Source organism: Alphaproteobacteria bacterium (assembly GCA_019635875.1).
Classification (GTDB): Bacteria; Pseudomonadota; Alphaproteobacteria; order Reyranellales; family Reyranellaceae; genus JAFAZJ01.
Genome location: JAHBYP010000004.1, coordinates 194539 through 308359 on the forward strand (window position 1 = coordinate 194539; position 113821 = coordinate 308359).

Here is a 113821-nt window from a genome sequence, read left to right on the forward strand (position 1 = left end):
CAACCGCGGCGACATCGCCGTCATCGACTTCCATACCGGGCTGGGGCCGTTCGGCTACGGCGAGCTGATCACCCATTACGAGCCCGACAGCGACGGTTCGTCCCGGGTACGCGCGTTCTGGGGCGACTCGGTGACCGAATCGAAGAAGGGCCAGACCAGCTCGGCGGCGCGCGATGGGCTGGGCCACTACGCCTTCAACCGTGCGCTGCCCGACGCGCGCGTCACCATGGCGACCCTGGAATTCGGCACCTACGACCGCGACAGCGGCCTGCGCGCCTTCATCGGCGACCATTGGCTGCACGCCCATGGCGATCCCGGCGGGCCGGAGGCCAAGCCGATCAAGGCGGCGATCCGCCGGCAGTTCTACCCCGACACCGACGACTGGAAGGAGGCGGTGCTGTTCCGCGGCGCGCAGGCGATCCGCATGGCTATCGCCGGACTGAAAAAGGCCTGATAGAACCATCCGCATGCGAGCGCTGGTCGCCTGTGTCGCCTTCCTCCTCGTCGGCGCGCTGAATTTCCTGTGGTGGTGGTACCCGAACCGTCCGGTCGAGATCCCGGCCTGGAAGGCGGGCCCGTTGCAGAGCGTGTCCTTCGCGCCCTATCGGCCGGGGCAGAGCCCGCACACGCGCACCTTCCCCAACGCCCAGCAGATCGAGGCCGACCTCAAGCTGATGCAGGGCAAGACCGTCGCGCTGCGCACCTACAGCAGCCTCGAGGGGCTGGAGGCGGTGCCGCGCCTCGCCGGCAAGTACGGGCTGAAGGTCTGGCACGGCGCCTGGCTCAACAGCGTCGAGCGCGAGAACCTCGAGCAGATCGCCGCCCTGATCGACCACGCCAACCGCTATCCGCAAGCGGTCGACCGGGTGATCGTCGGCAACGAGGTGCTGCTGCGCAAGGACCTCGATGCCCAGCACCTGCTGCGCTACATCCGCATGGTCAAGGCCTCGGTGAAGCAGCCGGTGACCTACGCCGACGTCTGGGAGTTCTGGCTGCGCAATCCCGAGATCGCCGACGAGGTCGACATCGTCACGGTGCACCTGCTGCCGTACTGGGAGGACGTGCCGATCGGCCTGTCGCGCCGCCTGCCGGACGGCACGCTGCGCATCGAGAAGCACATCGTCGACATCTACCAGAAGGTACGCCGCGCCTTTCCCAACAAGCGCATCGTGATCGGCGAGACCGGCTGGCCCAGCACCGGCCGCATGCGCGCCGATGCGCGGCCGGGTCGCGTCGAGCAGGTGACCTATTTCTCGATCTTCAAGCGGCTCGCCGAGCAGCACGGCTTCGAATACAACGTCATCGAGGCCTTCGACCAGCAGTGGAAGAGCGGGCAGGAGGGCTCGGTCGGCGCCTCCTGGGGCATCTACACGGCCGACCGCGTCGAGAAGTTCAAGGCCGGCCAGCCGGTCTCGCCCGAGCCGCAATGGGCCGCGCTGTTCGCCGTCTCGACCATCGCCGCCGGCCTGATGATCCTGGGCTTCGCCAGCCTGCGGCGCGGCCCCAGTCCGCTGGCGATCGTGGTGTTCGCGATCTTCGCCTATGTCGTCGGCTCGGTCGTCACCCAGGCGACGTGGCACAACTTCACGCACGCCTTCTACACCAGCCGCCTGCTCGGCACGGTGTTCTACTTCGTGCTGGCGGCGGCCTTCGGCTACGCGCTGATGCGCGGCATCGCCGACAGCCTGACCGGGCGCATGGCCGATCCCTCGCTCTACGGCGCGCGCGTGCGCGAGGCCTGGACGGCATTCCGCGCGCTGCCCCGGCTGACGGCGCTGCTGCGGATCGATCTGCTGGCGCAGATGCTGTTCCTGGTGTTCAGCCTGCTGTGCATCTACCACCTCGTCTTCCTCGGCATCGACGTGCATTTCGGCGTCATCGGCTCGGGCGAGAACATCTGGGTGTTCGGCATCGACGGCCGCTACCGCGACTTCCCGATCTGGGACTTCGTGCTGCCGACCTTCGTGCTGGTGGCGTGGAAGCTGTTCACCATCTTCCGCACCGGCGACGTGCCGCGCACCCACCGCCTGGCCAAGACGCTGTCATTCGGCCGCCTGCTGGGCTTCGACGGCAGCCGCGGCTACGTCCGGCTCGACCCGGCCTTCAGCCGCATCTCGCCGGTGCTGCCGGAACTGCTGCTCTCGGCCCTGCTGATCGCCGGCGCGGCGCTGGTGGTGGTGACCGAGGGCGCGATCAAGCTGCACGACGGGGCGGGCGGCGGCTGGTCGGCGCCGGACGGCGGGCGCTGGGTGATCGCCACCCTGTTCTGGAACACCCAGGCGACCTGGTTCGCCGCCGAGGCGCTGCTGCTGGCGCTGCCCTACCTCGCCACCATATACGTGTCGCTGCGCACACCGCTCGCCGAGCCGCCGCCCGAGTCGTATACCTCCAAGTGGTGATCGGCCGCGTCTGAAAGGAAACCGCCATGGATTTCTCGGGCGAGTATCGCATTCCCGCGCCCCGGCAGAAGGTCTGGGAGGCGCTGAACGATCCGGCGATCCTGCAGCAGGCGATTCCCGGCTGCGAATCGCTGGAGAAGACCTCGGACACCGAGATGAAGGCCCAGGTGCGCATGCGCATCGGCCCGGTCAGCGCCAAGTTCGGCGGCAAGGTGACCTTGTCGGATTTCGATCCGCCCGCCTCGTACCGCATCTCCGGCGAGGGGCAGGGCGGCGCCGCGGGCTTCGCCAAGGGCGGCGCCGTGGTGAAGCTGGCCGAGGACGGCGCCGACACGGTGCTGAGCTATACCGCCGACGCCCAGGTCGGCGGCAAGATCGCCCAGGTCGGCGCGCGCCTGATCGAGGGCACGGCGAAGAAGCTGGCCGACGAGTTCTTCGGCAAGTTCGCCGAGCTGGTCGGCACGCCGGCCGAGGCCCAATCGGTCAGCGCGGCTGCCACGCCCGGTATGACGCCGGCCGTCGCGCAAGCGGCGCAACCGGCGACCTCGGCGACGCGCGGCATGAATCACTGGCTGATCATCGGCGCCGGCGCCGTCGTTCTGGTGATCGCCTGGCTGGCGATGCGCTGAAACCCACGTCGTCATCCCGAGCGCAGCGAGGGATCCAGCACGACCTGGATCCCTCGCTGCGCTCGGGATGACAGGTGCACGGTATCGAAGGCGTAATCGCATCGGCCATTTTCCTTGACCCACAACGCGCGTCCCCGCCATGCTGGACGCGCGAAATCGCGAAGGGCGTCCGTGAAGCGGCCTCGCGGCAGCCGGTAGGGAGAGACAGCATGACGATGTCCGTTGCCATGACCGTGAACGGCAAGACCGTCTCCGGCAACGTCGAGGCGCGCACGCTGCTGGTGCAGTTCCTGAGAGAAACGCTCGGCATGACCGGCACGCATGTGGGCTGCGACACCAGCCAGTGCGGCGCCTGCGTCGTGCATGTCGACGGCGTGTCGGTGAAGTCCTGCACCATCCTCGCCGTGCAGGCCGACGGCTCGAAGGTCACCACCATCGAAGGCCTCGCTGAGAGCCCCGAGAAGCTGCACCCGATGCAGGAGGCGTTCCGCGAGAACCACGGTCTGCAGTGCGGCTTCTGCACCCCCGGCATGGTGATGAGCGCCATCGACCTGGTGAAGCGCCACAACTACGCCGTCACCGAGGAGATCGTGCGCCACGGGCTGGAGGGCAATCTCTGCCGCTGCACCGGTTACCACAACATCGTGAAGTCGATCCTCGCCGGTGCGCAGGCGATGAAGGCCGCCGGCGTCTAGCCGGGAAGCAACCAACGAAAAGACCAGTGGCAATTGGCCCAGAGGGAGGAACCTATGGGTAACGTCAAGATCGGTGACCGGGTAACGCGCAAGGAAGACCGCCGCTTTCTCACCGGCTCCGGCCGCTACGTCGACGACCTGCAGCTGGCGCGCGTCACCTACGCGCACTTCCTGCGCTCGCCGCACGCCCACGCCAGGATCAAGAGCATCGACACGACGAAGGCCGCGGCCTCGCCGGGCGTCGTCGCCATCTTCACCGGCAAGGATGTCGCCGAGGCCAAGGTCGGCGGGCTGATCTGCGGCTGGGTGGTCAAGGACAAGCACGGCAATCCGCACAAGGCGCCGGCGCATCCCGCCATCGCCCTCGACACGGTGCGCCATGTCGGCGACACGGTGGCGATGGTGATCGCCGCGACCGCCGACCAGGCGCGGGACGCGGCCGAGAAGATCGAGGTCGACTACGACGTGCTGCCGGCGCAGATCGATCTCGCGACCGCACTCGACCCCAAGGCGCCGCAGGTCCATGCCGATGCGCCGGGCAATCTCTGCTACGACTGGGAGCTGGGCGACAAGGCCCAGGTCGACGCCGCCTTCGCCAAGGCCGCGCACGTCACCAAGCTCGACCTGGTGAACAACCGGCTGGTGCCCAACGCCATGGAGCCGCGCGCCTGCGCCGCCGAATACGACCGCGGCACCGGCAACTACACGCTCTACACCACCAGCCAGAACCCGCATGTCGCGCGGCTGGTGCTGTCGGCCTTCGTGCTCGGCATCCCCGAGCACAAATTGCGCGTCGTCGCGCCGGATGTCGGCGGCGGCTTCGGGTCGAAGATCTTCATCTACCCCGAGGAGACGATGTGCACCTGGGCGGCCGGCAAGATCGGCCGCTCGATCAAGTGGACGGCCGAGCGCAGCGAGTCGTTCATGACCGACGCGCATGGCCGCGACCACGTCACCCATGCCGAGCTGGCGCTCGACAAGGACGGCAAGATCCTCGCCTTCAAGGTCGACACCATCGCCAATCTCGGCGGCTACCTCTCGACCTTTGCCACCGCGGTGCCGACCTATCTCTACGCCACGCTGCTGGCCGGCCAGTACACGACGCCGGTGATCTACTGCAACGTGCGCGCGGCCTTCACGCACACCACGCCGGTCGATGCCTATCGCGGCGCCGGCCGGCCGGAGGCGACCTACGTCGTCGAGACCATCGTCAGCAAGGCGGCGCGCGAGATGAAGATCGACTCCGCCGAGCTGCGGCGGCGCAACTACATCGCCAAGGACGCCTTCCCCTACCAGACGCCGGTGGCGCTGACCTACGACTCGGGCAATTACGGCCCGATCCTCGACCAGGCGATGAAGCTCGCCGACTATGCCGGCGCCGATGCCCGCAAGGCGGCGGCCAAGGCCAAGGGCAAGCTGCGCGGCGTGGGCATCTGCTCCTACATCGAGGCCTGCGGCATCGCGCCGTCGGCGGTGGTGGGATCGCTCGGCGCCGGCGTCGGCCTGTGGGAGAGCGCGCAGCTCAAGTTCAACCCCACCGGCAATCTGCAGATCCTCACCGGCTCGCACAGCCACGGCCAGAGCCACGAGACGACCTTCGCGCAGATCGTCTCCGACAAGCTCGGCATCCCGCTCGACCAGATCGAGGTGGTGCACGGCGACACCGACAAGGTGCCGTTCGGCATGGGCACCTACGGCTCGCGCTCGCTGCCGGTGGGCGGCTCGGCGATCATGCGCGCGGCCGACAAGATCATCGCCAAGGGCAAGAAGGTTGCCGCGCACCTGATGGAGGCGTCGGAAGCCGACATCGTCTTCGAGAACGGCGCCTTCAAGGTCACCGGCACGGACAAGAACGTGCCGCTGGGCCAGGCGGTCTTCGCCGCCTACGTGCCGCACAACTACCCGGCCGATCTCGAGCCGGGCATGGACGAGAACGCCTTCTACGATCCGTCGAACTTCACCTATCCCTCGGGCACGCAGATCTGCGAGGTCGAGGTCGATCCCGATACCGGCAATGTCGAGATCGTCAACTTCGTCGCCGTCGACGATTTCGGCAACGTCGTCAATCCGATGGTGGTCGAGGGCCAGGTCCACGGCGGCATCGCCCAGGGCGTCGGCCAGGCGCTCATGGAGAACGCCGCCTACGACAAGGCGACCGGCCAGCTGCTGTCCGGCTCGTACATGGACTACACCATGCCGCGCGCCGACGACCTGCCGTCGTTCAAGCTCGGCTACGAAGTGACGCCCTGTCCGCACAACCCGCTGGGCGTGAAGGGCTGCGGCGAGGCCGGCGCGATCGCCGCGCCGGCGGCCGTGATGAACGCCGTGCGCGACGCGCTCAGTGCCGTCGGCGCCCAGGACCGCATCGAAATGCCGGCGACCCCGCAGCGCGTGTGGGCCGCGATCAACGCGCACTGACCCCACGCGCCCCGATCCAGGAGGAACTCCATGTACGATTTCGCCTACCACAAGCCGAAATCCGTGGCCGACGCGGTCGCCGCGGTGAAGAAGGCCGGCGAGGGCAAGTTCATGTCCGGCGGCATGACCCTGATCCCGACGCTCAAGCAGCGCCTGGCGCGGCCCTCCGACGTCGTCGATCTCGGCGCCATCGGTGATCTGAAGGGCATCAAGGTCGACGCCTCCAGCGTGACCATCGGCGCCATGACCAGGCACGCCGAGGTCGCGGCTTCGGCCGAGGTTGCCAAGGCGATCCCGGCGCTGGCGAAGCTGGCGGCCAATATCGGCGACGCCCAGGTGCGCAACCGCGGCACGATCGGCGGCTCGGTCGCCAACAACGACCCGGCGGCCGACTACCCGGCGGCGCTGGTGGCGCTGGGCGCCACGGTGCACACCAACGAGCGCAAGATCGCCGCCGACGACTTCTTCAAGGGCATGTTCGAGACCGCGCTCAAGGACGGCGAGATGATCACCGCCGTGAGCTTCCCGGTGCCGAAGAAGGCCGCCTACATGAAGTTCCCCAACCCGGCCTCGCGCTATGCCATGGTCGGCGTGTTCGTGGCCGACACGTCGGGCGGCGCACGCGTCGCCGTCACCGGCGCCGGCCCCGGCGTGTTCCGGGTCAAGGACATGGAAGCCGCGCTGGGCAAGAGCTGGTCGGCCGACTCGGTCGCCAGCATCAAGGTGCCGGCCGGCGGGCTCAACAACGACATCCACGCCAGCCGCGAGTACCGGGCGCATCTGGTGACGGTGATGGCCAAGCGGGCGGTGGCTGCCGCGGGTTGACGATGTCTATCTCGCCATCGCGAAGGGCCGGCTCTCTCGCCGGCCCTTTTTGATTGGCGCCAGCGATCGCCGTACACCTCGGGCAATCCGCTGTGGCGACTCTAGATCTTCAGGCGATCACCCAACACGCTGGCTATCAGAGCTCGATCCCATCTTTCGACAATGCGGTCGGCGTGGATGTCCAGTCCGTCGGATGAAGTCCATGCGACAGGCGGCTGAAGATCCAAGATGACATACACGATCCAGTCCGAATATCCGTCCTTGAGGATATCCTGTATCCCGCTCACCAGTTCACGCGTCAGGAACTCGAGCCGATAGATGGTGAGATTCTGGTCCGCGTACCCGCTCTCCTCATCGTAAAGAAAGTAGTCACCATTTGCGTGACTATCGCTCCTGCCATGTGCGCCTAGGTACGCGTCCAGCCGCTGATAGAGAGCGTCCCAGACCTCCGTGTCGGGCATGTCCGGCTCGTCTTTTGCCACCCAAGTGTCCTCGTGGCCGACCCAACCAATTGCATACGTACCCATCTCCTTACCGTGTGGCGTGATAATCCTGATATGGCTCGACCACTCGTCAGGCTTGTCCGGTACAGACATTCGAATGAGTTGGGCCCAGCGTCGGCACAGCGATATCGCAGCATCTTCGGAAAATTCCTCAGGAACGTGCACGTAGAAATTAGGTGTCTCAGGTTCCCAACCCGCCACGACTCTGACGGGGGCAGCGTCGGCGGCGAGCTCTGTCATCTGAGTGGCGATCGCCATGGTGTCGCGTCGTTTCATCGCTAGGGCAATCCTCTTTCTTCAGTGTCTCTTAATGGCTCTACTGCCTGTTGTTATTGAGATACTTGAGGTAGGCTCGAATTTCCGGGTGCTCATGAGTCATGATGTAGTCAAGTAATTCGTTGGCTTCAGCCTCAGTCATACTGTCCGCTTTTATTCCCTTTCTCTTCATCCAATCGTTAACAACCTCGGCTACGACGTCATTATATACTCGATGTTGGGTGTTATAGGTGTGAGACCTCGGCTTCAGGGGGCCGGTGGTGGCGCGCTCAAAGACCTTGAGCGCCCTGTCCGACAGTCCTAGGGATTTATAGACTTCCTTCGGGATGATGTGATGCCCGCCAGGTTTGAAAGGTCGGAAATTGGGGCTTCCCCTGGACGCTTCTCCAATCGTTCGTCCGGCGGCAGTACCTGTAGGAGAGAATGTTGCGGGCGCCTTTTGTGTCGGTGATCGTGGTGATGGACCGGGCTGGGAACTCGATGCTGACGGCGCCTTGGTTGCTGGGGGCGTGGCCGGCTTGGTAGGTGACGACTTCGGCTGGCCAAGGGCTCCGAGTGGAGCAGGAAGCGGAGGTATTGCGGGCTTTTCCCAAGGATCCGGACCGCCACCGCCGGCCGGTGGGCGTGACTGCACCGATGGAAGGGTGGGCCTGCCTGCCTTGTCTCTGTCCCGGTTTTGGACGAGCTGAAGACGCGGAGAGCCCGTTCGAGGATTGGGTATGTCGTGGAACCCTGCCGTTAGCGGCCGAGCGATCATCTCGGCGATGGCGAGATCGTGGGGGCTCTTCGCGTTGATTCTGCGCCAGGTGTCGATCTCCTCGACGAGAGCGGCGCGCCAATCGGCGACACTTTCAGCGGGTGTACTGGGCGATAGCAATTTTTCTGCGATTTGTAGGCCTCGCTTGATCGCGTAGACATTGTCCACGGTCGCGGAGTCGTTGCGACGGAGGCCGGCTTGCCAGTCGCGGAAGCGTTGCCACTGGGGCAGTGCTAGTTGCGCGACCAGAGGGACGAGATCGCGGCGCGCAAAGTCGTACGGCGCTTGTGTCATCTGCGTTGCCAGCAGGTCGACCAGCGCCGCATTCGGGGCGGGCTCAGTGCCGGCGGCGTTGTGGTCGAGGCGGGTCTCGATCGCCTGGCGGTGGTCGGCGTCGAGCGCCACCCAGTCGCGCACGGGAATCTGCGCGGGGTCGGTCAGGCCGTCCTTCAGCACGCGCGCCAGCACCTGCTCGGCCAGGGTCCGGGCGCGGGCCTCGTCGGCTGCGGCGACGCTGTGCAGGGTGCGGATGGTGGCGGCGCGCACCGCCGGGTCGACGATCGCTTCGGCCTGCCGCAGGCGCCATTGCGATACCGACGGTTCGCCGTCCGGAGGCGTGGCGTTGAGGATTTTCGCGCGGGCCTGCCGGGTATGCTCGCGCGTTTGCGCTTCGGCGAGCAACGCGTCGAGTGCGGCTCGGTCCTGATCCTCGATGTGCGCGGCGTAGCGGGTGCGCAGGTCCTTTGCACGCCCCGGATCGCGCTCGACCGCCGCCTCAATCGCCGCCACCAGCGTGTGGCTGGTCTGCCGGCGCAGCGTCGCCTCGGTCAGCGCGGAGTCCCAGTGGTGACGTTCAGCCTGCTCGTTGACCTCCGCGCGCGTGGTGCCCAGGGCACGGCGTAGCAGGGCGTCGTCGCTCCAGTGCAGACGGGCGTCGGCCTGCATCTGCGCGATGCGCCGTTCGCCGGCCTCGTCGTACCATCGGATGCGCTCGGCTTCGGTGTGGCGCTCGACCTGGGTGCTGAAGCTCGCCAGCCGGCGTTCGCTGAGGTCCCGCAGCATCTGGCGCTGGTCGTCGTCGACCATGGTCGCCATCTCGCGCGCCTGGGCCTCGCGGTAGGCGTCGATGACAGCCGGTGCCTTCGTCAGCGCATCCTGGCCCTGCAGGTTGAGGTAGCCAGTCTGCGGATCGAACAGCAGCGACTGCTCGGTCTCGCCAAGCCGTGCGTCGGCGCCCTTGACGATCGCCTCGTTGTCGCCAGCGAGGTGCTCGGACAGCACCGTGGCGACGCCGGCGGCGCCTTCGGCGGCCTGCAGGCCGAATTGCAGCTGAGGTGAGGGGCCGAACTGGCCGGCGATGGCGTCGATGGCAAGGTAGCCGCCGCCGGGCACGCCCTGCGTGCTCACGCCAAGCGGCTTGTAGGGTGGGATCCAGATTCTGCCGGCCATGCGCGTTCCGCTTCTGGGGCACGGCGCGGCGCCGTGGATCGGGCGCGCAGGATTCGCTGTGCCTTCGCGAGCAGGCTATGACGGGGCGCGCGGGAAGCCGATTTAAACCCCTACGCGTGTCGCCGACGGGGCTTTGGTCCCACGGAGAGAGGCAATATTTCCACCCCTACGCGTGTCGCCGTGGCCGGGCCGGCCCGGTCATGTATCGGGTGAAGGACATGGCAATGGCATGGCTGGTCGGCCGACTCGGTCATCGGCCGTGGATGTCACTTGGAAGGACCAGGGTCGTCACGCAGCCAGCCGCCTCTCATAGTCCTGCGCAAGACCCTCCAGCTGCCCCGCGCAATTGCCGCGGAACGACGGCCCATGCATGATCGCCAGCGTCTTCGGCTTCAGCGCGCCGAGCCGCCGCAAGGTCGGCGCCGAGTTCGGGCCGACATTGACGAAACCCATCGCGCGCTCGACCTGGATCGCCGGCGACACGACCTCGCTCTCGGTCAGCGCCGGCGCGGCGCCGACCTGGGTGAAGATGTCGCTGCTGAAGAGGGTGCTGGTGGTCTCCTCGTACATCATGCCGGCTTCCCAGTTGTGTGGCACGTGCGGCGTGTCGAGGCGGCGCAGGCGCTTGCCGCCGATGTCGAGCACCTCGTCGTCGGCCAGCACGCGCGCCTGGCGATCGCAGACGTCGCCGAGCCAGAGATTCACGCCCATGCGGCCGACCGCGGGCTGCGCCTGGGGCGCGGCGGCGAGGAACTGGTCGAGCCCGCCGCATTCGTCAGCCTCGACATGGCTGAAGCCGATCCAGCGCAGCTTGCCGATATCCGTCACCTTGCCGATCGCTTGGGACACGGCGGGGAAGAGGGCGCGCTGGCCGCAATGGAACAGGAAGGGCTCCTCGCCCATCACGAGGAACTGGTTGAAGGTGAAGCCGGTCGGGCCGACCTGCGGCAGGAAGGTCGAGATCCGGTAGATGCCGCTCTCGATCTCGTCGATGGTGGTCTGCATGGGGCAACTCCGCGCTACGGGCTGGTTCGCATACCTTCGGTATGTAAAAGACATATGGTATGGTGCCTGTCAATGACCAGGACGAGGCGCGAGGAATATTCCGAGGCGACGCGGCGGGCGCTGCTGGCGGCGGCGCGCGCGCTGTTCGCCAGGCAGGGGTACTCGGCTACCGGCATCGAGGCCGTGGTGCGCGCGGCGCGGGTGACGCGCGGCGCGCTCTATCACCATTTCGAGGACAAGCGCGCGCTGCTCGACGCGCTGGTGGTCGAGCTGCAGGGCGAGGCGAGCGTGAAGGTGCGCGAACGCGCGCTCAGCAAGCGCTCCCGGTGGGACAGCCTGGAGGCGGGGATCGAGGCCTATCTCGAGGCCTGCCTCGAGCCGGCGTTCCGCCGCATCGTGCTGCAGGACGCGCCGGCGGCGCTGGGCATCGCGCGCTGCCGCGAGATCGACTACGCCGAGGCGCTGGGCCCGATGGGCGCGGCGCTGGCGCGGCTCAAGCGTGACGGCGAGCTGAAGGTCGAGGACACCGGTCTGCTGGCGCGCATGCTGGCGTCGATGACCTGGGAGATCGCCCTGCTGCTGGGCGACGCGGAGGATCCGCAGACCCTGCGACGCCATGCGCAGCGCATCATCAAGCGCGTGCTGGGCGCGTTTCGCGTTCCACCCCCGTCATCCTGACTTTGATCTTACCTTCCCCCGGAGGGGGAAGGTGGCGCGGAGCGACGGATGGGGGATGTCGAAGACGGACTCCGGCGTTCGTCTTCGACATCCCCCATCCGCCCTTCGGGCACCTTCCCCCTCCGGGGGGAAGGTAAAGCTGCCGACGACCCCAAAGTGTTACTCAGCGGCCAGTGCGGGCACGGCGGCGGGAGCGGGAACAGGGAGGGCCTCCTGCGCCGGCTGCTGCCGGCGCACCCGGAACCACGCCGCGTACAGCGCCGGCAGGAAGATCAGGGTCAGCGCCGTCGCCACCAGCAGGCCGCCCATCAGCGCGATCGCCATCGGGCCCCAGAACACCGAGCGCGACAGCGGCACCATCGCAAAGATGGCGGCGGCGGCGGTCAGAAGGATCGGCCGCGAGCGGCGCACCGTCGCCTCGACGATGGCGTCGTAGGCCGAGCGGCCGGCGCGCATGTCCTGGTCGATCTGGTCGACCAGGATCACCGAGTTGCGCATGATCATGCCCGACAGCGCGATCACGCCCAGCAGCGAGACGAAGCCGAAGGCGGAGTCGAACACCAGCAGCGCCAGCGACACGCCGATCAGCCCCAGCGGCGCCGTCAGGAACACCAGCGCCAGCTTCGAGAAGCTCTGCAGCTGCAGCATGAGGAAGCCCAGCATCAGGAACAGCATCAGCGGCATCAGCACGAAGATCGAGCCCTGGCTCTTGGCGCTCTCCTCGCTGTCGCCGCCGACCTCGATGCGATAGCCCGAGGGCAGCGACGCGCGCAGCGGCGCCAGCGCCTTGTCGATGCGCGCGGTGACGTCGGGACCCTGCACGCCGTCGGCCACCATGGCGCGCACGGTCATCAGGGTCTCCTTGTTGCGCCGCCACAGGATCGGCTCTTCCAGCTCGTATTTCAGCCGCGCGATCTGGCCCAGCGGCACCGGGCCGTTGGCGCCGCGCACGGTGATGCCGTCGAGATTGTCGAGGCCCAGCCGTTCGGGCGCCACGGCGCGCGCCACGACGTCGATCAGCTCGTCGCCCTCGCGGAACTGCGTCACGGTCGTGCCCGACAGCAGCGTGTGCAGCGCCTGGCTGAGGTCCTGCGGGTTGACGCCCAGCGCGCGCGCCTTGGCGTGATCGATGTCGAGCCGCACGGTCTTGCTGAGCTCGAACCAGTCGAAGTTGATGTCACGCGTATCGGGGTCGGCCTTGAACACCGCGCGCACGCGCTCGGCGACGGCGCGGATCTCCTGCGGATCCTGGCCCAGCACGCGAAACATCACGGGATACTGCACCGGCGGACCGTTCTGCAGGCGCTGCACGCGCGCGCGCACCGCCGGGTAGTCTGTGTTGAACAGCGCCTCGAGCTCGGCGACCAGCCTCTCGCGCTCGGCCAGACCCTTGCTCATCACCACGAACTGGCCGAAGGCGGGGTTCTTCAGCTCGGGGATGGTCGGCAGGTAGAAGCGCGGCGAGCCGCCGCCGACATAGGCGACGTAGTTCACCACGTTCTCGTTGTGCGACAGCCAGGCCTCCAGCCGCTTCACCTCGGCCTCGGTCGCGGCATAGGAGGATTGCTCGGCCAGGCGCAGATCGACGATCAGCTCGGGCCGGTTGGCGGTCGGGAAGAACTGCTTCTGCACGAACTGGAAGGCGAACAGCGAGCCCATGAAGGACGCCACGGTGACGCCGATCACCAGCCAGCGATGGTCGAGGCACCAGGCGACGGCGCGGCGGAAGGCGCGGTAGAGCGGGCGGTCGTAGGGATCGTGATGGCCGTCGGCGTGCGGCCTGGGCGTCGGCAGCAGGCGGTAGCCGATGAACGGCGTGAAGATCACGGCGACGAACCACGACACGACCAGCGCGATCGCCGTGACCCAGAAGATGGCGTTGGTGTACTCGCCGGCGCTGGAGCGTGCGAAGCCCACCGGCACGAAGCCGGCGGCGGTGATCAGGGTGCCCGTCAGCATGGGGAACGCCGTGGAGGAATAGGCGTAGCTCGCCGCCTCCATGCGCGAATGACCCTGCTCGAGCTTCACCATCATCATCTCGACGGCGATGATCGCGTCGTCGACCAGCAGGCCGAGCGCGATGATCAGCGCGCCCAGAGAGATGCGGTGGAAGTTGATGCCCATCAGCTCCATCGCCGTGAAGGTGATGGCCAGCACCAGCGGCACGCACAGCGCCACGACGATGCCGCTGCGCAGGCCGAGGCTGACGAAGCTCACCGCCAGCACGATGCCCAGCGCCTCGATCAGGGCGAAGATGAACTCCGAGAAGGAGCGGTCGACCACGTCGGGCTGGAAGGCGACCTTGTGCACGGTGATGCCCACCGGCAGCTCGTCCTGGATGGCGGCCATCTGCGCGTCGAGCAGCTTGCCCAGCGCCTGCATGTTGCCGCCGGCGGACATCACGATGCCCAGGCCCAGCGCCGGCCTGCCCATGAAGCGCATGCTGAAGCTGGCGGGATCCTGGTAGCCGCGACGCACCTCGGCGACGTCGGCGATGCGCAGGGTGCGGCCGCCGACATTGACCGGGATCTCGCCGATCGCCTGCGCGGTCGCCGGTGCGGCGTCGATGCGCAACGCCACGCGGGAGGAGGGCGTCTCGATCACGCCCGCCGAGGCCATCGCGTTCTGCTTCTGCAGCGCCTCGAAGAGCTGGCTCATGCTGATGCCCAATGTCGCCAGCCTGACATGCGAGAACTCGAGATGGATGCGCTCGTCCTGGGCGCCGAAGATGTCGGCCTTGGCGACGTCGGGCACGCGCAGGAGGCGCAGCCGGATCTTCTTGATCAGCGCCTTCATCTCGGCCGGCGCGTAGCCGTCGCCCTCGAAGGCCCAGATCACGGCGTAGGTGTCGCCGAACTCGTCGTTGAAGAACGGTCCCAGCACGCCCTGCGGCAGGCTGCCCCGGATGTCGCCGACCTTCTTGCGCACCTGGTACCACAGGCCGGCGACTTCCTTCGGCGGCACGCTGTCCTGCAGGTTGACGTAGATCACCGCCTCGCCCGGCCGCGAGTAGGAGGTGACGTTGTAGATGTAGGGCAGCTCCTGCAGCTTGGTCTCGATGCGGTCGGTGACCTGCTGCTCCATCTCGCGCGCGGTGGCGCCGGGCCACGCCACCGAGACCACCATCTGCTTGATGGTGAAGGGCGGATCCTCGGCGCGGCCGAGATTGAGGAACGACAAGGTGCCGGCGATGCTCAGCACGATCAGCATGAAGAGCGTGAGCGTGCGGTGCTCCAGCGCCCAGGTGCTGAGGTTGAAGCGGTGCGACATGGTGGCTGTCCGGAGTTGTCGTCCTGAGCGGAGCGAAGGACCTAGGGCTGCGTGCCCGAGATACCGCTGGATCCTTCGCTGCGCTCAGGATGACGGGGTGATCAGCGGCTGGCGCTTTGCGCCACGGCCGAGTCGGCGGTGGTCGGCCGGGCCTGCGGCTTGACGCGCTGGCCAGCCTCGAGCTTGTGCACGCCCACGGCGACCACGAGATCGCCGTCGGCGAGGCCGGCGGAGATCAGCGCAGTGTCGTCGCGCCAGCGCGCCACCGTGACGGGCCGCAGGCTGAGCGCACCCGAAGCCTTGTCGACGAGCCACACCGCGGGGCCGGTGCCCTGCTGGAAGATCGCCGTCAGCGGCACCTCGGCGACCCGCTCGCGCGAGCCGCGCTCCAGGGTCAGGGTCGCCGTCATGCCCATGGCGATCAGCGCCGGCCGCTCGGTGATGGTGAAGCGCGCGGCGTAGGTGCGGGTCATGGTGTCGGCCATCGGCGCCAGCTCGCGCATCGTGGCGCCGCGCACGACGCCCGGCTCCGACCACAGCTCGTAGGCGACGCGCTCGGCGCCGCCCAGCATCGCCAGGCGCTGCTCCGGCACGTCGACACGGATCTCCAGCTCGTCCAGCCGCGCGATCTTCGCCACCTGCTGGCCGGCCGACACGACCTGGCCGACCTCGATCATCAGCGCGGTGACGATCCCGTCGTTGTCGGCGCTGAGCGTGGTGTAGGCGAGATTGTTGGCGGCGGTGTCGAGCTGCGCCTTTGCCTGCTCGTGCCGCGCCTGCGCCGCGTCGGCCAGCGCCTGGCGCTGGTCGAGCATCTGCGGCACGAAGGCCGCCGTGCCCTTCAGCCCGACATAGCGTTCGAGATCGGCCCTGGCGCGCACCGCCTCGGCTTCGGCCGCCGCCAGCGCGGCGCGGGCATTGTCGAGCGCCAGCCTGTGGTCGGCGGTGTCGAGGCGGGCGATCGGCTGGCCCGCGGTGACGCGGCCGCCGATCTCGACCAGGCGCTCGACGATCTTGCCGGGGACGCGGAAGCCGACGGTCGTTTCGTAGCGGGGCGCGACGGTGCCGGCCAGCGTCAGCCGCTGGGTCTGGCTGCGCAGGGTGATCTCCTGCACCCGGGCCGGCCGGACGGGAGCGGCCTTGGCCGGAGCAACCGCGGGGGGCGTCGGTTGTTTGCTGGGGTAGGCGAACAGCATGAAGCTGACGCCCCCGGCGAGGCTGACCGCGAGGACGGAACCGATCACCGCAACGATCCGCTTACGCATGGCAGCACTCCCGGGTAAACTACCGTTCAGTCATTGCAGACTGATCTGAATATCGTTAACTTACCGACGTTAACTGATCAAGTCCGGGCCCGCCCGCAAGAGGAACAAAATGACAAATGTGGCAGCGCACTCTGTCGCACCCCTTGGCCGCAAACGCCGCGGCGAAGGGCATACGCGACGCGAGGAAATCCTGGCGGCGGCCAAGGCGCTGTTCATCGAAGAGGGGTATGGGGCAACGACGATCCGAAAAATCGCTGAGCGCGTAGGGGTTTCAGCGCCGGCCTTGTACCTTTACTTCAAGGACAAGGACGAGATCATGCTGGCACTCTGCGACCAGACCTTCGGTCACTTGATCGAACTCTTCCAAACCATTGAATGCGTTGACTGTCCTCCCCGTGAACGGCTGCGGCGGATGGGCGAGGCTTACATTCGGTTTGGGCTAGAACATATTGGAGAATATAGGCTTTTCTTCATGGAAGAGCAGGCGCCCGAGCCCGTGCGCCATACCGGCCACCGCGGCGACATCAGCGATCCCGACCAGCCCGGCATCAAGGGCGCCATCGCCTTCTCCCTGCTGGAGCGGCAGTTCATCGAGCTGGAGCAGAGCGGCGTGAAGCTGCCGCACCCGCCGGTGACCAGCGCCGAGCTGGCCTGGATGGCCTGTCATGGGCTGGTGGCCGCCTTCATCAACGAGCCCGACTTCCCGTGGTCGGACCGCCAGGCGCTGATCAGCGGCATGGTCGACCTGACCGTGCGCGGGCTGGCGCCCGCTCAGTAGGTCGCGCGGCCGCCGGAAAGGTCGAAGACCGCGCCGGTGTTGAAGCTGCACAGCGGCGAGGCCAGCCAGGTCACCAGCGCGGCGGCTTCCTCGACCGTGGCGAAACGGCCCATCGGGATCTTCGACAGCATGAAATCGATGTGCTGCTGGGTCATCTGCTTGAACAGGTCGGTCTTGATCGCCGCCGGGCAGATGCAGTTCGCCAGCACACCCGAGTTCGCCAGCTCCTTGCCCAGCGACTTGGTCAGGCCGATCACGCCGGCCTTGGACGCGGAGTAGGCCGAGGCATTGGGGTTGCCCTCCTTGCCGGCGATCGAGGCGATGTTGACGATGCGGCCCCAGTTGCGCGCCACCATTCCAGGTACCACGGCGCGGTTGGTGAGGAAGACGCCGGTCAGGTTGATGTCGATCACCTGCCGCCAGGCCTGCACGTCGTAGTCGGCCACCGACGCGTTGGGCCCGGTGATGCCGGCGCTGGCGACCAGGATGTCGACGCCGCCCAGCCGCGTCTCGGTGTCTGACAGGGCGCCCGCGACCGAACGATCGTCGGCGACATCGACCGCGACAGCGACGGCACCGGCCAGGGCCTTCGCGGCCTCCTGGGCGACGGCCTCGTCGCGATCCCAGATCGCGATCCGCGCGCCGGCCGCCTGCAGGGCCTGGGCGCAGGCGAACCCGATGCCACGCGCGCCGCCAGTTACCACCGCGATCCTGCCCTTGAGCGCCTCGCCATACATGACCATGTCCCTCCCGAGCCTTAGCCGCCCGCGACCATAGCAATCGGCGAAGCCTTGCCGCTAATATCCTCGCGGTTTCTTCTTTCCGACAAATCAACGAGTTCGATGCCCGCTCCCATTCCCGCCTCGATCGACGCCATGGTCGAGCTCCTGCGCCAGGGCGACTACATCGCCGACCGCAGCCTGGCCACGGTGCTGTTCCTCGCCCTCAAACGCGGCCGGCCGCTGTTCTGCGAGGGCGAGGCGGGCGTCGGCAAGACCGAGATCGCCAAGGTCCTGGCCCAGACCTTGGGCCGCAAGCTGATCCGCCTGCAATGCTACGAGGGCCTCGACGCGGCCTCCGCGGTCTACGAATGGAACTACGCCCGGCAGATGATCGAGATCCGCCTGGCCGAGGCGCAGGGCGCCGTCGATCGCGACCAGCTCGGCAGCGACGTGTTCAACGAGAGATTCCTGATCCGCCGCCCGCTGCTGGAAGCGCTTCAGCCGGATCCGAACGGCGCGCCGGTGCTGCTGATCGACGAGCTCGACCGCACCGACGAGCCGTTCGAGGCCTATCTGCTGGAGGTGCTCTCCGACTTCCAGGTCTCGATCCCCGAGCTCGGCACGGTGAAGGCGCCGCAGCCGCCGATCGTGATCATCACCTCCAACCGCACGCGCGAGATCCACGACGCGCTCAAGCGCCGCTGCTTCTATCACTGGGTCGACTATCCCGACGCGGCGCGCGAGCGGCAGATCCTCGCCACCAAGGCGCCCGAGGCGCCGGCGGCGCTGGCCCGCCAGGTCGTGGGCTTCGTCCAGCAGCTGCGCAACATGGACCTGTTCAAGTCGCCCGGCGTCGCCGAGTCGATCGACTGGGCGCAGGCGCTGTCGGAGCTCAACGTGCTCGACCTCGATCCTGCGGTGATCGACTCCACGCTGGGCATCCTGCTGAAGTACCAGGACGACATCCAGCGCATCCAGGGCAGCGAGGCCGCCGCCATCCTCGGCCGCGTCAAGAGCGAGATGGCGGCGCTGCCGGCCGCCTGATCCCCGCGATGTCCGAGGTCGTCCGCTCCCTGCCCAAGGCGCCGGCCGAGCCCAAGCTGGTCGTCAACATCATGAACTTCGCCCGCACCCTGCGCGCCGCCGGCCTGCCGATCGGGCCGGGCCGCGTGCTGGAGGCGGTGAAGGCGGTCGAGGCGGCCGGGCTGCAGCGGCGGGAAGACTTCTACTGGACCTTGCACAGCGTCTTCGTGAACCGCCGCGATCAGCGCGAGATCTTCGACCAGGCGTTCCACGTCTTCTGGCGCAATCCCAGGCTGCTCGAGAAGATGATGGCCATGATGCTGCCGCAGATCGACGGCGGCCTCGACGAAGACGAGCAGAAGAAGCAGCTCAGCCGCCGCCTGCAGGAAGCGTTGCAGGCCGGTCGCGGCCAGGCGCCGGAGGAGGATCCCGAAGAGCCGCCGAAGATGGAGCTCGAGGCGACGCTGACCTTCTCCGACCGCGAGCTCTTGCAGAAGCGCGACTTCGAGCAGATGTCGGCGGCCGAGATCGCCGAGGCGCTGCGCGCGATCAAGCGGCTGCGCCTGCCGATCCCCGATCGCCGCATTCGCCGCACGCGCCCGTCGGCCCATGGTCATCGCATCGACATGCGCGCCACCCTGCGCGCCTCGCTCAAGCCGCATGGCGCCATCGAGCTGCACCGCAAGGAACCGCGCCGCCGTCCGCCGCCGCTGGTGATCCTCTGCGACATCTCCGGTTCGATGAGCAAGTACAGCCGGATGTTCCTGCATTTCATGCATGCGCTGGCGAGCGATCGCGACCGGGTATTCAGCTTCACCTTCGGCACGCGGCTCAACAACGTCACCCGCGCGCTGCGAGACAAGGATGTCGATATCGCCCTTGCCAAGGCCAGCGCACAGGTCGAGGACTGGTCGGGTGGCACGCGCATCGGCGCCACCCTGCACGAGTTCAACCGGCTGTGGTCGCGCCGGGTGCTCGGGCAGGGCGCCGTGGTGCTGCTGATCACGGACGGGCTCGACCGCGAGGGCGCGGCGGGCCTGCCGGAGGAGATGGAGCGGCTGCACAAATCCTGTTCCCGGCTGATCTGGCTCAACCCGCTCTTGCGCTACGAGGGCTATGAGCCAAAGTCATTGGGCAATCGGGCGATGCTGCCGCACGTCGACGACTTCCGGCCGGTGCACAATCTCGAAAGCCTCGCCGATCTGGTGGCGACGCTGAGCGAGCCGGCGCACCGCGGCGGACAGAAGATGGCGGACTGGCGCGATCGCGCGCGGGCCGCATGAGAGTTCAGCTCTGTCATCCCGAGCGCAGCGAGGGATCCAGGGCAGACCTGGATCCCTCGCTGCGCTCGGGATGACAGTGAGCGGTCAGGGTAAGGTTGGTGTGAGATGGAGGGCACGATGAACCCGGCTCAGGAAGACATCCTCGGCGCGGTGCGCCAGTGGAAGGACGCGGGCAAGGACGTGGCCCTGGCCACCGTGACCTTGACCTGGGGCTCCTCGCCGCGACCGGTGGGCAGCCAGCTCGCCATCGACGAGGCCGGCAACATGGTGGGCTCGGTGTCCGGCGGCTGCATCGAGGGTGCCGTGGTCAAGGAGGCGCTCGACGCGATCAAGGACGGCAAGCCGCGCCTGCTGGATTTCGGCGTCACCGACGAGCAGGCCTGGGATGTCGGCCTGGCCTGCGGCGGCAAGGTGCAGGTCTTCGTCGAGAAGGTGGACTGACCATGAAGCTCTCCACCCTCGATGCCCTGCAGGCCGCGCGCGCGGCGCGCCGGGCGGTCGTTCTCGTCAAGCGCATCGCCGATGGCGAGGAGGCGCTGATCTTCAGGGACCGTGCCGAGGGCGCGCTGGCAAATGACGCTGCCGCGCTGTCGGCCGGCCGTGCCGCTTTGGAGTCGGGCCGCAGCGAGACGGTCGAGACCGGCACCGGCAAGCTCTTCGTGCAGGCCTTCATCCCGCCGCAGCGCATGATCGTGGTCGGCGCCGTGCACATCGCCCAGGCGCTGGTGCCGATGGCTGTCATGACCGGTTTCGACGTGACGGTCATCGACCCGCGACGCGCCTTCGCTACCGACAGCCGCTTCCCCGGCGTCACGGTGCTGACCGATTGGACGGACGAGGCGATGGAGCAGCTGAAGCCCGATTCGGCGACCGCCGTCGTGACCCTGACGCACGATCCCAAGCTGGACGATCCGGCGCTGATCGTGGCGCTGAATTCGGACGCCTTCTATGTCGGCTCGCTGGGCAGCCGCAACACCCACGCCAAGCGCAAGGCGCGGCTGACCGAGGCCGGCATCGGCGATGCGCAGTTCGCGCGCATCCACGGGCCGATCGGCCTCGATCTCGGCGGCCGCTCGCCGGCGGAAATCGCGATCTCGATCCTGGCGCAGATCATCCAGGTGCGTTCGGCGCAGGCCGCGGAGCGCGAGCCGCGCGAACGCGCGGCCTGATCCCATGCAGTTCGGCGAGATCGCGATCGACGAGGCGGCCGGCGCGATTCTCGCGCATGCGCACCGCGAGGGGCGCATCAACTTCGCCAAGGGCCGGCGGCTGTCGGAGCTCGACGTCGCTGCCCTGAAGGCCGCCGGCGTGCGGCAGGTGATCGGCGCCAAGCTGGCGCCCGACGACGTGCACGAGGATGAGGCGGCGCGCGTGATCGCCGAGGCGGTGATGGGCAATGGCCTCACCGCGACCGCGCCCTTCACCGGTCGCGCCAATCTCTTTGCCGTGGCGCCCGGCGTGGTGGTCGCCGACCAGGCGCGGCTCGACGCGCTCAATGACATCGACGAGTCGATCACCATCGCGACCCTGCCGGCCTATGCCACGGCCGAGGCGAAGCAGATGGTCGCGACCATCAAGATCATCCCGTTCGCCGTGCCGCGCGCCTCGCTCGATCGGGCGCTGGCGGTGGTGCGCCAGGGCGGGGCCATGGTGTCGGTCGCCCCGTTCCGCGCGATGAAGGCGGGGCTGGTGCAAACCAGCCTGCCTGGCACGCGCGCCAAGGTGCTCGACAAGACCAGCGAGACGACACGCGCGCGCATGGCCGGGCTGGGCGGCGCGCTCGCCGGCGAGCGGCGCGTGGGCCACCACGAAGGCGAGATCGCCGACGCTTTGAAGGAACTCGCGGCCGAGGGCTGCGATCTGTTCCTGATCGCCGGCGCCTCAGCGATCGTCGATCGTCGCGACGTGGTGCCTGTCGGCATCGAGAAGGCCGGCGGGCGCATCACGCATTTCGGCATGCCGGTCGATCCCGGCAACCTGCTGTTGATGGGCGAGCTCGACGGCAAGCCGGCGATCGGCCTGCCGGGCTGCGCCAAGTCGCCCAAGTTCAATGGCTTCGACATGGTGCTGCAGCGCCTGGCCGCCGACCTGCCGGTGCGCCGCAGCGAGATCGTGCGCATGGGCGCGGGCGGCCTGCTCGAGGAGACCACGATGCGTGGCGTGGCGCGCAGCGGCGAGGCGGGCGAGGGCAAGAGCGAGGCGCAGCGCGCGCCGCGCATCGCCGCGCTGATCCTCGCGGCCGGCCGATCGAGCCGCATGGGGCCGTCCAACAAGCTGCTGGCCCAGATCGACGGCGCGCCGATGGTGGCGCGCGTCGTGCGGGCCGCGATGATGTCGCACGCCGTCTCGGCCACGGTCGTGCTCGGCCACATGGCCGACGAGGTCCGCCAGGCCGTGGCGAGCCTGGGCGACATCGCGCGCAATGTGCGCTTCGTCGAGAATCCCGACTATGCCCAGGGGCTCAGCACCTCGTTGAAGGTCGGCATCGGCACTCTGCCTGATGATGTCGATGGTGCGTTGGTGTTGCTGGGCGACATGCCGGCGGTGACGCCGCCGCAGCTCAACAAGCTGATCGCCGCCTTCAATCCGGTCGAGGGCCGCTCGATCTGCGTGCCGACAGTCGCGGGCAAGCGCGGCAACCCGGTCCTGTGGGGCAAGCGGTTCTTCGCGGAGATGGGCCATGTGTCGGGGGATACCGGCGCGCGCCATCTGATTGGCGAGCATGCCGACCAAGTCTGCGAGGTGCCGATGGACGGTGAGACCTCGCCCGATGGCGTGCTGGTCGACCTCGACACGCCCGAAGCGCTGGCTGCCTTCCAGGCACGACGTGCTTGACGTCCGGGGCGGAGCAGGAAATAATTGAGCGTTCGCTTATTTATGTCGACTGAGTCCATCCATGGAGGAGGGAAGTCGTCATGGCCTACGTGGTCGCTCAGGAATACATCCGCCGTCAGGACTCCGACGGCGTGACCCACTACATCGACAAGCAGAACGAGGAGATGTCCTGCGCGCTCGCCAGCATAGGCATGATGTGGGACATGTCGCGCCAGCAATGCGGCGTGACCGACGAGACCGGTTACAAGGCGATTTCCGGCCTCTTCTCCGGCTCTCTGCTGCAAAGCCAGCTCAACGGCGACAACTACGGCCTGGGCAACGGCACGGTGGACACCAACATCACGCCGACCCTGCGGGCCTCGGGCATCAGGGTGAGCGTCGACACCGGCGACATGGATCCGACGGCCTCGACCTATGGCTTCGCCTGGCAGAAGGACCGCATCCGCACGCGCTATCCGGCGCTGATCCTGGTCGGCTGGTATCGCGGCACCGGCTCGGCGATGACGCGCAACGGCGGGCATTTCATCGTCGCCGCCCGGACCACCAGCAAGGGCTGGGTCGTCATCCTCGACCCGTATCGCGGCACCTTGCACGAACTGCACGGTAGCCGCGGTCGATACATTAATCATGGTCTGCGCGGCTGGATCGACCATATATGGTACACGGGCTGAGGCCGGCGTTGGCGTAGTGTCCGCCGCCGCGCACGGCACGGCGGACAGGACGCAATGACCAGCAAGACCTTCGATGTCGGCGCGATAAGGCGGCAATTCCCGATCATGGCGCGGCCGATCGACGGCAAAGCGCTGCACTATCTCGACAATGGCGCCTCGGCGCAGACGCCGCATGCGGTGATCGACGCCGTCGTCGCCTATGAGACGACGTCGCGCGCCAACGTCCTGCGCGGCGTGCACGCGCTCGCCGAGGCGGCCACCGAGCTTTACGAGAACGCGCGCGCCGACGTCGCCCGCTTCCTTGGCGTGGCGTCGCCGGAGGAGGTGATCTTCACCGGCGGCTGCACCGCGGCCATCAATCTTGTCGCCTACAGCTACGGCCAGCGCCTGAGACCCGGCGACGAGATCGTGGTCTCGGAGCTCGAGCACCACTCCAACATCGTGCCCTGGTACCAGCTGGCGCAGCGCAGCGGCGCGAAGCTCAGGGCGCTGCCGGTCACGCCCGACGGGCGCATCGATGTCGGCGCGCTGTCGGCGACGCTCACTGCGCGCACGCGCATCGTCGCGCTGGCCCATGTCTCGAACGTCACGGGCGCCTTGCTCGACGTCGCCGCCGTGGTCGCGGCGGCGAAGGCGGTCGGCGCGGTGGTGCTGCTCGACGGCGCGCAGCGTGCGCCGCACGGGCCGATCGACCTGCCCGCCCTCGGCGTCGACTTCTACGCCTTCGCCGGCCACAAGGCGTATGGGCCCAACGGCATCGGCATCCTGTGGGGTCGCCGCGAATTGCTCGACGACATGCCGCCGTTCATGGGCGGCGGCTCGATGATCGGCCGCGTGTCGCTGGAGGAGATCACCTGGGCGCCGACGCCGCGACGCTTCGAGGCCGGCACGCCGCCGATCGGGCCTGCCGTCGGCCTGGGTGCCGCCTGCCGCTGGATGATGGCGCTCGACTGGAACGCGGTGGGCGCGCACGAGATGGGCCTGACGCAGCGCATGATGGATGGCCTGGCCGGCATCAAGGGCACGCGACTGATCGGCCCGCCCGGGCTGCAGGGACGGTTCCCGGTGATCTCGTTCACGCTGGAGGGCGTGCATCCGCACGACACGGCGCAGATCCTCGACTCCCACGGCGTCGCGGTGCGCGCCGGCCATCACTGCGCCCAGCCATTGATGGACAAGCTCGATCTGCCCGGCACGACGCGCGCCAGCATCGCGCCCTACAACGACGCCGGCGATGTCGACGCGCTGCTCGAAGGCGTCGGCGAGGCGCTGAGAAGGTTCGCATGAACCAGGCGCTGTATCAGGACCGCATCGTCGCCCTGGCCAAGTCGAAGACCGGCGCCGGCACGCTCGCCGCGCCCACGGCGAAAGCCATGCGCGACAACCCGCTGTGCGGCGATCGCGTCAGCATCGAGATCAGGCTCGATGGCGAGGGCCGCATCGCCGAACTGGCACACAAGGTCCGCGGCTGCGCGCTGTGCGAAGCCTCAGCCGCGGCGCTTGCGCCCCGCGCCATCGGTCACACGGCAGCGCAGGTCGCCGAGCTTCGGCGCGAGATCGACGCCGTGCTGAGCGGCGCGTCCGGGGGCACCGGCGACTTCGCCGCCTTCGCGCCCGTCGCCGAGCATCGCAGCCGCCGCGACTGCGTCACGCTGCCCTTCGAAGCGCTACGCGCGGCACTCGGCGACTGAGTTGCGTGTCATCCCGAGCGTAGCGAGGGATCCAAGCTGGCCCTGGTTCCCTCGCTACGCTCGGGATGACAGAGTCCGAACGGAACACCCTCCGGGTCGCACCGATCCGTCACACGATCACGTCCGAAACCTCATCTCCTCCATCGGCACGCTGTGGCTGCGGACCGGCTGGCCGGCCTCGTCGCGCACGGCCAGCCGTACCTTCTTCTCCCACCAGTCGATATCGACGGTGCCGAAGTTCGGCCGGCCATAGACCATGCCCAGGCGATTGGGGCCCGGCTCCTTCGGATTCGGGAAGTACTTGGTCAGCCCGCTCGAGGTCATCTCGGTGAACGGGTAGGGCGTGCCGCTGGTCTCGCGGTAGAGCGCGCCGAGATGACGGTCGCCGGACAGGAAGATCAGGTTCTCGGCGCGGGTCTGGCGCACCAGCTCGTAGAGCCGGCGCCGCTCATGCGGGAAATTGCCCCAGCGCTCCCAGCCATGGCCATCGGCCAGCACCTGGATCGACGATACCATCAGGCGCAGGTCGGCCGGCTCGCGCAGGCGATCGGCGAGCCAGGCCCATTGCGTCGGACCCAGCATCGTCTTGGCCGGATCGTGGTCGGGGATGTAGCGCTCCATGCCCGACGCGCCGCGGTTCTCGCTCGGCAGCCACGGCGACTTGAAGGAACGGATGTCGAGCAGGATGATCTGCACGCGCTGGCCGGGATTGCCGAAGGCCTCGGCGTAGTAGATGCCCTCGTGCAGGCGGCGCGGATCGTCGGTCGGCGCGTCCCAGAATTTCAGGAACTCTTCCTTTGACTCGACCTTGAACGGCATGTCGCCGCCGGCGTCGTTGACGCCATAGTCGTGGTCGTCCCAGACCGCGAGATGGCGCACGCTGCCGCGCAGCTTCATGTAGCCCGGCGACTGGCGCGCCAGCGCATAGGCCTCCTTGAGCTCCTTCAGCTCGCGGTCCTTGCTGTCGCCGTAGACGTTGTCGCCGCCGAAGATGAACAGGTCGGGCTTGTAGGCCAGCACCGAATCCCAGATCGGCTGCGCCTCGCGCGGGTCGACGCAGGAGCCGAAGGCCACGCGCACCAGCGGCTTGCGCTGCGCCACGGCCGACCCGGCAACGGCGGTGGAGACGGCGGCGCCGGTGAAGGCACGACGGGTCAGCGATGATCGGGTCACGCGACGAATCCCCAGATTCCTGGGCGCAACATTTCGACCAATCGAATCGGTTTGTCCACCGCGAGTGCCTGATCTGATCTATGCTCTGTTGATGGACCGAGTGGATTTGCAACCGATCGCCTATCCGCTGCCCGAGTCGGCGTTGCTGCCGACATGGCGCAGCCGCCGTTCGCAAGGACTCGGCGCCGTTGCCGTAGCGGCGCTTGTCATTGGGTTGGCCCTGCGCTGGCCGGTGCTTTTGCTCGATGCTGACGATATTCTGCTGCGTCACGCTTTGCCGGCGACGCTCGCCTTTATCATGGCCTTCACACCACCGTCATCAACGAGGGTGGGCCGCATCGCGCAGGACCTCACCGTCCTCGGCCTTTGCGTCGCGGTGTTCGCGGGCGACTGGCTGCCGCTGCTGCTCGCCTGTTACCCGGTGCTGCTGATGATCGCGGTCGTGATCGGTGAATTCGGGCTGCTACGACGCTATTGGGGGCGCGGCTTGTGAGCGAGGCCGAGTGGCTGGCGTTACAGCGGGCGGCGCTTCTTGCCGGCCCCATGGTCGCCGCCATCGCTCTGCTGTTGATCGTCAAGCCGCGGCCGCGCGAGGCGGTGTCGGCGATGGTCGCCTTTCTGTGGCAGCTGCCGGCGTTGCTGGCGTTGCACCTGCTGGCTCTACATTTCGGCTGGTGGAGCTTCGGCGTCGAGCGCAACGCAGTGCAAGGCCTGCCGATCGATGTCTGGATCGGCTGGGCGATCTGGTGGGGACCGGTCTGCCTCTTCGCCCAACGCTGGCTGCCGCTGCCGTTGATCGTCGCGATCTCGGTGGCACTCGACCTGGTGAGCATGCCCCGGCTGACACCGCTGGTGAGCATAGGCTCGTCATGGTTGGTGGGCGACGCGGTCGCCATGCTGCTGTGCCTGATTCCGGGCCAGATCGCCGCACGCCTCACGCGTGAGGATCGTCTGCCGACAGTTCGCGCCATGTTCCATGTGCTGGGCTGGGGCGGCTACATGACACTCGTCATCCCGGTCTGCGTACTGAGCTACACGGGCTCGCCGCTCTTCAGCCTCTACCATCTGCCGGGGTCGATACTCGACTGGTGCCTGGCCGCGATTGCGCTGATGCTGCTCTTCGTTGGCGTTGCTGCCACTGCGGAGTTCGCCAGCGTCGGCGGCGGCACTCCGATTCCCTTCGATCCACCCAAGCGCGTCGTGACCAGCGGTCCCTATGCCTTCACCGCCAACCCGATGCAGATCATCTCGGCCTTCTTCATGGCTGTGGTGGCGCTCTACGCCCGCTCCTGGGGACTGGCGCTGATCGCGCTGATGTTCGCTGTCTTCGATACGATCTACGCTACCTGGTACAATCGCGCGCACATCGCCATCGCCATGCCGGAGGCGTGGACGAGCTACCGTGGGGCGGTGCGCGAATGGCAAATGCGCTGGCGTCCGCACATCGCCGAGGAAGCGCACATCACCATCAGCGGGAGGGGCCCCGCACGGACTGTCTGGAATGTACTGTGGCCAATTCTGTCGCCTCGGCTCGAAGGCAGCTTCCGTGTCGAGTCGGCGCCGCTTGGCACCCTGGAGCGCCTCGTCTACAGCCGTCCCCACAGCGGCGTCGAGGATCACGGCATGAAGGCTCTCGCCCGCATTCTCGAGCACGGCCCGGTTCCGCTCGCGATCGTCGGGTGGCTGATCCGCTTTCCCTATCTTGGCGGGTGCTTGCAGCGACTGAGCGGGCTCACGATCATGATTTGGCGGCGCGGCGCCGCGATTCGCAGCGTAGGCTAGAGCAAAAAGGGGCCGCTTGCGCGGCCCCTTCGAGCTTCATGGAACTGTCCCGGATCAGACCGAGTAGTACATCTTGTACTCGATCGGAGCCGGCTGGTGTTCCCAGTTGTAGACCTCTTCCCACTTGAGATCCATGTAGGCGTCGATCTGGTCCTCGGTGAAGACGCCGCCCTTGGTCAGGAAGGCGCGATCGGCGTCGAGCGCGCCCAGCGCCTCGCGCAGCGAGCCGGCCACGGTCGGCACCTGCTTGAGCTCCTCCGGCGGCAGCTCGTAGAGGTTCTTGTCCATCGCCTCGCCGGGATGGATCTTGTTCTGGATGCCGTCGATGCCGGCCATCAGCATCGCCGAGAAGGCGAGATACGGATTGGCCGACGGATCGGGGAAGCGCACCTCGACACGCTTGCCCTTGGGCGAGGCGGAGTAGGGGATGCGGCAGGAGGCCGAGCGGTTGCGCGCCGAATAGGCGAGCAGCACGGGGGCCTCGAAGCCCGGGATGACGCGCTTGTAGCTGTTGGTCGAGGCGTTGCAGAAGGCGTTGAGCGCCTTGGCGTGCTTGATGATGCCGCCGATGTAGTAGAGCGCCGTCTCGCTGAGGTCGGCGTAGCCGTTGCCGGCGAACAGCGGCTTGCCGTCCTTCCAGATCGACTGGTGCGTGTGCATGCCCGAGCCGTTGTCACCGTAGATCGGCTTGGGCATGAAGGTGCAGGTCTTGCCCCACTGCGCCGCGACGTTGTGCAGGCCGTACTTGTACTTCTGCACGTTGTCGCCGGTCTTCACCAGCGTGTCGAAGCGGAAGCCCAGCTCGTTCTGCGCCGGCGCCACCTCGTGATGGTGGATCTCCATGGTGAGACCCATCTCGGTCAGCACGGTGCACATCTCGGCGCGCAGATCGTGCATGGAATCAACCGGCGGGACCGGGAAGTAGCCGCCCTTGACGCCCGGACGGTGGCCCATGTTGCCGCCTTCCATCACCGTTCCGGTGTTGTTGGGCGTCTCCGCCGAGTCGACGGCGTAGAACGAGCCGTGCATCTTCACGTCGAAGCGCACGTCGTCGAACACGAAGAACTCGAGCTCGGGGCCGAACACGGCGCTGTCGCCGACGCCGGAGGACTTCAGGTAGGCCTCGGCGCGCTTGGCGGTCGAGCGCGGGCAGCGGGCGTAGAACTGGCCGGTCGAGGGCTCGATGACGTCGCAGAAGATCGACATCGTCGTCTGCGCCGTGAACGGATCGAGGATCGCCGTCGACGGATCGGGCATCAGGATCATGTCGGACTCGTTGATCGCCTTCCAGCCGGCGATCGAGGAGCCGTCGAACATCACGCCGTCGGCAAACACCGAATCGTCGACCGCCGACGCGGTCTTGGCGGTGTGCTGCCACTTGCCGCGCGGATCGGTGAACCGGAAGGAGACGAACTTGACGTCCTTCTCCTTGATCATCTGCAGCACGCTCTTGGCGTCGGCCATATCCCTTGATCCTTTCGCTTGTGGATTCTCTTGTCTTTCCGTGCGGCCCGCGACGCGGCGCCGGACGCCCCTAGATGGCTTCGTCGCCGCGCTCTCCGGTGCGGATTCGCACGGCTTCCTCTACCCCCGAGACGAAGATCTTGCCATCGCCGATGCGGCCGGTCTGCGCCGCGCTGCGAATCGCCTCGACGGCCTTCTCGGCCTGGGCGTCCTCGACGACCAGCTCGACCTTCACCTTGGGCAGGAAGTCGACGACGTATTCGGCACCGCGATAGAGCTCGGTATGGCCCTTCTGCCGCCCGAAGCCCTTGGCCTCGATGACCGTGATGCCCTTCACGCCGATCTCGTTGAGCGCTTCCTTCACTTCGTCGAGCTTGAAAGGCTTGATGATGGCTTCGATCTTTTTCATCGGCACGCAACACGAGTGACGGACGGCGGGGCCGGCAGGCCCCGTCGCAGGACCCTGCAGGGTGCAGTTTCCATGCCAGCGCCGCTACCGGCCCAGGCGCCTGTCGCTGTTGGAATTTGCCGCATTGTGATTAATTTAGCGCCATATCATCGGGCAATATGCCTAATAATAGGACAGAAGACGCTAACGTAGTGTGCAGTTGAACGCGATCGAGATGCGCTCGTTGGGTCCGTCGTACGGCGAAACCCAGTGCTCCAGCCAGCTCGGAAAAAGGAGCATGAGGCCGGATGCGGGGACCACGGTCAGCACGCGGTCAAAGTTGAATCCCGGAGTCGGCATCGCCCGCGCCATCGGCCGGGGGTCGGTGAACTGGATGGTGCCGCCACTCACGGCGTTGCCCGCGTCGACGTAGTAGACGCCGGAAAAGTGCGAGTCCGGATGCAGGTGGGCGACGTTGTAGTCGTGGGTGCGGTTGAGGTTCGCCCAGGCATAGGCCTTGAACTGGGTCGTTCCCGGCGCCCGGCTGCTGAAGTCCGGGGACAGGGTGGCCATCGTCTTCACCGCCTCGACGATCGAGCCGCGCAGGGCCGCGACCTCGGGCAGCGGCCATTCCAGCAGGTCGGCCTTGGACTGCCAGCCGCCGCGATTGCTGATCTTGACGCCGGGCTCGGATGCGGCGCGCCTGGCGATCTCGGCGCGCAGGCCGGGGTTGATCTGCCCGGCATTGGCCACGGTCCGGCGCAGCAGGGGCGTGACGAACAGCAGTGCCAGGTCGTTGCCCAAGGTCACGAACAGCTGATCGTCGACAGTCGCGGTCCTGTTGCCCGTCACATCGGTCCTCCGGTGAGTCGGGGCGGAAGATAGCCGGACGATCCGGTTTGCCCAAGCCGTGTCGCGGATGTGCTATGAGCGCCGCCGGGGCCGGGCGACGGCCGGGGATGGAAGCGGCATGAAGCAGGGCAACAGCGTTCTGGGCGGCTACGCCGACACGATCTTCGACGTGATGTCGGGTCTGGCGCGGCAGTACAAATCGGTCAATCTGGGGCAGGGGTTTCCCGACGACCCGGGTCCCGAGGATGTCCGGCGCGCCGCCGCCGACTACCTGATGACCGGCCACAACCAGTATCCGCCGATGCTGGGCATCCCCGAGCTGCGCCAGGCGGTGGCCGAGCACAACAAGCGTTTCTATGACCTCGACGTCGACTGGCAGAGCGAGGTCATGGTGACCTCGGGCGCCACCGAGGCCCTGGGCGACTGCCTGTTCGGCCTGATCGAGCCGGGCGACGAGGTGGTGCTGATCGAGCCGCTCTACGACAGCTACATCCCGATCGTGCGCCGCGCCGGCGGGATCCCCAGGCTGGTCCGCCTGCAGCCGCCGCGCTGGGATCTGCCGCGCGAGGAGCTGGCGGCCGCCTTCGGACCCAGGACAAAGCTGATCCTGATCAACTCGCCGATGAATCCCTGCTCCAAGGTGTTCGACGCCGAGGAGCTGGGCTTCATCGCCGAGCTTTGCGTCAAGCACGACACCTTCGCCGTCTGCGACGAGGTCTACGAGCATCTGACTTTCGACGGTCTGAAGCACACGCCGCTGATGAAGTTCCCGGGGATGCGCGAGCGCACGGCGCGCATCGGCTCGTCGGGCAAGACCTTCAGCGTCACCGGCTGGAAGGTGGGCTACATCACGGCGGCGCCGGCGGTGCTCAAGCCGATCCTCAAGGCGCACCAGTTCGTCACCTTCACCACGCCGCCCAACCTGCAATGGGGCACCGCCGTGGGCCTGCGCAAGGAAGACGCCTACTTCACCAGGCTGGCGTCCGACATGCAGGCCAAGCGCGACCGGCTGGCCACCGGCCTGGCCGATATCGGCTTCGAGGTGATGCCGGCGCGCGGCACCTATTTCGTCACCACCGATTTCCGGCCGCTGGGCTTCAACGGCACCGACGAGGATTTCTGCCGCCACATCACGGTCGAGGCGGGCGTGACGGCGGTGCCGACCAGCGCCTTCTACAGCAGCGCCGATGCGCCCCGGCATTTCGCGCGCTTCTGCTTCTGCAAGAACGACAGCACGCTGGACGCGGCGCTGGAGCGGTTGTCGGGCCATTTCCGCAAGCGCCGCCAACCTTGACCGGGCGCGGCCGGGAGAGTACCTAGCCGACCGCCTTCGGGCATGCGATGGCGGCCGTAGCTCAGTTGGTTAGAGCGCCAGATTGTGATTCTGGATGTCGCCGGTTCAAATCCGGTCGGTCGCCCCATCGCCCCTTTCCTGATCTATGATGGCGCCATGCGCGCGATCCTCAAGCGAGTGCTGACGCCGCCGCTGGTGCTGATCGCTGCGGCCCTGATCCTGCTCGAAGAGACCCTGATCAAGTGGGCGCAGCGGCTGATGGCCAGGCTGGCGGCGCTGCCGTTGGTCGCCGCGCTCGAGCAGCGTGCGCGCCGCCTGCCGCCCTATCCGGCGATGATCCTGTTCCTGGTGCCCGGCGCGGTGCTCTTCCCGGTGAAGCTGGCAGCCTTGTGGCTGCTGGCCAGCGGCCATGTGGTGTGGGGCACGATCATCATCGTCGCCGGCAAGCTCGCCGGCACGGCGATCGGCGCGCGCATCTACCTGATCCTGCGGCCGACCCTGGTGAGCCTGAACTGGTTCGCGCGGGCCGAAGCCTGGGTGTTCGGCTGGCGCGACCGGATCTACGCCCGGGTCAGGGCGATGCCCGCCTGGCAGAGGGCGGCCGCCGCCATCGCAGCGGCCAAGGTCTGGCTGCGCGCCCAGCTTGCCCAGCGGCCGGGCTGGCTCGGCCGGCGCTTCCTGGCCGCGCGCCGCCACGCAAGGCGCAGCTGATGGCGGCCGAGGCGCTGCGCGACGTCGTCGCCGACGACGACCTCGCCATCCTGAGCTGCGCCGAGATGCGAATCGCCGAGACCCTGGCGATGGAGGGGCTGCGCGACGAGCACGGCACGGTGGCGCAGGGCGTTTCCAGCACCGAGCTGATGGAAACCGCCGGCGCCGCCGTGGCGGCCGCGGTGGGCGAGCGTTACCTGCCGCAGCCCACGGTGGTTCTCTGCGGGCCGGGCAACAACGGCGGCGACGGTTTCGTCGTGGCCCGCCAGCTCGAGGCCGCGGGCTGGCCGGTGCGGGTGGGCCTGCTGGGCGAGCGCGAGCGGCTGGGCGGCGACGCGCTGAACGCCGCCGAGCTCTGGGGCGGCATCATCGAGGCGGCGACGCCCGATCTGCTCGAGGATCATCCGCTGGTGATCGACGCCCTGTTCGGGATCGGCCTGAAGCGGCCGCTGGAGGGCATGGCGAAGGCGCTGGTGACGGCGATCAACGCCCGCGACCTCGCCTGCGTCGCCATCGACCTGCCCAGTGGCCTCGACGGCGATACCGGCGCCGTGCTGGGCGCGGTGCCGCGCTGCGAGCTGACGGTGACGTTCTTCCGGCCCAAGACCGGCCACCTCTCTTCGGCCGGCCGGGCGTGCTGCGGTGATCTGCGTGTCGCCGAGATCGGCGTGCCGCGCGGCGTTCTGCGCCAGCTCGACGTCCGGCAATGGCGCAATGGCCCTGGACTGTGGCGCCATGCGCTGCGGCGCCCGGCGCTCGACGACCACAAGTACCGGCGCGGCCACGTCGTGGTGTTCGGCGGCGACACCATGACCGGCGCGGCGCGGCTGTCGGCGCTGGCGGCCCGGCGCGTCGGCGCCGGGCTGGTCACGATCGCCGGATCGCCGGCGGCGACGACGGTCTATCGCCTGGCCGAGCCGGGCAACCTCGTCGTCGATCTGGCGGATGCGCAGGCGCTGGCCGGGCTGACCGGCGATCCGCGCAAGAACGCCTTTGTCGTCGGGCCGGGGGCGGGGACCGGAGCGCAGGCCGCCGAGCGCCTGCTGGCGACCTTGGCCGCCGGCCGTGGCGCGGTGATCGACGCCGACGCCATTACCGTGGCGGCCGGGATGCCCGACCGGTTCTTCGCGATGATTCGCGGCCAGACGCTGCTGACGCCGCACGAGGGCGAGTTCGCCCGGCTGTTTCCCGATCTCGCCGGCCTGCCGGGCAAGCTCGACCGGGCACGCCAGGCGGCGCGACGCTCGGGCGCGACAATCCTGCTGAAGGGACCCGACACGACCATCGCCGCGCCCGATGGCCGGGCGATCGTCAGCGACAATGCGCCCCCGACCCTGGCCACGGCGGGCAGCGGCGACGTGCTGTCCGGCATGGCCGGCGGGCTGATGGCCCAGGGCATGACCGCCTTCGCCGCCGCCGCCGCGGCCTGCTGGCTGCACGGCGCGGCGGCGCGGCGCTTCGGCTTCGGCCTGATCGCCGAGGACATCGCGCCCCAGCTCCCGGCCGTTCTCGACGATCTGTGGCGCGATCCCCTGGGTGCGGCGCGGACCGCCGACTGACCGATTGGGGCCGGCCGACACCCGTCTTCGCAATCCTTTGACCATCAGTCGGGCGCACGCTAGAAGGCGCCCCTTATAGTCGCGGCCGGCCGCGGGCGTGGTGGAACTGGCAGACACACGAGATTTAGGTTCTCGCGCCGCAAGGCATGGGGGTTCAAGTCCCTCCGCCCGCACCATGCCCCGGATGACCTGACATATAAGCTCAAGAACAGCGGATAAGTGACATGCAGATCACAGAAATCTCCAACGAGGCACTCAAGCGCTCCTATCGGGTCGTGCTGCCTGCAGCCGATATCGCGAGCCAGGTCGACGGTCGCCTCGAGGAGATGGCCAAGACCGCCTCGATGCCCGGCTTCCGTCCCGGCAAGGTGCCGGTGAGCCTGCTGCGCCGCCAGTACGGCCAAGCCCTGTTCGGCGAGGCGGTCGAGAAGTCGGTCAACGAGAGCGTCGGCAAGACCATCACCGACAATTCGCTCAAGCCGGCGCTGCAGCCGCGCATCGAGGTCAAGAAGATCGAGGAGGGCCAGGACCTCGAATTCGAGCTGATCGTCGAGCTGATGCCGGAACTGGGCGAAATCGGCTTCGGCGACATCGAGCTGGAGCGGCTCAAGGTCAATGTCGAGGACAAGCAGGTCGACGAGGCGGTCGAGCGCATGGCCCAGGGCAGCGGCGAGCTGAAGCCGGTCGAGCCGGCACGCGCGGCGGAGAAGGGCGACACCCTCAACATCGATTTCACCGGCTTCATCGACGACGTGCCGTTCGAGAACGGCTCGGCGCAGGGCTACGACATCGAACTGGGCTCCAACAGCCTGATCCCGGGCTTCGAGGACCAGCTGATCGGCGCCGAGGCCAGCCAGGACCGCGAGGTCAAGGTCACCTTCCCGGCCGAGTACGGCGCGGCCCAGCTCGCCGGCAAGGACGCGGTGTTCAAGGTCAAGGTCAACCAGGTCTCGGTGCGCGTGCCCAAGCCGATCGACGACGAGCTGGCCAAGGGCGCCGGCTTCGACAACCTCGAGGCCATGCGCAAGGCGGTGCGCGAGCGCATCGAGCAGGACTACAACCAGCTCTCGCGTGCCCTGGTGAAGCGCAAGCTGCTCGACAAGCTGGCCGAGAAGCACCAGTTCGACGTTCCCGCGGGCCTGGTCGAGGCCGAGTTCGGCTCGATCTGGCAGCAGGTCGAGGATGCCAAGAAGGCCGGGCAGAAGGTCGAAGAGGACGAGGAGAAGCTCAAGGGCGAGTACCGCGACATCGCCAACCGGCGCGTTCGGCTCGGCCTGCTGCTGGCCGAGGTCGGCCGCAAGAACAACATCGAAGTCACGCCGCAGGAGATCAACCAGGCGGTGATCCGCGAGGCCCAGCGCTATCCCGGCCAGGAGCGGCAGGTCTTCGAGTTCTATGGCAAGAACGCCGAGATGCGCGAGCGCCTGCGCGCGCCGATCTTCGAGGACAAGACGATCGACTTCGTGCTCGAGCTGGCCAAGGTCAGCGACAAGGCGGTGTCGCCCGACGACCTGCTCAAGGCCGCGCGCGAGGGCGACGAGGCCGACAAGCAGGCGGCCTAGGCTTTCTGCCGCCCCGCGACGGCAGGGCGGCGGCAAACATTGCGGCGGCGGCCCCGCGACTCCATATAACGGTCCGTTTTGGGTCCCGGCGCTTGATCAACCCGTGCCGGGCCAGTCACACTAGGCGTGATCACCGCCCCCGGGTGTACGCCGTCGAAGGAAGCAACGACCATGATTCGCGATCGCGATCCGATCGAGATCTACGACAACTACTTCATCCCCACCGTCGTCGAGCAGACGGCGCGTGGCATCCAGGGCTACGATATCTGGTCGCGACTGCTGAAGGAGCGCATCGTCTTCCTGAGCGGCGTGGTCGAGGAGCGCTTGGCCACCCTGATCTCCGCCCAGTTCCTGTTCCTGGAGGCGGAGAACCCCAACAAGGACATCGCCTTCTACATCAATTCGCCGGGCGGCGTGGTGACCGCGGGCCTGGCGATCTACGACACCATGCGCTACATCCGCCCGCCGATCTCGACGGTGTGCATGGGCCAAGCCGCTTCCATGGGCTCGCTGCTGCTGGCGGCGGGCGAGAAGGGCAAGCGCTTCGCGCTGCCCAACGCTCGGATCATGATCCACCAGCCCTCGGGCGGTGCGCAGGGCCAGGCCACCGACATCGAGATCCAGGCGCGCGAGATCCTGCTGATCCGCGAGCGGCTCAACAAGATGTACGCCGAGCACACCGGCCAGAAGCTCGAGACCATCGAGAGCGCCATGGAGCGCGACCGGTTCTTCGACCCCTACGAGGCCAAGGAGTTCGGTCTCATCGACCAGGTCGTCGACAAGCGCCCGGCGCCGCCGACCGAGGTGAAGGCAGCCTGAGCAAAGGCTCACGGCACGGTCCTTGCCTCGTTGCTGAGCAATGACCGCACACGGGTTATGGCGGTTTCCGCAGCGGGACACACCATATTTTGATATTGTGCGTACCCGACTGCGGGGACTAACATTATTTCGGCCGCTGCCCCCAGCGCGCCAGAGGTAGAGGACCGGGTCCCATGGCCACGAACAAGACCGGCGGCGACTCGCGGAACACGCTGTATTGCAGCTTCTGCGGCAAGAGCCAGCATGAGGTCCGCAAGCTTATCGCTGGTCCGACTGTCTTCATCTGCGACGAGTGCGTCGAGCTGTGCATGGACATCATCCGGGAGGAGAACAAGTCCACCCTGGTGAAGTCGAAGGACGGCGTGCCGACTCCGCGCGAGATCCGCCAGGTTCTCGACGACTACGTGATCGGCCAGGATTACGCCAAGAAGGTGCTCTCGGTCGCCGTCCACAATCATTACAAGCGGCTCAACCACGCGCAGAAGAACAACGACGTCGAGCTCGCCAAGTCCAACATCCTGCTGCTGGGCCCGACCGGCTCGGGCAAGACGCTGCTCGCCCAGACGCTGGCGCGCATGCTCGACGTGCCATTCACCATGGCCGACGCCACGACGCTGACCGAGGCCGGCTATGTCGGCGAGGACGTCGAGAACATCATCCTGAAGCTGCTGCAGAGCGCCGACTACAATGTCGAGCGGGCGCAGCGCGGCATCGTCTACATCGACGAGGTCGACAAGATCAGCCGCAAGTCGGACAACCCCTCGATCACCCGCGACGTGTCGGGCGAGGGCGTGCAGCAGGCCCTGCTGAAGATCATGGAGGGCACCATCGCCTCCGTGCCGCCGCAGGGCGGCCGCAAGCATCCGCAGCAGGAGTTCCTCCAGGTCGACACGACCAACATCCTCTTCATCTGCGGCGGCGCCTTCGCCGGGCTGGAGAAGATCATCGCCCAGCGCCGTCAGGGCACCTCGATCGGGTTCGGCGCCGAGGTACGCGGCCCGGACGAGCGGCGCACCGGCGAGGTGCTGCGCGACCTCGAGCCCGAGGACCTGCTGAAATACGGCCTGATCCCGGAATTCGTCGGCCGCCTGCCGGTGGTCGCCACGCTGGACGACCTCGACGAGCATGCGCTGGTCGAGATCCTGACCAAGCCCAAGAACGCGCTGGTGCGCCAGTACGGCCGCCTGTTCGAGATGGAGCGCATCCGGCTGAAGTTCACCGACGACGCCCTGCGCGGCATCGCCCACCGGGCGATCGCCCGCAAGACCGGCGCGCGCGGCCTGCGCTCGATCATGGAAGCGATCCTGCTGAACACCATGTACGACCTGCCCAGCCTCGACGGGGTCGACGAAGTCGTCGTCAACCGCGAGGTCGTCGAGGGCCGGGCCCAGCCGCTTTACACCTATAGCGACCGGCGCGAGATCGAGACGCCGGCCCAGGCTTGAGAGACCGCCATGCTCCGGGCTGCCGCCAGGGAGGGCGGCGCCGACGGGCGGTGACAAGCGCGTTACGCGCAAGTGACCGGCGCTTGAACGCGATGCGGCCGGGGCCATCTATCCCTTGTGGACGGATGTGCTAGCGGCGTTTGCGTTCGATCGACGAAGCCTGCGCGGTGAATCCATTCGGGCCCATAGCCCATGTATTGCGAGGCCTCCTCATGAGTACGCTCTCCCGCGGGTCGCTGTTCCCGGTGTTGCCGTTGAGGGACATCGTGGTCTTCCCCCACATGATCGTTCCGCTGTTCGTCGGGCGCGAGAAATCCGTCCGCGCGCTCGAGGACGTGATGAAGGACGACAAGCAGATCCTGCTCGTCGCCCAGAAGAACGCCGGCCAGGACGATCCGACGACCGACGATATCCACCGGGTCGGCACCATCGGCACGGTGCTGCAGCTGCTGAAGCTGCCCGACGACACCGTGAAGGTGCTCGTCGAGGGCGGCCGCCGCGCGCGCATCACCGATTTCACCGACCGCAAGGACTTCTTCGAGGCCTATGCCGAGGTCTTCGAGGAGAAGCCGACGCCCGTGGCTGAGGTCGAGGCGCTGGCGCGCACCGTCGCCGGCGAGTTCGAGCAGTACGTCAAGCTCAACAAGAAGGTGCCGCCCGAGGTCGTGGTCTCGATCAACAAGATCGACGATCCGGCGAAGCTCGCCGACAACATCGCCGCCCACCTGGCGCTGAAGATCGCCGACAAGCAGGCGCTGCTGGAGATCGACTCGGTCGCCGGCCGCCTGGAGAAGATCTACAGCCTGATGGAAGGCGAGATCTCCGTCCTGCAGGTCGAGAAGAAGATCCGCAACCGCGTCAAGCGGCAGATGGAGAAGACCCAGCGCGAGTACTACCTGAACGAACAGCTCAAGGCGATCCAGAAGGAGCTGGGCGAGGGCGAGGACGGTCGCGACGAGGTCGGCGAGCTCGAGAAGCGCATCAAGAAGACGCGTCTGTCCAAAGAAGCGCGCGAGAAGGCTATGGCCGAGGTGAAGAAGCTTCGCACCATGAGCCCGATGTCGGCCGAGGCCACGGTGGTGCGCAACTATCTCGACTGGATGCTGTCGATTCCGTGGAAGAAGCGCACCAAGATCAAGAAGGACCTCAAGGGCGCCCAGCAGATCCTCGACGCCGATCACCACGGCCTCGAGAAGGTCAAGGAGCGCATCCTCGAGTACCTCGCCGTGCAGCAGCGCATGGAGAAGATGAAGGGCCCGATCCTCTGCCTGGTCGGCCCGCCCGGCGTCGGCAAGACGTCGCTCGGAAAGTCGATCGCCAAGTCGACGGGCCGCAACTTCGTGCGCATGTCGCTGGGCGGCGTGCGCGACGAGGCCGAGATCCGCGGCCATCGGCGCACCTATATCGGCTCGATGCCGGGCAAGATCGTGCAGTCGATGAAGAAGGCGAAGTCGTCGAATCCGCTGATCCTGCTCGATGAGATCGACAAGCTCGGCGCCGACTGGCGCGGCGATCCCTCGGCCGCGCTGCTCGAGGTGCTCGATCCCGAGCAGAACAACACGTTCAACGACCACTACCTCGAGGTCGACTACGACCTTTCCGACGTGATGTTCATCACCACGGCCAACACGCTGCGCATGCCGCAGCCGTTGCTCGACCGCATGGAGGTGATCCGTCTCGCCGGCTACACCGAGGACGAGAAGGTCGAGATCGCGCGCAAGCACCTGCTGCCCAAGCAGATCGAGGCGGCGGGCCTGAAGGACGGCGAGATCGACATCTCCGACAAGGCGGTGCGCGACATCATCCGCTACTACACGCGCGAGGCCGGCGTTCGGAACCTCGAGCGCGAGCTGGCCAATGTCGCGCGCAAGGTCACCAAGGAGATCCTCATGGAGGGGGTCGCCAAGGTGAAGGTGACGCCCAAGAACCTCGACAAGTTCGCCGGCGTGCGCCGCTTCCGCTTCGGCGAGGTGGAGAGCGAGGATCTGCTGGGCGTGACGACGGGGCTGGCCTGGACCGAGGTCGGCGGCGAGCTGCTGTCGATCGAGGCGGTGATGCTGCCCGGCAAGGGCCGCATGACGATCACCGGCAAGCTCGGCGACGTGATGCAGGAGTCGATCCAGGCGGCGCGCTCCTATGTGCGCTCGCGCGCGGTGTCGTTCGGCATCAAGCCGACCGTCTTCGAGCGCAAGGACATCCACGTGCACGTGCCCGAGGGCGCGACGCCCAAGGATGGCCCTTCGGCCGGCGTGGCGATGTGCACGTCGATCGTCTCGGTGCTCACCGGCATCCCGGTGCGGCGCGACGTGGCGATGACCGGCGAGATCAGCCTGCGTGGCCGCGTGCTGCCGATCGGCGGCCTGAAGGAGAAGCTGCTGGCCGCCCTGCGCGGCGGCCTGAAGACCGTGCTGATCCCGCAGGAGAACGAGAAGGACCTCGCCGAGATCCCCGACAACGTGCGCAAGGGGCTGACCATCGTGCCGGTCACCACGGTCGACGAGGTGCTCGCCCGTGCGCTCGCCAAGCCGCTGGCGCCGATCGAGTGGAAGGACGAGTCGGACAACGAGCCGGTCCGGCCGGCTGCGGCCGATGACGTCGAAGGCGTCATGACCCACTGATGCGGCCCCGGCAGGGGTCGACGCGACGAGCCGCCCATGGGCGGCTCGCTTGCGTTTTGGGGCGCATATAGCGGTGGCGAACGCTATATCAGGCTATATCTGGTATTGCCGGATTGACGCCACTGCGGCTTGGGCCGTAGGCTCTGGCTAACGCACAGTCCAGTCGGTGGGGCCTTCCATGAACAAGAATGATCTCGTCGTTGCCGTCGCCAACAACGCGGGATTGGCCAAGACGGAAGCCGCCGCGGCGATCGACGCGATGTTCGACGTGATCACCAAGGCCCTGCGCAAGAAGGACAAGGTGATGCTGGTGGGCTTCGGCACCTTCTACGCCACCAAGCGCAAGGGCGGCGAGGGGCGTAACCCCAGGACCGGCGAGAAGATCAAGATTGCGCCCTCGACCCAGGCGAAGTTCAAGGCCGGCAAGGCGCTGAAGGACGCGCTCAACTGACGGCGAAGCCGTCACAGTGCTCCTGTCACTCCGAGCGCAGCGAGGAATCCAGGCGACTTCCCTGGCTTCCTCGCTGCGCTCGGAGTGACGGGAAGTTCGCACCCGCTGCGGCGGTGTGGTATCTCGCTGCGTCCGGCGGCGGGCGATTAGCTCAGTTGGTAGAGCATCTCGTTTACACCGAGGGGGTCGGCGGTTCGAGTCCGTCATCGCCCACCATCCGCCGCCAGAAGTTTGAATCGGCTGCGAAAAATGCCCTCATCGATGGGCGGCCTTTCCATTGACTCGCTGGAGTCGCTCGTCTAAACGTGCGCCCGCCAACGAAGTCGTATTGCGGGCGTAGTTCAGTTGGTTAGAACGCCGGCCTGTCACGCCGGAGGTCGCGGGTTCGAGTCCCGTCGCTCGCGCCACGATTCCCAGGGATCGTGGTGACTGTCGGAAGCGTTGGTCCCCGGGGTGGCGCCGCCTGCCCCTGCGTTGTGTGGCCTTCGGTGCGCAGGCACGGAAGCTGCTTGCCAGACGGCGCGGGTGGCTTCGCGACGCGCGACGCGGGTGAGGGGGGATCGATGAACGCGCTGCTGGCCGAGTACCTGCCCATCCTGATCTTCCTCGGCATCGCCGTGGGCCTGGTCTGCGCGATGCTGGGCGGTTCCTACCTGCTGGCGCGCCAGAACCCCGATTCCGAGAAGCTGTCGCCCTTCGAGTGCGGCTTCGCGCCGTTCGGCGACGCGCGCGGCCAGTTCGACGTGCGTTTCTACCTGGTCGCCATCCTGTTCATCATTTTCGACCTCGAAGTCGCCTTCCTGTTCCCCTGGGCGGTGGCGTTGGGCGACATCGGCATCGTCGGCTTCTGGTCGATGATGCTGTTCCTTGCGGTTCTGACCGTTGGCTTTATCTACGAGTGGAAGAAGGGGGCGCTGGAATGGGAGTGACCATGCCCGCACCCAGGCAGGGCGACGCGGCGCTGAGCCAGGCGCTGCAGGGCGAGCTCGCCGACAAGGGCTTCGTGGTGGCCCAGCTCGACAAGGTGGTGAACTGGGCGCGCTCGGGCTCGCTGTGGGGCCTGACCTTCGGCCTGGCCTGCTGCGGTGTCGAGATGATCCACACCTGGATGGCGCGCTACGACCTCGATCGTTTCGGCGTGGCGCCGATGCCCAGCCCGCGCAGCGCCGACCTGATGATCGTCGCCGGCACGCTGACCAACAAGATGGCGCCGGCCCTGCGCAAGGTCTACGACCAGATGGCCGAGCCGCGCTACGTGATCTCGATGGGCTCGTGCGCCAATGGCGGCGGCTACTACCACTACAGCTACTCCGTGGTGCGCGGCTGCGATCGCATCGTGCCGGTCGACATCTACGTGCCGGGCTGCCCGCCGACCGCCGAGGCGCTGCTCTACGGCGTGATCCAGCTGCAGAAGAAGATTCGCCGCACCGGCACGATCGTGCGTTGAAGGGCGGCGATGACGGACGAGACCATCAAGCCCGACCCGCTGGCCGAACTGGCCGCCGCCATCGAGGCGAGCGGCCTGACCACGTCGAGCACGATCCGCATCGGCGAGCTCACGCTCGAGACGACGATCGAGAGGGTGATCGGCCTGCTGACGTTCCTGCGCGACGATCCCAAGTGCCTGTTCAAGCAGCTGGTCGACATCTGCGGCGCCGACTACCCGCAGCGCGCCAGGCGCTTCGACGTGGTCTATCACCTGCTCAGCCTGCGCCATAACAAGCGCGTGCGCGTGAAGGTGGCGACCGACGAGAACACGCCGGTGCCGTCGGCCGCCGCGGTCTTCCCCTCGGCGCCATGGTTCGAGCGCGAGACCTGGGATCTCTACGGCGTGTGGTTCGCCGACCATCCTGACCTGCGGCGCATCCTCACCGACTACGGCTTCGACGGCCATCCGCTGCGCAAGGACTTCCCGCTCACCGGCTTCGTCGAGATGCGCTACGACGACGAGCAGAAGCGCGTTGTCTACGAGCCCGTGAAACTGGCCCAGGAGTTCCGCCGCTTCGACTTCCTCTCTCCCTGGGAGGGCGTGCGACAGGCACTGCCCGGGGACGAGAAGGCCACCAGGAACTAGGTCCCGATCGATGGCCGAAACCGAGATCCGGAACCTCACCTTCAACTTCGGGCCGCAGCACCCCGCGGCGCACGGCGTGCTGCGCCTCGTCGTCGAGATGGACGGCGAGATCGTCGAGCGCTGCGATCCGCATATCGGCCTGCTGCATCGCGGCACCGAGAAGCTGATCGAGTACAAGACCTACCTGCAGGCGGTGCCGTATTTCGACCGGCTCGATTACGTCTCGCCGATGTGCCAGGAGCATTCCTACGCGCTGGCCGTCGAGCGGCTGCTGGGCATCGAGGCGCCGCTCCGCGGCCAGTGGATCCGCGTGCTGTTCTCCGAGATCACGCGCATCCTCAACCATCTGCTCAACGTCACCACCTTCGCGATGGATGTCGGCGCGCTGACGCCGACGCTCTGGGGCTTCGAGCAGCGCGAGCTCTTGATGGAGTTCTACGAGCAGGTTTCCGGCTCGCGCATGCACGCGGCCTATTTCCGGCCCGGCGGCGTGCACCAGGACCTGCCGGCCGGCATGCTCGATCGCATCGAGGCCTGGTGCGAGCGCTTTCCGCAGACGATCGACGATCTCGAGCGGCTGGTGACCGAGAACCGCATCTTCCGCCAGCGCACCGTCGACATCGGCACCGTGTCGGGCGACGACGCCATCGCCTGGGGCTTCTCCGGGCCGATGCTGCGCGCCTCGGGCGTACCGTGGGATCTGCGCAAGGCGCAGCCCTACGATTGCTACGCCGAGGTCGATTTCGACGTGCCGGTGGGCAAGACCGGCGACTGCTTCGCGCGCTACCTCGTGCGCATGGAGGAGATGCGCCAGAGCCATCGCATCATGCTCCAGTGCGTCAAGGCGCTGCGCACGGTCAGCGGCCCCTTCACGGTCGACGACCGGAAGATCTCGCCGCCGCTGCGCGGCGAGATGAAGACCTCGATGGAAGCGTTGATTCATCACTTCAAGCTGTACACCGAAGGCTACAAGGTGCCGGCGGGCGAGACCTACGCGGCCGTCGAGGCGCCCAAGGGCGAGTTCGGCGTCTACCTCGTCGCCGACGGCTCCAACCAGCCCTACCGGTGCCACATCCGGGCACCGGGCTTCCCGCATCTGCAGGCGCTCGAGTTCATGTCGAAGGGCCACCAGCTCGCCGACCTGTCGGCGAACATCGGCTCGCTCGACATCGTCTTCGGCGAAGTCGACCGCTAGGAGCGCATGACGCCATGGCGATGATCACAGCCGATCCCAGGGACGTGCCGCAGGTCGGCTCGTTCGAGTGGACGCCGCAGAACCTGGAGATCGCCAGGGGCTTCGTGGCGCAGTATCCGGCCGGCCGCCAGGCCAGCGCCGTGATCGCCTGCCTCGACCTGGCGCAGCGCCAGTCGGGCGGCTGGCTGCCGCGCGTGGCGATGGACTACGTCGCACGCTTCCTCGACATGGCGCCGATCCGCGTCTACGAGATCGCGACCTTCTACACGATGTTCAGCCTCAAGCCGCGCGGCAAGTACCTGCTGCAGGTCTGCACCACGACGCCGTGCTGGCTGCGCGGGTCGGACGCGGTGATGAAGGCGTGCCGCGAGGTGAGCGGCGTCGGGCCCGGCGAGGTCAGCGCCGACGGGCTGTTCAGCACCATGGAAGTCGAATGTCTTGGCGCCTGCGTCAACGCGCCGATGATCCAGGTCAACGACACCTTCTATGAGGACCTCGACGAGGCCTCGACGAGGGCGCTGCTCGAAGCCCTCAAGCGCGGCGAGACGCCCAGGCCCGGCCCGCAGATCGATCGCCAGACCTCGGCGCCGGTCGGCGGCCCGACCACCCTGACCACCGGCAAGCCGGGCGCGGCGGAGTAGGGCGATGCTGCGCGACGAGGACCGCATCTTCACCAACCTCTACGGCTTCCACGACTGGGGGCTGGAGGGCGCGCGCCAGCGCGGCATCTGGGACAACACCGCCGAGATCCTGGCCAAGGGCCGCGACTGGATCATCGACGAGATGAAGAAGTCGGGCCTGCGCGGCCGCGGCGGCGCCGGCTTCCCGACCGGGCTGAAATGGTCGTTCATGCCCAAGGAGGTCGGCCCGCGGCCGCATTATCTCGTGGTCAACGCCGACGAGTCCGAGCCGGGCACCTGCAAGGACCGCGACATCCTCAGGCACGATCCGCACACGCTGATCGAGGGCTGCCTGGTCGCCAGCTTCGCCATGCAGGCGCACGCCGCCTACATTTATGTGCGCGGCGAGTTCTACGACGAGGCCATGCGGCTGAAGGCAGCCGTCAAGCAGGCCTACGACGCCGGCCTGCTGGGCGACAACGCCTGCGGCTCGGGATGGAAGATGGACGTCTACGTCCATCGCGGCGCCGGCGCCTATATCTGCGGCGAGGAGACGGCGCTGCTCGAAAGCCTCGAGGGCAAGAAGGGCATGCCGCGCCTGAAGCCGCCATTCCCGGCCGGCGCCGGGCTCTATGGCTGCCCGAGCACGGTGAACAACGTCGAGTCGATCGCCGTGGCGCCGACCATCCTGCGCCGCGGCGCGGCTTGGTTCGCCGGCATCGGCCGGCCCAACAACACCGGCACCAAGGTCTTCTGCATCTCCGGGCACGTGAACAAGCCGTGCAACGTCGAGGAAGAGATGGGCATCCCGCTGCGCGAGCTGATCGAGCGGCATGCCGGCGGCGTGCGCGGCGGCTGGGACAATCTGCTGGCGGTGATCCCGGGCGGCGCCTCGGTGCCGCTGATCCCGAAATCGATCTGCGACGACGTCCTGATGGATTTCGACTCGCTGCGCAACGTGCAGTCCGGCCTCGGCACGGCGGCCGTGATCGTCATGGACAAGTCGACCGACGTCATCAAGGCGATCGCCCGGCTGAGCTATTTCTACAAGCACGAGAGCTGCGGCCAGTGCACACCCTGCCGCGAGGGCACCGGCTGGATGTGGCGCGTGATGGAACGCATGGTCAGGGGCGAGGCGCGCATCGAGGAGATCGACGTGCTGCACGACGTCACCAAGCAGGTCGAGGGCCACACGATCTGCGCGCTGGGCGACGCGGCGGCCTGGCCGATCCAGGGCCTGATCCGCCATTTCCGGCCCGAGATGGAGCGGCGCATCGTCGAGCGGCAGTCGAGCCGCATCGCCGCGCAGTGATCCGGAGATCGTCATGCCCAAGATGAAGATCGACGGAATCGAGATCGAGGTCCCCGCCGGCATCACGGTGCTGCAGGCCTGCGAGCTGGCCGGCGTCGAGATCCCGCGCTTCTGCTACCACGAGCGCCTGTCGATCGCCGGCAATTGCCGCATGTGCCTGGTCGAGCAGGAGAAGGCGCCCAAGCCGATCGCGTCGTGCGCCATGCCGGTGGCCGAGGGCATGGTGATCAAGACCGACACGCCGGTGGTCAGGAAGGCCCGCAATGGCGTGATGGAGTTCCTGCTGATCAACCATCCCCTCGACTGCCCGATCTGCGACCAGGGCGGCGAGTGCGATCTGCAGGACCAGGCGATGGCCTACGGCTTCGACCGCACGCGCTATCATGAGAACAAGCGCGCGGTGCCGGACAAGGACCTCGGCCCGATCGTCAAGACCTCGATGAACCGCTGCATCCAGTGCACCCGCTGCGTGCGTTTCGCCACCGAGGTGGCGGGCGTCGAGGAGCTCGGCGCCACCGGCCGCGGCGAGGGCATGGAGATCACCACCTACGTGCAGAAGACGCTGACGTCGGAGCTCTCCGGCAACATCGTCGATCTCTGCCCGGTGGGCGCGCTGACCTCGAAGCCCTATGCGTTCAACGCCCGCTCCTGGGAGCTGCGCAAGACCGAGTCGGTCGACGTCATGGATGCGCTGGGCAGCAATATCCGCGTCGACACCCGCGGCGCCGAGGTGATGCGCGTGCTGCCGCGCGTCAACGAGGACGTCAACGAGGAGTGGATCTCCGACAAGACCCGGCACGCCATCGACGGGCTGAAGCGCCAGCGTCTCGACCAGCCCTATGTGCGCCGCGACGGCAAGCTGAAGCCGGCGAGCTGGGGCGAGGCATTCGCGGCGATCGCCGAGCGCATCGGCAAGACCCAGGGCGAGCGCATCGCCGCCATCGTCGGCGACCAGTGCGACGCCGAGGCGATGGTCGCGCTCAAGGACCTGATGACGTCGCTGGGCGCCAGGGGCGTGGAGTGCCGCCAGGACGGCACGCAGCTGCAGGCCGGGCCGCGCGGCGGCTACATCTTCAACGCCGGCATCGCCGGCATCGACAAGGCCGACCTGATCCTGCTGGTGGGCACCAACCCGCGGATCGAGGCGCCGGTGCTCAACGCCCGCATCCGTCGGCGTGCGCTCAACGGCGGGCTGAAGGTCGGCCTGATCGGCGAGGCGCCGGAGGATCTGACCTATCCCTTCGAGACGCTGGGCTCGAGCGCGAAGGCGTTGGACGATCTGGGCTCGTTCGGCGAGGCGCTGAAGGCCGCCAGGACGCCGATGATCATCGTCGGCCAGGGTGCGCTGACGCGGCCCGATGGTGCGGCGATCCTCGCCAGGGCGCGTGCGCTGGCCTCGGTCAGCGACGAGTGGAACGGCTTCTGCGTGCTGCACACGGCGGCGGCGCGGGTCGGCGGTCTCGATCTCGGCCTGGCGGTGGACGGCGGCGTCGAGGGTATCCTCAAGGGCTGCGAGGACGGCTCGATCGATCTCGTCTACCTGCTCGCGGCCGACGAGTTCGACACCTCGCGTCTGGGCAAGGCCTTCGTGGTCTACCAGGGCCATCACGGCGATGCCGGCGCGCATCGCGCCGACGTGATCCTGCCGGGCGCCGCCTATACCGAGAAGCCGGGCGTCTACGTCAACACCGAGGGACGCGTGCAGCTGGCCAAGCGCGCGTCCTATCCGCCGGGCGAGGCGCGCGAGGACTGGGCGATCCTGCGCGCGCTGTCCGGCGTGCTGAGCAAGCCGTTGGCCTACGACACGATCGACCAGGTGCGTGCGCGCCTCGTCGCCGTGAACCCGGTCTTCGCCGCGATCGACCGGCAGAAGGCGGGCGCCTGGGGCGAGTTCGGCCAGGACGGCGGGCTGGGTGACGCGCCGCTGCGCTCGACGGTGGCGAATTTCTACATGACCTGCCCGATCAGCCGGGCCTCGCGCGTGATGGCGGACTGCACGGCGCAGCGCCGCGCCAGCCTCGCCGTGGCGGCGGAGTAGGGCGATGACGCTGGCGCAGTTCTTCACCCAGCACTGGCTCGGCCAGCTGCTCGTCATCGTCGGGCAGTGCCTGCTGGTGACCGTGCCGCTGCTGGTCGCGGTCGCCTACATGACCTACGCCGACCGCAAGATCTGGGGCATGATCCAGCTGCGGCGCGGTCCCAACGTGGTCGGCCCGTTCGGCCTGCTGCAGCCGCTGGCCGACGGCGCCAAGCTGTTCCTCAAGGAGACCATCATCCCCAGCGGCGCCAGCCGGGTGCTGTTCATCCTGGCGCCGATGATCACCTTCATCACCGCGCTGGTTGCCTGGGCGGTGGTGCCGTTCGACGACGGCTGGGTTATCGCCGATATCAATGTCGGCATCCTCTACCTGTTCGCGATCTCCTCGCTGGGCGTCTACGGCATCATCATCGCCGGCTGGGCGAGCAACTCGAAATACGCCTTCCTGGGCGCGCTGCGCTCGGCGGCGCAAATGGTGTCCTACGAGGTCTCGATCGGCTTCGTGCTGATCACCGTGCTGCTGTGCGCCGGCTCGCTCAACCTCACGACCATCGTGAAGATGCAGGATGGTGGCATCTGGAACTGGTACTTCCTGCCGCTGTTCCCGATGTTCATCATCTTCTTCATCTCGTGCCTGGCCGAGACCAACCGCACGCCGTTCGACCTGCCGATGTCCGAGGCCGAGCTGGTGGCCGGCTTCCACACCGAGTACTCGGCGATGGCCTTCGGCCTGTTCTTCCTCGGCGAGTACGCCAACATGATCCTGCTGTCGGGCATGGGCGCTGTGCTGTTCCTCGGCGGCTGGCATTCGCCGCTGCCGTTCGAGCCCTTCACCTGGATCCCGGGCATCGCCTGGTTCGCGCTCAAGATCGCGTTGCTGCTCTTCGTCTTCTCGTGGACCAAGGGCACGGTGCCGAGGTACCGCTACGACCAGCTCATGCGCCTGGGCTGGAAGGTGTTCCTGCCGTTCTCGCTGGTCTGGGTGGTGTTGACGGCCGCCGTCGTGACCTACGCGCGCGGCAATTGAGGAGTTGGCGATGGGTGTGCTCGACAGGACGGCCCGCGCGCTGCTGCTCGGCGAGATCGCCTCGGGCTTCGCGCTGACCTTGAAGTACATGTTCAAGCCGAAGGTGACGGTCAACTATCCCTTCGAGAAGGGACCGCTCAGTCCGCGCTTCCGCGGCGAGCACGCGCTGCGCCGCTATCCCAACGGCGAGGAGCGCTGCATCGCCTGCAAGCTGTGCGAGGCGATCTGCCCGGCCCAGGCGATCACCATCGAGGCCGAGCCGCGCGCCGACGGCAGCCGGCGCACGACGCGCTACGACATCGACATGACCAAGTGCATCTACTGCGGCTTCTGCCAGGAAGCGTGCCCGGTGGACGCGATCGTCGAGGGACCGAACTTCGAGTTCTCGACCGAGACGCGCGAGGAGCTGATGTACGACAAGGCCAAGCTATTGGCCAACGGCGACCGCTGGGAGGCCGAGATCGCGGCCAACCTGGCCCAGGACGCGCCGTACCGGTGATGGTCATGGTGGGTCCATATCCTTCATTCATCTTCCCCCGGAGGGGGAAGGAGGCGCGCGCAGCGCGACGGATGGAGGATGCCGCAACGCGCTCCGTGTTCGTCTTCGACATCCCCCATCCGCCCTGCGGGCACCTTCCCCCTCCGGGGGAAGGTAAGGCGGCAGCATGATCATCCAGACCATCGCCTTCTACGCCTTCGCCGCCGTGACCGTGGTCTCGGCCTTCATGGTGATCGCCGCGCGCAATCCCGTGCACTCGGTGCTCTACCTGATCCTGGCGTTCTTCAATTCCGCCGCGCTCTTCCTGCTGCTGGGCGCGGAGTTCATCGCGATGATCCTGATCATCGTCTATGTCGGCGCCGTCGCGGTGCTGTTCCTGTTCGTCGTGATGATGCTCGACATCAATCTCGCCGAACTGCGCCAGGGATTCCTGAGATACCTGCCGATCGGCGCCGCCGTCGGCCTGGTGCTGTTTGCAGAGCTGATGCTGGCGCTGGGTGTCTGGGTGGTGTCGCCGACTGCCGCCGGCAGCATCGCCGCCAACCAGGCAGCGCTGGCCAGGACCAGCAACACCGAGGCGATCGGCAAGGTGCTCTACACCGACTATTTCTTCCTCTTCCAGGCGGCCGGCGTCGTGCTCCTGGTGGCGATGATCGGCGCCATCGTGCTCACCCTGCGCCAACGCGCCGGCGTGCGCCGCCAGAAGATCGCCGAGCAGATCGCGCGCACCCGCGACGAGGCGGTCACCGTGGTCAAGGTCCCGGTCGGGGGAGGCATCTGACATGCAGATCGGCCTCGAGCACTACCTCGCCGTCGCGGCGATCCTGTTCACCCTGGGCATCTTCGGCATCTTCCTGAACCGCAAGAACGTCATCGTCATCCTGATGTCGGTCGAGCTGATGCTGCTGGCGGTGAACATCAACCTGGTGGCCTTCTCGGCGCATCTCGGCGACATGACCGGTCAGGTCTTCGCCATGCTGGTGCTGACGGTGGCCGCCGCCGAGGCGGCCATCGGGCTCGCCATCCTCGTCGTCTATTTCCGGAACCGCGGCACCATCGCGGTCGAGGACATCAACCTGATGAAGGGGTAGGGGCCGGTCCCGGTTCCGCGCGCGCGTCATGGATCTCGCCGTCAAGCTCATCGTCTTCCTGCCGCTGCTGGCCGCGTTCATCGCCGGCGTCTTCGGCCGCGCGATCGGCGACCGGGGTGCGCAGGTCGTGACGACCGGCGCGCTGCTGATCGCCGCGGCGCTCTCGTGGTTCGTCTTCTTCAAGATCGGCTTCGGCGAGGCCGGCGGCACGATCCGCATCGCCACCTGGATCTCCTCGGGCACCTTCGAGGTGCTTTGGGCGCTGCGCGCCGACACGCTGACGGCGGTCATGCTGATCGTCGTCACGACAGTGTCGTCGATGGTCCACCTCTACTCGGTCGGCTACATGGCCGAGGACAAGAGCGTGCCGCGCTTCATGGCCTATCTCAGCCTGTTCACCTTCGCCATGCTGATGCTGGTGACGGCGGACAATCTGGTGCAGCTGTTCTTCGGCTGGGAAGGCGTCGGTCTCGCCTCCTACCTGCTGATCGGCTTCTGGTACGACAGGCCCTCGGCCAACGCCGCGGCGATCAAGGCCTTCATCGTCAACCGCGTCGGCGATTTCGGCTTCGCGCTGGGCATTTTCGCCATCTTCATGCTGACCGGCTCGGTTCAGTTCGACGCCATCTTCAAGGCCGCGCCGGAGATCGCCAGGGCCACCTTCCCGTTCCTCGGCGCCGAGGTGCCGGCGCTGACCACGGTCTGCCTGCTGCTCTTCGTCGGCGCCATGGGCAAGTCGGCGCAGCTTGGCCTGCACACCTGGCTGCCGGACGCCATGGAAGGCCCGACGCCGGTCTCCGCGCTGATCCATGCCGCGACCATGGTCACCGCCGGCATCTTCATGGTGGCGCGCTGCTCGCCGCTGTTCGAGTACTCGCAGACCGCGCTCGACGTCGTGACGCTGGTCGGCGCCGGTACCGCGTTCTTCGCCGCCACGGTCGGCCTGACCCAGTTCGACATCAAACGGGTGGTCGCGTACTCGACCTGCAGCCAGCTCGGCTACATGTTCTTCGCGCTCGGCGTCTCGGCCTATCCGGCCGGCATGTTCCACCTGATGACGCACGCCTTCTTCAAGGCGCTGCTGTTCCTCGGCGCCGGCGCGGTGATCCATGCGATGCACCACGAGCAGGACATGCGCCGCATGGGCGGGCTCAAGGACAAGATCCCGCAGACCTACTGGCTGATGTGGATCGGCACCCTGGCACTGGCCGGCATCGGCATCCCGGTGATCGGCGGCCATGGCATCGGATTCGCCGGGTTCTACTCCAAGGACATCATCCTCGAATCGGCGTTCAGCGCCCACACCACGGTCGGCATGATCGCCTTCTGGCTGGGCATCGCCGCCGCGTTCATGACCGCATTCTACTCCTCGCGCCTGATGTTCATGACGTTCCACGGCGCGCCGCGCTGGGCCGATGCGCACGGCCACGGTCATGATGCGCACGGCCATGGCCATGACGGCCATCACGAGCCGCACGAGGCGCCCGGCGTCATGCTGGTGCCGCTCTACGTGCTGGCGCTGGGCGCGGTGATCGCCGGCGGTGTCGCCTACAATATCTTCGTCGGCGACGGGCTCGAGCAGTTCTGGCGTGGCTCGGTGCTGATTCTCAGTGAGCACCACGCTCTGCACGACGCGCACAACGCGCCGCTATGGGTCAAGGTGCTGCCGCTGGTCATGGCGATATCGGGCATCGCGCTGGCGTATCGCTTCTACGTGCAGAAGCCCAGCCTGCCGGCGCAGACGGCGGCGGCGTATCCGTTCCTGTACCGCTTCTCGTTCAACAAGTGGTACTTCGACGAGCTCTACGACTTCCTGTTCGTGAAGCCCTCGATGTGGCTGGGCCGGCAGCTCTGGAAGAAGGGCGATGTCGGCATCATCGACGAGGTCGGGCCCAACGGCCTGGCGCGCGGCGCCACGCGCCTGGCCGGCGTCCTGGGCCGCGCCCAGAGCGGTTATCTCTACCACTACGCGTTCGCCATGCTGATCGGGGTCGCGGTCCTGGTCACCTGGTACATGCTCTCGCGCGGGCAATGACCATGGCAAGCTGGCCCGTCCTTTCGCTCACCACCTTCCTGCCGCTGATCGGCGCGGCGTGGATCCTGCTGTTCACCCGCAACGGCGAGGTCGGCGTCGCCAACGCCAAGCATGCCGCGCTGTGGACGTCGATCGCGACCTTCATCGTCTCGCTGTTCATCTGGTTCGGCTTCGACTCGCGCAATTCGGGCTTCCAGCTGCGCGAGCAGGTCGAGTGGATCCCGGCCTACAACATCGCCTATCACATGGGCGTCGACGGCATCTCGATGCCGTTCGTGCTGCTGTCGACCTTCCTGACGCCGTTGTGCATCCTGGCGAGCTGGCAGGCGATCGAGACCCGCGTGCGCGAGTACATGGTCGCGTTCCTCGTGCTCGAGACCTTCATGGTCGGCATGTTCTGCGCGCTCGACTTCATGGTGTTCTACATCTTCTTCGAGGCCGTGCTGATCCCGATGTTCCTGATCATCGGAATCTGGGGCGGCAAGGACAAGATCTACGCCGCCTTCAAGTTCTTCCTTTACACCCTGGCCGGCTCCGTCTTCATGCTGCTGGCCATCCTGGCGATCTACTTCAAGGCCGGCACCACCGACATCCCGACCATCATCGCCACCCTGAAGCTGCCGCAGGAATGGCAGATCTGGCTGTGGCTGGCCTTCTTCGCCTCCTTCGCCGTGAAGGTGCCGATGTGGCCGGTGCACACCTGGCTGCCCGACGCGCACGTGCAGGCGCCGACGGCGGGCTCGGTGATCCTGGCCGGCGTGCTCCTGAAGATGGGCGCCTACGGCTTCATCCGCTTCTCGATCCCGATGCTGCCGCTGGCCTCGGACTTCTTCACCCCCTTCATCTTCGTGCTGAGCTGCATCGCCGTGGTCTACACCTCGCTGGTGGCGCTGGCGCAGGAGGACATGAAGAAGCTGATCGCCTATTCCTCGGTCGCCCATATGGGCTTCGTCACCATCGGCATCTTCGTGATGAACACGCAGGGCGTGCAGGGCGCGCTGTTCCAGATGCTGAGCCACGGCCTGGTCTCCGGCGCGCTCTTCCTCTGCGTCGGCGTGGTCTACGATCGCCTGCACACGCGCGAGATCGCCCGTTACGGCGGCCTGTCGGACAACATGCCGCGCTACGCGCTGGTCTTCATGTTCTTCACCATGGCCAGCGTCGGTCTGCCGGGCCTGTCGGGCTTCGTCGGCGAGTTCCTGGTGCTGACCGGCGCCTTCAAGGCCAATACCTGGGTGGCGGCCATCGCCTCGCTGGGCGTCATTCTGGGCGCCGCCTATGCGCTGTATCTCTACTGGCGCATCTGCTTCGGCAAGCTGGTCAAGCCGGACGTCAAGGCGATGCTCGACATGAATCCGCGCGAGATCGCCATCTTCGCGCCCATCGTTCTGATGACGATCTGGATGGGCGTCTACCCGCAGACCTTCCTCGAAGTGATGGACGCCTCGGTCGCCAAGCTGGTGGCGGATTACGGCGCGGCGCTCCAGGCGGCGGGTAAGACCGCCATGTTGCGCTAGCCCATGATTCGGTCGATTCGTCCCACCTGTCATCCCGAGCGTAGCGAGGGATCCAGTGGGCATCCTGGATCCCTCGCTACGCTCGGGATGACAGCCGTGCTTCCAACGTCACGGGACATGCGTTAGGGGACCCGCGAGCATGGTCGGACTGGAAAACTGGCAGATCGCCACCCCCGAGATGATCCTGGCGGCAGGCGCCATGGTGCTGCTGATGATCGGCGCCTTTCGCGGCGAGCGGTCGGCCGATCTCGTGGCGTGGCTTTCCATGGCGCTGCTGGTCGGCGCCGCCGCGGCGGTGATCTGGGGTCAGACGGGCACGGCCTTCAACGGCCTGTTCCTCAACACGCCCTTCACCATGGCGATGAAGGCGCTGTCGCTGCTCGGTTCGGCGCTGGCCATCCTGATGTCGGGCAGCTTCATGCGCCGAGAGGGCGCCTGGCGCTTCGAGTTTCCGGTGATCATCGTGCTGGCGACCTTGGGCATGATGATCATGCTGTCGTCGGCCGACCTGATGACGCTCTATGTCGGTCTCGAGATGCAGTCGCTGGCGCTCTATGTCGTGGCCGCGTTCCAGCGCGACAGCGCGCGTTCGACCGAAGCCGGGGTGAAGTATTTCGTGCTGGGCGCCGTGGCGTCCTGCATGATGCTCTACGGTGCTTCGCTGGTGTACGGCTTCGCCGGCACGACCAACTTCGCCGCCATCGCCAAGGTCTTCGCCGTCGGCGCGCCGTCAGTGGGTGCGGTGATCGGGCTGGTGTTCATCCTCGCCGGCCTGGTCTTCAAGGTCTCGGCCGTGCCGTTCCACATGTGGACGCCCGACGTCTACGAGGGCGCGCCGACGCCGGTGACGGCGCTGTTCTCGGTGGCGCCCAAGATCGCCGCGCTCGGCCTGCTGGTCGCCATCGTCATGGGCCCGTTCCGGCCGCTGATGGCGCAGTCCCAGCAGATCCTGATCATGGTCTCGGTCGCCTCGATGGCCTGGGGCGCCTTCGCCGCGATCCGCCAGGAGAACATCAAGCGCCTGATGGCCTACTCCTCGATCGGCAACATGGGCTATGCGCTGCTCGGCCTCGCCGCCGGCACCGAGGAGGGCATCCGCTCGGTGGTGATCTACATGATCATCTACCTGGCGATGAGCGTCGGCACCTTCGCCTGCATCCTCTCGATGCGCCGCGGCGGCATCGCCGTCGAGCGCATCGCCGATCTCGCCGGCCTGTGGCGCAATCATCCCCGCATGGCGCTGGCGCTGCTGTTCTTCATGTTCTCGATGGCCGGCATCCCGCCACTGGCCGGCTTCTTCGGCAAGCTCAACGTCTTCCTCGCCGCCATCAATGCCGGGCTGTACTGGGCCTCGGCACTGGGCGTCGCGGCCTCGGTGGTGGGTGCCTACTACTACCTGCGCATCATCAAGGTGATGTTCCTCGACGATCCGGTGGCGCCGTTCGACAAGGTCGAGACATCGATGGGCTCCGTCATGGCCGTGATGGCGGTGTTCGTCTTCCCGGTCTTCCTGGTCTTCCAGTCGCCCTTCCTGTCTTCCGCGCAGGCCGCGGCGCACGCCTTCTTCGTGCGATGATCCCGGCCGGCTGGTCGGTCGTCACGCTCGACACCGTCGGCAGCACCAACGACGACGCCATGGCGCGGGCCGAGGCCGGCGCGCCCGAGGGAACCGTCGTTCGCGCCCTGCGCCAGGAGGCGGGCAGGGGGCGCCGCGGTCGCGGCTGGGACTCGCCGCCGGGCAACGTCTATTCCTCGACCATCCTGCGTCCGCCCGTGCCGCCGGTCGAAGCGGCGCAGCTCAGCTTCGTCGCCGCGCTGGCCGTCGCTGACATGGCCGAGGCGCAGATCGATCCGGCGCATCGCGTGGCGATCAAGTGGCCCAACGACGTGCTGGTCGACGACGCCAAGATCTCCGGCATCCTGCTGGAATCGGCCATCGGTGAGGGGGGCCTTGTCGGCCATGTCGTGATCGGCGTCGGCATCAACGTCGCCAGCGCACCGCCGGCGACGCGCTATGGCGCGACCCATCTGTCGGCGCTGGGCTCGACGACATCGACCGACACGGTATTCGAGGCCTATGTCGGCGCGCTGGCGCGGCGTTACGGGGAGTGGCGCACAGGCGGTTTCGCCGCCACGCGCACCGCATGGCTGCGCCGCGCCGCCTGGCTGGATCGCGACATCGAGATATCGCTGGGCGAGACGGCGCTTCGTGGCCGATTCGTCGACCTTGACGAGCAGGGGGCGCTGCTGCTGCAAACCGACGGCGGCGGTGTCCGGCGGATCACCGCCGGCGACATCTTCCCGCCCCGCGCCTGATCCGGAGGCCCGCATGCTGCTGGCGATCGATGTCGGCAACACCAACAGCAAGTTCGCGCTGTTCGACGGCGATCGCATCGTCGCGCAGTTCCGGCTGCGCACCGAGGCCAAGCGCACGGCCGACGAGTACGGCGCCTGGCTGACGCAGCTGATGGGCCTGAAGGACATCAATCCGCGAGCGGTCGAGGGCGCGATCATGGCCAGCACGGCGCCGGCGGTGAACCCCAACATCCGTCGGCTGTGCGAAAGCTATTTCGACACCAGGCTGCTCATCGTCGGCGAGCCCGACTGTCACCTCGGCATCCAGGTGCTGATCGACCGGCCGCAGGACGCTGGCCCCGACCGCCTGGTCGGCGTGATAGCCGGCCACACGCGCCATGGCGGGCCGCTGGTCACCGTCGATTTCGGCAGCGCCACGACCTTCGACATCGCCGACAGGGACGGCAATTTCGTCGGCGGCGTGATCTCGCCCGGCGTCGAGTTCACCATCGAGGCCTTCTACCTGATGACCGCGCGCCTGCCGCGCATCCGCGTCGAGAAGCCGGCGAAGGTGATCGGCAGGGCCACCGTGCCGGCCATGCAATCCGGCATCTTCTGGGGCTATGTCGGCCTGATCGAGAGCCTGATCAAGCGCATCAAGACGGAATACGGCGAGCCGATGAAGGTGATCGCCACCGGCGGCCTGGCGCCGGTGTTCGAGAGCGAGGTGCACCTGTTCGACGCCATCGAGCCAGACCTGATGTCGCTGGGCCTGCTCGAGGTCTGGCGCCGCAACCGCAGGGCCTGAAGGTGGGTTATCCGGCGATGACTCGGCGGCGGCTGCATCTTCCTTCTCCCCGCGAAGGCGGGGAGAAGGTGCCGAGCGCCAGCGAGGCGGATGAGGGGCTTCCTCGCGCAACACGAACGCCGGTGCTGTCGAGACTCCGCGAAGCCCCTCATCCGCCCTTCGGGCACCTTCTCCCCGCCTTCGCGGGGAGAAGGAAAGAGGTTCGTCCATGACCCCGAACGACGAGCTCGTCTTCCTGCCGCTGGGCGGAGCCGGCGAGATCGGCATGAACCTCAATCTCTACGGCTGCCGCGGCAAGTGGCTGATGCTCGATCTCGGCGTCACCTTCGCCGACGACGCGGCCGCCGGCCTTGACGTGCTGATGCCCGATCCGACCTTCATCGAGGAACGGCGCGCCGACCTGCTGGGCATCATCATCACTCACGCGCACGAGGATCATCTCGGCGCCGTGCCCGATCTGTGGCCGCGCCTGCGTTGCCCGGTCTACGCCACGCCTTTCGCCGCCTCGGTGCTGCGGCGCAAGCTCGGCGAGGCCGGCATCGAGGGCGAGGTGCCGATCACCGAGGTGCCGCTGGGCGGCAAGCTGTCGCTGCCGCCCTTCGAGCTCGAATTCGTCACCATGACGCACTCCATCCCCGAGCCCAACGCCGTGGCGATCCGCACCCCGTTCGGCACGGTGATGCACACCGGCGACTGGAAGATCGACCCCGAGCCGCTGATCGGCGCGGTCACCGATGAGGCGGCGCTGCGGCGCATCGGCGGCGAGGGCGTGCTGGCGATGGTCTGCGATTCGACCAATGTCTTCGTCGAGGGCGAATCGGGCTCGGAGTCCGACGTGCGCGACGAGCTGGCGGCGTTGATCCGCCGGCGCAGGGCCATGGTCGCGGTGACCTGCTTCGCCTCCAATCTGGCGCGCGTCGAGAGCATCGCGCTGGCCGCCGTGGCGGCCGACCGGCATCCGGTGCTGGTCGGCCGCGCGCTGCATCGCATGGTGGGCGCGGCGAAGGACAATGGCTACCTGCTCGATTTCCCGCCCACGGTGAGCGAGCGCGACGCCGGCTGGCTGCCGCGCGAGAAGGTCTGTCTGATCTGCACCGGCAGCCAGGGCGAGCCGCGCGCGGCGCTGGCGCGGCTGGCGCAGGGCGAGAACCGCGACGTCCAACTGCAGCCCGGCGACAGCGTGATCTTCTCCTCGCGCGTCATCCCGGGCAACGAGAAGGCCATCGGCCGCATCCAGAACCTGCTGGCCCAGCGCGGCGTCGAGATCGTCACCGACCGCGACGCCTCGATCCACGTCTCCGGCCATCCCGCGCGCGACGAGCTGGTGCGGCTCTACCAGTGGGTGCGCCCGCAGGTCGCCGTGCCGGTGCATGGCGAGTACCGCCATCTCGTCGAGCACGCTGCGCTGGCACGCGACACCCAGGTGCCGACGGCGATCGTGGCGCCCAATGGCAGCATGGTGCGCCTGGCGCCGGGCCCTGCGGTGGTGATCGACAACGTGCCGGCCGGCCGGCTGGCGCGCGACGGCACGCGCATCGTGCCGATGGACGGCGAGGGCCTGCGCGAGCGGCGCAAGATGCTGTGGAACGGCGCCGCCGTGGCCACCGTGGTGCTCGACGGTCGGGGTCACCTGGCCGTGCCGGCGACACTCACCGTGCATGGCCTCGACGACGACGCGATCGTCGCCGAGGCGCACGACGCGGCCCTCGAGGCGATCCGCGCCGCCGTGCACGATCTCTCCACCGCCGAGGCGCGCGACGACGAGCAGGTCGCCGAGGCCGCGCGGCGCGCGATCCGCCGCGTCTACAAGGCGCGCTTCGACAAGAAGCCGGTCACCGACGTGCATGTCGTGCGCTTGCCGGCGGCCGCGGCATGAGCTGGGTCACCTACATCCTGGTCTTCGCCGTCATCTGGTGGACGGTGATCTTCGCCGTGCTGCCGCTGGGCGTGCGCCGCGTCGAGGATCCGACGCCCGGCGTCGATCGCGGCGCGCCGGAGAAGCCCCAGTTGCGGCGCAAGGCGCTGATCTGCACGGCGATCACGGCGGTGCTGTGGTGCGTCTGGTACGTCGTCTGGGTCGTCGACGTCTTCGGACTGCGAAAGTAGAAACGGCAAACCCCGAGGGTTTGCCGTTCACCTTGACCAGTTTTTGGATCCCCGATGCGCTTCTTTGGCGCACTCGTCCGCCAGTGACGGATTTTCCTCCCTAGAAACTCGGGCTGGGGCGCACCCCGGTCTTTCCCGACGCAGGTTACGTAGCCGAGATTTCGCGGCGCGGCTAGGACTAATTCTTGCGAGTGGGCACTTGTTTTTGGAACGGCGCCCACGCCTCCCGATCGTCAGCAGACATACAATTGCCGTGAGTTTTCTGTGGTCAGCCGATCACCGCGAATTTCAGGACGAACAGCGCCGCCAGGATCGCCACCGCCGGATGAATTTCCTTCCAGCGCCAGGCGGCGAGCTTGACCGCGGCGTAGGTGATGAATCCGAAGGCAATGCCTTCGGCGATCGAGAAGGTGAAGGGCATGGCGAGCGCCGTCACCATCGCCGGCGCCGCCTCGGTGACGTCGTTCCATTCGATCTCGGTCAGCCCGCGCGCCATCAGGCAAGCGACATAGAACAGCGCCGGCGCGGTCGCCCAGGGCGGCACCGAGCCGGCGAGCGGCGCGAAGAACAGCGCCGCCAGGAACAGGATGCCGACCACGACCGCAGTCAGACCGGTGCGGCCGCCGGCGTTGATGCCCGAGGCGCTCTCGATGTAGCTGGTGGTAGTCGAGGTGCCGATCGCCGCGCCGGCCATGGCGGCGCTCGAATCGGCGACCAGCGCGTTGCGCAGGCGGGGCACCTTGCCGTCCTTGTCCATGAAGCCGCCGCGATGCGCCAGCGCGATCAGCGTGCCGGTGTTGTCGAACAGGTCGACGAACAGGAAGGCGAACACCACGGTCACCAGCCCGACGTTGAACGCGCCGGCAAGATCCATCTGCAGGAAAACCGGCGCCGGGCTGGGTGGCGTGCCGACAATGCCGCCGAATGTGCTCGCCCCCAGGGCGATCGAGGCGCCGGTCACCGCCAGCACGCCGATGATCACCGCGCCGGGGATCTTGAACTGGTCGAGCGCGATGATCAGCACGAAGCCGAGCGCCGCCAGCAGCACCGGCCAGCTCTTGAGGTCGCCGGCGCCGATCAGGGTGGCGGGATGGTCGACGACGATCTTGGCGCTCTGCAGTGCGATCAGCGCCAGGAACAGGCCGATGCCGGCGGCGATCGCCATCTTCAGTGATTTGGGGATCGCGTTGACGATCCACTCCCGCACCGGCAGCACGCTCAGGATGAAGAACAGGATGCCCGACAGGAACACGCAGCCCAGCGCCACCTGCCAGCTGTGGCCCATGCCGCCGACCACGCCGAAGGCGAAATAGGCGTTGAGCCCCATGCCGGGCGCCAGCGCGATCGGGTAATTGGCGAGAAAGCCCATCAGCGCGCAGCCAACGGCTGCGGCGATGCAGGTGCTGGCGAACACCGCGTCGCGCGGCATGCCGGCCTTGGACAGGATGTCGGGGTTGACGAAGATGATGTAGGCCATGGTCAGGAACGTGGTGATCCCGGCCAGCACCTCGGTCCTGACGTTCGTCCTGTTCTCGTTGAGCTTGAAGATCGAATCGAGCACGGATTCCCCCCAGATCGTCGAACGGGGCCCATTGTGGGCCACGTGGCCGGGGCGCGGCCAGCGCGGTTTGCCATGACGCGCCGGTCCGCCTAAATTCGCGCGCAATCGAACGGCATTGGACCCCTCCCGACATGCGCCTCAGCCAATATTTCCTGCCGACCCTCAAGGAGACGCCCGCCGAGGCGCAGATCGTCTCGCATCGCCTGATGCTGCGCGCCGGGCTGGTGCGCCAGATGAGCGCCGGCATCTACGCCTGGCTGCCGCTGGGCTACCGCGTGCTGCGCAAAATCGAGCAGATCGTGCGCGAGGAGCAGGACGCATCGGGCGCGCAGGAAGTGCTGATGCCGACCATCCAGTCGGCCGATCTGTGGCGCCAGAGCGGGCGCTACGACGCCTACGGCCCGGAGATGCTGCGCTTCGTCGATCGCCACGAGCGCGAGATGCTCTACGGCCCGACCAACGAGGAGGTGATCACCGTCATCTTCCGCGACGCGGTGAGGAGCTATCGCGACCTGCCGCGCAACCTCTATCACATCCAGTGGAAGTTCCGCGACGAGGTGCGGCCGCGCTTCGGCGTCATGCGCGGGCGCGAATTCCTGATGAAGGACAACTACTCCTTCGATCTCGACAAGGCAGGCGCCATCCGCTCCTACAACAAGATGTTCGTGGCTTATCTGCGCACCTTCGCACGCATGGGCCTGAAGGCGATCCCGATGCGCGCCGACACCGGCCCGATCGGCGGCGATCTCAGCCACGAGTTCATCATCCTCGCCGACACCGGCGAGAGCGCGGTGTTCTGCGACAAGGGGCTGGTCGACAAGGATATCCTGGGCCGCACGGTGGATTTCGAGGGCGACCTGCAGCCCACGGTCAACGAATGGACGTCGCTCTACGCCGCCACCGACGAGATGCACGACCAGGCGCGCTTCGAGGCGGAGGTGCCCGCGGATCGCCGCGTCTCGGCGCGCGGCATCGAGGTCGGCCACATCTTCTATTTCGGCACCAATTACTCGAAGCCGCTCAATGCCGTGGTCGCCGGCCCGAACGGCGAGAACATCACCGTCGAGATGGGCTCCTACGGCATCGGCGTGTCCCGGCTGATGGGTGCCATCATCGAGGCCAGCCACGACGCCAACGGCATCATCTGGCCCGACGCGGTGGCGCCGTTCAAGGTCGGCCTGGTCAACCTCAAGCCCGACGACGGCGCGGTCTCCGGCGCCTGCCGGACGCTCTACGACCGGCTGCGCGCGGCGGGCGTGGACACGCTGCACGACGATCGCGACCTGCGTCCCGGCACCAAGTTCGCCGACATGGACCTGATCGGCCTGCCCTGGCAGGTGATCGTCGGCCCCAAGGGCGTCGCCGCCGGCAAGGTGGAGGTCAAGAACCGCAGGACCGGCCAGCGCGAGGAGATGGCGCCGGAGGCCCTGCTGACGCGTTTCGGCGCCTGATCGCACGGGCGGTCAACGAAGGGGACGAGCATGCGCGCATTGCTTCGCTACACCGTCCTGCTGCTTGCCTGTCTTGGCCTTGCCCTGCAGGCCGGTGCCGCGCGGGCCGAATACCTCGTGATGGAGGTCGGGCTGCAGTTTCCCGATCGGCTCGGATCGGTGCCATTGTGGAAGGGCGAGCGCTACCCGCGGGCGGGGCTCGGCCATGGCATCGAGTATCGCGCTCCGGGATTCGCCGGATCGGTCTACGTCTATGATGCCGGCAACCCGAACATTCCGAACGGTACGGACAATGAGACCGTGCGCACGCAATTCAGCCGGGCGCGCAACGAGATCGTCGCGTACCAGCGCCACATCAAGCAGCCCGAGCCGCAGCCCCTGTCCGAGCAACCGATCCGGGCCAGTTCCGTCGAGTTTCTCGCCGCAAGCTACCGCGTCGTGCGCGGTGATGTGGAAACCGTCAGCCTCGTCGCCATGACGGGATACCGGCGTCATTTCATCAAGATCCGGGTCAGCGTGCCGGCCGCCAGCGGCGCCGCGGGCGCCAGGCAGATGGAGGAGTTCGTCCAGAACGTCGCGCGCATGCTGGCCGACGCGGGCGCGCGGTAGGTTGCATGGCGTTCGCCGCTGTAGAGAGGCTGATCGCGCTGCGCTATCTGCGCGCGCGCCGTGACGAGGGATTCCTGTCGATCATCGCCGGCTTCTCGCTGGGCGGCATCGCGCTGGGCGTCGGCACGCTGATCGTGGTGATGGCCGTGATGAACGGCTTTCGCGTCGAGCTTCTGAACCAGATCACCTCGGTCAACGGCCACCTGGCGATCAGCGCCGGCCGCGAGCCGATCACCGACTTCGCGGCGATCGAGGCCAAGGTCAAGGCCATCCCCGGCATCGCCGGCCTGTCGCCGGTGCTGGAGGGCCAGGCGATCGTCGCCGCCGGCGAGCAGGTGCGCGGCATCATGCTGCGCGGCATGCGGCCCGAGGACCTGATGCTGCGCAAGCCGATCGCCGATTCGGTTTCGGGCACCGGCTCGGCCGCGCCGCAGCGCGGCGTCTGCCGGGTCGCGGCGGCCGCGGCGCCCGGCACCGCGTCAAAGGGCAGGGGCGAGCTGTCGAGCCTGTCGCGCGGTCGTTTCGTGGCCATCGGCGCGCGGCTCGCCGAGGTGCTGGGCGTGTCGGTGGGCGAGGTCGTGACCATCGTCTCGCCCAACAGCGTCGACACGCCGCTCGGCCGTCTGCCGCGCACGCGGCGCTTCGAGGTCGGCGCGATCTTCGAGGTCGGCATGTTCGACTACGACACCAACTTCGTCTACGCCTCGATCGACAACGCGCGCGACTTCTTCGAGACGCCCGGCCGAACCAGCCTGATCGAGGTCTTCGCCACGGATCCCGGCGCCTACAACGCGCTGATTCCGCAGGTCAACGCCGCGCTCGACCACAAGTACTTCGCCTTCAACTGGATCGAGGCAAACTCCTCGTTCTTCGCCACCATCGCGCAGCAGACCAACGTGATGTTCCTGGTGCTGACGCTGATCGTGCTGGTCGCCGCCTTCAACATCGTCTCCAGCCTGATGATGCTGGTGCGCACCAAGGGGCCCGATATCGCCATCCTGCGCACCATCGGCGCCGGGCGCGGCGCCATCCTGCGCGTGTTCTTCATGGATGGCATGGGGCTGGGCCTGGCCGGCACGGCGCTCGGCGTCGGGCTGGGCGTGGCCTTCGCCGACAACATCGAGGCCATCCGCCAGTGGCTGCAATGCTCGCTCGGCCTGACCCTGTTCGATCCGCAGCTCTACCAGCTCACCGAGCTGCCGGCGCGCATCGCCTGGGACGAGATCGCCGGCATCGCGGCGATGGCGCTGCTGTTCTCGTTCCTCGCCACCATCTACCCGGCCTGGGTGGCGACCAGGCTCGATCCGATCGAGGGCCTGCGCCGTGGGTAGGGGGGTCTTCTTTCCTTCTCCCCGCGAAGGCGGGGAGAAGGTGCCGAGCGCCAGCGAGGCGGATGAGGGGCTTCGCGACCTCTCAACGGCTACCGCTATCGTTCGACGGCCGCGAAGCCCCTCATCCGCCCTTCGGGCACCTTCTCCCCGCCTTCGCGGGGAGAAGGGAGAGACGTCATGAGCCTCTTCCCCACCTCCACCGAGCGCACCATCGCCTGGCGCTTCCTGCGCAGCCGCGAGCGCGAGGGCTTCATCTCCTTCATCGCCTGGTTCGCGCTGATTGGCGTGGCGCTGGGCGTCGCCACCCTGATCGTCGTGCTGAGCGTGATGAACGGCTTCAGGGGCGACATCTTCGGACGCATCATCGGCATGAACGGCCATATCAGGGCGTCGTCGGCCAAGGGCCTGCTGAGCGACTACGAGGACCTGGCGCGGCAGATCGCGACCGTGCCCTTCGTGCGCTCGGTGACGCCGATCATCGAGCGCCAGGCCGTGGTCAGCGGCGGCGGCCTCACGAGAGGCGTGCAGCTGCGCGGCATGCGCGTCGAGGATGCGCTGCAGCGCTCGATCATCCGCCAGGGCATCGTCGGCGGCGATCCGCAGCTCTTCGAGACCGAGGCCGGCGTGATCATGGGCGAACGCCTGCGCCAGGCGCTGGGCCTGTCCTACGGCACGACGTTCACCGTCATCACCTATTCGCGCAACGAGAACGGCACGCTGACGGCGCGCGACGTCACCTACAAGGTGCTGGCGAGCTTCCTGGTCAAGCGCTGGGAGTTCGACCTGACCCTGGCGATCGTGCCGCTCGACCTGATCCAGGATGACTTCAACATCCCCCGGAATGCCGTGACCTCGATCGAGATCGAGGTCATCGATCACCAGAAGCACCTCGCCGCGGTGCTCAAGGGCCTCGAGGATCTCGGGAAGCGCACCGGGCGCGACGAGCTGCGCTTCGCCGACTGGCGCTCGCTCAATTCCCGCCTGGTCGGCGCGCTCGAGGTCGAGCGCGTGCTGATGTTCATCATCCTCAGCCTGATCGTGCTGGTGGCCTCGATGAACGTGGTGGCGAGCTTCACCATGCTGGTGCGCACCAAGACGCCGGGCATCGCCATCCTGCGCACCATGGGCGCCACCAGCGGCGGCGTGGTGCGCATCTTCTTCCTGGCCAGCGCCAGCGTCGGCACCATCGGCACCATCCTGGGCGGCGCGCTCGGCCTGCTGGTCTGCGCCAACATGCCGGCGGTCACCGCCGTGCTGAGCTGGGCGACCGGCGGCATGGACGGCGGTGGCTCGACCTGGGTGGCCAACCTGCCGGTGCGGGTCGACTACTGGGAGGTCGCCAGCGTGCTGCTGATCGCGCTCGGCCTGTCGCTGGTGGCGGCGATGTATCCCGCCTGGCGCGCCGGCCGGCTCGAACCCGTGGAGGCGTTGCGCCATGAATGACACGACGACGCCGAAGAGCGCCCCGCCGGCGCTGGCGCTGGTCGATATCAGGCGCACCTTCCGCCAGGGCGATCGCGCGCTCGAGGTGCTGCGCGGCGCCAACCTCGAGCTGCGACCGGGCGAGATCGTCGCCCTGGTCGGACCCTCGGGCGCCGGCAAGTCGACCCTGCTGCACATCGCCGGCCTGCTCGAGAAGCCGGATGCCGGCAAGGTGCTGCTCGAGGGCAAGACGGCCGGCGACCTCGGCGACGCCCACCGCACGGCGCTGCGCGGCCGCTATCTCGGATTCGTCTACCAGTATCACCACCTGCTGCCAGAGTTCTCCGCGCTGGAGAACGTGATGATCCCGCAGATGCTCAAGGGGCTGAACCGCCGGGAGGCGCGCAAGCGCGCGCATGAGCTGCTGGCGATGGTCGGGCTGGCCGAGCGCGAGAGCCATCGCCCGGCCAAGCTCTCGGGCGGCGAGCAGCAACGCGTCGCCATCGCCCGCGCCGTCGCCAACGGCCCGCGCGTGCTGCTGGCCGACGAGCCCACCGGCAACCTCGACCTGACCACGGCGGACTCGGTCTTCCGCCAGTTGCTGGCCCTGGTGCGCCAGACCGGCCTGGCGGCCCTGATCGCCACCCACAACCCCGATCTGGCAGCGCGCATGGACCGCATCGTCACCCTGCGCGAGGGCGTGCTGGTTTGATGCCTTCCTTCTCCCCGCGAAGGCGGGGAGAAGGTGCCGAGCGCCAGCGAGGCGGATGAGGGGCTTCCTCGCGCAACAACAGCGGCCTGTGGTGTTGAACCACCGCGAAGCCCCTCATCCGCCCTTCGGGCACCTTCTCCCCGCCAGCGCGGGGAGAAGGAAGACTGCTGGCGATCCACAGGCCGCTGCCGCGATAATCACGAGAGAACGAGAACGCGAGGATCGCGCCGTTGAGTTATGCCCCCTTCGTGCACCTCCGGGTGCGCTCCGCCTATTCGCTGGCCGAAGGCGCCATCCGCGTCGAGGAGCTGGCGTCGCTGGCCAAGTCGATGCAGATGCCGGCCGTCGCCGTCACCGACCGCGACAACCTGTTCGGCGCGCTGGAGTTCTCGGGCTACTGCGCCAAGTCGGGCGTGCAGCCGATCATCGGCGCCGACCTTGCGATCCGTCGCGAGGAGGAAGCCCAGGGCTTCGCCGGCGGCGGGACCAGGGCGGTGCAGGCCGACTGGCTCTGTCTGCTGGTGCAGAACGAGACCGGCTACCTCAACCTGCTGCACCTTGTCAGCGAGGCGCATCTGCACCACAAGACCGGCGCCATGGCGGCGCTGCCGATGGCCGAGCTCGAGGGCCGCACCGAGGGGCTGATCGCGCTCACCGGCGGCGCCGGCGGTGCGCTGGGCCGGCTGCTGGGTGACGGGCAGGGGGTGGCTGCGACGGCGCTGGTCGAGCGGCTGAAGCGGCTCTTCCCCGGCCGGCTCTACATCGAGCTGCAGCGCCATGGCGAGGCATTGCAGAAGCGGGTCGAGCCGCTGCTGCTCGACCTCGCCTATGCCCACGACCTGCCGCTGGTCGCCACCAACGACGCGCATTTCGGCAAGGCAGCGATGTTCGACGCCCACGACGCGCTGATGTGCGTCGCCCAGGGCGCGCATGTCGAGGACGCCGATCGCCGGCGCCTGACGCCCGAGCACTACTTCAAGTCGGCCGAGCAGATGCGCGCGGTTTTCGCCGACCTGCCGGAAGCCTGCGACAACACCCTGGTGATTGCGCAGCGCTGCGCCTACATGCCCGAGCCGCGCAAGCCGATCCTGCCGCGTTACACCAAGCTCAAGGGCCGCGCCGACCGGGAGGCGCTCAAGGAAATGGCCGAGCAGGGGCTGGCCGCGCTGCAGGCGGGCGGCCGCCTGTCGCCCGACATCGAATTCGCGCGCTACCAGGAGCGGCTGACCTACGAGCTCGACATGATCGAGCAGATGGGCTTCTCCGGCTACTTCCTGATCGTCGCCGACTTCATCCAGTGGGCCAAGGACAACGGCATCCCGGTGGGTCCCGGCCGCGGCTCGGGCGCCGGCTCGCTGGTCGCCTGGTCGCTGAAGATCACCGACCTCGACCCGCTGCGCTGGGGCCTGCTGTTCGAGCGCTTCCTCAATCCGGAACGCGTGTCGATGCCGGATTTCGACATCGATTTCTGCCAGGACAAGCGCGACCGCGTGATCCGCTACGTGCGCGAGGAGTACGGCCGCGACCGCGTCGCCGCGATCATCACCTTCGGCAAGCTGCAGGCGCGCGCCGTGCTGCGCGACGTCGGCCGCGTGCTGGCGATGCCCTACGGGCAGGTCGATCGCATCTGCAAGCTGGTGCCGAACAATCCGGCCAAGCCGGTGACGCTCGCTCAGGCGCTGGGCTCGGAGCAGTTGCTCAAGCAGCAATACGACGAGGATCCCGACATCAAGCGCCTGGTCGACCTGGCGCTGCAGCTCGAGGGGCTCTACCGCAACGCCTCGACGCACGCCGCCGGCGTTGTGATCGGCGACCGGCCGCTCGAGGAGCTGGTGCCGCTCTATCGCGACAGCGACGACCAGGATCAGTTGCCGGCAACCCAGTTCAACATGAAATGGGTCGAGACTGCGGGGCTGGTGAAGTTCGACTTCCTCGGTCTCAAGACGCTCACCGTGATCGAGAAGGCCTGCGAGCTGGTCGGCCGCGAGAGGATCGACATCGGCAAGATCCCGCTCGACGATGCGCCCACCTTCCGGATGCTGGCGCGGGGCGATGCCTACGGCGTCTTCCAGATGGAAGGCAGCGGCATGCGCGACATCCTGAGCAAGCTGAAGCCCAACCGCTTCGAGGACCTGATCGCCCTGGTGGCGCTCTATCGCCCCGGCCCGATGGACGACATCCCGACCTATATCAGCGTCAAGAACGGCAAGGAGGCGCCCGACTACCTGCACCCCTCGCTCAAGGGCATCCTGGAGGAGACCTACGGCGTCATGGTCTACCAGGAGCAGGTCATGCAGATCGCCCAGGTGCTCAGCGGCTATTCGCTGGGCGGCGCCGACCTGCTGCGCCGCGCCATGGGCAAGAAGATCCAGTCGGAGATGGACGCGCAGCGCGCCGCCTTCATCGAGGGCGCGCGCAAGAACGACGTCGAGGCGGCGCGCGCCTCGCTGATCTTCGACAAGGTGGCGAAATTCGCCGGCTACGGCTTCAACAAATGCCACTCCGCGCCCTACGCGCTGGTGGCCTACCAGACGGCCTATCTCAAGGCCAACCATCCGGTGGAGTTCTATGCCGCGTCGATGACGCTGGACATGGGCAACACCGACAAGCTCGGCAATTTCCGCCGCGAGATCGAGCGCCAGCAGATCCCGCTGCTGCCGCCCGACGTCAACCGCTCGATGGGCGACTTCGCCGTCGAGACGACGGCTGACGACCGCAAGGGCGTGCGCTACGCGCTCGCGGCGATCAAGGGCGTCGGCCGCGAGGCAATGGCCCGTCTGGTCGAGGAGCGCGCGCAGAACGGGCCGTACCAGGACCTGTTCGACTTCGCCGAGCGGCTCGATCAGCGGGTGTTGAACAAGCGGCTGCTGGAGAGCCTGGTGAAAGCCGGCGTCTTCGACTCGCTGAACGCCAACCGGGCGCAGACCTTCGCGATGATCGAGCCGCTGATCCGTCACTCGCAGGCCACGCACGAGGCGCGTGGCAGCAGCCAGGACAGCCTGTTCGGCGACGACACGAAGCAGCGCCGGCCGCCGCTGCCGAAGCTGCCGGACTGGCCGGCGATGGAGCGGCTGCAGAACGAGTTCGGCGCCATCGGCTTCTACCTGTCGTCGCACCCGCTGGCCGCCTATGCGCGCAGCCTGGCGCGGCTGGGCGTGAGCCGCGCCGCCGACCTGCCGGCGATGCTGGCGCGCGGCACGGCGGGACGGATCAAGCTCGCCGGCACGGTCATCGACCGCCAGGAGCGCACCTCGGCCAAGGGCAACCGCTTCGCCTTCGTGCAGTGCTCCGACCAGTCCGGCGCCTTCGAGCTCACCGTGTTCAGCGAGCTGCTCGGCAGCAAGCGCCCGCTGCTCGAGCCCGGCACGGCGGTGCTGGTGTCGGTCGACGGCAGGCTCGACGGCGAGCAGGTCAAGCTGACGGCGCAGTCGGTCGAGAAGCTCGACGAGGCCGTCGCCCACGCCGCCGCCGGCCTGCGCATCACGCTCAACGATCCGGTGGCGCTCGGCCGGCTGAAGGAGATCATCGGCAAGCCCGGTGGCCGCGGGCTGGTGCGCCTGCTGATGTCGCTCGACGCCGGTACTGAGGTCGAGGTGGCGCTGCCCGGCGGCTACACCATTGCCTCCGGCATCCGCGACCAGATCGCCCGCACCACGGGCGTCGAGCACGTGGAGGAGGTGTGAGCGCTTTTTCCTTCCCTTCCCCCGGAGGGGGAAGGTGCCCGAAGGGCGGAAGGGGGATGTCGAAGCCGGACACCTCCTTCGTTGAGGCATCCCCCATCCGGCGCTTCGCGCCACCTTCCCCTCCGGGGGAAGGTAAGGATCGATGACGATCCAACCCTCGCTCCTCGGCGACACGCTCACGCCGCGCCGTCGCGGCGGCGGTCTGCCGGCGCCGGCCGAGGGCTCGCCGTTGCGCCGCGCCGCGCCGCCGGGCGTCTATCTCGGCACATCCTCGTGGTCGTTCCCGGGCTGGCAGGGATTGGTCTGGCAGGGCCAGCACACCGCGCCCAGCCTGTCGCGCGACGGCCTGCCGGCCTATGGCGCCCTCGGCCTGCTGCGCACCGTCGGCATCGACCGCAGCTTCTACGCGCCGATGACGGCCGACGAGTTCGCCGCCTACGCGCTGCAGGTGCCGGCCGATTTCCGCTTCCTGGTGAAAGGGCCGGCGCTGGTCACCGACGCCGTGATGCGCACCGGGGACGGAAGCGGCCGCGCGCCCAACCGCTGGTTCCTCGACGCCGATATCGCGCTCGACAAGTTCATCGGCCCGGCGATCGAAGGCCTGGGCCGGCGCGCCGGCCCGCTGGTCTTCCAGTTCTCGCCGGTGCCGCGCGGCATGCTCGGCGATCCCCTCGCGTGGGTCGAGCGCCTCGGCCTTTTCCTCGAGATGCTGCCGCGCGAGATCGGCGGCCTGAAGCCGCTCTACGCCGTCGAGCTGCGCAATCCCGAGTTCCTCACGCCGCGCCTGATGCGCATGTTGAGCGGGCAGGGCGTACGCTACGTCGTCGGCCTGCACGACCGCATGCCCGGCGTCGAGCGCCAGGCAAACGCACTGCGCGTGCTCGACGACTGCATCGAAGGCGACTACGCGCCGTCAGGGCCGCTGATCGTGCGCTGGAACCTCAGGCCCGGCCTGAAATACGAGGAGGCCAAGGCGCACTACTTCCCGTTCAACCGCCTCATCGACGAGGACCCCGACACGCGCCGCCGGCTCGCGACACTGGTGCGCGCCGCCATGCGCGGCGGCCACCCGGCCTTCGTCATCGCCAACAACAAGGCCGAGGGCAGCGCGCCGCTCACATTGCTGAAGCTTGCCGAGGCGATCGAGGCCGCGGGGTGACGCTGCTTGCGGAATGGGGTCTTGAAGGTCGGCGACAGGTCAACTCATGACCGACACGAGGGGATAGTGACCAGCCGGGCGTCAGAACGGGTACGGCTCGGCGAGCAATCGGTCCTCGCGCGTCTTGCGCCGCCGCCAGCCCAGTTCGACGGGCACGTCGAACAGCCGGCCCGGCGCGAACCGCGCCAACGTCGGCCGGAGGTCGGGAACTATCACCCGTATGACTGTGGCCGGAATGTCGGCGCGAGAGACATCGCAAAGCCACCAGCCTATCCCGCGCTCGTCTAGCTGCACCGCGACGCTCCCGTGGTCGCTCGCCTTCTCGCCAGGACTCGGCGCGGGCGGCGATGTGCCGGCAGGCGCCGGCATCAGAAAGCGGTCCCGGTCACATCCTGCGGTTAGATGCCAAGCCAGCAGGCTGGCGGCGTTCTCGTCGAGCGCCGCCCAGCCACGCCGCTCCATTGTCGCGCGCAAGTGCCCGAGATTGAGCAGGAAGAGCAGCATTTCCCGCAACGCCGACTCGGCCGCCGCGAGGGGCTGCATCGCCGCGGCCGTCGCGAGCGCTGGATGCCGTCCGTCGCTGTCGCACGACACCGCGGCTACCACTGGGATGCCAAGATCGTGTGTGAGGTCGAGGAACTCAAGCCCGCGGCCCCGAGCACGGAGCCATCGCCTGACGTCGCCGATCCAGCCGCCGCAGTCGACCGGCATCGAAGGGCGAGCGAGTTGATTGTACCACCAGATCGCTGCCGCGTCGCGTTCGCAGGCCTCGGCTAGCGCCCGTTCGACGGCTCCGCGGGCATCGCCGCCCAATGCGACACCGGTGCTGCTTGCGCGCAGCCATGGTGCTCTGACGCGATCGGGATGACCGAGCAGGATCAACCCGGCCGGCACGAGGATCGCCGATCGCCGCCCCACTCCGTCGGCCTCGATCCAGTCGATCGGCATGGTGGCATCAACCGGCGGCGGGATGGCGTGCTTATCGCGATGACGCAAGTTCCACATCGGTGCCATCCGCGCTTGCGCGTGGCTGACGAGCAGCAGACGGTCCGGATGCAGCATTCGCGGCGACGAGCCTGGCGCCAGACGGCCCGCGGCTGGCCGGTCAGCGGCATAGGTCAGACAATACCTCTCCGCGGCTTCGGCAGCGGCTCTGAGTCGGGCTTCTTCGATCGTCCGGCCGAGACCCGAGGTCACACGTTGTGCGCTCCGCCCCGGTGCGCCGAGGGCCTCAGGCCGATGGCGGACACCGGCAATGACCGCGCGAAAGGGGGCGTCGTCTCCAACCGGCAGCTCTTCGAGCCAGTCCGTGGCCGCGGCGGCAAGAGGATGCCAGTCGATGGCGGCGCCCTTGCTGCTCTTCGGCACTGCAAGTTCTTGTAGATTCTGATCGTGCGTCGGATGGCGTTTCATGACAGAGTTTCTGTAGTTGCACCCAAGTATGCAACATTGATTCTGGGGGCGGGGTCATGGCTAGGTTTCAACTGAAGTCTGGAGCCACGCTGCGACAGCTAGGCGAGAAGATCCACCAGCTGGCGGCGATGTCCAACACCGAGTACAGCGCCGCCGTCGTCGATCCACGAGCATTTTTCTCCGGTGTCCTCGATGTGCCCTCGTCGACTGACGTCGTGCTCGTCAAGGACGAGCAAAACCTCAGACACATCATCGTGCCTTACTACCCCGAACCACCGACGTCCGGCGGCGCCGAGATGGCTGGCGTTGTGGTTCTCTGCGGATGCGGCGAGTAGTGTCGTGCCTGCCTGCTTCGGCGTCGGTTGGGGGCAGTCCGGCCTATCGGCAAGGTGACAGGCCGCTATGGAGCGGCGTCTCGTCACCATCCTCGCGGCTGACGCGGTAGCGTTCAGCAGACGTTTGGCGTCTGATGAGGACCGTACCCTTGCTGCTCTGGTCGGCGGGCGGAAGCTCATGGAACGCGTCGCGCAGCATCGCGGCGGACGGCTGATCTCCAGCCCCGGCGACTTCCTCCTCTGTGAATTCGTCAGCACTACCGACGCGCTCGACGCCGCCCTGCTTTTTCTCAGTACACTTTCCGGATCGCCCGACGGGCAGACCGAGGGCGTCTCGATGCGCTATCGCATCGGCATCGATCTCGGCGAGGTGGTGGACGCCAACGGCGATGTGCTCGGATCCGCGGTGAACGTGGCCGCCCGCTTGCAGCAGCTCGCCAAGCCGAACCAGATCCTGGTCACCCGCAACGTGTACGAGGTTGTCCGCCAACGGCGCGGATTGGCCTTCCGTTCGTTGGGGCCGACCCGCCTCAAGAACCTGCCGACAACCAGTGTGTACGCGGTCAGACGTATGCCCACTCACGCCGGTGGCGCGGCGGCAGAGACAGCCGACGATCTGGCAGGCGGTACTGTCATTCCCGGAGCAGAGCGCGAGCCGCCGGCAATCGTTGTCCAGCCATTTCAGCCTCTGGATGCGCGCGAGGCAACGCGAACTCTGTCCCTCAGCCTCGCTGAGCAGCTCCTTGCCTGCCTTGGCACTCTGCGATCGGCGACGGTTTACGACCGCTTGCCGCCGCGCGACCGCGGCGTCTACGTGCTGGGCGGCACGGTCGAGACGGATCGCGGGCTGAACGTGACGGTGCGGCTGACCGAATTCGCGACCGGCCGGTCAATATGGAGCGACCATTTCGGCTCCACCTCAGGATCGAGCACAGATGTCCAGACGAGAATCATCCGTGAGGCTTTGGAGGGACTACAGATCTCGCTAACCGAAGGGGAGCAGGCGCGCCTCTGGCATCGCTCGACCACAGCACTGGTGGCCTGGGAGAGCTTCCAAAAGGCAAAGGAACTGGAACGCCGGCATCACCGGGAGAGTCACATCCAGGCGCGCGAGCTTTACCGGCGGGCGCTGGAGGCCGATCCCGACTATGCGGCGGCGATCGTCGCGCTCGCTTTCTGTCATATCGACGAGGCACGCCTCGGCTGGAGTCTCGACGAGGGCGCCTCCGTCGCGGCGGCGCGGACGCTTGAGCGGCGGGCCTCGCGCCTGACGGCCGAGTATCCGGATCTGCATGCCCTCCGAGCGTTTATCCACCTGCTGGACGGTGACCATGCCGGAGCAATCGCCGAGGGTCACCGTGCTGTCGGCCTGGCGCCGCGAAGCTCTGAGATGGCAGGCTATCTCGGCACACTCAATCGTGCGGTAGGTGACCATGCTCAGGCGTTGGGCTGGTACGCGCGTGCTCTCGAGCTGAGCCCAGTGAACCCTGCGTGGGTCATTAGCAACATGGGCAACGTTCATCTCTTTGAAGGGCGCATTGACGCCGCGCTAGCCTGCTACCGCGACGTGCTAAGTCGCGAGCCCGACTACCTCGGGGCCCATGTCGGCATGGCGCTGGTGTTGTTGCGCCGTGGCGCACGAGCGGATGCTGCTCGACATGCCGCAACCATCTCGCGCATCGACCCGATGTTCGAGACGGCGCGTTGGGCGCGGCGCTTCTCGTTCGGCCGCGGGGAGGATGTGTGGCCACTGGTCGAGGACCTGCGCAGCCTGGGCCTGCCCTAGCAGAATGGCGGGTGCCGCAACGAGGTGGACCGGACAAAGGACTCTGTGGAAGCTGGCGGAGGCACTCGAGGCTACTTCCTGAAATGCGTCTCGTAGGTCTCGACCAGCGGCGACAGCTCAGCCCAGTCGCGCCGCGAGCGGGTGAAGACGTGGCGGATGTCCAGGCGGTCCGGCCCGATGAAGCCTGGGTCGTCGAACGCGCCGGCAGGCACGGCGCGGATGCCGGGCGCCGCCTCCAGGGTGAAGCCGAGATTGCTGCCGCATCGCGGGCAGAACTCGACATCCAGCCAGCGGCCGGACTCGTCGGAGACGTGGCGATAACGCGTGACCGGCGTGCCGCTGAATGCCACCTGGCCGTCGGCGAACACCACCTCGGTGCCGAAGGCGGTGCCGGTGCGCCGCTGGCACCAGGTGCAATGGCAGATGGTCACGCGCAACGGCGCGCCGTTGGTCCTGAAGCGCGCCGCCCCGCAGACGCAGCCGCCCGTGTGCTCTGTCGCCATGCTGCCTTCCGTTTCGGATCGAGGACTATGGTCACCGGCCGGCGCCTTTGCCAATGGCGGGCCGCCGTTGGACCGTCGCTCGCTCGCCGGACCGCGATCCGGGTTCCAGTGCCGTGTCGATCGTGACATGCAGCGCACGCTGTCACGGCGCAAGGTCACAGGCCCGTGACGCGATACCACTTGCCCCGAGCGGATTTGTCTTCATGCTGTGAGCCATGCGTCGTTCGCGGCTGCGACGGATCGTTGGCACGGTGCTCGGGCTCCTGGTCGCCTTGAGCATGAGCGCATCTGTTGTCCAGGCGAACCAGATGGCGGCCAGGATGGCCGTTTCCTACGGCATGGGCGACGATGGCGCCTGCGACGGCTGCAGCGGCGACGGTTCTGGCAAGATGGCGACCGGGTGCAGCGTCGCGCTCTGCACCGTGGCCGTGGTGGCAGCCCTGCCGCAGACATTGTCCATTGTTGGGGTGGAAGCACGCGAGCTGCCTTCACCGACCGTGCGGCTCCTGTTCGGGTCCGCACCGTCACCCGAGCCTCACCCTCCACGATCCAGCAATCTCGACTGACGCGACCTGATCCGCCGTTCCTGGCGGCTCCCCGCGTCTGAGCGGCTGCGCACGCCCGCGACGTTGGTCCGGACGCTGATTGCGGATTCATCGGAGACACGTCGCTGTGCCCGCGCCTTCACCAGGCTTGATTGCGCGAGGGTCGACGAGTGGAAATCCCATCTGGCGGAGTGATTTCGCGCCGCGGCCTGCTATCCGCGGCAGGGGGCCTCGCGCTGATCGCGGGGCGTCCGGCGCGGGCTGGCCGCGTCTATCGGATCACGGCGGCGCCTGCACGCGCATCGCTGACCGGGCAGGAGCACCGCGCAACAGACGTGTGGGCTTACGATGGAGTCGTGCCGGGTCCGACGCTGCGTGTGCGACAGGGCGAGCCGGTCCGCATCGTCGTCGAGAACAGGCTGCATCAGGACACCACCGTGCACTGGCACGGCATTCGACTGCCGATCGGCATGGACGGCGTGCCCGGCATCTCCCAACCGCCGATCGGGCCCGGCGGCACCTTCGTGTACGAGTTCACGCCTCCCGACGCCGGCACGTTCTGGTACCACCCGCACGCCAACAGCCTGCAGCAGCTCGGCCGCGGACTCGCCGGCCCGCTGATCGTCGAGGAGCACGAGAAGGCGGCCGTGGATCGCGAGCTGCTGTGGATGCTGATGGACTGGCGATTGGCGCCAGACGGGCGGATCGCCGCCGGCTTCGGCAACATGATGGAAGCCGGCATGTCCGGGCGGATCGGCAACACCGTCACGCTCAACGGCGTGGTTCCCGCCGACGAACGGGTGCGGGCCGGCGAGCGCGTGCGCATCCGGCTGATCAACGCCGCATTGGCGCGCATCATGGCGTTGCGCTTCGAGGGCCATCAGCCGGTCATCGTGGCCATCGACGGCCAGCCCTGCGATCCCCACGAGCCGGTCGATGGCCGCCTCGTGATCGGTCCCGCGATGCGCGTGGACATCGTGCTCGACATGCGCGGTGAACCCGGCCGGCGCTATCGCGTCGTCGACGATTTCTACGACGATCTCGACTACCGGCTGGTCCACCTGGCCTACGACGAGCGGCCGCCCATCCGCACGCCGCTGTCAGATTTGCCGCCCAGGCTGCCCCGCAACCCGATTCCGGAGCCGGATCTGCGATCGGCGGAGCGCCGGGAGCTGGTGCTGCAGGGCGGCATGATGGGCGGCGGCGGAATGAGGGGCATGGGCCGCGCCATGTGGAGCATCAACGGCACGGCGATGACCGGCGACGGCCATGCCGGCATGCCGCCGCTGACGACGCTCGAGCTGGGGCGCAGCTACCTGCTGCGGCTGCGCAACGACACCGCCTGGTGGCATCCCATGCACCTGCACGGCCACAGCTTCCGGGTGCTGCGTCGCAACGGGGCGGACGTGGCGCACCACATCTGGGCCGACACGGTGATGCTGGCGCCCCGCGAGGCCGTCGACATCGCCTTCGTCGCCGACAATCCCGGCGACTGGATGCTGCATTGCCACGTCATCGATCACCAGACGACCGGGATGATGGCGGTGCTCCGGGTCGGCGAAGGAGACAGGGGACGATGAGACAACCACTCCTGAAAGTTTCCCGGCGTCGGGGAGGAACCGTGCAATCCAGCGAAAGGAGCCATCCCATGCTTCGTGTCCTCATTCTTGCCGGCGCGCTGATGACCGGCGCCGCGACGGCGCACGCCCAGGAGGTGCTCAAGGCGATCCTGTACAAGAGCCCGCAGTGCAGCTGTTGCGAGACCTACGCGTCGTACCTGCGCGTCAACGGCTTCGACGTGACGGTGAAGTCGACCCACGACCTCGACAGCATCAGCCGCAAGGCTGGCGTGCCCTCGCACCTGCAGGGCTGCCACTCGATGTTCATCGACGGGTATGTCGTGGACGGTCACGTGCCGGTCAACGTGGTGCGCCGGCTGATGTCCGAGCGGCCGCCGGTAGCCGGGATCTCGCTGCCCGGCATGCCGACCGGTTCGCCCGGCATGGGTGGCAGCAAGACGGCTCCGTTCGTCATCTACGCGCTGCCCAAGGACGGCGGGGCGCCCAGCGTCTACGCCAGGGAATGATCGACGAGGAGCGTCAGGTCGACCGGCGCGAATCCCAGGCTGTGGGGGTTCTCCCGGCGGCTGTTGTGAAAGTTGGAGAGCACAGATGAGTCCCGGAACTCGTGGCTTTCTGTCGCGCTGGGGTTGGTGGCTCGTGTCATCGCTCCTGGCGACAAGTGCGATCGTCGCATGGCTGGCGTTGGATCCGGGAATTTGGGGAAATCGCCCGGATGTGAAGCCCACGATGGCGTCCGATGCCTTCGGACAGCGCGTGCGCGACTATCTGCTCGCCAATCCCGAAGTCATTGTCGAGGCGGTCGAGCGCCTGGAGGCGCGCCGACGCGCTGCCGTTGAAACCGAAGGGCAGGCGACGCTGAAGTCGCGCGCCGAGCAGGTGTTTCGCGACCCGGCCAGCCCGGTCGGCGGCAATCCCGAAGGCGACGTCACGCTGGTCGAGTTCTTCGACTACAACTGCCCCTATTGCCGGCAGGTCGCAGGGGCGATGGACGAGGCGCAGAGCGCCGATCCCAAACTGCGCATCGTGTACAAGGAGTTCCCGATCCTTGGCGCGAATTCCGTCGCCGTGGCGAAGCTTGCGCTCGCCGCGCACCGCCAGGGCCAGTACGCCGCATTCCACAAGGCGCTCATGCAGGCGCGCGGCATCGCCGATGAAGCGAGCGCGCTGCGCGTCACGGAGGCAATCGGGCTCGACGTCGAGCGCCTCAAGACCGATAGGCGCGACGCCGCCATCCGGACCGAGATCGACCGCAACCTCGAGCTGGCGCGGGCTCTGCGCATCGCGGGCACGCCGGCATTCGTGGTCGGCACGCAGGTCCTGCGTGGCGCCACCGACGCGGCGACCCTGCGCAAGCTCGTCGATGAAGCGCGGAGGAAACCGTGACGATGGCCGAGATCACCAACATCGGCGCGCTGACGCCGGCGAGCATCGGCTGACGGGCGCGGGCGAAGCCTGGCATGGCTGATATCGCATCGGGAGGGGCGCTCGACTTGGTATGGACGGGGTGGTTGTGCCTGTGGCTCGCGATTGTGTTCTCCGTGGGTGCTGATCGTCGGCGCGCGGTTCCGGATTCCGGAACGAATGTCGCAGGCCGCCACCCTTGCTATTGGCCGGAACCGCCGCTAGAACCGCCGCCATCTCGCACGCGGGGATCGCGGACGTCGGGGAGACATCCCGCCGCCCGTTCCGGTGTCCGACAGGACAACCCCCGCGGAGGCTGAACCGGAGAAGGGTATAGACATGTCGATGCCGACGTTCACCATGCGTCAGCTGCTCGAAGCTGGCGTGCATTTCGGCCACCACACGCGCCGCTGGAACCCCGCCATGAAGCCGTACCTGTTCGGGGTGCGCAACGGGGTGCACATCATCGATCTCACCCAGACCGTGCCGCTGCTCGAGCAGGCGCTGAAGGTGGTGCGCGACACGGTCGCCGCCGGCGGCCGCATCCTGTTCGTCGGCACCAAGCCGGCGGCGGCCGAGCGGGTGGCCGACGCCGCCAAGCGCTGCGGCCAGTACTTCGTCAACCACCGCTGGCTCGGCGGCATGATGACCAACTGGCAGACCATCTCGGCCTCGATCAAGCGCCTGCGCGAGCTCGACGACAAGCTGTCGTCCGGCGCGCTGGAAGGCCTGACCAAGAAGGAGACGCTCGACCTGACGCGCGAGCGTGAGAAGCTCGAGCGCGCCCTGGGCGGCATCAAGGAGATGGGCGGCCTGCCCGACCTCCTGGTGGTGATCGACACCAACAAGGAGCAGATCGCGGTCAAGGAAGCGCAGAAGCGCGGCATCCCGATCGTCGCCATCCTCGACAGCAATTCCGATCCCGACGGCATCACCTATCCGGTGCCGGGCAACGACGACGCCATCCGCGCCATTTCCCTGTACTGCGACCTGATCTCCTCGGCCGTGCTCGACGGCATCCGCGAGGAGATCCGCGCCGCCGGCGGCGATCTCGGCGAGTCGGCCGAGCCCAATGCCGAGGAGCTGCCCGAGATGGCCGCCGAGGGTGTCGCCGCCGAGGGCGCCGCCGGGGAAGAGGCCGCGCCGCCTGCCGCCTGAGGTCCGCGCCATTCATTCGCATTCGCATCGGCCGGTCCCGCGGACCGGCCGACCCGCATCATGGAGACCGCTATGGCTGAGATCACCGCCGCCCTGGTCAAGGAACTGCGCGAGAAGTCCGGCGCCGGCATGATGGACTGCAAGAAGGCGCTGACCGAGACCGGCGGCGACATCGAGGGCGCCGTCGACTGGCTGCGCAAGAAGGGCCTGTCGGCCGCCGCCAAGAAGGCCGGCCGCGTCGCCGCCGAGGGCCTGGTCGGCGTCGTCTCGGCCGGCACCGAGGGCGCCGTGGTCGAGGTCAATGCCGAGACCGACTTCGTCGGCCGCAACGAGACCTTCCAGAAGTTCGTCGAGCGCGCCGGCCGGCTGGCGCTCGCCAATGACGGCGATGTCGCAAAAATGCAGACCGAGGTGCAGGCCGAGCTGACCCAGCTGATCGCCACCATCGGCGAGAACATGTCGCTGCGCCGCGCCCGCAAGCTCAGGGTCGGCCAGGGCGTGGTGGCGAGCTATGTCCATACCCCGGTGACGCCGTCGCTGGGCAAGATCGGCGTGCTGGTGGCGCTGGAATCGGCCGGTGACCCGGCCAAGCTGGCTGCCTTTGGCAAGCAGCTGGCGATGCATGTCGCGGCGACCAACCCGCAATCGGTGTCGGTGGCCGAGCTCGACCCGGCCGCGGTCGAGCGCGAGCGCGCCGTGCTGACCGAGCAGGCCGCCGGCTCGGGCAAGACGGCCGAGATCGTCGCCAAGATGGTCGAGGGCCGCCTGCGCAAGTTCTACCAGGACGTGGTGCTGCTCGAGCAGACCTTCGTCATCGACGGCGAGACCAAGGTCGCCAAGGCCGTCGAGGCGGCCGGCAAGGAGGCCGGGGCGCCGGTCAAGGTCGCCGGCATCGCCCGCTTCCAGCTCGGCGAGGGCATCGAGAAGAAGGAAAGCGACTTCGCCGCCGAGGTCGCGGCCCAGCTCAAGGCCTAGCTGTCGGCACGGGGTCTGCACACGAAATACTGTGGGCGGCGGGTCGCTGCGCGTGTAGTATCCGCCGATCCCCGCAGAGGCCGAAGATGTCCGCGAAACCCCTCTATCGCCGCGTCCTGCTGAAGCTGTCCGGCGAAGGGCTGATGGGCGAGCGCGAGTACGGCCTCGACCCGGTCATGCTCTCGGGCATCGCCCAGGAGATCCGCACCGTCCACGAAATGGGCGTGCAGGTCTGCATCGTCATCGGCGGCGGCAACATCTTCCGCGGCATTTCCGGCGCCGCTGCCGGCATGGAGCGCGCCAGCGCCGACTACATGGGCATGCTGGCCACCGTCATCAATTCGCTGGCGCTGCAGAACGCGCTGGAGAAGATCAGCCTGCACACGAGGGTGGTCTCGGCCATCCCGATGACCACGGTATGCGAGCCCTACATCCGCCGCCGCGCCGTGCGCCACATGGAGAAGGGCCGGGTGGTGATCTTCGCCGCCGGCACCGGCAATCCCTTCTTCACCACCGACACCGCCGCCGCCCTGCGCGCCGCCGAGATGGGCGCCGACGCGATGCTCAAGGCCACCCAGGTCGACGGCGTCTACTCGGCCGACCCGCGCAAGGATCCCAATGCCCGGCGCTACGATCGGCTGACCTATCTCGACGTGCTGTCGCAGGATCTCCAGGTGATGGACGCCTCGGCGATCTCCCTGTCGCGGGAGAACGGCATCCCGATCCTCGTTTTCGACCTTCACACGCCCGGCGCCTTCGCGCAGGTTATGCGCGGTGAAGGTACCTTCACCATCATCACCGACGAGGTGTGACCATGGTTGCGCCAAACCTGCAGGACTTCGAGAAGCGCATGGATGGCGCGCTCGAGGCGTTGAAGAAGGAGTTTGCCGGCCTGCGCACCGGCCGTGCGTCGACGACCCTGCTCGACCCCGTCATGGTCGAGGCCTACGGCCAGCGCATGCCGCTGAACCAGGTCGGCACGGTGAGCGCGCCCGAACCGCGCATGCTGTCGGTGACGGTGTGGGACAAGGGCATGGTGCCGGCGGTCGCCAAGGCGATTCGCGAGGCCGGCCTGGGGCTCAATCCGCTGCCCGACGGCGCGCTGGTGCGCATCCCGATCCCGGCGCTCAACGAGGAGCGGCGCAAGGAGCTCACCAAGGTCGCGCACAAATACGCCGAACAGGCGCGCGTGGCGGTGCGCAACGTGCGGCGCGACGGCATGGAGCTGCTCAAGAAGGCCGAGAAGGATCACCAGATCTCGCAGGACGAGCACCGCAAGCTGAACGACGACGTGCAGAAGATGACCGACCGCCACGTCAAGCTGGTCGACGATGTGCTGCACGCCAAGGAGAAGGAGATCATGACGGTCTGACGGCGAAGGCCGCCGACCGTTCGAGTCCCGCATGCTGCAGCACGCCACCGCGCCCGCCGAAACCGCCGCCCTGCCGCGCCACGTCGCCATCATCATGGATGGCAATGGCCGCTGGGCGAAGGCGCGCGGACTGCCGCGCACGGCGGGCCATCGTCGCGGCGTCGAGACCGTGCGCGAGGTGGTGCGCGGCGCCGGCGAGCTCGGTATCGCCTATATCACGCTGTTCGGCTTCTCGACCGAGAACTGGAAGCGTCCGGCCGACGAGGTCGACTTCCTCATGGGTCTGCTGCGCCACTACATGCGGACCGAGCTCGACACACTGGCAAAGGAAGGCGCGCGGCTGCGCGTCATCGGCGATCGCGCCGGCCTGCCGCGGGACATCGCCACGATGATCGACGAGGCGGAGGCGCGCACGCGCGCGAACGCGCGCATCAACGTCACCATCGCGCTGAACTACGGCGGCCGCGCCGACATCGTGCGCGCAGCGCGGCGACTGGCCGAGCGGGTGGCGGCGGGCACGCTGGCGCCCGAGGCGATCGACGAGACCGCGCTGACGCGCGAGCTGCTGACGGCCGACATTCCCGATCCCGACCTGCTGATCCGCACCAGCGGCGAGCAGCGCATCAGCAACTTCCTGCTCTGGCAGTCGGCCTACGCCGAGATGCTGTTCGTCGACACGCTGTGGCCGGATTTCGGCAAGGCGCAGCTGGCCGCCGCGGTGGCCGAGTACAGCCGCCGGGAGCGGCGATATGGCGCCGTCGCCGGCTGACGCGACAGCCGCGCCCCGCCGAGCCCGCCGCGACCTGATCCTGCGCATCGCATCGGCGCTGGTGCTGGCGCCGGTTGTGCTGGCGGCGACCTGGCACGGCTTTCCCTTCTTCGACCTGCTGCTGGCGATCGGCGTGGTGCTGGCCTGGCGCGAGTGGCGCCTGCTGGTGGGCGGCCTGCGCCGTCCAGCGCTGCTGCTGTGTGGCGCGGCCTACATCGCCGCGGTGGCGCTCTCGCTGCTTTCGCTGCGGCACGAGCCGGAAACCGGCCTGCAGGCGGTGCTGTGGCTGCTGGCCACGGTCTGGGCCACCGACATCTTCGCCTATGTCGCGGGGCGCACGCTGGGCGGACCGAAGCTGGCACCGAGGCTCAGCCCGAAGAAGACGTGGTCGGGCGCGCTGGGCGGGCTGGCCGCCGCGATCGCCGTCGGCGTCTGTACCGCATGGCTCTTTACCGGCGGTTCTGCTATCCGGCTGGCGATGGCGGGCGGCCTGCTCTCGCTGGTGTCGCAGGCCGGAGACCTCGCGGAGTCGGCGGTGAAGCGCTACGTCGGGGTCAAGGATTCCGGGCGGCTGATTCCGGGACATGGCGGGCTGCTCGATCGTGTCGATGCGTTGATGGCCGCGGCGGTGGCAATGGCCGCGATCCGGCTGGCCGGCGACGCGCGCTGGCCCTGGTAGGAAGCGCATGAAACGGGTCACCATCCTCGGCTCCACCGGCTCGGTCGGCTGCAGCACGGTCGACCTGCTGGCGCGCCATCCCGAGCGCTACGAGGTCGAGGCGCTGACCGCCAACGCGAATGTCGATCTGCTGGCCGAGCAGGCGCGTCGGCTGCACGCGAAGCTGGCGGTGGTCGCCGACGAGGGTCGCTACGCCGATCTGAAGAGAGCGCTCGACGGCTCGGGTATCGCCGCCGCCAGCGGCGCCGAAGGGCTGCGTGAAGCCGCGGCGCGGCCCGCGCAATGGGTGATGGCTGCGATCGTCGGCTTCGCCGGCCTGCCGCCGATCCTGGTCGCCGCCGAGCGTGGCGCCACCATCGCCCTGGCCAACAAGGAAGCCCTGGTCTGCGCCGGCGGCCTGCTGATGGACGCGGTGCGACGTGGCGGCGGCACCCTGATGCCGGTCGACAGCGAGCACAACGCGATCTTCCAGTGCCTCGAGGATCGCAACCGCGACCGGGTGGAGCGGCTGATCCTGACCGCCTCGGGCGGGCCGTTCCGCAACTGGTCGCTGGCCGAGATGGCGGCGGCCACACCAGCGCAGGCGGTCAAGCATCCCAACTGGGACATGGGCGCCAAGATTTCGATCGATTCGGCGACCATGATGAACAAGGGCCTCGAGCTGATCGAGGCCAACATCCTGTTCGGGGTCGCCCCCGAACGCATCGAGATCGTCATCCACCCGCAATCGGTGATCCATTCGATGGTCGCCTACAGCGACGGCTCAGTCCTGGCCCAGCTCGGCACGCCCGACATGCGCACGCCCATTGCGCATGCGCTGGCCTGGCCGGAGCGCATCGAGACGCCCTCGGAGCGGCTGGATTTCCGCACGTTGCAGGCACTGACCTTTGAAGTCCCTGATATTGAACGGTTTCCCGCCCTGAGACTGGCACGAGAAGCCTTGCAAACTGGCGGGATTTCAACCACGATAATGAATGCTGCCAATGAGATAGCGGTTGGTTCTTTTATTGCGTCTGAGATCGGTTTCTTGGATATCGCACGGATAGTGGAAGATGTTCGTGCCGGGTTGGGAAAAAGACTGACGCTTGCCGGCGACTGCGTCGATTTCGCCGCGTTGCGAGACGTCGATGAGGAAGCCAGAAGCGAGGCCAGGGCTATGTGCGCAGCGCGCCGCTATGGGGCCTGAACGCGGGGGAATGTAGGTTTCATGGATTTCTTCGGGTTCATCACCAACAACATCCTCACGTTCATCGTGATCATGACGGTGCTCGTGTTCGTCCACGAGTGGGGCCACTACTGGGTCGGCGTGCGCAACGGCATCAAGGCGGAGGTGTTCTCCGTCGGCTTCGGCCGCGAGATCTGGGGCTGGACCAGCCCAAAAACCGGTACACGTTGGAAGATCTCGATCCTGCCGCTGGGCGGCTACGTCAAGTTCCTGGGCGACAGCAATCCAACCGGCGCCGGCGCGGCTGATGGCCGGCTGAACGCCGAGGAGCGCAAGCGCGCCTTCCACAATCAGCCGCTGGCCGTACGCACCGCCGTGGTTGCGGCGGGGCCGGTGGCCAATCTGCTGCTGGCCGTCGTGCTGATGTTCGTGCTGCTGATGACCTTCGGCCGGCCCTTCACGCCGCCGCAGATCGTCGTGCCGGCCGGCACCGGCCCGGCCGCCGCGGCCGGCCTGCGTACCGGCGACGTGGTGACGGAGATCGCCGGGCGCAACGTCGCCAGCTTCGAGGACATCATCGGCACGGCGCAGCTTTATCCCGGCGTGCCGATCGCCATCGTCTTCACGCGCGACGGCAAGAGCTACCACCGCTCGATCACGCCGGCGCCTCGGCTGCTGGTCGACCGCTTCAGGAACGAGCACCGCCTGGGCGACCTTGGCGTCGACAGCGTGCAGGCGCTGCCGATCGTCGGCCGCGTCTTTCCGGGCAGCGCCGCGGAGCAGGCCGGCCTGCACAGCGGCGACCGCATCCTCGAGGTCGAGGGCACGCACATTGCGTACTTCATGGACATTCCGCAGATCATCCGTCAGCGCGCCGGCCAGCCGACGAAGATCCGGATCGAGCGCAACGGCGAGGTCATCGAGCTCACGGCATTGCCGGTGGCCGAGCAGATCCGCCAGGCCGACGGCACAACGCGCACCGAGGGCCGGCTGGGCTTCTCCAGCCCGCTCGCCTCGCAGGTCAAGCGCTTCGGTCCGCTCGAGGCGGCCGGCCAGTCGGTGGTCGAGGTCTGGCACATGTCGGGCACCATCTACACGGTGCTCAAGCAGATCGTGCTCGGCCTGCGGCCGGCCAACGAGATCGGCGGGCCGGTGCGCATCGCCAAGACGGCCGGCGAGGTCGCGCAGATCGGCTGGGGCGCCATCCTCTACTTCATGATCGGCCTGTCGGTGACTTTGGGTGTGTTCAACCTGTTGCCGGTGCCGATGCTCGACGGCGGCCACCTGCTGTTCTACGCCATCGAATGGGTGCGCGGCCGGCCGCTCAGCGAGCGAACCCAGGAGATCGGCTTCAGGATCGGCCTGGCGGCGATGGGCGGCCTGATGGTCTTCGCGACGTACAACGACATCGTGCTGATCGTCACGCGGCTGCTGACCCTCTAAGGTGCTGAAATTTCAGGGGTGGTGGTCGGCTTCGGCGTGGTTTAAAGAGGGGCCGCCTCGGCGCCACGATGGGTATCGGACCAGGGGAGTCTGTTTATTGATCCGCGTCCTGCGAAGCCTTCTCGCCCTGGCGCTCGTGCTGGCCGGCTATTCGGCGGTGCCGGCACTGGCCCAGCGCGGGCCGACCATCACCCAGGTGCAAGTCTCCGGCAACAGCCGCGTCGAGCCCGACACCATCCGCTCGTACATCACGATCCGCGAGGGCCAGCCCTTCGACCCGGCCGAGGCTGACAGGTCGCTCAAGGCGCTGTTCCAGACCGGCCTGTTCGCCGACGTCAGCGTCCAACGCGACGGCGGCACCCTGTTGGTCAAGGTGGTCGAGAACCCGATCATCAATCGCGTGCAGTTCGAAGGCAACCGGCGGGTCGAGGACGACACCCTGCGCCAGGAGATCGCTTCGAAGCCGCGTACGGTCTTCACCCGCGCCAGGGTCCAGTCCGATGTCCGGCGCATGCTGGAGGTCTACCGCAGGGGTGGCCGCTTCAACGCCGCGATCGAGCCCAAGATCATCCGGCTCGATCAGAACCGCGTCGACCTGGTGTTCGAGATCTTCGAAGGCAGCATCACGACCATCAGCCGCATCAGCTTCGTCGGCAACGAGAAGTTCAGCGACGGCAGGCTGCGCGAGCAGATCCGCTCGGTCGAGGCGGCATGGTTCCGCTTCCTGACCTCCGATGATCGCTACGATCCCGACCGCATCAACTTCGACAAGGAGATGCTGCGCAAGTTCTACCTGTCGGAGGGCTACGCCGATTTTCGCGTCGTGTCCTCGGTCGCCGAGCTGACGCCGAAGAGGGACCATTTCTTCGTCACCTTCACGATCCAGGAGGGTGAGCGCTACAAATTCGGCAAGCTCGAGATCAATTCGCGCTTCGAGGCACTCGATTCCAGCACGCTGAAGGCGATGATCGTCTCGCGCGAGGGCGACTGGTATGACGCCGACGAGGTCGAGGCCACAGTCAATGCCATCACGGAGGCGGTCGGCACGCTGGGCTACGCCTTTGTCGACGTGCGTCCCAACGTCCGCCGCAACAAGGACACGAAGACGATCGACATCACCTTCGACGTGCAGGAAGGCCCGCGCGTCTACGTCGAGCGCATCAACATCGGCGGCAATGTGCGGACGCTGGACAAGGTGATCCGGCGTGAGTTCCGTCTTGCCGAGGGCGATGCCTTCAATGCCGCCAAGCTGCGCCGCTCGCAGGAGCGCCTGCGTGCGCTCGGCTACTTCGAGAAGGTCGACATCACCAACCAGCAGGGCTCGGCCCAGGACAAGACGGTCATCAACGTCAATGTCGTCGAGCAAAGCACCGGCGAGATCTCGTTCGGCGCCGGCTACTCGACGTCGGCGGGCGTCCTGGGCGACATCACGGTGCGCGAACGCAACCTGCTGGGCGCGGGTCAGGACCTGCGGCTGGGCCTGTCGCTCGGCACGCGCCAGACGCAGATCGACCTCAGCTTCACCGAGCCGTACTTTCTCGACCGGAATCTGGCGGCGGGCTTCGACATCTTCCGCATCGGGCGCGACCTTCAGGAAAGCAGCTCGTTTGACGAGCGAACCATCGGCGCCGCGCTGCGCCTCGGCTACGCACTGAGCGAGCACACGCGGCAGACGTTCAAGTACTCGTTCAAGTACGACGAGATTTTCAACGTCCAGGCCAATGCCTCGCCGTTCATCCGGCGACAGGCAGGCAGGACCTATACCTCCGAGCTGGGCACGGTGATCACCTGGGATCGCCGCAACGACCGCCTGCTGCCGACCAAGGGCTGGGTGGTGCGCTGGACGACGGAGCTCGGCGGCCTGGGCGGCACCGAGCACTATCTGCGCAACCGCGCCGACGCGGCGATCCATTTCCCGATCGCCACCGATTTCGTGCTGTCGTTCATGGCCTCGGGGGGCGCCGTCTTCGGCATCCGCGACGACGTGAAGATTTCGCAGCGCTTCTTCCTTGGCGGCGATACGTTTCGCGGCTTCCAGATCGCCGGCATCGGCCCGCGCGACGGCAACGACTCGCTGGGCGGCAAGTACTTCTACACGGCGACGGGCGAGATCAGCTTCCCGCTCGGCCTGCCAAAGGAACTGCAGATCGTCGGCAAGGGCTTCATCGAGGTCGGCAGCCTGTGGGGCACCGACGATGTCGGCGCGACGATTCGTGATACCTCGGCACCGCGCGTGGTGGCCGGCATCGGCATACAGTGGGTCTCGCCCTTCGGCCCGCTGCGCATGGACTACTCTTTCCCGATCAAGTACCAGCCGTTCGACAACCGGCAGCGTTTCAACTTCAGCTTCGGCACCCGGTTCTGAGCCGGGCGGGCCGTGGCGTCGACGCGAGCGACGTTATGACTGCGATGCCTTCAGCCGTTCCTACGGTGATCGACGTGGTGGATATCAACCGGATCATGAAGATGATCCCGCACCGCTATCCGCTGCTGCTCGTTGACCGCGTCATCGACCTCCGCCTGGGCGAAAGCGCGATCGGCATCAAGAACGTCTCGATCAACGAGCCGTTCTTCCAGGGCCATTTCCCGACCGATCCGGTGATGCCCGGCGTGCTGATCGTCGAATCGATGGCGCAGACGGCGGCGGTGCTCGTGGTGGCGACTCTCGGCGCGGCGTCCGAGGGCAAGCTGGTCTATTTTCTCTCGATGGACAATGTCCGCTTCCGCAAGCCCGTGACGCCTGGCGACCGCATCGAGATCCACGTCAACAAGCTGCAGGCGCGCCAGAGCGTGTGGAAGTTCGAGGGCAAGGCGGTGGTCGACGGCAAGGTGGCTGCCGAGGCGACGTTTGCGGCGATGATCCGCGGCGTCTAGGTCGCGAGCAGGGAGGGTGTGACCATGGATGGCACGAGCGCCGATACCGGCTATCGCATGCTGCACACGATGCTTCGTGTCGGCGACCTCGACAGATCGATCGATTTCTACACCCGGCTGCTGGGCATGAAGCTCCTGCGCAAGCGTGACGTTCCCGCCGGAAAGTACACTCTGGCCTTCGTCGGCTACGGCGAGGAGACCGACAGCACTGTGATCGAGCTGACCTACAATTACGGTAAGGACAGCTACGACCTGGGCACCGCCTTCGGCCACCTCGCGATCGGCATGCCGGATGTCTACGGGGCGTGCGAGAAGCTGGCCAAGGAAGGGGTGAAGATCCCGCGCCCGGCCGGTCCGGTGCAGCACGGCACGACGGTGATCGCGTTCGTCGAGGATCCGGACGGCTACAAGATCGAGCTGATCCAGCGCGCGTAGGTTCCCTTCCCCCGGAGGGGGAAGGTAAGACCAAGAAGGCGGGCTAATCCCACATCAGGATCAGCGCCGTCGCCACCAGCGCGCCCAGGGCGGCGAAGGCGAGGCGGCGGACGATGGTGAGCGCCGGCGCGCGGTTGTCGTTGGCGGCGGCGCCGACCCGGACAAGGCGCGGACGGTCGACCCGTTCGGCGATGCCGTTGCTTGCCGCCCAACCATCGCTGCGTCTGCCGCGCGCCGCCATGTCCGTGGCCTCCGTGTCGCCGGGCTCCCCGCTACTTGCGCGAATGCAGCGGCAGGTAGGGCCGCTCCGTCTGGCCGCTGTAGAGCTGGCGCGGACGGCCGATCTTGGACTGCGGGTCCTCGATCATCTCGGTCCACTGCGAGATCCAGCCCACCGTGCGCGCGATGGCGAAGATCACCGTGAACATGCTCACAGGGATGCCGAGTGCGCGGAAGATGATGCCCGAGTAGAAATCGACGTTGGGATAGAGCTTCTTGGAGATGAAGTACTCGTCCTTGAGGGCGAATTCCTCCATCTCCATCGCGAGCTCGAGCAGCGGATCGTTGCCGACGCCGAGCGAGGCCAGCACCTCGTGGCAGCTCTTGCGCATCACGGTCGCGCGCGGGTCGTAGTTCTTGTAGACACGGTGGCCGAAGCCCATCAGGCGGGTGTGGTCCGCCTTGTCCTTAACGCGCGCCAGGAACGGCCCGATCTTGTCCTTGCCGCCGATCTCCTGGAGCATCTTCAGCACGGCCTCGTTGGCGCCGCCGTGGCTGGGGCCCCACAGCGAGGCGATGCCGGCGGCGATGCAGGCGAACGGGTTGGCGCCCGACGAGCCGGCCAGCCTCACCGTCGAGGTCGAGGCGTTCTGCTCGTGGTCGGCGTGCAGCATCAGGATGCGGTCCATCGCCTTCTCGACGACGGGGTTCATCACATATTCCTCGGCCGGCACGCCGAACATCATGCGCAGGAAATTTCCGGCATAGCTCAGCTTGTTGTCGGGATACATGAAGGGCTGGCCGACCGAGTACTTGTAGGCCATGGCGCCGATGGTCGGCATCTTGGCGATCAGGCGGTAGGAGGCGACCATGCGCTGGTGCGGGTCGTTGATGTCCAGCGAGTCGTGATAGAAGGCCGACAGCGCGCCGACCACGCCGCAGCACACCGCCATCGGATGCGCGTCGCGCCTGAAGCCGCGATAGAACGTCGAGATCTGCTCATGCAGCATCGTGTGCATGGTGATGTCGCGCGTGAACTTGGCCTTCTGCTGGGCGTTGGGCAGCTCGCCGTTCAGCAGCAGGTAGGAGAGCTCCATGAAGTCGCTCTTCTCGGCCAGCTCGGCGATATTGTAGCCGCGATGCAGCAGGACGCCCTTGTCGCCGTCGATGTATGTGATCTTCGATTCGCAGGAGCCGGTCGAGGTGAAGCCGGGGTCGTAGGTGAAGTAGCCGGTATCGCCGTAGAGCTTGCGGACGTCGATCACGCTGGGGCCGATCGAGCCCCCCATGACCGGGAATTTCCAGGATTTGCCGGTGGCGTCATCCGTAAGGGTCACGGTGCCGGTATTGCTCATGGTCGCTCCCGCTCGATTTCCGTGCTGGCCAAGCCCCGCCATCCGCCGCGCGTGCGGACATGGCGCCCCCGGATTGGCCGATAAGGTCGTCGGTAAACTAACAAGCCGGTCCCGGGGGCGCAACGCAAGGACGCCATGTCACAGCCGTCAGGCGGCTGCGCGCAGGCGCGCCAGCGCTTCGTCGCGGCCGAGTATCGCCAGGACCTCGAAAATACCGGGCGAGACGGTGGAACCGGTAAGCGCTGCGCGCAAGGGCTGAGCGATCTGGCCGAGCTTCACGGCGGCGGTTTCGGCCACGTCCTTGACGGTGGCCTCCAACATTGATTCCGTCCAATCAACCGAGGCCGGCTCGAGCGCCGTCACGACACGCGACAGCAGCCCGCGCGCCTCGACCGTGATCAGCCCCCTGGCCTTGTCGTCCATCGGCGGCGCGCCGTGGCGGGCATAGAACACCAGCCCGGCCGCCAGCTCGACGATCGTGCGCGTGCGCTGCTTCACGCCGTTCATGCCGCGCGCGATCCGCTCCAGCGCGGTCGCCGACAACGGCGCCGCCAGCGTCTTCTCGATCAGCGGCCGCACCAGCGCCAGCAGCTCGGCGTCGGACGTCTCGCGCAGGTAGTGCGCGTTGAGGTTGGTGAGCTTGGCGAAATCGAAGCGCGAGGCCGCGCGGCCGACGTCGTCAATGTCGAACCACTCGATGGCCTGGGCGGTGGGGATGATCTCGGCGTCGCCATGCCCCCAGCCCAGGCGCAGCAGGTAGTTGCGCAGCGCCGAGGGCAGGTAGCCCATGTCGCGATAGGCATCGACGCCCAGCGCGCCGTGTCGCTTGGACAGCTTGGCGCCGTCGGGCCCGTGGATCAGCGGCACATGGGCGAACTCGGGCGCCTTCCAGCCCATGGCCTCGTAGACCTGCAGCTGGCGGAAGGTGTTGTTGAGATGATCGTCGCCGCGGATGACGTGGGTGATGCCCATGTCGTGATCGTCAACGACAACGGCGTGCATGTAGGTCGGCGTGCCGTCGGCGCGCAGCAGCACCATGTCGTCGAGCTGGTCGTTGGCGACCGTGACCTCGCCCTGCACGTGGTCGCGCACGGTGGTCGATCCGGTCTGCGCCGCCTTGATGCGGATCACCGGCTTGACGCCGGCAGGCGCGTCCTTGGGATCGCGCTCGCGCCACAGGCCGTTGTAGCGGATCGGCTTGCCGGCCTTGCGCGCCTCCTCGCGCATCGCCTCGAGCTCGGCCGGGCTGGCGTAGCAGTGATAGGCCTTGCCGGCGGCGAGCAGCTCGTGCGCCACCTCGGCGTGGCGCCGGGCGCGCGAGAACTGAAAGACGATGTCGCCGTCGGGCTGCAGGCCGAGCCACGACAGGCCGTCGATGATGGCGTCGATGGCCTCCCTGGTCGAACGCTGACGGTCGGTGTCCTCGATGCGCAGCAGGTAGGTGCCGCCGTGGCGGCGCGCATAGAGCCAGTTGAACAGCGCCGTGCGGGCGCCGCCGATATGCAGGAAGCCCGTGGGCGAGGGGGCGAAACGGGTGACGACGGTCATGCGCAATCCGGTGGAGCCAGCCACTTTTCGGTCAAAAAGCGGCGGGAGCATAGGCATCGAGGGAGTGTCTTCTGTCAAATCCATAGAATATGAGCCTCGCCGCCACGCCGCAGCCCGGTGTCGCAGCCACCGGGCACGGCCCGGCGGCGCGCTTCGTGCTGGCCGTGGCGGAGCGCCTGGGGGCCGAACGCGAACGCTGGGCACTGTGGACGCCGGTGGCGCTGGGCCTGGGCATCGCGGTGTATTTCGAGCTCCCCAGCGAGCCGCCGCTGTGGCTGGGGGTCGCCGTGACAATGGTCGGGCTGCTGTTGTGCGCCGCCCGCAGCGCGGCGCCGGCGCTGCTCGCGATCGGCGTGACCCTGGCCGCCGGCGGCCTGGGCTTCGCCGCCGCGACGTGGCGGACGCACAGCGTCGCCGCGCCCGTGCTGGCGCGCGCCTACTTCGGCGCGGTCGAGGGCCGGGTGGTCGAGATCGGCATGCTCCCGGAAGGCCGCCGCGTGCTGCTCGATCAGGTCGTGCTGCGCGGCGTGAAGCGGACAGCCACGCCGCAGCGCGTGCGCCTCTCGGTGACGCGCGTGCCGTTCCCGTACGTCACCGGCGATCGTGTGGCGGTCTCGGCGGTCCTGCATCCACCCGCCGGACCGGCGATGCCCGGCGCCTTCGACTTCCAGCGCTTCGCCTGGTTCCAGCGACTGGGCGCCGTGGGCTACGCAACGGGCACGCCGGCGCTGATCGAACGCGGCCAGCCAACCGGCGCCACCATGCGCATCGACGAGATGCGTCGCGCGCTCACTGAGCGCATCACCGCGGCGCTGCCCGGCGACACCGGCGCCTACGCCGCCGCCATCCTCACCGGGGACCGCAACGGCCTGTCGAAGGAAGCGCAGTGGGCGCTGCGCGATTCCGGCCTGGCCCACATCATCGCGATCTCGGGTCTGCACATGGCCTTCGCGGCCGGGCTGATGCTGGGACTGGTGCGCTATGGTCTCGCGCTCGTGCCCGGCATCGCGCTGCGCTACCCGGTGAAGAAGATCGCCGCCGTTGCGGCGTTGCTGGGCGGCGCGTTCTACCTGGTGCTCGCGGGCGCGCCGGTGCCGGCGCAGCGTGCCTTCGGCATGCTGGCCATCGTGCTCATCGGCGTGCTCGCCGATCGGACGGGCCTGACCTTGCGGCTGGTCTGCTGGGCGGCCGCGGTGATCCTGCTGATCCAGCCCGAGAGCCTCGCTGGCGCGAGCTTCCAGCTTTCCTTCGCCGCGGTGGTGGCACTGGTCGCGGCGTGGGAGGTCGCGCGGCTGTGGCGCGCGCGCCGTCATGCCGAAGGTGTCGATCGGGCCGGCGGCATGCGCCAGCGCGTCGGCCGCTATCTTGCCGACAGCGTCATGACAACGCTCGTGGCCTCGCTCGCGACGGCGGGTTTCGCCGTCTACCACTTCAACCGGCTGAGCCTGGTCGGCATCGTCGCCAACCTGCTGGTCGTGCCGCTGACCGGGATCTGGGTGATGCCCTGGGGCCTGCTGGCGATGCTGCTGGCGCCACTCGGCCTGGAGTGGCTGGCCCTGGTGCCGATGGGCTGGGGCATCGAGTTGACGCACGACATCGCGCGCTGGGCCTCGGCGCTGCCCGGCGCGGCGTCGCTGGCGCCGTCCATGCCGGGCGCATCGCTCTGGCTGCTCACCCTGGGCGGGCTGTGGCTCTGCTTCTGGCGCACCCGCTGGCGCTGGTTCGGCCTGCTCGGCGTGGCGCTGGCCTTCGCCGTCATGCCGCTGCAACGGGCGCCCGACCTGATGATCAGCGGCGACGCCCGCGCCCTTGCGGTCCGCACCGAGCGCGGCCTCGTGCTCTACAGCACGCGCGGCGAGCGCATCGCCGGCGAGACCTGGGCGCGACGCACCGGCGAGAGCAGCGCGGAGCGCTGGCCGGATGGCGGCAGCAGCACCGATGGCAGTCTGCGGTGCAGCGGCGGATTGTGCGTGCTCGAGCGCGGGGACGCCGATATCCGGCTCGTCATGCGCCCGCAAGCGCTGCCCAACGCCTGTGCCGGCGCGACGCCGGTCGTCTCGGTCGTGCCGCTGCGCAACCAGTGCCGCGCCGCGGCGTGGACGATCGATCGCTTCGACCTGTGGCGCCACGGCGCGCACGCGGTATGGCTGGGCGAGAAGGGGCGGCCGGCGCGGATCGAGACCACGCGCCAGGCGCGCGGCGACCGGCCCTGGGTGCCCAGGGCCGATCGGCGAGCTCAGTAGCGCCGGTAGATGCCGACCAGGCGGCCCTGCACCTTCACCCGGTCGGGGCCGAAGATGCGCGTCTCGTAGGTCGCATTGGCCGGCTCGAGGGCCACCGAGGCCCCCTTGCGGCGGATGCGCTTGAGCGTTGCCTCCTGCTCGTCGACCAGGGCGACGACGATGCTGCCGTTCTCGGCGGTGTCGGCCTGGCGGATCACCGCGAAATCGCCGTCGAGGATGCCGGCCTCGACCATGGAATCGCCCTCGACCTCGAGACAGTAGTGCGTGCCCTGGCCGAGCAGCGAGGTCGGCACGTCGATGGTGCTGGTGTTGTCGCGCAGCGCCTCGATCGGCGTGCCGGCGGCGATCCGGCCGTAGAGCGGCAGCGACAGGGCGCTGGCGGCGTTGGCCGGCGTCACCGCACCCTGGAAGCTGGGGCGGAAATCGCCCTTGATGACCTGCGGCGTGAAGCCGGCGGCGGGCTCGCGCAGGCCCGGCGTGCTCATCGCCGCCCGGCTGCCGGCGACCGCGGCCGCGTCGGGAAGCTGCAGGACCTGCAGCGCGCGGGCACGGTGCGGCAGGCGGCGCAGGAAGCCGCGCTCCTCCAGCCCGGTGATCAGGCGATGGATGCCGGATTTCGACTTCAGCTTCAGCGCTTCCTTCATCTCGTCGAACGACGGCGAGACGCCGCCGGTGCTGAGGCGCTGATTGATGAAGACCAGGAGTTCATATTGTTTTCGGGTGAGCATCACCGTCTCCCGCTGGCATACACTACATCTAGAACAAAACGCGAAACCACCCGCGTGTTCTAGTTTAGTTCGCGCTTTACGTCAAGTTGCTGCCAGACAAGTCGCTCAGAAGGCGCCCCCCATTGTCCCAAAATCCACAACCCTGACGGACTCGCCGGCGCGCCGCGCGGGGTCATGCGCGGGTCGCACGATGAAGCCGTCGCAGCGCGCCATGATGCCCAACATGGAGCTGTCCTGCACCTTGAACGGCGTCGCGCTGAGCCCTCCCTGTTCGTCGCGCACCAGGCTCGCGCGCACATAGTCCTCGCGCGTGTCGTTGGCGCCGACATCGACCGCCAGGGTCGCGATCGTCGTCGCCACGGCGTCGCCCGGCAGGCCGCTCATGCGATCCAGCGCGGGCCGCAGGAAGAGCAGCGCGCAGACCAGGGTCGAGACCGGATTGCCCGGCAGGCCCAGCGCCTTGCAGCCCGGCGTGTCGGCGAACATCAGCGGCTTGCCCGGACGCATGGCGATGCGCCAGAAGTCGAGCGAGAAGCCCTCGGCCTTCAGCACGTCCTGCACCAGGTCGTGGTCGCCCACCGAGGCGCCGCCCAGCGTCACCAGCAGGTCGAAGCGCTTGGCGGCGGCGACGTGGCGGCCGATCACGCCGCGATCGTCGCGCGCGATGCCCAGCACCGTGGGCTCGCCGCCCCATTTCCTGACCAGCGCCGCGACCGCGAGGCTTGAGGAGGAGACGATGCGATTGGCGCCGACCGGCTCGCCCGGCATCACCAGCTCGTCGCCGGTGGCGAGAATGGCCACGCGCGGCCGGCGCCAGACCGTGAGCCACGGCACGTTCATCGCCGCCGCCAGCGCCACGTCGCGCGGCGTCAGCAGGCGGCCGGCCGCGATGCCCTCGGCGCCCTGTGAGAAGTCGAGGCCCTTGCGCCTGATGTGTCGCCCCGGCGTCGCGCCGTCGAGGATAGTCACGCTGCCCGGCGCGTCGACCCTGGTGTTCTCCTGGATGACGATGGTGTCGGCGACGGCCGGCAGCGGACCGCCGGTGAAGATGCGCACCGCCTGGCCCGGCTGCAGCGCCTGATCGTAGGAGCCGCCGGCCGGCGCGGTGCCGACCACCTGCAGCGTCGCCGGCAGCGTCGCGCAGTCGGCGCCGAGCACCGCGTAGCCGTCCATCGCCGACAGATCGGCCGATGGCTGGTCGAGGCGGGCGATCACGGGTTCGGCGAGCACGCGGCCTGTGCCGTCGGCCACCGAAATCGTTTCGGTCGCCAGCGGCGCGAAGGCGCCGACGATGCGGGCGAGGGCGTCGGCGACCGAAAGCATCAGGGAGCCTCGTAGGTGCCCGACTTGCCGCCGGACTTGTGGACCAGCCGGACCTCGCCGATCGCCATGCCGCGGTCGGCCGACTTGCACATGTCGTAGACGGTCAGCGCCGCGATCGAGGCCGCCGTCAGCGCCTCCATCTCGACGCCGGTCCTGCCGCGCAGACGACATGTGGCCTCGATCTCGACGCTCGAGGTCGTCGGATCGCAGCGCAGGGTGACCTCCACCGAGGTCAGCGCCAGCGGGTGGCAGAGCGGGATCAGATCCGAGGTGCGCTTGGCCGCCATGATGCCGGCGAGTTGCGCCACCGCCAGCACGTCGCCTTTGGCCACGGCCTTGTCCTGGATCAGGCGCAGGGTTTCGGGCTTCATGCGCACCGAGGCGCGCGCCGTCGCCACCCGCTCGGTCTCGGCCTTGCCGCCGACATCGACCATGCGGGCGTTGCCTTCGGGGTCGAAATGGGTGAGGTCGCTCACGCCGCCACCAGGGGCAGGGGATCGGCGATCATTGCCCGTACCGCCGCGGCGACGTCCGGCTTGCGCATGAAGCTCTCGCCGATCAGGAAGCAGCGCGCCCCCGCCTCAGCCATGCGGGCGAGATCACGCGGACTGTCCAGCCCGCTCTCCGAGATCGCCAAGCGGTCCTTGGGAACTGATTTCATCAGATCAAGCGTTACCTGAAGAGACACGCTTAACGTGTTGAGATTTCTGTTATTAATGCCAAGTAGCTGAGATTTTAGTTTAAGCGCTCGTTCAAGCTCAGCTTGATCGTGAATCTCGATCAGCACGTCCATGCCCCAAGTCTCGGCGGCTGCATGCAGGTCGGCCGCCAGGCCGTCGGAAAGGCAGGCCATGATCAGCAGGATGCAGTCGGCCCCGAGCGCGCGGCTCTCGACTACCTGGTAGGGGTCGATGACGAAGTCCTTGCGCAGGGCGGGCAGCGACGGGGCGGCGGCGCGGGCAGCGACCAGATAGGAATCATCGCCCTGGAAGTACGGGGTGTCGGTCAGCACCGACAGGCAGGTCGCGCCGCCGGCGGCGTATCCGGCGGCCAGCGAGGGCGGGTCGAAATCCGGGCGAATCAACCCCTTGGACGGCGAGGCCTTCTTGATCTCGGCGATCAGGCCGTAGCGGCCGGCGGCAACCGCCGCCTGCAACGCCCTGGCGAAGCCGCGCGTCGGACCGGCGGCGCGGGCATCGGACTCGAGCGAGCCCAGCGGGCGCTCCTTCTTGCGCCGCTCCACCAGCGCTGCCTTGTCGGCGCAGATCTTGTCCAGCGCCGTGCCGGTCGCGGCAAAGCCGGCGATCATCTTCAGGGTATCGCTGTCGGCCATCTCGTCCTCACGCCGCTACCGGGCCGCAGAGCTCGACCAGCCGGGCCAGCGCGGCCCTGGCGGCACCCGAGTCGATCGACTGCGCGGCCTGCGCCACGCCCTGCCGCAGATCCTGCGCCTTGCCGGCGACCGTCAGCGCCGCGGCGCTGTTGAGCAGCACGATATCGCGAAACGCGCCGGACTCGCCTGCCAGCACGGCATGAATGGCGCGGGCATTGTGCGCCGGATCGCCACCCCTGAGCTGCTCGAGAGTGCTGCGCGACAGGCCGGCGTCCTCCGGCGCGATCTCGAGCTCACGCACCGTGACCGTGCCGCCGGCATCACGCGTCATCTCGGCGGCGTAGGTCGTCGTCGTCGTGGTGATCTCGTCCATGCCATCCGCACCGTGCACGACCAGCGCCCGTTCCAGTCCCAGCCGGCCCAAGGCGCCGGCGACCAGCGGCACCCAGCGGCGCTCGTAGACGCCCACCAGCTGGCGCTTCACCAGCGCCGGATTCGAGAGCGGTCCCAGCAGGTTGAAGATGGTGCGCGTCGGCGCGAGCTCCACCCGCGGACCGGCGACATTGCGCATGGCGCTGTGATGTCGTGGCGCCATCAGGAAGCAGATCCTCGCCTCGGCCAGTGCCCGCTGCAGGGTGGGGATCGGCACGTCCATGCCGACGCCCAGGGCCGACAGCACGTCGCCGGCGCCCGATTTCGAGGTGAAGGCGCGGTTGCCGTGCTTGGCCACCGGCACGCCGCAGCCGGCCACCACCAGCGCCGAGGTGGTCGAGACATTATAGGTGCCATGGTGGTCGCCGCCGGTGCCGACGATATCGATCGTGCCCTCGGGCGCCTCGACGTGCAGCACCTTGTTGCGCAAGACGCGTGCGCCGCCGGCCAGCTCCTCGACGCTTTCGCCGCGCACCCGCAATGCCATCAGGAACGCGCCCATCTGCGCCGGGGTGGCGTTGCCGGCGGTCATGATGTCGAAGGCGCGCTCGGCCTCGCTCTCGGCGAGGCTGGCACCGGTGCCGACCTTGGCGAGAAGCTGGCGGAATTCGTCGATGTCACCGCTCACGAGGGGCGCCGCTCCGGAAAATTACCCAATGCGCGCAGCTATAGCGATTGTGGATCGTCACGCGCAATTCATGTGACGGCCGCCGATTTTGTGGTAATATGAGTGAGTAATTACTTTTCACACGACAGGGGGATTTCGTCATGTCCTGGTTCGTGCGCCTTTCGCGGTTCGCCAGCGTCCACATGGTCCGTTCCCAGGACAAGAACATGTCCTGCGGCATGGCATCGATCGTGATGATCAACTTCAAGATCAAGAAGGGCCTGATGTTCGCCGGCATGGCCGCCGGCGCCCAGCTTTCGGCCAGCGGCATTCCCGGTGGCAGCTATGTCGGTCAGACGCTGTCGAAGGCGGCGTTCGACTACGCGGTCAAGAGCGAGCAGGAGGTCTATAAGCTGTACGAGAAGGCCAAGGGCTCGGCGCACGACTTCAACACGACCGGTGCGACGCCTTCCCTCTATCCGCAGGTGCTGTCCGATCTCGGCCTCGGCCAATGGGAACGCGCCAATGTCGGCGAGGCAGGCATCGCCCAGGCGATCATCGACGCCACCGCCGGCGGCACCCCCTGCATGGTCGGCGTGTCGTGGGATGGCGGCGGCGGTCATGCGGTGGTCTGCGACGAGACGCACGACTTCCTGGGCAACAAGTACCTGTGCATCTGCGATCCATGGAACGGCGAGCTCTACGTGGTCTCGTGCACGCCCGGCTCGACGGTGCGCTACGACGCCAGCGACAAGCCGATCTCGACCGGCACGCTGTTCGGCGGCAATGCGAACACCTACGGCGCGACCAAGGGCAAGCTCAACGGCGGCATCACGCGCAAGAAGAGCTGAACGCTGAAGGGAGGATCGAACGATGTCGTGGTTCGTCAGGTTGACCCGGTTCGGCAGCGTGCACATGGTGCGCTCGCAGGACCAGTCGAACTCGTGCGCGATGGCCTCGGTCATCATGATCAATTTCAAGATGAAGAAGGGCGCGATGTTCGCCGGCATGGCCGCCGGCAGCAGCCTGAGCGTCAGCGGCATCCCCTTCGGCAGCTATCTCGGCCAGACCCTTTCGCGCGCCGCGGTCGACTATGCGGTGAAGAGCGAGGCCGAGGTCGCCAAGCTTTACGAGAAGGTCAAGGGCGCCTCGCATGATTTCGAGAAGAACGGCGCCAAGCCGACCTTCCTGCCGCCGATCATGAGCGACCTGGGCCTTGGCCAGTGGGAAACCATCAATGTCGGCGAGGCCGGCCTGGCGCAGGCGGTGATCGATGCAACCAAGGACGGCACGCCGGTATTGCTCGCCTGCGTCTGGGACGCCGGCGGCGGTCACGCCCTGGTCGTCGACCAGGTGCACAGCTTCATGGGCAAGACCTACTTCTGCGTCTGCGATCCATGGGACGCGGAGCTGCGCATCATCGGCGCGACCGCCGGCAGCACCGTGCGCTACGACGGCAGCGACAAGCCGATCTCGGTCTCGTTCGGCGGCGACCGTCGCGAGTACTCGGCAGGCAACAACAAGGGCAAGTTCGACGGCCGCATCGTGCGGCCCAAGAAGTAGTGCGGGCGGGGTTGGCTCCATGGGGTCTCGCGCGCAATCAGCCTGATGATTCCTGGGGGAGGTCAAGTACGCTCGCATCGCGCGCGGCGTGATTCGGGTCCGCGTTCACTGAATCAAAAACAGGAGGATGGCGCATGTCCGACACCAATCACGACACTGCCGCAACCGCCCTGATGGCACTGAAATCGGCGGCCGCGACTTTTGCCCAGCAGTTCATTCAGGACAGCGCCGCGCGCAAGGCCTATCTCCAGTACACCGCCGAGTTCGCCTCGAACATCTGGGACAGCTACGCGGCGGGAAACATGACCGCCCGCGAGGCCGCCGAAGCGGCCAACCAGATGCGCAACGAGATCATGGAGGCGACGCGGCTGAAGCTGAGCCCGATCGGCAAGGCCGCGTCGGTCGCCCTCAAGGAGAAGGGCAAGCTGCTCGAGGAACTGCTCGAGCACTACGCCAAGAAGATGTTCAAGAAGGGCTTCCATGAGCTCGACGCGGCCGGGCAGACCGCGGTTTACGAGGAGGTGGTAAAGGCCTCCGGCCGCGCCAATCCACGCGTCTCGGCGAAGGCCGCCCGTATGGGCAAGCTCGCCCGCGGCCTTTGGGTCATCACCATCGGCATCGCCGTCTACAACATCGCCACGTCCGAGAACATGGTCCACCAGGCATGCAAGGAGGCGATGTCGCTGGGCACCTCGATCGTCATGGGCACCGCCGTCGGCGCGGTCGGCGGCGCGCGCTTCGGGCCCTGGGGCGCCGCAGTCGGCGCGCTCATCGGCGGCGTGCTGGGCGGCATCATGGGGGAGGAGTTCTTCGATCTCATGATCAAGTCGTCCGCCGTGCGCAAGCCGGTCTGCGAGCCCGGCAAGTCGTGCTACCTCGGCATGGGTGCGGTGCAGCGGCCCGACGGCATCATCGTGCAGGCCTTCGGCCCGAAATTGTGAGCGCGTTGCGGCCAGGCAGGATCTTCTCCCTGGGTCCCGCGTCGCCCGACGCCGCCCGATCGCCGCTGCTCGCCGGCGGCGATGTGGTGGGCGAGGTCGAGGGGCGCCGCATCGAGGCGCAGTTCACCGACGGCCGATATCACCTGCTGTTCGTGACCTGGGATTCGCCCTACGAGGAGGAACTCACGATCGTCCTGCTCGACGAGCGCTTGCGCGAGCGCGATCGCCGTCGCCTGGGCGGTCCATGGCAACCCGGCATCCTGTCGGACCTAGCCTGCCGGGAGGACTCGATCCGCTTCCGCTTTCCGCACGCGCAGGTCCACGAGGTCAGCGTGCGATCGACGTTGAAGGGTCCGCGGTTGAAGCTGCGCTCGGAGTCATAGGCAACGCCAGCACGGCATAGCGCGCATAATCCCGGTGCGGCCGCTCGCAGCGCAGCGTGGCGCCAAGCGTCGCTGCACGTTCCGCCAGCGCGGCTTCGAGCTCGGCGTGCGGCGTGACGTGGAAGGCCGCCAGCCAGCGCCGCAATGCGAAGCGAAATATTGCCGGCAGCCGCGACTGCTCGCCGAAATCGACGACGTGGAGCTGGCCGCCGGGTGCCACCGCGCCGATCGCTTGCGCCAGCGCCTCGCGCCAGGGCGGGATCATTGACAGGCTGTAGGAGGCGAAGACGCGCTGGAAGCGCGCGACGCCGAACAGCGCCTGTGGATCGAACACGGCGGCATCGGCCCGGGCCAGCCGGATGCGGCGCACGAGCCCGGCGCGGCGCACGGCGCGTTCCGCCGTGGCCAGCATCTCGACCGATAGATCGATGCCGTACAGCCGCGCCCCGGGATAGCGCTGCGCGGCGATGATCAGGTTGCGCGCGGTGCCGCAGCCGATCTCCAGGACGTGATCGCAATCCCGCGCTCTCAGTCCGGCGATCAGCCGGTCGCGGCCGAGCAGATAGAACTTGCGGGTGGCGTCGTAGACGTGGCGCTGGTGGCGGTAGATCCGGTCCATCAGCTCCTGGCTCACACGCCATCCTCCTTCATATAGAGATGGAACCCGCCATAGATCGCCGAGCGGTCCCGCCGCGTCAGGTCGCGCGATAGCCCGTCCTCGTAGCGCCAGCGCGCGAGGATCGCCGGATCGACACGGCCGGGCAGCAGGCTGGGCTCGGCGGCGGTGCGGAAGATCACGCGCGCGCCGGGTCGGGCCGTGCGTGTGATCTGCCGCCACAGCGCGTTCAGATCGGCATCGTCCATCCAGTCCTGCGCGTCGAGCAGCACGTAGCGGTCGCGCGAAGCGTCCGGGCAGCCGCAGAGGTAGCTGGTCAGCGACTGGTGCAAGACCAGCACGCGGCCGGCGCGCTCGCGGATCGCCGCGAAATGCTTGCGGTGCAGATAGGGCGGCAGCGGGCCCTCGCCGCGCTCGTCGTAGCCGCGCCCGAAGGCCTGCCAGGCGAAGTAATTGTCGTCGACGCTGAAGCCGCAGACCAGCCGCTCCAGTCGCGCGCGCAGTACCGGCGCCATGTCGCCGCCGCCGGCCAGCGCGGCGTACTGGGCCGGCGGGATACCCAGGCCGTAGAGCGAGAGGCGCCGGCCAGTCGCCCAGCGCACCAGGCGCTTGTCGAACAGCGGCGCCAACGCGCTCTCGAAGACGCTGCGCTGCTCGCCCAGCGTCCGCGCCCGCATCACGTCGCGCGGATCGATGCCGTAGGCGCGGGCCACGACATGCGCCAGGCCGATGAAGCGGCCGAGCAGGCCGTGGCGATAGAAGTCGCGCGCGAACATGCCGATGCGGCGCCGACCCAGGCCCAGCACGCGGCGGCGCTCCCAATAGAGCCGGCTCGTGGCGTCGAGCTTGGGCGCGAGGAAGCGCCAATAGGCGTCGACGTTCTCCGGCGCGTCGGCGGCACCGAAGAAGCGGTAGAACGAGCGCCAGTCCGGCAGCTCGCGCGCCGCCGCCAGCTTCAGCCGGTTGAGCGCGACATGCGCCGGGCTGAGATCGACCGCTGTGATGCGCCCGGGATCGGCGACGAGATAGGAGAGGATGTTGCAGCCGCCCGAGGCGATGGCGACGACGTGGCTGTCCGGCCGGATCGCCAGCGCTTCCATATCGATATCCGGGTCTTCCCAGATCTGCGGATAGACGAGACCCTTGAACGCCAAGGCGAACAGGTACTGCAGGGCACCGTCGAACGACGACTTCATCCCGGCAGAATATCCACAGGTCGTGTCGGTTTGATGAAGCTTCCTACCAGCTGTGGTGCGTACTGCCGATGATCAGTAGTCCTCGCCGTGCCGAAGAGTCTGGACGAAGTCATAGATCAGCAGCGCGAAGACGAACGCGAAGATGATCATCAGCGGGACCGCCTGGACCCACCACACCATGATGCCGCAGAAGATCCCCAGCGTGACGATGCCAATGAGGCCTGCGATCAGGTTGGAAACCATGTCAGCCGCCTTTGCGTGAACGTCGCCCGCCGCGACGGGAACCCGCTCCGAGAGTCTGTACCAGCCAGTTGGCCGTGCGCAACAGGCGTGCATCGCCGCCGCGGCGACCGACCAGCTGCACGCCGAGCGGCATACCGTCCGTCGTGCGCAGCAGCGGCAGCGTCACGGCTGGAACACCGAGATAGGTCCAGGTGACGCAGAACGCCGGGTCGCCGGTCGATCCCAGGCCCTTAGGTGCCGGCCCCGGCGCGGCGGGTGTGAGGATGGCGTCGTACTCGTTGAAGACATCCTCCAGCGCTTCGTTCAGCGGTTCGATCGCGGCGATGGCGGCGGCGTAGTCGACCGCGAGACGCCCGCGTCCGCGCTCGATCTGCGCCCGCAGGCGCTCGCTGAGCAGGGTGGCGCCCTTTTCGTGATCGCGATGGAGATTGTACGCCATCTCCACTTCCATGATCGCGCGATGCAGATCCTGCGTGCCGGCGAACCTGGATCCCAGCTCGACCTCGACGGCCGCCTCGCCGAGCACGTCGACCAGCTCGGCGAAGGCCTCCGCGGTCACCGGCTCCGCAAGATTCCACGCCGCCGTGCGCACGAAGGCGAAGCGCGGCGCCAGCGGTGGCTTCTCGATGGCGACGCTTGCCAGCGGCGGCCGGGCCCGGGGTCTCGTATCGGCATCCTCTTCATCGAAGCCCACCATCGCCTCGGCGAGCAGGGCGGCGTCCGCCACGGACCGCGCGAAGACACCCACGTGATCCAGCGTGCGCGACAGCAGCAGCGCACCCGATCGCGGGATCATGCCGTGGGTCGGCTTGAATCCCACGACGCCGCAGAATGCCGCCGGCCGGATGACCGAGCCGCCGGTCTGCGAGCCGATCGCGCCGGGCACCATGCCGGCGGCGACCGCGGCGGCCGAGCCGCTGGAAGACCCGCCGGGCGTGCGATCCGCGTCGTGGGGATTGCGCGTCTTGCCGGGCTGGGCATAGGCGTATTCCGTGGTTACGGTCTTGCCAAGAATGACCGCGCCGGCCGCGCGCAACCTGGCCACGGCGGCCGAATCTCGACGCGGCGTGCGGCCCGCCCATAGTTGCGAGCCGAACTCGGTCGGCATGTCGAGCGTGTCGAAGATGTCCTTCACGCCGACCGGTACGCCATGCAGCGGACCGATCGCGTGCCCGCGCTTGCGCCGGTCATCCGCCGACTCGGCCTGGCGTAGCGCGTGATCGCGGTCGAGGAATGTCCACGCCTGGACCTTCGCCTCGATCTCGTCGATGCGCGCGAGGCAGTCGCTCGTCAGCTCGACCGACGTGATGCGGCCCGCGCGTATGTCCTCGGCGGCTTCGCTCAGTCCCAACGCGGCCAGGCTCATTCGCGAGAGGCTCCCCCCAGTATCAGCGCGCGGTGTAGAGATAGTCGGGCAGCCACAGCGCGACGCCCGGGAAGATGTAGATCAGCGCCATCGTGATGAACACCAGCGATACGAACGGCAATGCGCCCTTGAAGATGTCGGTCAGCTGCACGTGCGGTGGCGCGATGCCCTTGAGGTAGTAGGCCGACATGGCCATGGGTGGGGTATTGAACGAGGTCTGGATGTTCAGGGCCACCAGGATGCCGAAGAAGATCGGATCGATGCCGAACTTGGGGAGGAGCGGCAGGAAGATCGGCACGAAGATGATGATGATCTCCGACCATTCCAGGGGCCAGCCGAGCAGGAAAATGATTACCTGGGTGAGAATCAGGAACTCGATGGGCGACATGTCGAGCGACAGGATGAAGTGCTCGATCACCGTGTGTCCGCCGAGATAGGAGAAGACCGACGAGAACGTCCACGACCCGATGAACAGGTAGCACACCATTGCCGTGGCCCGCGCGGTGAGGAACACCGCCTCCCGCGTGCGCGAGAGGGTCAGCTGGCCATAGGCCGCCGCGAGCACCAGCGCGCCGAGCGCGCCGACCCCGGCGGCCTCCGACGGCGTGGCAAGGCCGAAGAGGATCGCACCCAGCACCGCCATGATGAGGATCGCCAGCGGGAAGAACGACGTCAGCAGCGCGACCATCACCGTCGAGATCGGGACGTTCATCTGCTCCCTGGGCAGCTTCGGCGCCAGGCTCGGATTGAGGATGGCCCGCGCAATGACATAGAGCACGTACAGCCCGGTCAGCAGGAAGCCGGGAAACAGGGCGGCCGCGTAAAGCTTCACCGCAGAAACCCCCGCCGTGGCGGCGTAGACGATCAAGAGGATGCTGGGCGGTATCAGGATGCCAAGGCAGCCACCGGCACAGATGACGCCGGCGGAGAAGCTCTTGTCGTATCCGGCCTTGAGCATCTGCGGGAATGCCAGCAGACCCATGAGCGTGACGACCGCGCCGACGATGCCGGTGGCCGTCGCGAACATCGCGCAGGTGATGAGAGCGGCGACGGCCAGCGCGCCCGGCACATGCTTCATCGCCAGCTGGATGGAGTGGAACAGCCGGCCCAGTATGTTGGCGCGCTCGACGACGTATCCCATGAACAGGAACAGCGGCACGGCCGTCAGCACGTCGCTCGACATCACCTCGAAGGTCTTCTGCACGAGCAGCGAGAAGACCCGGTTCTGGAAGATCTCCTGGCCCGCCGTGTAGTAGGCGTAGAAGCCGAAGCTCACGCCCATCGCGATCAGCGTGAACGCGATGGGAAATCCCAGCATGATGATGAAAATGAACAGTCCCAGCATCAGCATGCCAACTTGCGGGTCGGTCATGCGCGGGTCTCCTCGCTGGTCGTGTTCGCCCCGCTGGCGGTGAAATCCTGCTGCTTCACCGCGGACTCCACTTCCTCGACATCGTGCAGCCGCGGGAGCCAGTATCCGTGGCGCAGGCAAAGAATGCAGCGCGTCGTTTCGGCGGCGCCCTGGATCAGCAGGAGGACGCCGGCGACCGGGATCAGCGCCTTTAGCGGAAACACCGGAACGCCGGCCGGGCTGAAGATGCTGACCTCCTTGAAGCCCACCGACATGACGGCGAAGTTCCAGCCGGCATAAATCCATGCCGCGACGGCGGGAAAGAAGAACAGCAGGTAGAGCACGAGGTCGATGGCTGCCTGCACGCGCGGCGGCCACAGTCGGTACAGCACGTCACCGCGCACATGGCCGTTGCGCGACAGCGTGTAGGCGCCCGCCATGAGAAACAACGCGCCATACATGATGTAGCTGAAGTCGAACGCCCAGCTCGTCGGCGCCCGCATCACATAGCGCACGAACACCTCATAGCTCGTGCCCAGGGTGAGGACGAGGATCAGCCAGCCGAAGCACTTGCCAACCCAGGCGCTCAGCGTGTCGATGAAGATCAGGACCCGGGTCATGTGGGCACCACCTGCGGCGGCGTTGTCGTCGGGACACCGGTTCGCTGGCCGGGCGGCGCGTCAGGCGCCGCCCGGCAGCGGATGTCGGATGGCCGGGCGCGGCCGATCCGTCTACAGCTCGAGCTTGCCGAAATGGTGCTCGTAGGCGCCGCGGTAGTCGGTCGAGTTGAACAGGCCATAGTAGACGACGCGCTTCACCCACGCCTTCTGCGAGTCCATCACCTTCTTCATGAAGGGATCCCGGCTGAGCTGGGCGATCAGGCCGTCCCAGGCCTTGATCTGCGCGTCGAAGACGTCCTTGGGCGTCCGCAGCACGTTGACCTTGTCCTTGCTGATCAGCTCCTGGAGGTCGGTGGAATAGTAGTCCATCGCCTTCCACTCGTTGGCGGAAGACACCGCCTCGGCGCCGTACTGCAGGATCGCCTGATGCTCCTTGGGCAGGGCGTCGAACTTGCCCTTGTTGAACATGATCTCGAAGTACTCGGTCGCCTGGTGATGGCTGCCCATCATGTAGTTCTTCGCCACGTCCTGGGCGCCGAAGCGGCGGTCCGAAGTCGGATTGTTGAACTCGAACGCGTCGATCACGCCGCGCTCCATCGCCGGCACGATCTCGCCGCCCGGCAGCTGCGCGACGGCCAGGCCCATCACCTGCATCAGATCGGCGGCGAGGCCGACGGTGCGGTACTTGAGGCCTTTCATGTCGGCCATGCTCTTGACCGGCTTCTTGAACCAGCCCAGCGGCTGGGTCGGCATCGGCATGGCGAAGAAGCTGACGATGTTCACCTTCATGATCTGGCTCTGCAGCTCGTGGAAGAGCTCGCGACCGCCGCCATTGTGGATCCAGCCGAGGCCTTCGTTGGCATTGAAGCCGAACACCGGGCCGGTGCCGAACAACGAGGCCGCCTTGTGCTTGCCGTACCAGTACACGGTCACGGTGTGGGCGGCGTCGATCTGCCCGCCATGAACGCCGTCGAGAACCTGGAAGGGGTGAACGACCGAGCCGCCGACCAGGTAGTCGATCTTGAGCCGGCCGCCGGCCATCGCGTTGACGCGCTTGACGTAGTCCTCGGCCATCTCGTTGAACACGTCCTTGGCGCCCCACGAACCCTGCATCTTCAGCGTCGTGGTCTGGGCGCGCGAGACCTGCGGCATGGCGAGCGTCGCCACGCCCGCGACCGCCGCGCCGGTGAGGAACTTGCGGCGCGAATTCTTCGGCTTGCTCCTGTGGATCGTCATGGGATCCTCCCTCGCTAGTGGGACTTGGCACCTGTAGGCGACTGCCACTACGGCCGACTTGATCGGCCTTGTTTTGCCGAAACAATGAGGGGCCGGCTCAGGGGTGGCAAGCGGAACCGGCGGCCGACAGGCGCGCGCCGGACCTGGTAAATGACCCGGAGAAGGGTCGCGAATACTCGGACTACCGAAGAAACGCCGCCCGGCGGACCGCCGGGCGGCCAGCAGATCGGCGGAGATCTCGTTGGCTCGTTCAGCGTGCCGCGAGGCGCCGCCGGGCGGTGTAGCGGGCCGCCAGGCGCACCGCGAGCATGGCGATGACGACGGCGAAAAACGGCCAGTAGAACGGCGTGATCGGCAATCGCTTGCCGTAGGCCACGGCGAAGCTGATCCAGATATACCAGGCGCCCGCGATGTGCAGTGTCCGCCAGGCGCGCGGGCCGAGTCTCGCCGCGGCGCCGTCGATCGACGTCGCCGCCATCGCCAGGATGAAGGCGTAGGCAATGGCGCCGGTGACCAGGCTCACGGGATTGGTGAGCGATCGGAACAGTTGATGGTCCAGCCAGGCAAGCCCGAGAAGCGCCAGCCCGTGCACGAGATGGGAGATGGCGAAGCTCACGCCGAGTTGACGGCGGTTGGCGCGCTGCCAGCGCGTCAGCGTGCCGGGCCACAGCGTGACCATCGCGGATGCGGTGAAGGCGAGCGCGAAGAGCAGCAGCGAGGTCCGCGCCGTGATTCGTACCACCAGGCGCACGCCATCGACATCGCCGCCATGCGCCGCGACGATCGCCAGCGCTCCGCCGACCAGGGTGACACCGAGGAATCCGGCCAGCGGCCAGCCGCGCAACAATCCCGACATTGTCCTGCCTCCCGCAAGTGAGCGATGATTACATAGCGCAAGGTGGATATAAGCGGCGCTTACATTTGCGTGATCGATGTGGTGTGTCATGCTGCGGTGATGACCCGTGCCCGCAAGCCGACCAAGCCGCGCCGCGCCTATCACCACGGCGACCTGCGCCGCGCGCTGGTCGAGGAGGCGCTGCGGCTTGCCGCCGAAGGCGGACCCGAGATGGTGACCGTGCGCGAGGTGGCGCGCCGCGTCGGCGTGTCGTCGGGCGCGCCGTTCCGGCACTTCCCCGACCGCACGACGCTGCTGACAGCGGTCGCCGAAGAGGCGATGGCGCGCTTCCGCCAGGAGATCCTGCGCGCCCTCGACGCGGCCGGCGGCAAGGGGCCGCTGGAGCGCCTGCGCGCCGTCGGCTCGGCCTATCTGCGCTGGGCGGTGCGCCACCCGACCTTCTTCGAGGTGATCTCCTCGCGCCGCCTGATCGACTTCGAGGGTTCGGCCGCGCTGCGCGCCGACAACGAGGCGGTGCAGCGCCTGATGGCCGGTCTGGTGGAGGAGGCGCGGCTGAAGGGCGAGGTGCGCACGGATGCCGATGCGCGGCTGATCGTCGTCACTGGCCGCGCGCTGGTCTATGGCCTGGCGCGCATGAAGGTCGATGACCACTACGCGAGCTGGGGACTGGTGGCCGAGGAGGTCGAGCGCGTGATGGATGCGGCGCTGGGCCTGTTCGTCGCCGGCCTGGCGGCGCCGCCGCGCGTTGCCCGCAAGCGGCGCGCCTCCTAGGATGAGGCGGCGACGGAGGGTGCCATGAAGACGGAGAACGTGGCCGGGCTGCTGCCGGCGACGCTGTCGTCCGCCGCTTGGGCGCAGCGGACGATGCCACCGGGCTATGTCGACTACGTCACCCAGGACATCCGCTGGAAGTACGTCGACGCTGACGGCCAGGGCACGCTGACATTCAGCCTGCCACAGTGCGTCGAGCCGGCGCAGACCGGCAGCACCTGCATCGGAAGGCGCCGCTGACTCGGGATTTCACCTTCCGTCGGGCCACCGCGGACGACCTGCCGGCGATCGTCGCGCTGCTCGCGGACGACGTGCTGGGCAATGCGCGCGAGGATGCATCCCTGCCGCCGAACAGGCGCTATGTCGAGGCCTTCGCCGCCATCGAGCGCGACGCCAACCAGATGATGGTCGTGGTCGAGAGCGCCGGCGCCGTCGTCGGCTGCCTGCAGTTGAGCTTCATCCCGGGGCTGTCGCGGCTGGGCGCCTGGCGCGGCCAGATCGAGAGCGTGCGCATATCCTCGAGCCTGCGCGGCGGCGGCTTGGGCCGTGCGATGTTCGAATGGGCGATCGCGCAATGCCGCGAGCGCGGCTGCGCGCTGGTCCAGCTTACGACGGACAAGGCGCGGCCCGATGCGCGCCGCTTCTACGAATCGCTCGGCTTCAAGGCCTCGCACGAGGGCATGAAGCTCTCACTGTCATCCTGAGCGCAGCGAAGGACCTCGCTGTACCGCGCTCACACACCTGCATTGTGACCGATCGCACCACAGCGAGGTCCTTCGCTGCGCTCAGGACGACAGCGGAGTCAATTCAAGTTCCTGAGCGTCTCGACCAGCGCATCGGGCTTCTCGTGGCCGACGAGGTGGCCGGCCTGCGGGATGGTCGTCAGCCTGGCGCCGGCGATGTTCTTGACGAAGGCCTGGGCATAGACCGGCGGGATCAACCTGTCGTTCTCGCCCCACACCACCAGGGTGCGCGCCTTGATGCGGTAGAGCCGCTCCGACAGCCCGCGCTCGGGGATCGGGAACAGCATCTTGCCGGCCATGCCCAGGCGACGAGCGTTCATGATCATGAACTCGGCGAGGAACTTCACGTCGTTCATGTCGCCGCCGGGCGTCATCAGCTTCACGCCGGCCTCGACGTCGTGGAACAGGTAGTGCGGAAACTCCTGCGGCAGCAGCGCGAAGATGTCGACGATGGGATGCTCCGGCAGCCAGATGCCGGCCGGCGCGATGAGTGCAAGACGCTCGATGTCGTGGGGCGCGATCGCCGCCATCTCGGCCGCGATCATGCCGCCCATCGAGTGGCCGACGACCAGCGGCTTGGAGAGGCCCAGCGCCTGCATGACGTCGTAGCCGTGCAGGGTGACGTCGAGCATGTCGCGCAGGCGCTCCTCGCCGGCGGAGTCCTCGTAGCCCGGCAGCAGCGGCGCATAGACACGGTAGTGCTTCGCCAGCGCGGCGACGACGCGATCCTCGCGCATCAGCCCGCCGGCGCCATGCAGGTAGAACAGCGGTGGCCCGTCGCCGCCCTCGTAGACGCGGACCTTGTTGCGGCCGCCGGCGACGTCGATCAGACGGGAATTGATGGTCATGGTGTCGCTTACTCCGCCGCCACCTGGCGACGCTCGCTCTGCTGCATGGGCTTGATCCAGAAGCGGTCCTCGTTCTTCCACTCCTGGAACAGCTCGGCCTTGAGCCTGGGCATGACCTGCTCGGCGAACAGCCTGGTCGAGTGGCGCACCTTGTCGCCGGGCATGTCGCCGACCTGGAACAGGCCGAAGATGTTGCCGACGCGCAGCGTCTTGGCGAGGTCGACCATGCGGTCGTGGACCGTCTTGGGCGAGCCGGCGATGACGTAACCCTGGTCGACGAGGTCCTTCCACGTCAGCGTCGGGTAGTTGCGCAGCTGCGCCTGGGTGAGCTGCGTGATCATGTTGGCCTGCAAGGTCTTGACCGTGCGGTAGCCCGGCGCGTCGGCGAAGCCCGGATAAACGTGCAGGCAGCGGTTGTAGAAATAGTGCACGTGCTTGCTGTAGAGCTTCTCCGCCTCGGCATCGGTGTCGGCGACGCAGATCACCTGGGCGAAGCCGCCGCGATAGGGGCTCTCGTCCTTGCCGGCCTTGGCGACGCGCTCCCAGTAGCCTTCCATCAGCTGCTTGGCGCGCAGGTAGCCGGAATAGCTGAGGTAGCAATAGGTGTAGTCGAACTCGAGGCAGAAATCGTAGGTCTCGACCGAGCCGCCACCGGGAATGAAGATCGGCGGGCGCGGCCGCTGGATCGGCTTGGGCCAGCAATTCACATAGCGCAGCTTGGTGTAGCGGCCGTTGAAGGCGAACGGCTCGTCCTCGCGCCACGCCCGCATGATCAACTCGTGCGCCTCGCTGTACTTCTCTCGCGTCAGCGCCGGGATGGTGCCGTAGGCATAGTTGGTGTCCATCGACGTGCCGACCGGGAAGCCGGCCGCCAGCCGGCCGCCGGTGATCACGTCGAGCATGGCGAACTCCTCGGCGACGCGGATCGGCGGATTGTAGAGCGCGATCGAATCGCCCAGCACCATGATCGCCGCTTTGCTGGTGCGCCGCGCCAGCGCCGCCGCCATCAAATTGGGCGAGGGCATCAGG

General features: G+C 67.7%; 107 protein-coding genes and 4 tRNA genes (2 of these 111 running past the window's edge). 80 read left to right on the forward strand and 31 right to left on the reverse strand.

Features of this window, described 5'->3' with window-relative positions; all coding sequences use genetic code 11:
- From KF889_15705 to KF889_15730, 6 genes are all read left to right on the forward strand, one after another.
- On the forward strand, positions 1-454 hold the final stretch of the coding sequence (locus KF889_15705) for a M14 family metallopeptidase (protein ID MBX3500887.1). The gene continues 629 nt to the left of window position 1, outside the view; 454 of the gene's 1083 nt are visible here — the last part of the coding sequence; its start codon lies off the left edge, out of view; the stop codon is at positions 452-454.
- Between the two features lie 13 nt (positions 455-467).
- The gene (locus KF889_15710) at positions 468-2399 is read left to right on the forward strand and encodes a hypothetical protein (protein ID MBX3500888.1); all 1932 of its coding nucleotides are present in this window, start codon (positions 468-470) and stop codon (positions 2397-2399) included.
- 26 nt (positions 2400-2425) lie between these two features.
- On the forward strand, positions 2426-3028 hold the full coding sequence (locus tag KF889_15715; protein MBX3500889.1) for a carbon monoxide dehydrogenase subunit G: 603 nt from the start codon (positions 2426-2428) through the stop codon (positions 3026-3028).
- A gap of 209 nt (positions 3029-3237) precedes the next feature.
- Positions 3238-3723, forward strand: a complete 486-nt coding sequence (locus tag KF889_15720) for a (2Fe-2S)-binding protein (protein ID MBX3500890.1) — start codon at positions 3238-3240, stop codon at positions 3721-3723.
- Positions 3724-3777: 54 nt separating this feature from the next.
- Positions 3778-6141: a xanthine dehydrogenase family protein molybdopterin-binding subunit gene (locus tag KF889_15725; protein ID MBX3500891.1), complete on the forward strand. Its 2364-nt coding sequence runs from the start codon at positions 3778-3780 to the stop codon at positions 6139-6141.
- Between the two features lie 30 nt (positions 6142-6171).
- Positions 6172-6966: a xanthine dehydrogenase family protein subunit M gene (locus KF889_15730; GenBank protein MBX3500892.1), complete on the forward strand. Its 795-nt coding sequence runs from the start codon at positions 6172-6174 to the stop codon at positions 6964-6966.
- Positions 6967-7067: 101 nt separating this feature from the next.
- Here KF889_15730 and KF889_15735 read toward each other — a convergent pair whose 3' ends face one another.
- The 3 genes from KF889_15735 to KF889_15745 form a co-directional block, all read right to left on the reverse strand.
- Positions 7068-7745: a hypothetical protein gene (locus KF889_15735; GenBank protein ID MBX3500893.1), complete on the reverse strand. Its 678-nt coding sequence runs from the start codon at positions 7743-7745 to the stop codon at positions 7068-7070.
- 40 nt (positions 7746-7785) lie between these two features.
- Positions 7786-9951: a hypothetical protein gene (locus KF889_15740; protein MBX3500894.1), complete on the reverse strand. Its 2166-nt coding sequence runs from the start codon at positions 9949-9951 to the stop codon at positions 7786-7788.
- A 288-nt stretch (positions 9952-10239) separates the two neighbouring features.
- Entirely contained in the window at positions 10240-10956 is a 717-nt protein-coding gene (locus KF889_15745) for an MBL fold metallo-hydrolase (GenBank protein MBX3500895.1), read from the reverse strand.
- A gap of 72 nt (positions 10957-11028) precedes the next feature.
- Here KF889_15745 and KF889_15750 point away from each other — a divergent pair, with 72 nt between their 5' ends.
- A complete protein-coding gene (locus KF889_15750; GenBank protein MBX3500896.1) occupies positions 11029-11634 on the forward strand; it encodes a helix-turn-helix transcriptional regulator in 606 nt (201 codons plus the stop codon).
- A 159-nt stretch (positions 11635-11793) separates the two neighbouring features.
- Here KF889_15750 and KF889_15755 read toward each other — a convergent pair whose 3' ends face one another.
- Both KF889_15755 and KF889_15760 read right to left on the reverse strand, forming a co-directional pair.
- Entirely contained in the window at positions 11794-14904 is a 3111-nt protein-coding gene (locus KF889_15755) for an efflux RND transporter permease subunit (GenBank protein MBX3500897.1), read from the reverse strand.
- A 101-nt stretch (positions 14905-15005) separates the two neighbouring features.
- Positions 15006-16169 (reverse strand): efflux RND transporter periplasmic adaptor subunit, encoded by a 1164-nt coding sequence (locus KF889_15760; GenBank protein MBX3500898.1) that lies wholly within the window; start codon positions 16167-16169, stop codon positions 15006-15008.
- A gap of 109 nt (positions 16170-16278) precedes the next feature.
- On the opposite strand from KF889_15760, the gene KF889_15765 reads away from it, so the two are divergent.
- A complete protein-coding gene (locus KF889_15765) occupies positions 16279-16947 on the forward strand; it encodes a TetR/AcrR family transcriptional regulator (GenBank protein ID MBX3500899.1) in 669 nt (222 codons plus the stop codon).
- Here KF889_15765 and KF889_15770 read toward each other — a convergent pair.
- Positions 16941-17684, reverse strand: a complete 744-nt coding sequence (locus tag KF889_15770) for an SDR family oxidoreductase (GenBank protein ID MBX3500900.1) — start codon at positions 17682-17684, stop codon at positions 16941-16943. The genes KF889_15765 and KF889_15770 overlap by 7 nt on opposite strands.
- A 105-nt stretch (positions 17685-17789) precedes the next feature.
- Between KF889_15770 and KF889_15775 the strand changes: the two genes are divergently transcribed.
- The 8 genes from KF889_15775 (at position 17790) to KF889_15810 (ending at position 25172) form a co-directional block, all read left to right on the forward strand.
- Complete coding sequence (locus KF889_15775; GenBank protein ID MBX3500901.1) at positions 17790-18713, forward strand: MoxR family ATPase; 924 nt, start codon at positions 17790-17792, stop codon at positions 18711-18713.
- 8 nt (positions 18714-18721) lie between these two features.
- Positions 18722-19975: a VWA domain-containing protein gene (locus KF889_15780; protein MBX3500902.1), complete on the forward strand. Its 1254-nt coding sequence runs from the start codon at positions 18722-18724 to the stop codon at positions 19973-19975.
- Positions 19976-20092: 117 nt separating this feature from the next.
- Complete coding sequence (locus tag KF889_15785) at positions 20093-20416, forward strand: XdhC family protein (GenBank protein ID MBX3500903.1); 324 nt, start codon at positions 20093-20095, stop codon at positions 20414-20416.
- Positions 20417-20418: 2 nt separating this feature from the next.
- Positions 20419-21144 carry an XdhC family protein gene (locus KF889_15790; protein MBX3500904.1) on the forward strand — a complete coding sequence of 242 codons (726 nt, stop codon included), beginning with the start codon at positions 20419-20421 and terminating at the stop codon, positions 21142-21144.
- A gap of 4 nt (positions 21145-21148) precedes the next feature.
- A complete protein-coding gene (locus KF889_15795) occupies positions 21149-22810 on the forward strand; it encodes a molybdopterin-binding/glycosyltransferase family 2 protein (protein ID MBX3500905.1) in 1662 nt (553 codons plus the stop codon).
- An 80-nt stretch (positions 22811-22890) separates the two neighbouring features.
- The gene (locus KF889_15800; GenBank protein MBX3500906.1) at positions 22891-23481 is read left to right on the forward strand and encodes a hypothetical protein; all 591 of its coding nucleotides are present in this window, start codon (positions 22891-22893) and stop codon (positions 23479-23481) included.
- 54 nt (positions 23482-23535) lie between these two features.
- On the forward strand, positions 23536-24768 hold the full coding sequence (locus tag KF889_15805) for a SufS family cysteine desulfurase (GenBank protein ID MBX3500907.1): 1233 nt from the start codon (positions 23536-23538) through the stop codon (positions 24766-24768).
- Entirely contained in the window at positions 24765-25172 is a 408-nt protein-coding gene (locus KF889_15810; GenBank protein MBX3500908.1) for an iron-sulfur cluster assembly scaffold protein, read from the forward strand. Before KF889_15805 ends, KF889_15810 begins: the two co-directional genes overlap by 4 nt.
- A gap of 117 nt (positions 25173-25289) precedes the next feature.
- Here KF889_15810 and KF889_15815 read toward each other — a convergent pair whose 3' ends face one another.
- A complete protein-coding gene (locus KF889_15815) occupies positions 25290-26345 on the reverse strand; it encodes an alkaline phosphatase family protein (protein ID MBX3500909.1) in 1056 nt (351 codons plus the stop codon).
- A 64-nt stretch (positions 26346-26409) separates the two neighbouring features.
- Here KF889_15815 and KF889_15820 point away from each other — a divergent pair, with 64 nt between their 5' ends.
- Together KF889_15820 and KF889_15825 are read left to right on the forward strand one after the other, a co-directional pair.
- Positions 26410-26838: a hypothetical protein gene (locus KF889_15820; GenBank protein MBX3500910.1), complete on the forward strand. Its 429-nt coding sequence runs from the start codon at positions 26410-26412 to the stop codon at positions 26836-26838.
- Entirely contained in the window at positions 26835-28127 is a 1293-nt protein-coding gene (locus KF889_15825) for a hypothetical protein (GenBank protein MBX3500911.1), read from the forward strand. The genes KF889_15820 and KF889_15825 overlap by 4 nt, the downstream gene beginning before the upstream one ends.
- 54 nt (positions 28128-28181) lie before the next feature.
- Here the strand turns inward: KF889_15825 and glnA are convergent, their stop codons facing one another.
- The 3 genes from glnA to KF889_15840 all read right to left on the reverse strand — a co-directional run bounded on the left by glnA (position 28182) and on the right by KF889_15840 (position 30831).
- Positions 28182-29591: a type I glutamate--ammonia ligase gene (gene glnA / locus KF889_15830; protein MBX3500912.1), complete on the reverse strand. Its 1410-nt coding sequence runs from the start codon at positions 29589-29591 to the stop codon at positions 28182-28184.
- Between the two features lie 70 nt (positions 29592-29661).
- A complete protein-coding gene (locus KF889_15835) occupies positions 29662-30000 on the reverse strand; it encodes a P-II family nitrogen regulator (protein ID MBX3500913.1) in 339 nt (112 codons plus the stop codon).
- Positions 30001-30183: 183 nt separating this feature from the next.
- Entirely contained in the window at positions 30184-30831 is a 648-nt protein-coding gene (locus KF889_15840) for a hypothetical protein (protein ID MBX3500914.1), read from the reverse strand.
- 118 nt (positions 30832-30949) lie between these two features.
- On the opposite strand from KF889_15840, the gene KF889_15845 reads away from it, so the two are divergent.
- The 30 genes from KF889_15845 (at position 30950) to KF889_15990 (ending at position 59907) form a co-directional block, all read left to right on the forward strand.
- Positions 30950-32125 (forward strand): aminotransferase, encoded by a 1176-nt coding sequence (locus KF889_15845; protein ID MBX3500915.1) that lies wholly within the window; start codon positions 30950-30952, stop codon positions 32123-32125.
- A gap of 50 nt (positions 32126-32175) precedes the next feature.
- Positions 32176-32252: transfer RNA gene (locus KF889_15850), tRNA-His, on the forward strand.
- A 29-nt stretch (positions 32253-32281) separates the two neighbouring features.
- On the forward strand, positions 32282-32836 hold the full coding sequence (locus tag KF889_15855) for a hypothetical protein (protein ID MBX3500916.1): 555 nt from the start codon (positions 32282-32284) through the stop codon (positions 32834-32836).
- On the forward strand, positions 32836-34395 hold the full coding sequence (locus KF889_15860; GenBank protein ID MBX3500917.1) for an NAD(P)H-hydrate dehydratase: 1560 nt from the start codon (positions 32836-32838) through the stop codon (positions 34393-34395). Before KF889_15855 ends, KF889_15860 begins: the two co-directional genes overlap by 1 nt.
- A 91-nt stretch (positions 34396-34486) precedes the next feature.
- Positions 34487-34571 (forward strand) — tRNA-Leu (locus KF889_15865).
- Between the two features lie 48 nt (positions 34572-34619).
- Positions 34620-35957: a trigger factor gene (gene tig, locus KF889_15870; GenBank protein MBX3500918.1), complete on the forward strand. Its 1338-nt coding sequence runs from the start codon at positions 34620-34622 to the stop codon at positions 35955-35957.
- A gap of 171 nt (positions 35958-36128) precedes the next feature.
- Positions 36129-36776, forward strand: a complete 648-nt coding sequence (locus KF889_15875; GenBank protein ID MBX3500919.1) for an ATP-dependent Clp protease proteolytic subunit — start codon at positions 36129-36131, stop codon at positions 36774-36776.
- Between the two features lie 173 nt (positions 36777-36949).
- Positions 36950-38221, forward strand: coding sequence for an ATP-dependent Clp protease ATP-binding subunit ClpX (clpX, locus tag KF889_15880; protein ID MBX3500920.1), 1272 nt, complete (start codon positions 36950-36952; stop codon positions 38219-38221).
- 212 nt (positions 38222-38433) lie between these two features.
- Entirely contained in the window at positions 38434-40839 is a 2406-nt protein-coding gene (lon, locus tag KF889_15885) for an endopeptidase La (GenBank protein MBX3500921.1), read from the forward strand.
- Positions 40840-41017: 178 nt separating this feature from the next.
- Positions 41018-41290: an HU family DNA-binding protein gene (locus KF889_15890; GenBank protein MBX3500922.1), complete on the forward strand. Its 273-nt coding sequence runs from the start codon at positions 41018-41020 to the stop codon at positions 41288-41290.
- A gap of 140 nt (positions 41291-41430) precedes the next feature.
- Positions 41431-41506: transfer RNA gene (locus KF889_15895), tRNA-Val, on the forward strand.
- 114 nt (positions 41507-41620) lie between these two features.
- Positions 41621-41697, forward strand: a tRNA-Asp gene (locus KF889_15900).
- Between the two features lie 156 nt (positions 41698-41853).
- Positions 41854-42219, forward strand: coding sequence for an NADH-quinone oxidoreductase subunit A (locus tag KF889_15905; protein ID MBX3500923.1), 366 nt, complete (start codon positions 41854-41856; stop codon positions 42217-42219).
- Positions 42210-42737, forward strand: a complete 528-nt coding sequence (locus KF889_15910; GenBank protein ID MBX3500924.1) for an NADH-quinone oxidoreductase subunit B — start codon at positions 42210-42212, stop codon at positions 42735-42737. The genes KF889_15905 and KF889_15910 overlap by 10 nt, the downstream gene beginning before the upstream one ends.
- Positions 42738-42746: 9 nt before the next feature.
- Entirely contained in the window at positions 42747-43364 is a 618-nt protein-coding gene (locus KF889_15915) for an NADH-quinone oxidoreductase subunit C (GenBank protein MBX3500925.1), read from the forward strand.
- A gap of 10 nt (positions 43365-43374) precedes the next feature.
- Positions 43375-44559, forward strand: coding sequence for an NADH-quinone oxidoreductase subunit D (locus tag KF889_15920; protein ID MBX3500926.1), 1185 nt, complete (start codon positions 43375-43377; stop codon positions 44557-44559).
- 20 nt (positions 44560-44579) lie between these two features.
- Complete coding sequence (locus tag KF889_15925; protein ID MBX3500927.1) at positions 44580-45200, forward strand: NAD(P)H-dependent oxidoreductase subunit E; 621 nt, start codon at positions 44580-44582, stop codon at positions 45198-45200.
- 4 nt (positions 45201-45204) lie between these two features.
- A complete protein-coding gene (gene nuoF / locus KF889_15930; protein MBX3500928.1) occupies positions 45205-46491 on the forward strand; it encodes an NADH-quinone oxidoreductase subunit NuoF in 1287 nt (428 codons plus the stop codon).
- Positions 46492-46504: 13 nt separating this feature from the next.
- Entirely contained in the window at positions 46505-48529 is a 2025-nt protein-coding gene (gene nuoG / locus KF889_15935) for an NADH-quinone oxidoreductase subunit NuoG (GenBank protein ID MBX3500929.1), read from the forward strand.
- Between the two features lie 4 nt (positions 48530-48533).
- Complete coding sequence (gene nuoH / locus KF889_15940) at positions 48534-49556, forward strand: NADH-quinone oxidoreductase subunit NuoH (GenBank protein ID MBX3500930.1); 1023 nt, start codon at positions 48534-48536, stop codon at positions 49554-49556.
- A gap of 10 nt (positions 49557-49566) precedes the next feature.
- On the forward strand, positions 49567-50055 hold the full coding sequence (gene nuoI, locus KF889_15945) for an NADH-quinone oxidoreductase subunit NuoI (protein ID MBX3500931.1): 489 nt from the start codon (positions 49567-49569) through the stop codon (positions 50053-50055).
- A 166-nt stretch (positions 50056-50221) separates the two neighbouring features.
- Positions 50222-50836: an NADH-quinone oxidoreductase subunit J gene (locus KF889_15950; protein ID MBX3500932.1), complete on the forward strand. Its 615-nt coding sequence runs from the start codon at positions 50222-50224 to the stop codon at positions 50834-50836.
- Position 50837: 1 nt separating this feature from the next.
- Complete coding sequence (nuoK, locus tag KF889_15955) at positions 50838-51146, forward strand: NADH-quinone oxidoreductase subunit NuoK (protein ID MBX3500933.1); 309 nt, start codon at positions 50838-50840, stop codon at positions 51144-51146.
- A 28-nt stretch (positions 51147-51174) separates the two neighbouring features.
- Positions 51175-53181 carry an NADH-quinone oxidoreductase subunit L gene (gene nuoL / locus KF889_15960; protein ID MBX3500934.1) on the forward strand — a complete coding sequence of 669 codons (2007 nt, stop codon included), beginning with the start codon at positions 51175-51177 and terminating at the stop codon, positions 53179-53181.
- A gap of 2 nt (positions 53182-53183) precedes the next feature.
- Positions 53184-54698, forward strand: coding sequence for an NADH-quinone oxidoreductase subunit M (locus KF889_15965; GenBank protein MBX3500935.1), 1515 nt, complete (start codon positions 53184-53186; stop codon positions 54696-54698).
- Positions 54699-54837: 139 nt separating this feature from the next.
- A complete protein-coding gene (nuoN, locus tag KF889_15970) occupies positions 54838-56274 on the forward strand; it encodes an NADH-quinone oxidoreductase subunit NuoN (GenBank protein ID MBX3500936.1) in 1437 nt (478 codons plus the stop codon).
- Positions 56271-57014, forward strand: coding sequence for a biotin--[acetyl-CoA-carboxylase] ligase (locus KF889_15975; GenBank protein ID MBX3500937.1), 744 nt, complete (start codon positions 56271-56273; stop codon positions 57012-57014). Before nuoN ends, KF889_15975 begins: the two co-directional genes overlap by 4 nt.
- A gap of 13 nt (positions 57015-57027) precedes the next feature.
- Positions 57028-57801 (forward strand): type III pantothenate kinase, encoded by a 774-nt coding sequence (locus KF889_15980; protein MBX3500938.1) that lies wholly within the window; start codon positions 57028-57030, stop codon positions 57799-57801.
- A 208-nt stretch (positions 57802-58009) separates the two neighbouring features.
- Positions 58010-59677 (forward strand): ribonuclease J, encoded by a 1668-nt coding sequence (locus KF889_15985; protein ID MBX3500939.1) that lies wholly within the window; start codon positions 58010-58012, stop codon positions 59675-59677.
- A complete protein-coding gene (locus KF889_15990; protein MBX3500940.1) occupies positions 59674-59907 on the forward strand; it encodes a DUF1467 family protein in 234 nt (77 codons plus the stop codon). The genes KF889_15985 and KF889_15990 overlap by 4 nt, the downstream gene beginning before the upstream one ends.
- Positions 59908-60175: 268 nt before the next feature.
- Here the strand turns inward: KF889_15990 and KF889_15995 are convergent, their stop codons facing one another.
- Entirely contained in the window at positions 60176-61468 is a 1293-nt protein-coding gene (locus KF889_15995) for an NCS2 family permease (GenBank protein MBX3500941.1), read from the reverse strand.
- 131 nt (positions 61469-61599) lie between these two features.
- On the opposite strand from KF889_15995, the gene KF889_16000 reads away from it, so the two are divergent.
- The 7 genes from KF889_16000 to KF889_16030 all read left to right on the forward strand — a co-directional run bounded on the left by KF889_16000 (position 61600) and on the right by KF889_16030 (position 71835).
- Complete coding sequence (locus KF889_16000) at positions 61600-62919, forward strand: proline--tRNA ligase (protein ID MBX3500942.1); 1320 nt, start codon at positions 61600-61602, stop codon at positions 62917-62919.
- Positions 62920-62949: 30 nt separating this feature from the next.
- Positions 62950-63528 carry a hypothetical protein gene (locus KF889_16005; GenBank protein ID MBX3500943.1) on the forward strand — a complete coding sequence of 193 codons (579 nt, stop codon included), beginning with the start codon at positions 62950-62952 and terminating at the stop codon, positions 63526-63528.
- 5 nt (positions 63529-63533) lie between these two features.
- A complete protein-coding gene (locus tag KF889_16010; GenBank protein MBX3500944.1) occupies positions 63534-64859 on the forward strand; it encodes a lipoprotein-releasing ABC transporter permease subunit in 1326 nt (441 codons plus the stop codon).
- A gap of 177 nt (positions 64860-65036) precedes the next feature.
- Positions 65037-66302 (forward strand): ABC transporter permease, encoded by a 1266-nt coding sequence (locus tag KF889_16015; GenBank protein ID MBX3500945.1) that lies wholly within the window; start codon positions 65037-65039, stop codon positions 66300-66302.
- Positions 66295-66993, forward strand: coding sequence for an ABC transporter ATP-binding protein (locus tag KF889_16020; GenBank protein MBX3500946.1), 699 nt, complete (start codon positions 66295-66297; stop codon positions 66991-66993). Before KF889_16015 ends, KF889_16020 begins: the two co-directional genes overlap by 8 nt.
- 230 nt (positions 66994-67223) lie before the next feature.
- Entirely contained in the window at positions 67224-70676 is a 3453-nt protein-coding gene (gene dnaE, locus KF889_16025; protein ID MBX3500947.1) for a DNA polymerase III subunit alpha, read from the forward strand.
- A 142-nt stretch (positions 70677-70818) separates the two neighbouring features.
- The gene (locus tag KF889_16030) at positions 70819-71835 is read left to right on the forward strand and encodes a DUF72 domain-containing protein (protein ID MBX3500948.1); all 1017 of its coding nucleotides are present in this window, start codon (positions 70819-70821) and stop codon (positions 71833-71835) included.
- An 81-nt stretch (positions 71836-71916) separates the two neighbouring features.
- Here the strand turns inward: KF889_16030 and KF889_16035 are convergent, their stop codons facing one another.
- Positions 71917-73248 (reverse strand): YcaO-like family protein, encoded by a 1332-nt coding sequence (locus KF889_16035; protein MBX3500949.1) that lies wholly within the window; start codon positions 73246-73248, stop codon positions 71917-71919.
- A 56-nt stretch (positions 73249-73304) separates the two neighbouring features.
- Between KF889_16035 and KF889_16040 the strand changes: the two genes are divergently transcribed.
- Positions 73305-73583, forward strand: a complete 279-nt coding sequence (locus tag KF889_16040; GenBank protein ID MBX3500950.1) for a hypothetical protein — start codon at positions 73305-73307, stop codon at positions 73581-73583.
- Between the two features lie 67 nt (positions 73584-73650).
- Complete coding sequence (locus tag KF889_16045) at positions 73651-75369, forward strand: tetratricopeptide repeat protein (GenBank protein MBX3500951.1); 1719 nt, start codon at positions 73651-73653, stop codon at positions 75367-75369.
- A gap of 71 nt (positions 75370-75440) precedes the next feature.
- Here the strand turns inward: KF889_16045 and KF889_16050 are convergent, their stop codons facing one another.
- Positions 75441-75872 carry a GFA family protein gene (locus KF889_16050; protein ID MBX3500952.1) on the reverse strand — a complete coding sequence of 144 codons (432 nt, stop codon included), beginning with the start codon at positions 75870-75872 and terminating at the stop codon, positions 75441-75443.
- Between the two features lie 215 nt (positions 75873-76087).
- Here KF889_16050 and KF889_16055 point away from each other — a divergent pair, with 215 nt between their 5' ends.
- From KF889_16055 to gloA, 15 genes are all read left to right on the forward strand, one after another.
- Positions 76088-76438, forward strand: a complete 351-nt coding sequence (locus KF889_16055) for a hypothetical protein (GenBank protein MBX3500953.1) — start codon at positions 76088-76090, stop codon at positions 76436-76438.
- Between the two features lie 155 nt (positions 76439-76593).
- Positions 76594-77997, forward strand: a complete 1404-nt coding sequence (locus tag KF889_16060) for a multicopper oxidase family protein (GenBank protein ID MBX3500954.1) — start codon at positions 76594-76596, stop codon at positions 77995-77997.
- Positions 77998-78065: 68 nt separating this feature from the next.
- Complete coding sequence (locus KF889_16065; protein MBX3500955.1) at positions 78066-78503, forward strand: CopG family transcriptional regulator; 438 nt, start codon at positions 78066-78068, stop codon at positions 78501-78503.
- An 85-nt stretch (positions 78504-78588) separates the two neighbouring features.
- The gene (locus KF889_16070; GenBank protein MBX3500956.1) at positions 78589-79383 is read left to right on the forward strand and encodes a DsbA family protein; all 795 of its coding nucleotides are present in this window, start codon (positions 78589-78591) and stop codon (positions 79381-79383) included.
- 357 nt (positions 79384-79740) lie between these two features.
- On the forward strand, positions 79741-80559 hold the full coding sequence (rpsB, locus tag KF889_16075; GenBank protein MBX3500957.1) for a 30S ribosomal protein S2: 819 nt from the start codon (positions 79741-79743) through the stop codon (positions 80557-80559).
- Positions 80560-80631: 72 nt separating this feature from the next.
- Entirely contained in the window at positions 80632-81534 is a 903-nt protein-coding gene (locus KF889_16080) for an elongation factor Ts (protein MBX3500958.1), read from the forward strand.
- Positions 81535-81620: 86 nt separating this feature from the next.
- Positions 81621-82346, forward strand: a complete 726-nt coding sequence (gene pyrH, locus KF889_16085; protein MBX3500959.1) for a UMP kinase — start codon at positions 81621-81623, stop codon at positions 82344-82346.
- A 2-nt stretch (positions 82347-82348) separates the two neighbouring features.
- Entirely contained in the window at positions 82349-82906 is a 558-nt protein-coding gene (frr, locus tag KF889_16090) for a ribosome recycling factor (GenBank protein ID MBX3500960.1), read from the forward strand.
- Between the two features lie 31 nt (positions 82907-82937).
- Positions 82938-83675, forward strand: coding sequence for an isoprenyl transferase (locus KF889_16095; GenBank protein ID MBX3500961.1), 738 nt, complete (start codon positions 82938-82940; stop codon positions 83673-83675).
- Positions 83656-84354: a phosphatidate cytidylyltransferase gene (locus KF889_16100; GenBank protein ID MBX3500962.1), complete on the forward strand. Its 699-nt coding sequence runs from the start codon at positions 83656-83658 to the stop codon at positions 84352-84354. The genes KF889_16095 and KF889_16100 overlap by 20 nt, the downstream gene beginning before the upstream one ends.
- Before the next feature lie 7 nt (positions 84355-84361).
- The gene (locus KF889_16105) at positions 84362-85540 is read left to right on the forward strand and encodes a 1-deoxy-D-xylulose-5-phosphate reductoisomerase (GenBank protein ID MBX3500963.1); all 1179 of its coding nucleotides are present in this window, start codon (positions 84362-84364) and stop codon (positions 85538-85540) included.
- A 21-nt stretch (positions 85541-85561) separates the two neighbouring features.
- Positions 85562-86962, forward strand: a complete 1401-nt coding sequence (gene rseP, locus KF889_16110) for an RIP metalloprotease RseP (protein MBX3500964.1) — start codon at positions 85562-85564, stop codon at positions 86960-86962.
- Positions 86963-87071: 109 nt separating this feature from the next.
- Positions 87072-89327, forward strand: coding sequence for an outer membrane protein assembly factor BamA (bamA, locus tag KF889_16115; GenBank protein MBX3500965.1), 2256 nt, complete (start codon positions 87072-87074; stop codon positions 89325-89327).
- A gap of 35 nt (positions 89328-89362) precedes the next feature.
- Positions 89363-89836 (forward strand): 3-hydroxyacyl-ACP dehydratase FabZ, encoded by a 474-nt coding sequence (fabZ, locus tag KF889_16120; protein ID MBX3500966.1) that lies wholly within the window; start codon positions 89363-89365, stop codon positions 89834-89836.
- 24 nt (positions 89837-89860) lie between these two features.
- A complete protein-coding gene (gloA, locus tag KF889_16125) occupies positions 89861-90271 on the forward strand; it encodes a lactoylglutathione lyase (GenBank protein ID MBX3500967.1) in 411 nt (136 codons plus the stop codon).
- A 43-nt stretch (positions 90272-90314) separates the two neighbouring features.
- Here the strand turns inward: gloA and KF889_16130 are convergent, their stop codons facing one another.
- From KF889_16130 to KF889_16140, 3 genes are all read right to left on the reverse strand, one after another.
- Entirely contained in the window at positions 90315-90512 is a 198-nt protein-coding gene (locus tag KF889_16130) for a hypothetical protein (GenBank protein MBX3500968.1), read from the reverse strand.
- 31 nt (positions 90513-90543) lie between these two features.
- Positions 90544-91845 (reverse strand): citrate (Si)-synthase, encoded by a 1302-nt coding sequence (gene gltA / locus KF889_16135; protein ID MBX3500969.1) that lies wholly within the window; start codon positions 91843-91845, stop codon positions 90544-90546.
- Positions 91846-91992: 147 nt separating this feature from the next.
- Positions 91993-93393 (reverse strand): glutamate--tRNA ligase, encoded by a 1401-nt coding sequence (locus KF889_16140; protein MBX3500970.1) that lies wholly within the window; start codon positions 93391-93393, stop codon positions 91993-91995.
- Between the two features lie 89 nt (positions 93394-93482).
- Here KF889_16140 and KF889_16145 point away from each other — a divergent pair, with 89 nt between their 5' ends.
- Positions 93483-95636, forward strand: a complete 2154-nt coding sequence (locus KF889_16145; GenBank protein MBX3500971.1) for a ComEC family competence protein — start codon at positions 93483-93485, stop codon at positions 95634-95636.
- Here the strand turns inward: KF889_16145 and lexA are convergent.
- From lexA to trpD, 5 genes are all read right to left on the reverse strand, one after another.
- Positions 95630-96364, reverse strand: a complete 735-nt coding sequence (gene lexA, locus KF889_16150; protein MBX3500972.1) for a transcriptional repressor LexA — start codon at positions 96362-96364, stop codon at positions 95630-95632. The genes KF889_16145 and lexA overlap by 7 nt on opposite strands.
- A 105-nt stretch (positions 96365-96469) precedes the next feature.
- The gene (locus KF889_16155; GenBank protein ID MBX3500973.1) at positions 96470-97687 is read right to left on the reverse strand and encodes a molybdopterin molybdotransferase MoeA; all 1218 of its coding nucleotides are present in this window, start codon (positions 97685-97687) and stop codon (positions 96470-96472) included.
- Positions 97687-98163 (reverse strand): cyclic pyranopterin monophosphate synthase MoaC, encoded by a 477-nt coding sequence (moaC, locus tag KF889_16160; GenBank protein ID MBX3500974.1) that lies wholly within the window; start codon positions 98161-98163, stop codon positions 97687-97689. The genes KF889_16155 and moaC overlap by 1 nt, the downstream gene beginning before the upstream one ends.
- A complete protein-coding gene (gene trpC / locus KF889_16165; GenBank protein MBX3500975.1) occupies positions 98160-98996 on the reverse strand; it encodes an indole-3-glycerol phosphate synthase TrpC in 837 nt (278 codons plus the stop codon). Before trpC ends, moaC begins: the two co-directional genes overlap by 4 nt.
- A gap of 31 nt (positions 98997-99027) precedes the next feature.
- Complete coding sequence (gene trpD, locus KF889_16170; GenBank protein MBX3500976.1) at positions 99028-100080, reverse strand: anthranilate phosphoribosyltransferase; 1053 nt, start codon at positions 100078-100080, stop codon at positions 99028-99030.
- Between the two features lie 140 nt (positions 100081-100220).
- Between trpD and KF889_16175 the strand changes: the two genes are divergently transcribed.
- From KF889_16175 to KF889_16190, 4 genes are all read left to right on the forward strand, one after another.
- A complete protein-coding gene (locus tag KF889_16175) occupies positions 100221-100910 on the forward strand; it encodes a hypothetical protein (GenBank protein MBX3500977.1) in 690 nt (229 codons plus the stop codon).
- A 22-nt stretch (positions 100911-100932) separates the two neighbouring features.
- On the forward strand, positions 100933-101622 hold the full coding sequence (locus KF889_16180) for a hypothetical protein (GenBank protein ID MBX3500978.1): 690 nt from the start codon (positions 100933-100935) through the stop codon (positions 101620-101622).
- A gap of 134 nt (positions 101623-101756) precedes the next feature.
- Entirely contained in the window at positions 101757-102563 is an 807-nt protein-coding gene (locus KF889_16185; GenBank protein ID MBX3500979.1) for a hypothetical protein, read from the forward strand.
- 5 nt (positions 102564-102568) lie between these two features.
- A complete protein-coding gene (locus tag KF889_16190) occupies positions 102569-102946 on the forward strand; it encodes a hypothetical protein (protein MBX3500980.1) in 378 nt (125 codons plus the stop codon).
- Here KF889_16190 and KF889_16195 read toward each other — a convergent pair.
- The 8 genes from KF889_16195 to KF889_16230 form a co-directional block, all read right to left on the reverse strand.
- Positions 102891-103565 (reverse strand): class I SAM-dependent methyltransferase, encoded by a 675-nt coding sequence (locus tag KF889_16195; protein MBX3500981.1) that lies wholly within the window; start codon positions 103563-103565, stop codon positions 102891-102893. The two genes, KF889_16190 and KF889_16195, sit on opposite strands and share 56 nt — an antisense overlap.
- Positions 103566-103576: 11 nt before the next feature.
- A complete protein-coding gene (locus tag KF889_16200; protein MBX3500982.1) occupies positions 103577-104758 on the reverse strand; it encodes a BtaA family protein in 1182 nt (393 codons plus the stop codon).
- Between the two features lie 72 nt (positions 104759-104830).
- The gene (locus tag KF889_16205; protein MBX3500983.1) at positions 104831-105001 is read right to left on the reverse strand and encodes a hypothetical protein; all 171 of its coding nucleotides are present in this window, start codon (positions 104999-105001) and stop codon (positions 104831-104833) included.
- A gap of 1 nt (position 105002) precedes the next feature.
- Positions 105003-106367 carry an amidase gene (locus tag KF889_16210; GenBank protein ID MBX3500984.1) on the reverse strand — a complete coding sequence of 455 codons (1365 nt, stop codon included), beginning with the start codon at positions 106365-106367 and terminating at the stop codon, positions 105003-105005.
- Positions 106368-106389: 22 nt separating this feature from the next.
- Positions 106390-107739 (reverse strand): TRAP transporter large permease subunit, encoded by a 1350-nt coding sequence (locus tag KF889_16215; GenBank protein MBX3500985.1) that lies wholly within the window; start codon positions 107737-107739, stop codon positions 106390-106392.
- Positions 107736-108338 carry a TRAP transporter small permease subunit gene (locus KF889_16220; protein ID MBX3500986.1) on the reverse strand — a complete coding sequence of 201 codons (603 nt, stop codon included), beginning with the start codon at positions 108336-108338 and terminating at the stop codon, positions 107736-107738. The genes KF889_16215 and KF889_16220 overlap by 4 nt, the downstream gene beginning before the upstream one ends.
- 111 nt (positions 108339-108449) lie before the next feature.
- Complete coding sequence (locus KF889_16225) at positions 108450-109574, reverse strand: TRAP transporter substrate-binding protein (GenBank protein ID MBX3500987.1); 1125 nt, start codon at positions 109572-109574, stop codon at positions 108450-108452.
- 250 nt (positions 109575-109824) lie between these two features.
- A complete protein-coding gene (locus KF889_16230) occupies positions 109825-110430 on the reverse strand; it encodes a ferric reductase-like transmembrane domain-containing protein (GenBank protein MBX3500988.1) in 606 nt (201 codons plus the stop codon).
- 99 nt (positions 110431-110529) lie between these two features.
- Between KF889_16230 and KF889_16235 the strand changes: the two genes are divergently transcribed.
- Genes KF889_16235 through KF889_16245 form a run of 3 tightly spaced genes read left to right on the forward strand, consistent with a single transcriptional unit; the run spans position 110530 to position 111905 of the window.
- Positions 110530-111201 carry a TetR/AcrR family transcriptional regulator gene (locus KF889_16235; GenBank protein MBX3500989.1) on the forward strand — a complete coding sequence of 224 codons (672 nt, stop codon included), beginning with the start codon at positions 110530-110532 and terminating at the stop codon, positions 111199-111201.
- A 24-nt stretch (positions 111202-111225) separates the two neighbouring features.
- The gene (locus KF889_16240; GenBank protein ID MBX3500990.1) at positions 111226-111441 is read left to right on the forward strand and encodes a hypothetical protein; all 216 of its coding nucleotides are present in this window, start codon (positions 111226-111228) and stop codon (positions 111439-111441) included.
- Positions 111438-111905: a GNAT family N-acetyltransferase gene (locus KF889_16245; protein ID MBX3500991.1), complete on the forward strand. Its 468-nt coding sequence runs from the start codon at positions 111438-111440 to the stop codon at positions 111903-111905. The genes KF889_16240 and KF889_16245 overlap by 4 nt, the downstream gene beginning before the upstream one ends.
- 98 nt (positions 111906-112003) lie before the next feature.
- Here KF889_16245 and KF889_16250 read toward each other — a convergent pair whose 3' ends face one another.
- Together KF889_16250 and KF889_16255 are read right to left on the reverse strand one after the other, a co-directional pair.
- Positions 112004-112792, reverse strand: a complete 789-nt coding sequence (locus KF889_16250) for an alpha/beta hydrolase (GenBank protein ID MBX3500992.1) — start codon at positions 112790-112792, stop codon at positions 112004-112006.
- 8 nt (positions 112793-112800) lie between these two features.
- On the reverse strand, positions 112801-113821 hold the 3' portion of the coding sequence (locus KF889_16255) for an LLM class flavin-dependent oxidoreductase (protein MBX3500993.1). It continues 215 nt past the right edge of the window; 1021 of the gene's 1236 nt are visible here — the last part of the coding sequence; the start codon falls outside the window, past its right edge; it ends in the stop codon at positions 112801-112803.

Coding starts and splice junctions, on each gene's coding strand:
- KF889_15755 (MBX3500897.1), bottom strand. CDS start 14,904: ATGTCGCACCGCTTCAACCTCAGCACCTGGGCGCTGGAGCACCGCACG.
- gloA (MBX3500967.1), top strand. CDS start 89,861: ATGGATGGCACGAGCGCCGATACCGGCTATCGCATGCTGCACACGATG.
- KF889_16095 (MBX3500961.1), top strand. CDS start 82,938: ATGCTGCAGCACGCCACCGCGCCCGCCGAAACCGCCGCCCTGCCGCGC.
- KF889_16240 (MBX3500990.1), top strand. CDS start 111,226: ATGAAGACGGAGAACGTGGCCGGGCTGCTGCCGGCGACGCTGTCGTCC.
- KF889_15975 (MBX3500937.1), top strand. CDS start 56,271: ATGATCCCGGCCGGCTGGTCGGTCGTCACGCTCGACACCGTCGGCAGC.
- KF889_16130 (MBX3500968.1), bottom strand. CDS start 90,512: ATGGCGGCGCGCGGCAGACGCAGCGATGGTTGGGCGGCAAGCAACGGC.
- KF889_16080 (MBX3500958.1), top strand. CDS start 80,632: ATGGCTGAGATCACCGCCGCCCTGGTCAAGGAACTGCGCGAGAAGTCC.
- KF889_15985 (MBX3500939.1), top strand. CDS start 58,010: ATGACCCCGAACGACGAGCTCGTCTTCCTGCCGCTGGGCGGAGCCGGC.
- KF889_15905 (MBX3500923.1), top strand. CDS start 41,854: ATGAACGCGCTGCTGGCCGAGTACCTGCCCATCCTGATCTTCCTCGGC.
- KF889_16015 (MBX3500945.1), top strand. CDS start 65,037: ATGAGCCTCTTCCCCACCTCCACCGAGCGCACCATCGCCTGGCGCTTC.
- nuoN (MBX3500936.1), top strand. CDS start 54,838: ATGGTCGGACTGGAAAACTGGCAGATCGCCACCCCCGAGATGATCCTG.
- KF889_15740 (MBX3500894.1), bottom strand. CDS start 9,951: ATGGCCGGCAGAATCTGGATCCCACCCTACAAGCCGCTTGGCGTGAGC.
- nuoG (MBX3500929.1), top strand. CDS start 46,505: ATGCCCAAGATGAAGATCGACGGAATCGAGATCGAGGTCCCCGCCGGC.
- KF889_16250 (MBX3500992.1), bottom strand. CDS start 112,792: ATGACCATCAATTCCCGTCTGATCGACGTCGCCGGCGGCCGCAACAAG.
- KF889_15735 (MBX3500893.1), bottom strand. CDS start 7,745: ATGAAACGACGCGACACCATGGCGATCGCCACTCAGATGACAGAGCTC.
- KF889_16225 (MBX3500987.1), bottom strand. CDS start 109,574: ATGACGATCCACAGGAGCAAGCCGAAGAATTCGCGCCGCAAGTTCCTC.
- KF889_15725 (MBX3500891.1), top strand. CDS start 3,778: ATGGGTAACGTCAAGATCGGTGACCGGGTAACGCGCAAGGAAGACCGC.
- clpX (MBX3500920.1), top strand. CDS start 36,950: ATGGCCACGAACAAGACCGGCGGCGACTCGCGGAACACGCTGTATTGC.
- KF889_15750 (MBX3500896.1), top strand. CDS start 11,029: ATGACCAGGACGAGGCGCGAGGAATATTCCGAGGCGACGCGGCGGGCG.
- KF889_16200 (MBX3500982.1), bottom strand. CDS start 104,758: ATGAAGTCGTCGTTCGACGGTGCCCTGCAGTACCTGTTCGCCTTGGCG.
- KF889_15990 (MBX3500940.1), top strand. CDS start 59,674: ATGAGCTGGGTCACCTACATCCTGGTCTTCGCCGTCATCTGGTGGACG.
- KF889_15920 (MBX3500926.1), top strand. CDS start 43,375: ATGGCCGAAACCGAGATCCGGAACCTCACCTTCAACTTCGGGCCGCAG.
- KF889_16210 (MBX3500984.1), bottom strand. CDS start 106,367: ATGAGCCTGGCCGCGTTGGGACTGAGCGAAGCCGCCGAGGACATACGC.
- KF889_15760 (MBX3500898.1), bottom strand. CDS start 16,169: ATGCGTAAGCGGATCGTTGCGGTGATCGGTTCCGTCCTCGCGGTCAGC.
- KF889_15780 (MBX3500902.1), top strand. CDS start 18,722: ATGTCCGAGGTCGTCCGCTCCCTGCCCAAGGCGCCGGCCGAGCCCAAG.
- lexA (MBX3500972.1), bottom strand. CDS start 96,364: ATGCTCACCCGAAAACAATATGAACTCCTGGTCTTCATCAATCAGCGC.
- glnA (MBX3500912.1), bottom strand. CDS start 29,591: ATGGCCGACGCCAAGAGCGTGCTGCAGATGATCAAGGAGAAGGACGTC.
- KF889_15980 (MBX3500938.1), top strand. CDS start 57,028: ATGCTGCTGGCGATCGATGTCGGCAACACCAACAGCAAGTTCGCGCTG.
- KF889_16145 (MBX3500971.1), top strand. CDS start 93,483: ATGAGCCTCGCCGCCACGCCGCAGCCCGGTGTCGCAGCCACCGGGCAC.
- KF889_15810 (MBX3500908.1), top strand. CDS start 24,765: ATGAACCAGGCGCTGTATCAGGACCGCATCGTCGCCCTGGCCAAGTCG.
- pyrH (MBX3500959.1), top strand. CDS start 81,621: ATGTCCGCGAAACCCCTCTATCGCCGCGTCCTGCTGAAGCTGTCCGGC.
- KF889_16100 (MBX3500962.1), top strand. CDS start 83,656: ATGGCGCCGTCGCCGGCTGACGCGACAGCCGCGCCCCGCCGAGCCCGC.
- KF889_16205 (MBX3500983.1), bottom strand. CDS start 105,001: ATGGTTTCCAACCTGATCGCAGGCCTCATTGGCATCGTCACGCTGGGG.
- KF889_15745 (MBX3500895.1), bottom strand. CDS start 10,956: ATGCAGACCACCATCGACGAGATCGAGAGCGGCATCTACCGGATCTCG.
- KF889_16140 (MBX3500970.1), bottom strand. CDS start 93,393: ATGACCGTCGTCACCCGTTTCGCCCCCTCGCCCACGGGCTTCCTGCAT.
- KF889_15890 (MBX3500922.1), top strand. CDS start 41,018: ATGAACAAGAATGATCTCGTCGTTGCCGTCGCCAACAACGCGGGATTG.
- KF889_16105 (MBX3500963.1), top strand. CDS start 84,362: ATGAAACGGGTCACCATCCTCGGCTCCACCGGCTCGGTCGGCTGCAGC.
- KF889_15805 (MBX3500907.1), top strand. CDS start 23,536: ATGACCAGCAAGACCTTCGATGTCGGCGCGATAAGGCGGCAATTCCCG.
- KF889_15835 (MBX3500913.1), bottom strand. CDS start 30,000: ATGAAAAAGATCGAAGCCATCATCAAGCCTTTCAAGCTCGACGAAGTG.
- nuoH (MBX3500930.1), top strand. CDS start 48,534: ATGACGCTGGCGCAGTTCTTCACCCAGCACTGGCTCGGCCAGCTGCTC.
- KF889_15925 (MBX3500927.1), top strand. CDS start 44,580: ATGATCACAGCCGATCCCAGGGACGTGCCGCAGGTCGGCTCGTTCGAG.
- KF889_16065 (MBX3500955.1), top strand. CDS start 78,066: ATGCTTCGTGTCCTCATTCTTGCCGGCGCGCTGATGACCGGCGCCGCG.
- nuoL (MBX3500934.1), top strand. CDS start 51,175: ATGGATCTCGCCGTCAAGCTCATCGTCTTCCTGCCGCTGCTGGCCGCG.
- nuoK (MBX3500933.1), top strand. CDS start 50,838: ATGCAGATCGGCCTCGAGCACTACCTCGCCGTCGCGGCGATCCTGTTC.
- KF889_15710 (MBX3500888.1), top strand. CDS start 468: ATGCGAGCGCTGGTCGCCTGTGTCGCCTTCCTCCTCGTCGGCGCGCTG.
- KF889_15800 (MBX3500906.1), top strand. CDS start 22,891: ATGGCCTACGTGGTCGCTCAGGAATACATCCGCCGTCAGGACTCCGAC.
- KF889_16000 (MBX3500942.1), top strand. CDS start 61,600: ATGCGCCTCAGCCAATATTTCCTGCCGACCCTCAAGGAGACGCCCGCC.
- KF889_16230 (MBX3500988.1), bottom strand. CDS start 110,430: ATGTCGGGATTGTTGCGCGGCTGGCCGCTGGCCGGATTCCTCGGTGTC.
- trpC (MBX3500975.1), bottom strand. CDS start 98,996: ATGATCGCCGGCTTTGCCGCGACCGGCACGGCGCTGGACAAGATCTGC.
- KF889_16050 (MBX3500952.1), bottom strand. CDS start 75,872: ATGGCGACAGAGCACACGGGCGGCTGCGTCTGCGGGGCGGCGCGCTTC.
- KF889_15845 (MBX3500915.1), top strand. CDS start 30,950: ATGAAGCAGGGCAACAGCGTTCTGGGCGGCTACGCCGACACGATCTTC.
- frr (MBX3500960.1), top strand. CDS start 82,349: ATGGTTGCGCCAAACCTGCAGGACTTCGAGAAGCGCATGGATGGCGCG.
- fabZ (MBX3500966.1), top strand. CDS start 89,363: ATGACTGCGATGCCTTCAGCCGTTCCTACGGTGATCGACGTGGTGGAT.
- KF889_16035 (MBX3500949.1), bottom strand. CDS start 73,248: ATGAAACGCCATCCGACGCACGATCAGAATCTACAAGAACTTGCAGTG.
- KF889_16155 (MBX3500973.1), bottom strand. CDS start 97,687: ATGCTTTCGGTCGCCGACGCCCTCGCCCGCATCGTCGGCGCCTTCGCG.
- KF889_15795 (MBX3500905.1), top strand. CDS start 21,149: ATGCAGTTCGGCGAGATCGCGATCGACGAGGCGGCCGGCGCGATTCTC.
- KF889_15720 (MBX3500890.1), top strand. CDS start 3,238: ATGACGATGTCCGTTGCCATGACCGTGAACGGCAAGACCGTCTCCGGC.
- KF889_15965 (MBX3500935.1), top strand. CDS start 53,184: ATGGCAAGCTGGCCCGTCCTTTCGCTCACCACCTTCCTGCCGCTGATC.
- KF889_15715 (MBX3500889.1), top strand. CDS start 2,426: ATGGATTTCTCGGGCGAGTATCGCATTCCCGCGCCCCGGCAGAAGGTC.
- KF889_15875 (MBX3500919.1), top strand. CDS start 36,129: ATGATTCGCGATCGCGATCCGATCGAGATCTACGACAACTACTTCATC.
- KF889_16070 (MBX3500956.1), top strand. CDS start 78,589: ATGAGTCCCGGAACTCGTGGCTTTCTGTCGCGCTGGGGTTGGTGGCTC.
- KF889_16020 (MBX3500946.1), top strand. CDS start 66,295: ATGAATGACACGACGACGCCGAAGAGCGCCCCGCCGGCGCTGGCGCTG.
- KF889_16195 (MBX3500981.1), bottom strand. CDS start 103,565: ATGGACCGGATCTACCGCCACCAGCGCCACGTCTACGACGCCACCCGC.
- KF889_15765 (MBX3500899.1), top strand. CDS start 16,279: ATGACAAATGTGGCAGCGCACTCTGTCGCACCCCTTGGCCGCAAACGC.
- KF889_15770 (MBX3500900.1), bottom strand. CDS start 17,684: ATGTATGGCGAGGCGCTCAAGGGCAGGATCGCGGTGGTAACTGGCGGC.
- rpsB (MBX3500957.1), top strand. CDS start 79,741: ATGTCGATGCCGACGTTCACCATGCGTCAGCTGCTCGAAGCTGGCGTG.
- KF889_15915 (MBX3500925.1), top strand. CDS start 42,747: ATGACGGACGAGACCATCAAGCCCGACCCGCTGGCCGAACTGGCCGCC.
- KF889_15860 (MBX3500917.1), top strand. CDS start 32,836: ATGGCGGCCGAGGCGCTGCGCGACGTCGTCGCCGACGACGACCTCGCC.
- KF889_15730 (MBX3500892.1), top strand. CDS start 6,172: ATGTACGATTTCGCCTACCACAAGCCGAAATCCGTGGCCGACGCGGTC.
- KF889_16220 (MBX3500986.1), bottom strand. CDS start 108,338: ATGACCCGGGTCCTGATCTTCATCGACACGCTGAGCGCCTGGGTTGGC.
- KF889_16030 (MBX3500948.1), top strand. CDS start 70,819: ATGACGATCCAACCCTCGCTCCTCGGCGACACGCTCACGCCGCGCCGT.
- KF889_16185 (MBX3500979.1), top strand. CDS start 101,757: ATGTCCGACACCAATCACGACACTGCCGCAACCGCCCTGATGGCACTG.
- KF889_16215 (MBX3500985.1), bottom strand. CDS start 107,739: ATGACCGACCCGCAAGTTGGCATGCTGATGCTGGGACTGTTCATTTTC.
- KF889_15910 (MBX3500924.1), top strand. CDS start 42,210: ATGGGAGTGACCATGCCCGCACCCAGGCAGGGCGACGCGGCGCTGAGC.
- tig (MBX3500918.1), top strand. CDS start 34,620: ATGCAGATCACAGAAATCTCCAACGAGGCACTCAAGCGCTCCTATCGG.
- gltA (MBX3500969.1), bottom strand. CDS start 91,845: ATGAGCAATACCGGCACCGTGACCCTTACGGATGACGCCACCGGCAAA.
- KF889_16005 (MBX3500943.1), top strand. CDS start 62,950: ATGCGCGCATTGCTTCGCTACACCGTCCTGCTGCTTGCCTGTCTTGGC.
- KF889_16235 (MBX3500989.1), top strand. CDS start 110,530: ATGACCCGTGCCCGCAAGCCGACCAAGCCGCGCCGCGCCTATCACCAC.
- KF889_16055 (MBX3500953.1), top strand. CDS start 76,088: ATGCGTCGTTCGCGGCTGCGACGGATCGTTGGCACGGTGCTCGGGCTC.
- KF889_16180 (MBX3500978.1), top strand. CDS start 100,933: ATGTCGTGGTTCGTCAGGTTGACCCGGTTCGGCAGCGTGCACATGGTG.
- KF889_15775 (MBX3500901.1), top strand. CDS start 17,790: ATGCCCGCTCCCATTCCCGCCTCGATCGACGCCATGGTCGAGCTCCTG.
- KF889_15790 (MBX3500904.1), top strand. CDS start 20,419: ATGAAGCTCTCCACCCTCGATGCCCTGCAGGCCGCGCGCGCGGCGCGC.
- nuoF (MBX3500928.1), top strand. CDS start 45,205: ATGCTGCGCGACGAGGACCGCATCTTCACCAACCTCTACGGCTTCCAC.
- KF889_15785 (MBX3500903.1), top strand. CDS start 20,093: ATGAACCCGGCTCAGGAAGACATCCTCGGCGCGGTGCGCCAGTGGAAG.
- KF889_16045 (MBX3500951.1), top strand. CDS start 73,651: ATGGAGCGGCGTCTCGTCACCATCCTCGCGGCTGACGCGGTAGCGTTC.
- nuoI (MBX3500931.1), top strand. CDS start 49,567: ATGGGTGTGCTCGACAGGACGGCCCGCGCGCTGCTGCTCGGCGAGATC.
- KF889_15950 (MBX3500932.1), top strand. CDS start 50,222: ATGATCATCCAGACCATCGCCTTCTACGCCTTCGCCGCCGTGACCGTG.
- KF889_16040 (MBX3500950.1), top strand. CDS start 73,305: ATGGCTAGGTTTCAACTGAAGTCTGGAGCCACGCTGCGACAGCTAGGC.
- rseP (MBX3500964.1), top strand. CDS start 85,562: ATGGATTTCTTCGGGTTCATCACCAACAACATCCTCACGTTCATCGTG.
- KF889_16175 (MBX3500977.1), top strand. CDS start 100,221: ATGTCCTGGTTCGTGCGCCTTTCGCGGTTCGCCAGCGTCCACATGGTC.
- KF889_15855 (MBX3500916.1), top strand. CDS start 32,282: ATGCGCGCGATCCTCAAGCGAGTGCTGACGCCGCCGCTGGTGCTGATC.
- lon (MBX3500921.1), top strand. CDS start 38,434: ATGAGTACGCTCTCCCGCGGGTCGCTGTTCCCGGTGTTGCCGTTGAGG.
- KF889_16010 (MBX3500944.1), top strand. CDS start 63,534: ATGGCGTTCGCCGCTGTAGAGAGGCTGATCGCGCTGCGCTATCTGCGC.